The organism is Vibrio anguillarum (assembly GCF_001989995.2).
Taxonomy (GTDB): Bacteria; Pseudomonadota; Gammaproteobacteria; order Enterobacterales; family Vibrionaceae; genus Vibrio; species Vibrio anguillarum.
Genome location: NZ_JAHGUP010000042.1, coordinates 1 through 97,226, shown reverse-complemented (window position 1 = coordinate 97,226; position 97,226 = coordinate 1). Strand labels below are relative to the sequence as shown.

Below are 97,226 nucleotides of genomic sequence, written 5' to 3'. Positions count from 1 at the left end.
CTTTCATGCGGTTTCCCTGCCTATTTAGGCGGTTTATCGGAACGAAAGTAGCAATTACTGCTGTGGGCGCATCGCAGGGAATAGGATAACGTCACGAATCGTATGGGTGTTGGTGAGTAACATCACCAAACGGTCAATACCAATGCCTTGACCCGCTGTTGGTGGGAGACCGTGCTCTAACGCAACAACATAATCAGCATCGTAGAACATGGCTTCATCGTCGCCAGCATCTTTGGCATTCACTTGCGCTAAGAAGCGCTCGTCTTGATCTTGAGCATCATTAAGCTCAGAGAAGCCATTGGCGACTTCACGACCACCGATGAAGAACTCAAAACGGTCGGTGAAGAATGGGTTGTTATCGCTACGACGCGCCAATGGTGAAATATCTGCAGGGTATCCAGTGATGAAGGTCGGTTGCATCAACTTAGGTTCAGCCGTTTCACCGAAGATCTCTTCAAGCAGTTGGCCACAAGTCCAGAAAGGTTCAACGTCTACATGAACCGATTTCGCGATAGATACCATCAGCTCACGGTTTTGCAGATCCTGTTCCGTTAACGCTTGGATTTGAGCGTGCTCTGGGTTGTAGTGTTTGATGGCTTCAAACATACTCATGCGAGCATATTGACCACCAAATTCTACCGTTTCATCACCATAAGGCATTGATGTTGAACCCAAAACTTCAAGTGCAACTGAACTCAATAGCTCCTCAGTAAAATCCATCAGATCATTGTAATCTGCGTACGCCATATAGAATTCCATCATGGTAAATTCAGGGTTATGGCGAGGAGAAAGACCTTCGTTACGGAAGTTACGGTTGATTTCAAACACGCGATCAAAGCCACCCACAACTAGACGCTTAAGGTAAAGCTCAGGTGCGATACGCAAGTACATTGGCATGTCGAGCGCATTGTGATGAGTGATGAATGGACGCGCACTAGCACCGCCAGGGATCACATGCATCATTGGCGTTTCTACTTCCATGAACTGTTTTGAGATCATGAAGTTACGAATTGCAGTCATGACTTTAGAGCGAACAATGAACGCATTACGTGAACTTTCATTAACAATCAAATCCACATAACGTTGGCGGTAGCGCATCTCTTGGTCAGTCAAACCGTGGAACTTCTCTGGTAACGGACGAAGTGCCTTTGTCAGCAATTCGTACTCTTCCATATTAACGTAGAGATCGCCTTTGCCAGATTTGTGCAACGCACCTTTCACGCCGATGATGTCACCAATGTCTAGACCTTGGTATTTTTCCTTCAGCTCAGTTTGAACCTCTTTTGAAGCATAAGCTTGAATACGACCAGAGGTTTCTTGAATAACAAGGAAAGGGCCACGTTTCGCCATGATACGACCCGCAATCGCCACAACATGGTTTAAGGCTTCTAACTCTTCTTTGCTCTTTTCACCGAATTGCTGTTGAAGATCGATCGCAAGGCTGTCACGACGAAAGTCATTTGGGTGGCCATTCGCTTTACAGCTCTTACGGATGTGATCCAGCTTGCTGCGACGCTCTGCGATGAGTTTGTTCTCTTCTTGCGCTATTTGCTCTTGATTCATTTCGTTTTGAACAGCATCAGTCATTTTACATGTACCTTATATGTCGGTAAAAAAGCATTAAAGGCCTGATTTCAGGCTTGCTTCAATAAATTTGTCTAAATCACCATCTAATACCGCTTGGGTATTACGGTTTTCAACGCCAGTGCGTAAGTCTTTGATTCGGGAGTCATCCAATACATAAGATCGGATTTGGCTTCCCCAGCCAATGTCAGATTTCGCATCTTCATTGGCTTGCTTTTCTGCGTTCTGCTTTTGTAACTCAAGTTCAAACAGTTTTGCACGCAATTGTTTCATCGCTTGGTCTTTGTTTTTATGCTGCGAACGATCGTTTTGGCATTGAACAACGGTATTGGTTGGAATGTGCGTAATACGCACCGCCGATTCGGTGGTGTTAACGTGCTGCCCCCCCGCTCCCGAAGCGCGATAAACATCGATACGAAGATCGGCTGGGTTGATGTCGATAGCAATATTTTCATCAATCTCAGGATAGATAAACGCAGAGGCAAAAGAGGTATGGCGGCGGCCACTCGAATCAAATGGCGATTTACGAACCAAGCGGTGTACGCCAGTTTCGGTGCGTAACCAACCATAAGCGTAATCACCGATAATGCGCACTGTTGCGCCTTTTAGACCAGCAACATCACCTTCAGACACTTCAATCACTTCAGTCTTAAAGCCTTTAGCTTCTGCCCAACGTAAATACATGCGTAGCAGGATTGATGTCCAGTCTTGAGCCTCGGTGCCGCCCGAACCAGACTGCAGATCAATATAGCAATCTGAAGAATCGTGATCACCAGAGAACATACGGCGAAACTCAAGCTGTTCAAGCTTAGTTTCCAGTTCATCCAGTTCAGGGCCAATTTCATCGAAGGTTTCTTGGTCTTCGGCTTCAATAGCCAGTTCCAGTAGCCCTTCCACATCATCCACACCTTGATCTAACTGATCAATGGTATCGACAATGGCTTCGAGCGAAGCGCGTTCTTTACCTAGCGCTTGTGCACGCTCAGGTTCGTTCCAGACATTAGGTTGCTCGAGTTCGGCATTCACTTCTTCTAAACGCTCTTTCTTAGCGTCGTAGTCAAAGATACCCCCTCAGGATATTTGTGCGCTCTGACACATCCTGAAGACGGTTTTTAATAGGATTGATTTCAAACATGTTTGCTCAACATTTATGAGTAGAATTTAACCGAAGAATTCTACTTAAAAATGTGATGAAGATACAGGAAAAATTAGTTTGAACTCTTGAAACAAAAGCTGGCACGCACTAAAAAAAAGGCCGAACAATCATGCTCAGCCTCTTCGATACTAACGGATAAAAACTCGATTATGCCGCGTTTTTAGCCACACTTTGCTGCACGTTAGTAGCGATAAAAAACATGCAAATCATCGCCGCAAGTGTTGGGAGTAACCACCCCATACCGACTTCAAACAGTGGCAGCATATTAAACGCAGACACATCCACGCCAGCCACTTTTGCCGCATCGATCAACGCAAAAAGAAACGCAATCAACAATACCACACGGTATGCCACTGCTGGATTTGGTAGTTTCCCACGTAAAAAGGTCAACATAATCAGGGCAATCGCAACCGGATACAGTGCAAATAAAACAGGGATAGAAAGAGCGATCAATTGTGATAAACCAACGTTTGCCACGATAGCACAAGCAACACCAATAATGATCACCCAAGATTTATAAGAAATTGGAGTCAATGTGCAAAAGTAGTCTGAGCATGCTGAAATCAAACCAATCGCTGTGGTTAGGCAAGCCAGCAAGACTATGGTGGAGAGAACAATCTGTCCATAAGGGCCAAATAGCGCTTGTACATATTGGCTAAGCACCACGCCACCATTTTCTGCGCCAAAAGCAACGACAGAGCTTGTCGCGCCAAGATAAAATAGTGAAATATAAACAAAAGCCAAACCAGCCGCCGCAATGCACGCCGCGCTGATTAAATACTTTGTGGTTGCCGCACGCTCAGTAATGCCTTTGCTGCGCAGTGCATCAACAATTAACATCCCAAACATCAGAGCACCAAACGTATCCATGGTGTTGTAACCTTCAAGGAAACCTTTCGTCAACGGCTGAGTCAAGTATTCACCTTGTGCAGCGACCATCTCACCTTGCGGATTAAGAAAAACAGCCACAGCGAGGACAAGCAAACCAATAAATAACGCTGGTGTTAACACTTTACCGATGACATCGATGAGTTTGCCTTGAGACCAGGCAAAAAACATCGCAACAACAAAAAAGAGAATAGAAAAGAGCGTCAAGTGCGATTGTTGGGCATCAATGAAAAACGGTTTCACTGCCATTTCATACGCCACAAGGCCAGTGCGAGGTGCTGCAAAAGCAGGGCCGATGATGATAAAAATCATCACCGCTATCATTGTCGCTGCCTGTTTGGGTAAATCTTTAGTTAGATGATCCCAAGAGCCACCAGCAACGGCAATAGCAATGATGGTCATTAGAGGTAGACCAACCGCAGTAATTAAGAAGCCAGTCATAGCGGGTAGCAAATGCTCTCCAGCAAGTTGGCCAGCGATTGGCGGAAAGATGATGTTACCAGCACCCAAGAAAAACGCGAAAAGCATAAAGCCGACCGCGATAATATCTGTTAGTTTTAACGTCTGCTTCACAGATAACCCTTAATTATTATTTAATAAATGTTGTGTATGCATTGTTGATGCAGTTTAAACCGCATCTAAATCTAAAAATTAAGGACGAATAATGACGAAACACTCAAGACTTCGCAAGGGCAAAGCAAAAAACGCTACATTAATTTATAATATTGGTGAAAAACCAGTTTAAAACTCTAAATGTTAAAAAATAGAAAGAATGATGTGTTGATCATTTTCTCATACACTCTCATAACAGATAGAAGAATAATCCGAACAAATAGATAACAATAGTGGTTATCACTTAATTAGAGCTATATTTTGAAATAATGATGAAAAGTCACACGCCCAAAAATAAGCGTTTCAAATTTAAACAATTTTCCATTGACGGTGGACAAGCGGGAATGCCTGTCAGTACCGATGGGGTTCTATTAGGCGCGTGGGCTTTCACGCACCATCCCAAAACCATTCTCGATATTGGCACCGGTACTGGGTTATTGGCATTAATGTGCGCACAACGTTTTAGCGATGCACAAATTACGGCCGTCGATATCGATGCCTTTGCCTTTGAAGCGGCCCAATACAACAGTAATGCTTCTTCATGGGGGCAACGCATACAGGTTTTACAAGGTGATATTTTAGACACCTCTTTTGCACCGTCCTTTGATGCAATTATTTGTAACCCACCCTATTTCAACAGTGGTGAACTGTCTCATGATCCCCAGCGAGCTACTGCTAGGCACACCAATCAACTTGCTCATCACGCTTTATTAGTCAGAGCAAAAAGTCTTCTCAACGATGAGGGGCAAGCTTGTTTTATTTTGCCCGTGTATGAAGGGGAACAATTTATCGAGCAAGCACTCACGCTCGGCTGGCAGCTTAAGCGGCGCTGCACTGTACAACCCATAGCACACAAACCCGCTCATCGGCTATTGGTTGAACTAAGTTTAGCCTCGGCTTCTGTGATTGATTCATCGTTGGTCATTCACTCATCAAGTGGTTATAGCGAAGCCTTTATTGCCCTAACTCAAGATTTTTATCTCAAGATGTAGAAATAACATGTGATCCTAATCACCAATCCCCCTATAATGTTCGACCTTAATTTTATAGCCAAATAAGCCTAACGGCTTGTGGAGTACTCACTGTGATCAAAACCTTTGCTGACCTCGATCTTGACCCTTGCATCATTGCGGCCATTGAAGATATGGGCTTTGAACGTCCCACCCAAGTTCAAGCTGAAGCGATCCCACAAGCCCTAGATGGTCGAGATATTCTTGCCTCTGCGCCAACGGGAACCGGTAAAACCGCTGCATTTGTTTTACCCGCGCTACAATATCTTTTAGATTTTCCGCGCAAGCGAGCCGGCCCTGCACGCGTCTTGATTCTGACCCCAACTCGTGAATTGGCGATGCAAGTGGCGGATCAAGCTCGTGAACTGGCGAAGAATACTCGCCTCAATATCGTCACCATCACTGGCGGCGTACAATATCAAGAGCACGCCGACATCTTAGCCAAAACGCAAGATATTGTGGTGGCAACGCCTGGTCGCTTGATGGAATACATTGAAGGCGAGCGTTTTGATTGTCGTGCGATTGAATGGCTTATTTTGGATGAAGCTGACCGCATGCTGGACATGGGCTTTGGCCCAATCGTCGATCGTCTCGCTGCTGAATGTCGCTGGCGTAAACAGACCTTGCTCTTCTCTGCAACACTGGAAGGCCATGGTGTGGAAGGTTTTACTGCCGATCTCTTAAAAGAACCAGCAACAATCAATGCCGATCCTTCTCGTCGTGAACGCAAAAAAATCACTCAATGGTATCACCGCGCCGATACCATGGTGCACAAAGTTGAGCTATTGAAGAAAATCCTCACCGAGCAAGCCGAACGTTCTATCGTGTTTATCAAAACTCGTGAGCGCTTAGCTGATTTGCGTACAGAGCTAGAAAAAGCGCAAATTCCTTGTGCTTGGATTCAAGGCGAAATGCCACAAGATCGTCGCAATAACGCCATTACGCGATTCCGTGAAGGCGCAGTCAACGTACTACTGGCAACCGACGTGGCCGCACGCGGTATTGACTTACCTGACGTAAGTCACGTGATCAACTTTGATATGCCACGCTCAGCGGATGTGTACTTACACCGCATAGGTCGTACGGCTCGTGCTGGTAAAAAAGGCAATGCGATCTCTTTGGTTGAAGCCCATGATCAAGTGATGATGGACCGCGTCGCGCGTTATGTCGACGAGGAGATAAAAGAGCGCTTCATTAAAGATATGCGCCCGCAGCACAAAAAGCCGGTATTCAAAAAGAAAAAGAAAACCGATGACAAAAAAGTCAAAGTGGTTTCGAAGAAGAAGAAAGCGAACAAAAAGAAAAAATAGTGTTCCAATACCACCTATAAAAAAATGCCGATACTGAAATATCGGCATTTTTTATCTTTAACATTTGAAGAGAGTGTCACTCTCTTCAAAATCACCAAGGTTTAATGTTCGCGTGTCGCACGGAACTCCACTTCAGGAAAACGCTCTTTGGCCAGATTTAAATTGACCATAGTCGGCGCGATGTAAGTCAGGTTATCCCCACCATCCAGTGCGATGTTACTTTGGTTTTTGCGCTTAAACTCTTCGAATTTTTTATCATCTGCGCACTCAATCCAACGTGCTGTTGCAACGTTAACACCTTCGTAAATTGCCTCGACGTTGTATTCAGATTTTAAACGAGACACCACCACATCAAACTGCAGCACACCCACTGCACCCACAATCAAATCGTTATTTTGTAGTGGGCGGAAGACTTGAACCGCTCCCTCTTCCGACAACTGCACTAAACCTTTAAGCAGTTGCTTCTGCTTCAGTGGATCGCGCAAGCGAATACGACGGAACAGCTCAGGAGCAAAGTTAGGAATACCTGAGAATTTCAACGATTCACCTTGAGTAAAGGTATCACCAATCTGAATTGTTCCATGGTTATGCAAACCGATAATATCGCCAGCATAAGCATTTTCAGCACGAGAGCGATCGCCCGCCATAAAGGTAACCGCATCAGAAATACTCACTTGCTTACCAATACGCACGTGGTTCATTTTCATGCCTTGGGTATAAGTACCCGACACAATACGCATAAACGCAATACGATCGCGGTGTTTAGGATCCATGTTCGCTTGGATTTTAAACACAAAGCCTGAGAATTTCTCTTCCGTGGCTTCAACAATACGCTCATTAGCTTGACGTGGCATCGGCGCCGGAGCCCACTCAGTTAAACCATGCAGCATATGGTCCACACCAAAGTTACCTAATGCCGTCCCGAAGAAAACAGGGGTCAACTCACCTTTTAAAAACAGCTCTTGATCAAATTCATGAGAAGCACCCAATACCAATTCAAGCTCATCACGCAGCTGAGCGGCAAGGTCATCACCCACGGCCTTATCCAGATCAGGGTTGTTGAGGCCCTTAACAATGCGCTCTTCTTGAATAGTGTGACCTTGGCCGGTCGCGTACAGAATCGTCTCATCACGGTGAATGTGGTACACGCCTTTAAACTCTTTACCACAACCCACAGGCCATGAAATCGGGGCGCAGGCAATCTTCAGCTCATTCTCCACTTCATCAAGCAATTCCATTGGGTCGCGGATTTCACGGTCCAATTTGTTCATGAAGGTTACAATCGGTGTATCACGTAAGCGAGTCACTTCCATCAGCTTACGAGTACGATCTTCAACACCTTTTGCTGCATCAATCACCATTAAGCACGAGTCAACCGCCGTCAATGTGCGGTAAGTATCTTCCGAGAAGTCTTCGTGCCCTGGAGTATCGAGCAAGTTAACCAAACAATGATTGTAAGGAAATTGCATCACAGAGGTCGTGACCGAAATACCACGCTCTTTTTCCATTTCCATCCAATCTGATTTAGCATGCTGGTTAGAGCCGCGCCCTTTTACCGTTCCCGCTTTTTGAATGGCATTCCCGAATAGCAGAACTTTTTCAGTAATGGTGGTTTTACCCGCATCCGGGTGCGAAATAATAGCGAAGGTTCTACGTTTAGAAACTTCACTCAAAAAAGGAGTATTTGACATGAAACAGGTCTTCTCAATATGCTGATATAAGGGAGAGCCGAAGCGCTTACGCTGATCAGCAGTTCGATTCAAATTTGCGCGGTATTCTCCCCTATATTTGATCTAGGAGCAACTTTCGTCGCTATACAAATCAACAAGAGAATGACGACCTTTCTATTTGTAATTAAATTATCAATAAATATGAGCTATAACTAAAAAGGGCGAAGAGAATAAGCGAGTATTATGCTGATAACCAAACAAAGAAATTCTCTGGCATTTAAACAAGCCAAAACAGTGTTCCTAGTCTCGGTGATCCTTGGGATAGGCTTTAGTTTGTATCATACTTTGCTCGACCTACACCATGAGCAAGCTCGCATTGAAGATCACTACCGTTTTAAACTGCTGCAAAATTATTCAAATGCCAGCCAGGCTGCTTATCACCTCAACAACTTATTAGCCAATCAAGTCGTCTCTAGCCTAATGGTTGACAATGCCATTTATCACGTTGAAATTATTGATGATTTTGGCGATACACTGGCAAAAAAAAGCAGAGAAATTCCAGCGCAGACGGCTTTTATTCGGCTCTTATCGAATTATCTGACACCTGAAATACCCATCTTTAAAACTGACTTGCATCAACCCAATTCGAGTGTGGTGGTAGGTAGCTTAAGTTTTTCCGTCAACGGCTCTTCCATTGCCAAAGAATTTATTGCAAAAACCACACGAGTATTGCTGTTTGATCTCTTTCGAAATGTGTTGCTGACTTCGATCCTTTTAGTCTTTTTTTACTACAAGCTGTCAAAACCCATCACCACGTTAATTTCGTGGGTTCGCTCATTGCAAAACAATCAACGTCCAACACAGCCGCCATTACAACAGCAAAAAAATGAGCTCAGTGAGTTAGCTGGTACTTTCTATACTTTATGGAAAGAGCGAGAGCTCGCGGATGCTAAACTTAACCAATTAGCCTACTACGACACGTTAACTGGCCTTGCTAATCGCAGCTTGCTGCTGCAACTGCTCACTGATGCCATTGATAACAGTATTCGCACCCACACTTCTGGTGTGTTGTTTTACCTTGATCTCGACCGTTTCAAAACGATCAATGATTCACTTGGACACACAACGGGGGATCATTTAATCAAAGCTATCGCCATGCGTATGGATGGCTGGCTTAAACACGATTACACCGCCGCACGCATCGGTGGCGATGAGTTTGCGGTGTTGATTCCTCATCTCTCTCGCCAACAAGCAGAGAAGGTAGCTCAGCAGCTTCTGGCTCTGATTTCCAACCCTTACTCGATTGATGACCACCAGCTTTATTGCACTGTGAGTATTGGTATCTCGATTTTTCCGTCAGTGGGCAAAACCAATATCGATGTCCTTAGACAAGCCGATACAGCGCTTTACCGCGCAAAAGCGAATGGACGCAATAAATACATGTTTTATGAGCCAGAAATGCAGGCTCAAGTCGAATCGTTTCTGGAAATTGAAAAAGGCCTCCATGAAGCCCTCAATACCCAACAGTTAGAACTCTATTACCAACCTCAAGTCGATGATCGGCACAATATTGTCGGTGTGGAAGCCTTGATCCGCTGGAACCACCCAACCAAAGGTGTATTGCCACCGGGTGTGTTTATGACCATCGCAGAAGAAACGGGGCAAATTATTCCGATTGGAAACTGGATATTAGAGCAAGCGTGCTATCAATACGCCGCTTGGAAGCGCCAAGGAGTATTACCGCCCCATTTTCGCCGTTTAGCCATCAACATCAGTCCGTTGCAGTTTTCTCAAGATTCTTTTGTTGAACACATTAACCATGCAATGCAACAAGCAGGTATTACTGGTGAACATCTTGAATTGGAGATTACTGAAGGGCTATTACTGGAAAATGTAGAAAGTGCGATTCAAAAAATGGTGCAACTTAAAAAAAGTAAGCTGAGCATCTCGATTGATGATTTTGGCACTGGTTATTCATCACTGCGTTACCTCAAACTTTTATCGGTGGATGTGCTCAAAATCGATCGTTCTTTTGTCACTCAATTGCATCTAGATGAGAGTGACCAAGCAATTGTGGATACGATTATTATGATTGCGAAACGTTTAAATTTGGAGGTAATAGCCGAAGGTGTGGAAGAGTGCCAAGAACTCGAAACTCTCAAACAATTGGGTTGTGATCAGTTCCAAGGTTACTTATTTGATAAGCCGTTAACCGCTAAGGAAGTCGTCAAGCGTTTTGCAAGCCCATGTTATCAACTCAATGAACATCAAAAAGATAAGGCGCACCAGAAATAGTTCCGAGACGCCTGACTATGAAAAAAACTGAGTTTGCAAACGATCTGCTGATGGAAAATAAGCTACAAAAAATAGTAGCTCATGATGATCGCATCTTCTGATCCTTTCGGAGTGGGATAGTAGTTCACTCGACGATCGAGCTCATTAAAACCCAGCGATTCGTACAAGCTATAAGCGCGGATGTTGCTTTCGCGAACTTCAAGCCACGCACTTTCAGCTTGCGCTTTTTCACAGTAAGTTAAGAAAAACTCCATCAACAATTTTCCGTAACCCTTACCTTGCTGCTGCGGATCGACAGCGATATTCAACAAGGTCACCTCTCCAACAATATTCTGTGCATAGAAATAACCGACAACTTTGCCATCAACCAACATAGCATGGTGGCATGCACCACGACTCGCCAAGTCACGTACGAGTGATTCAGCCCAAGGGTAACTGTGAGCTTGCTGCTCAATGGACCAAATAGCATCAAGATAAGGAAGTGATAAAGGCACAACATCAATATTCATAGTTTTATGACTCATAAGAACAAATTTGCTGCCACAACGCCCGGCGCAGCTCGGTATTGCCATCTATCTCAACTAGCGGCGGTGACGTTAACACTTTCTGAGCCAACAGGCTTTCTTTCTTTTCACAGCCTGAAAACCACAACCATTCAATGCTGGAGCCTGTTAGTTGGCTAAGAGAGTGAGGCTCAAGATGACACGCCTGACTGATTTCGAGCCCCATACTTTTCAATACTCTTGAAAACAGCAATAGAGCACCTTGTTGCGGGTATTGGGGGGAAACGAGTAATAAACGGCACGTGCTCGGCAGCGTCACCGGATCAGGTTGATAGCCAGCCAGCCGCTGTGGATGGATAAGCTCCCAACGCTGGATGCCCATTTCTTGTAAATATTGATTTTCGTGATGTGACATCTGTTTATGACCTCATTGAACATCGCAATCCTAACAAATCAGCGCCAAGACAGAAACCGTTAATCATCCAATGACCCAAGAGCCATGCCCAAACAACTTGAAGTTGCAGATAGGCGGCAAGTGAATTCATCCCCATGAGCCTAGATAAACGAGGTGATTGGGGTGAGCGAATGTAGCCAACACAACGGTAGCTTCAAATGAGAAGAGCATAAAAGTAAACAGGGAGCACTGGGCTCCCTGTTTTGAATAGAAATACGGTGATTAAAGATCGTTGAACTCTGGGCAATATTCAATGAAACCCGCTCGTCCGCTCAATTCGCCGTCGACTAATGCAACGATCTGAAACGCGCCAACTGGAACATCCCAACGACAACGAAAATCAGATTTCGCCGCCTCTTTAAAGCCAAAGCGTTGATAATAATCCGGGTCACCCAAAACCACACAAGCTGGATAATCGAACTCAGCCAAACAGATTAACCCCTCTTTTACCAACGAGGCGGCGACACCTTGATTTCGCCACTCTTTTTTCACGGCCAACGGTGCAAGCCCTTGCCAATTTAAGTCTTCACCATTGAGTAATACTGGGCTAAACATCACATGACCAACGACTTCGCCGTCATCATCACAGGCCACTAAAGAGAGCGTCAAATGGCTGTTTTCCCTTAATGTCATGACCAAATTAGCTTCAGCATCTGTCTCAAAGGCTGATTTTAATAAGCGGTCAATCGCTAAGATATCCGCTGGCGCTTCAGTTCGAATAAGCATTCATTACCTCATTTTGTGTCACTGGCGATTGTACGCCCTTATGCACAAAATCTGCTAGCTGATTTATTAACATCTGGAACGGTTTTGGTAAAAGCTCTAGGTCAACACTGTCCATCAGATTCTTCACCTCTAACCCCAGTTCGGTATCCCCTTCAATGGAGAGTCGACGTTGAAAGAACAGCGTGTCAGGATCTTCTTTTCGACCAGCAATCAACACCATATCATTTAGGTTACCGCTAAAGCTGACATCTTCCACTTCCGTCTTATCAGACACAACAAGTTGTTCCGCTTGATAGCTGATATACCAATTCAAATTCAAATCGCGAATTGAAACCTTTAACCATTTCCCATCAAGAAATTCAAAGTCACCTTCTTGCAAAGCCTCATGAAATATAGTTTTCAACCCTTCTAGCAAGGCTTTTTTTTGTACAACTTGCGGTAAGAAGTGGACTGGGGATCGCAAAATTGAAGCGGCGTTTTGAACTAGTTGAGTACGAATCTTGTGAATCACGAGCGTTATCCGTTACTTTGTAATGCAATAGTACCTAATCATAATGGATGTGGGGGTGCAAATTCCTGTGATGCATCAAAAAACGTACATTGTTTGAGAACCTTTTCTAGCTTAGTAATCAAAGTTATAGTTAATGTGTTACTTACGTTGTAACATCCTCATGAATATAAGTGCTCTGGAGAGTGGTAGTAGCTTGATGCCTTCGCAACATTTACAACATTGGTTTGCAAAAATCACGTCGAACAGTCCGTTTTTTTTTGCTGTCTTAAACGATCAACATAACTATGTGATGGTCAATGAGCGCTATTGTGATATTGCAGGTTTGAGCACGACCGAATTGGTTGGAATGAATGACTCACAAATTCTGGGTGAGCATTTCTACCGCCATCTCAAACCCTATTATGAACGGGCATTTCAAGGAGAAACGCTTGAGACCGAACTGACGCTTCACGAGATCGATTTAGAAACGAGTTTGCATTTCTCTTTATCACCTATCATGGGTGATAAAAAAGTCGAAAATATTGTGTTTCACGCCATCGACACCTCCGAAAAACAGATCCTCATTCGCTCATTAGAAGAGTCGGAAAATAAGTTTTCAACCTTGACTAGCTTGCTTCCCGATGGATTGTTGCTGGTCGATGACGACTGCATTATCTCTGCTAACCCCGCATCGGCTCGTTTACTCGGTTTTGAAAATACCTCAGAGCTTCTTGGTGAAGAGTTATCGCGCTTGTTTGTTGATGAAAAAAGTAAAACCGTATTCAGCTCTCCACTCAGCTTATTACTCGCAGGGGCACCGTTGGTCTGCCTCACTGGGCCAAAGTGTGGCTTTGAACGTAAAGTTCAACTGCACGCTGGAGCCACTGTCGTGCTGGGCAACAGCTCACAACTGATTTTGATTCAAGATGCAGAAGATGCACCTAAGCAGTTGTCTTCGACTATGCATGCCGATATCCACATTGACTCTCTGACTAACTTGTATAACCGTTTTGGTTTCACTAAACGTTTAGAACAGTTCATTCAAAATGAAACACCCCTTGTGATGCTCTATTTAGACATTGATAACTTTAAAAACATCAATGACTCTTTAGGCCATCATATTGGCGATAAAGTCATTAAAGAGGTCTCAGCACGGCTGAAACGTTTACTACCGCAACAAGCGATTGTGGGCCACCTTGGCGGCGATGAATTTGGACTAATACTGCCTGATCCTGAAAATAGTCGCGCCGCTGAAATGTTGGCTGAACGCATCATTTCTTTGATTAACCAACCGTTTGATCTGCACCATTTCAGTAAACGCTTAGCCTGCTCCATAGGTAGTGTCGCCTACCCTGGTGACGGTAGCGATGCACGCGTATTGTTGCAAAACGCCGATACGGCGATGTATGAAGCCAAAGATCGTGGTAGAAACCGTCTGATTAAGTTCAACGATCAAATGAACAAAGAAGCGCGCATGCGCTTATGGCTTGAAATTGAACTGCAAAAAGCGCTGCAACAAAATGGCCTTGAAGTGTGGTATCAACCGAAAGTAAATGCTCGCGACTTCAGCATCAATGGTGCGGAAGCTTTGGTGCGCTGGAAACACCCTGTGGAAGGGTATATCAACCCGGGCGCTTTTATCCCTGTCGCGGAAAAAGCTGGGCTGATTGAACATTTAGGCCGAGTGGTGATGCGTGATGTCTTCTCGACCGTAAAACGCTGGAAGCTGCAAGGTATTTTACCAGGTCGCGTGGCGATCAATTTATCGCCCGAACAGTTTTGTAACCCGAAGTTGATTGATTATATGGAAAAACTGCTTCGCACCACGGAGCTTGATCCAAACTGCATCACATTTGAACTGACCGAAAGTGCCGTCATGAGCGACAGCGAACACACCTTGCAAATGTTGAACGCGATCAAAAAACTGGGCTTTTCTCTGTCCATTGACGACTTTGGTACGGGGTATTCCTCGCTCTCTTACCTCGCTCGCTTCCCGATTGATGAACTTAAAATTGACCGCGCTTTTATAACGGATATCGATACGCTCCCTAAACAAATCACCGTCATTGAAAACATCATCAATTTAGGAAAATCACTCAACTTAACGGTCGTTGCCGAAGGTGTGGAAACTCAACAACAAGCCACACTGCTCTCTAATCTCAACTGTAACTCAATTCAAGGCTTCCATTTTTATCGGCCACAACCGAGGCAGGAAGTAGAAGAGTTATTCGTTCAAAATCGTCGTCATCGTTCTACTCCCAAATAAGTAAATCTCGTTTATTCGCCCCAAACCTGCCTTACATCAAATTTGCTATTCATAATGCTTCATAAAATACCACTACTTTCCCTTAGATATCGTACGGATCAATGGAACTTTTATGTCCTGCAGGTAACCTGCCTGCTCTAAAAACAGCGATCGATTGTGGTGCAGATGCGGTTTATATCGGCTTCAAAGATGATACCAATGCTCGCCACTTTGCTGGCCTTAATTTCGCAGGTAAGAAGTTAGATAAAGCGGTGCAATATGTTCATGATCACCATAAAAAAATTCATGTCGCGTTAAATACCTTCGCCCACCCTAATGGCTTCGAGCGTTGGACTCACGCCGTCGATAATGCCGCCAGTTTAGGCGTAGATGCGTTGATCATCGCCGATATCGCGGTATTGGATTATGCCGCTAACCGATATCCAGATCTGGAACTGCATCTTTCTGTACAAGCCTCCGCCACCAACGTCGCCGCTATCGAGTTTTATAAGCAGAATTTCAATATTAAGCGAGTGGTGTTACCGCGAGTGCTATCAATCCATCAAGTCAAACAGCTCTCACGTAATATGATGAGTGACGTCGAGCTTGAAGTATTTGCCTTTGGCAGCTTATGTATTATGTCTGAAGGGCGCTGTTATCTCTCTTCCTATATGACGGGAGAATCACCCAATACTGTCGGAGCCTGTTCGCCCGCGAAGTACGTCCGCTGGCAAGAAACGGACTCAGGTTTGGAATCTCGCTTAAACGAAATTTTGATTGATAAATACGCAGCCGGAGAAAATGCAGGCTACCCAACCTTGTGCAAAGGTCGTTTTGAAGCGCAGATCGATGGGCAACCTAAACGCTACCACGCACTGGAAGAACCAACCAGTTTAAATACGTTATCACTATTACCAGAACTGTTTGCAGCCAACGTTGCTTCCGTCAAAATTGAAGGTCGCCAACGTAGCCCTGCATATGTGGAGCAAGTGACTAAAACCTGGCGAGCGGCGATTGATCGCTACCAAGCAAATCCACAAGCCTACCAAGTAGAAACGGCTTGGAATACCGCCTTAGCCAACGTTTCTGAAGGCACGCAAACGACACTCGGCGCGTACCATCGCCAATGGCAATAAGAGAATGGAGAAGAGAATGAAATATGCGCTGGGTCCTTTACTCTATTTCTGGCCCAAACAAGAGGTAGAAAGTTTTTATCAACAGGCAATCAATAGCCCTGCTGATGTGATCTATTTGGGTGAATCGGTCTGCTCCAAGCGACGTGAGATAAAACCACAACACTGGTTTGAGATCGCCAAAGCGCTTTCACAAGCGGGTAAACAGGTTGTGATCTCAACCATGGCGCTACTGGAAGCGCCGAGCGAAATCAATGTGATGAAAAAGTATATTGAGAATGGCGATTTTGCGATTGAAGCAAATGACGTTTCGGCGATTCAACTCGCCAGTGAAAAACGCCTTCCTTTTGTGGTTGGGCCCGCCGTGAATGCTTACAACGCGCGAACACTGCAACTGTTCCTAAAACAAGGGATGATCCGTTGGTGCATGCCTGTTGAACTCTCCCGTGATTGGCTAATCAATGTATTGCAACAATGTGACGAGCTTGGTATCAAAAACCAGTTTGAAGTAGAAGTTTTTAGCCACGGATACCTGCCACTGGCTTACTCCGCACGCTGCTTTACCGCACGGGCCGAAAACCGTGCGAAGGATGAATGTGATACTTGCTGTATCAAGTATCCAACCGGAATTCAGGTTCACAGCCAAGAAGACCAAGCGGTATTTAACCTCAACGGTATCCAAACCCAGTCGGGCTATTGCTATAACCTTGCTAATGATTTACCAAGCATGGCGGGATTAGTCGATGTCGTTCGTTTAAGTCCACTAGGCCTTGAGACATTCGAACATCTGTCGCAGTTCAAGGCCAATGAAAAAGGAGAGCATCCCTCCCCTTTAACTAATCACCAGTGTAACGGCTATTGGCACCAATTACCGGGCCTAGCGATTCAACAAAGCTGAGCGTAGCCTCCCCCTAGAGAAAAGGGGGAGGCTCTTGTTAAGCGAACACGGTTTGCTTCGCGTTATCGCAAGGTAGTGCACGCAAATCTCGCCACAACATCAAACCCACCACCAAACTTAACGCAATATTGGAAATGGGGAAGGCAATCCACACACCAGTCACACCATATAACTTAGGTAACAAATACAAGAACGGTAGTTGGATCGCCATATTACCAATGGTGACAAACATCGCCTTACTGCCGCGATTGGTCGCTTGATAAAAGGCGGCGGCGACAACTAAAAATCCATCCAAAAACAGCGCGAACATATGCAGTTTTAAGCCCAGTACAGCGCTTGCCATCAATTGCGGGTCAGTTGAATTGAAGACCGCAACAACCTGAGTGGAAAACAAGTTCAGCAGCACCACAAAACCCAGCCCGCCAAGCACGGCAATGCTCATTGCAATTTTGAGCAGTTTTCTAATATGAAGATAGTTTTTGGCACCATAATTGAAGCTAACTAACGGCTGCATACCATTCGCGATGCCCTCTGCCGTTAAGTAATAAACCGTGACGATATAGCCTAATATCGCGTATGCCCCAACAAGTACTGCGCTGCCATAGTGAGCAAATAGACTGTTGTGCACCGCCACCATCATCGAACCGTAGGCATACATAAAAAAGCTTGAAGTACCAATCGCAACAATCTTAGGTAACAACGACCATTGCACCCTCATCACCGAGAGTGACAGCTGCAACTTGGCTCGCGTCGAAAAGAAATAGCCTATGCCCAATACAGTCACACTTAATTGTGCGAGTGCCGTTGCTATGGCGGCACCAGTAAGTTCCCAATGTAAAACGGCAATAAACAGATAATCAAAGAGAATATTGATTATCGCACCACTCACCATCAGCAATGTGGCTAAATTAGGGCTGTCGTCGTTTCGTAACAAGAAAGGCATCGCAATAGAGCCAAGCGTAAAGACACAAGCGATCACTAATACTTGCAAATATTGCAAGCCAAGTTCGTAGACTCGTCCTTCAACGCCTTGCCACGCAATGAAATCGTCCGCAAGAAACCATAGAATTGTCGCCACCGCAGGAGCTAGCATCACAAGCAACAATAGGCCAGTCGCAAGCACTTGCTTGGCTGCCGTCATGTTCCCTTCACCTTGCTTGATCGAAGCCAGAGCACCAGTTCCAACGCCCACCAACATGCCAAGCCCTAAAATAAAGCCAATAATAGGCCACGCAACGTTAATGCCCGCCAATCCCTCAGCACCAACATAATGACCAATAAAAATACCATCCACCACTTGATACAAGCCATTGACTAACATAGCTGCCACGGTCGGAATGGTATAGCGCCAAAATTGGCGGTAAATTGAATTTTTCATAACAGACACCATAGTTAGCAAGGCTAACTATATAAATAAATTAAAGTAATACTTTGGATAACAACATATTAAAACACAGTGCTTCTTCTTCCGAGAGATGCTTAATCACTTGCTCTGCGACAACAGCGTACACTTTCGCTTCATCCGCTAAATGCTCACGCGCAGTATCGGTGAGAGAAACTCGGTAAGAACGCGCATCATCTTGGCATTGTGCCGTCTGAACCAACCCTTTATTTTTAAGCCTTTTAACCATATTTGATACCGATGGTTTACTCACTTCCATCTCATTGGCTAAATCAGTTAAGCGCAGTGGCAAAGAAGAGCTTTGAATCACTTTAAGGTAATCATATTCATTAAAGCTCAATTGTGAAATGGGATCAGCTTTGCTATACCGACGCCAGATTTTGGCACTAAAACGCTCTAATTTTTCTAAGTTAGCTTCTAGTTTCACTGTTTTTTAAATTTAAATAGTTATCAAGGCTAACTATTTTATGGATCTTTAGATCGTTAAGCAACAAAAAAACCGCTGAAAAAGTCAGCGGCTTTAAGGGAAAGGATATAGCAAGGTATTTATTGCTGAGACTCTGGCTGTTCTGATTTCGCCTTAGCTAAATAGTCGGCTCTTACTTGCTGGAAAATTTTCCCCAATTCAAGATAAGCGTATCGATGCTCAACATATTCGTAGACGTTAAATGACAACGCAAGCTTGTACAAGGCGATCGCGTGCGCGTAATTTCCCTCTTGTTGGTAACGCTTAGCGAGATAAAAATAGACTTCAGTTAAACGCTGTGCTTGTATCGCATTACCGCTGCCTTCTTCTAAGATCATCTTAAAAGCTTGCTCTTCCGATATCTCTTTAAGCGTTAACGCAACCAAGAGCCATCCCCATTGATCATCTCGAACTTTATAGCGATTGAAGAGATCCACACGTGCCTGCAAAGGCTCGCTTTCACTTTGAATAATATATAGCCACAATGCACGAAAGGGATCGCTAGGGTCATGTTGATAATGTGCGCGAATCTCTTCCAGCGCAAGTTCTGTACGGTCGCCGTAATAAAGTGCGATGGCTCTGTTACGCTCAGCGTAAAAATTGTCAGGTTCAAGTTCTAATGTCGAATCAAACGCCTCATAAGCGGCATCAAACTCTGCGACTTGCGTGTAATACACGCCTAATAAATTAAAGATATCAGGCTGCGCCGGGTTAAGCGAGAGTGACTGCTCAAAATCTAAACGTGCTAAAGTGCGTAGCCCAACACTGTCGTAGTTGTTACCACGCTCATAAAACATTTTGGCCCGCACATCATCAGGCAGATCAGTACGTTGTAGCAGTTGCGTCAAACGCGCTATCTGAACTTGTTGCTGTAATGAAGACTGCAATGGCACTGCCATCGGAGGGTATACCCATTGACTTTGATTGTCATTTTGAGTTGACGCGCAGCCCGACATTATCAGTATCAAAGCACTCAATGCGGCCGTTGGAAACCATTTCACAAATAAAACTCCTGTGTACCCCAAAGCCCAAGATAAGTGGGTGTATCGCATTAATCTAGGCATGAAAAAGGGAGCGAATAACGCTCCCTTTATATCATGCTTTATGTTGAAAAGGCGACTAAAGCGCCGTGCTTCTCAAGCTTAAAGTGGCCTTATTCAGCCGTTGGTGCTGCAACAACTTCTTCAGCTGGTTTCTCTACCGCTTCTTTCATGCTTAGACGAACACGGCCTTGGCGGTCGATTTCAAGTACTTTAACTTGAACTTCTTGGCCTTCTTTCAAGTAATCAGAGACTTTCTCGATGCGTTGATCCGCGATTTGAGAAATGTGTACCAGACCATCTTTACCAGGAAGAATGTTAACGAACGCGCCAAAATCAGCCAGACGAGCGACCTTACCAGTATAGATAGCGCCGACTTCAACTTCAGCCGTGATCTCTTCAATGCGACGAATCGCTTCTTTAGCTTGAGCGCTATCGGTTGCCGCAATCTTGATTGTACCGTCATCTTCGATTTCGATGGTTGTGCCCGTCTCTTCAGTTAGAGCACGGATCACAGCACCACCTTTACCGATCACGTCTTTGATTTTCTCAGAGCTGATCTTCATGGTGTAAATGCGTGGTGCAAATTCAGAAATCTCAGCACGAGCACCAGAGATCGCTTGATCCATCACAGAAAGGATATGCTTACGTGCACCTTGTGCTTGGTTTAGCGCAATTTGCATGATCTCTTTGGTGATACCTTCGATCTTAATGTCCATTTGCAGTGCAGTGATACCTTGGTTAGTACCCGCTACTTTAAAGTCCATGTCACCTAGGTGATCTTCATCACCAAGAATGTCAGAAAGAACAACGAAATCATCGCCTTCTTTAACAAGACCCATTGCAATACCTGCAACTGAAGACTTGATTGGTACACCTGCATCCATCAGAGCAAGAGAAGTACCACATACCGAAGCCATTGAAGATGAACCGTTAGATTCTGTGATTTCTGATACGACACGAACTGTGTATGGGAACTCTTCCACTGAAGGCATAACGGCAGCGATACCACGCTTAGCCAGTTTACCGTGGCCGATTTCACGACGCTTAGGAGAGCCTACAAAACCAGTTTCGCCCACACAGTATGGAGGGAAGTTGTAGTGTAGTAGGAAGTTATCTTTACGCTCACCTGTTAGCTCATCGATGATTTGAGCATCACGCTGAGTACCAAGAGTAGCGGTTACGATTGCCTGAGTTTCACCACGAGTAAATAGTGCAGAACCGTGAGTACGAGGAAGAATACCAGTGCGTACGTCTAGCGCACGAACCATGTCTTTTTCACGACCGTCAATACGTGGGTTGCCAGCAATAATGCTACGACGTACAACCGTCTTCTCTAGATCGTGGAAGATAGTGTGGATTTCTTTCGCATTTGCTTCAGGATCTTCAGCAAGAATTACTTTGTTTACTTCAGCAGCAATTTCATGAATACGGTCGTAACGAGCCATTTTTTCAGTGATTTTGTAAGCTTCAACAAGCTTAGCTTCTGCTAGTTCAGCGATCTTGCTGTTAAGTACTGTGTTCTCTTGAGGAGCAACCCAATCCCAAGCTGGAGTGGCAACTTCAGCAGCAAATTCATTGATCGCTTTAATCACAGCTTGTTGTTGGTCGTGGCCGTAAACAACCGCTGCTAGCATTTCTTCTTCAGTTAGGTTATCCGCTTCTGACTCAACCATCAGCACTGCGTTGTCTGTACCTGCAACCACAAGATCAAGACGAGATACTGCAAGCTCGGTCATGCTAGGGTTAAGTACTAATTGACCATCAATGTGACCCACGCGCGCCGCGCCAATAGGACCATTGAATGGAATGCCAGAGATAGCAAGTGCTGCTGAAGTACCAATCATAGTCACGATATCAGGTTGAACGTCTGGGTTTACAGACATCACTGTCGCGATGACTTGAACTTCATTTTTAAATGCATTAGGGAAAAGAGGACGAATTGGGCGGTCAATCAGACGCGCAGTCAAAGTTTCGCCTTCTGATGGACGACCTTCACGCTTGAAGAAGCCACCTGGAATTTTACCCGCTGCGTAAGTACGCTCTTGGTAGTTAACAGTAAGAGGGAAGAAGTCTTGACCTTCTACTGCTTCTTTTTTACCAACAACAGAAACGAATACCGCGGTATCGTTCATAGTGACCATAACGGCCGATGTAGCTTGGCGTGCGATAACGCCGGTTTCTAGAGTGACGGTATGATTACCGTATTGGAATGATTTCACTACTGGTTTATCAAACATTGTTTATCCTTGCTCTAGAGTTGCCTCTAGATTGAATGAAATAACACTCAAGACATTACGAATCGCGACTAGTAAAAATAGGCTCTATATCACGGGAAACAAAGCGTTGGGCTTGCCGCTCCCACTGGTATCTGAACGCTACTTTTAATAGCCGCGACCTGCTGGCCGACTTCGGTGACTGTAATGCTATGAGTATGAAGCGTTAAAGTACATACAACACACTTTAACGGCGGGTAGTATAGCGACTTAGGAGAGATTGTGCCAAATTTAGATAACAAAAAAGGGGCTAAAAGCCCCTTTTCTGAACAAACTGATCTTAGCGACGTAGCTCAAGACGTTTGATTAGGTCTTGGTAACGACCTAAATCTTTACCTTTTAGGTAGTCTAGAAGCTTACGACGGCTTGAAACCATACGTAGTAGACCACGACGGCTGTGGTGATCGCCTTTGTGAGTTTTGAAGTGACCTTGTAGGTGGTTGATAGAAGCAGTTAGTAGTGCTACTTGTACTTCTGGTGAACCAGTGTCGCCTTCGCCACGTGCGTATTCAGCAACGATTGCCGCTTTAGTTTCTGCATTCAGAGACATAATGCTCTCCTAATAAGAGTAAGTTTAAAGGTGTAGCAGCCAATCTCTGATTCAGCCGCTACGCGAAGCCGGGATTATAGGGAAATCCCCAACGTTAAGCAATAGCTATTTAAAGCGACTCTTCGTCTCTAAAAACGACCAATCGCTTAGGCGCAACACGACCATCTTGGTCAATTTCACCCACACCGATAAAGAGTTTCTCTTCACCCATGGTCATGCGCACTGTGCCATCAAGTGGCACACCCAACACTTGCACTGGTTGGCCATGTTGTACCATGTCTGCCAACTCAGGAATAAGGTTAACTTCCGGCAAATCTTGCACCGCACTGTCCATTGGCATCAATAACGAGTCCAACACATTTTTCGGTGCGACATCATCACGCAGCGCCTGTTGCAGCAATGCATCAAGTTGCTCTAAAGTCACCATCTTCTCATATGGGTACTTCGCGACCGCAGTACGACGCAGCATGGTCACATGTGCGCCACAACCAAGCATTTCACCTAAGTCATCCACGATAGTGCGGATATACGTGCCTTTCGAACAGTGCACATCCATTTCAACTTCATCACCTTCGAAACGGATCAATTCAATATCATAGACAGTGATTTTTCGAGATTCGCGAGGAATATCAATGCCTTCACGAGCGTATTCATATAGAGGACGGCCTTGATACTTCAGTGCAGAAAACATTGACGGAATTTGGTCGGTTTCACCACGAAAACGCTCGATGCACTCTCGCAGGGTATTTAATTGCACATTGACTGGACGTGTTTCCACTACCTCTCCGTCTGAATCAGAGGTATTGGTTCGCTCACCCAGTTTTGCAATGACTCGATAACGCTTATCTGAATCAAGTAAAAACTGAGAGAATTTTGTCGCTTCACCAAGGCAAATAGGCAACATTCCTGTTGCCAAAGGATCGAGCGCGCCAGTGTGTCCGGCTTTTTCTGCAAAATAAATACGTTTTACTTTTTGTAAGGCATCATTCGAGGAGATACCCGTTGGCTTATCCAGTAAAATTACCCCGTTGATTGGGCGACCTTTACGACGACGAGCCATCTATTCATTCCCTTCTTCTGCAGACGCTTCATCTTCACGTCCTGCATCTTTCTGTCTGCGCTTATCATTGCTGACCACTTCAGTCACCAAGTTGGACATGCGCATACCTTCAACCAAAGTATTGTCATAAGTGAAGCGAATTTCTGGGGTCAAACGTAAGCGAATACGTTTGCCAAGCATCATGCGGATATGAACTTCATGCTCTTTTAACGCAGCTAAGCAGCTTTCTGGGGTCTGCTCACCAACGCATAGAAACGTCACAAACACTTTTGCATAAGCAAGGTCACGTGACACTTCGACTTCTGAAATAGTCACCATACCTAAGCGTGAGTCGCGGACTTCACGTTGTATGATCATAGCGAGTTCTTTTTGCAGCTGTTGGGATACGCGCTGCGTGCGGCTAAATTCTTTTGACATATCTTTTCTCACATATAGAAAGAATGGGGGGATGGTTCAACCCAGCCCCCCATGGTGTATTCAACAACCGATTACTGTCTATTTCAATACAGCAACGTCAGTCAATTAATCCAGTGTACGTTTAATTTCCACTGTTTCGAAGACTTCGATTTGGTCACCAACGCGAACATCATTGTAGTTCTTAACGCCGATACCACATTCGTAGCCATTCTTCACTTCTTGTACGTCATCTTTAAAGCGACGTAGTGACTCAAGTTCACCTTCGTAGATAACCACGTTATCACGTAGAACACGGATAGGGCTATTACGTTTGATAACGCCTTCAGTCACCATACAACCAGCAACTGCGCCTAGTTTAGGTGATTTGAATACTTCACGAACCTGAGCAAGACCAATGATCTCTTGCTTAAACTCTGGTGCTAGCATGCCGCTCATGGCCGCTTTTACTTCATCAATCAATTGATAAATGATTGAGTAGTAACGTAGGTCTAAGTTTTCAGATTCGATAGTACGACGAGCTGATGCATCAGCACGAACGTTAAAGCCAAGTACGATAGCGTTAGAAGCTGCTGCAAGTACTGCGTCAGTTTCTGTGATACCACCCACACCAGAACCCACGATGTTCACTTTCACTTCATCAGTTGAAAGGTTACGCAGTGAATCAGCAATGGCTTCAACCGAACCTTGAACGTCTGCTTTTAGTACCACGTTCAGTTCAGCCACTTCGCCCGCTGTCATGTTAGAGAACATGTTTTCGAGCTTAGATTTCTGCTGACGTGCAAGCTTCACATCACGGAATTTGCCTTGACGATAATTTGCCACTTCACGTGCTTTACGCTCATCACGTACCACTGTTGCTTCATCACCGGCAGCTGGAACACCAGACAAACCTAGAATTTCAACAGGAATTGATGGGCCCGCTTCCGTAACTTCGTTACCCGTTTCGTCGCGCATCGCACGAACACGGCCATATTCTTGACCACACAGTACGATGTCGCCTTTGCGTAGTGTTCCTGATTGAACAAGAACGGTTGCTACAGGGCCACGGCCTTTATCAAGACGAGATTCAACCACCACACCAGACGCCATACCATCTTTAACAGCATGAAGCTCAAGAACTTCAGCTTGAAGTAGGATAGCTTCTAGTAGGCCATCAATATTAGTTCCCTGTTTCGCAGAGATGTGAACAAACATGTTCTCACCGCCCCACTCTTCAGGAATGATGTTGTGTTGAGCAAGCTCATTTTTCACGCCATCTGGGTTCGCACCATCTTTATCGATTTTGTTCACTGCAACGATAAGTGGCACATTCGCCGCTTTCGCATGTTGAATCGCTTCAACCGTTTGTGGCATCACGCCATCATCTGCTGCAACAACCAATACAACGATATCTGTCGCTTGAGCACCACGAGCACGCATTGAAGTAAACGCAGCGTGTCCAGGAGTATCAAGGAAGGTGATCATACCGTTTGGTGTTTCAACGTGGTAAGCACCAATGTGCTGAGTAATACCACCGGCCTCGCCTGATGCAACGTGTGTGCGACGGATGTAATCAAGTGTTGATGTCTTACCGTGGTCAACGTGACCCATGATAGTCACAACTGGCGCACGAGGCACTGCTTCAAACTTGTTATCACGGTCTGAAAGGATCGCTTCTTCCAGTTCATTCTCTTTGCGGATGAGAACTTTATGACCCATTTCTTCAGCGACTAATTGCGCGGTTTCTTGGTCGATCACTTGGTTGATGGTTGCCATAGCGCCCATCTTCATCATCACTTTGATAACTTCAGTTGCTTTCACTGACATTTTGTTTGCCAGTTCAGAAAGAACAATCGTTTCACCGATCACAACATCTTGCTTAGCGACAACCGCTGTTTTATCAAAACCATGTTGCATCGATGCAGGTTTAGCCATACGACCCTTACGAGCTTTGCCTCGGCGCGTACCGCGCTCTTGCTTATCATCCTGAGATGAGATTTTGCTCTTATTGGCTTTCGTAGATTTACGGCTAGCACCTTCTTCACGGCGATCTGCTTCATCTTCGGCTTCACGTGCATACGTTGAAGTCGTAACATGGTAATCTGTATTTTCTTCCATACTACCCTTTTTCTCTTCTTCAGCAGACCAACGCTCTTTATTCTTCTCAGCCAATTCACGTGCTATTTCTAGCTGGCGCTGACTTTCCTCTTCAGCTTTACGTAATGCTTCGGCTTCTTGACGACGTTTAAGCTCTTCGGCTTCTTTTCGCGCTGCTTCTTGCTTCATTTTATTTTCAGCAGAAAGTTCTGGTTTCACTGCAGAACGTTTTGCTTTCTCATCCGCGTTAGCTGTTGCATTCGTTTGTGCTTCAACCTTCGCTTTCTCTTGTGCCTCACGCTTCGCTTTTTCTTCGGCTTCACGCTTTGCTTTTTCTTCGGCTTCGCGCTCTGCTTTTGCTTTTGCTTGTGCTTCACGCGCTGCTAATTCTTGTGCTTCACGTTGCGCGGCTTCTTCCGCTTCACGTGCTGCTTCATCGTCTACTGCACTGCGCTTAACGTAGGTACGTTTTTTACGCACTTCAACTTGAACATTCTTACTTTTGCCGCCGCCGGCATTGACGCTCAATGTGCTGCGTGTTTTTCGCTGCAACGTCAAACGAGTCGGCTCTGAGTCACCAGTGGTATCACCGTGCTCTTTTCTAAGATGTGACAGTAGCTTATGCTTTTCATCATCAGAAACGTTATCAGAACTCGTTTTGTTCATGCCTGCATCAGCAAGTTGTTCTAACAAGCGGTCAACTGGCGTACCAATTTCTTCACTCAGTGCTTTAACTGTAAGTTGTGTCATGCCGCTCTCTCCCCTTGCTGAGAATTATTCTTCTTCGCTAAACCAACAAATATTGCGCGCTGCCATGATCAATTGACCTGCACGCTCTTCTGTTAGACCTTCAATATTTTCGAGGTCATCAATACCTTGGTCAGCAAGATCTTCTAATGTGACTATGCCTTTCGCTGCGAGTTTAAAGGCCATTTCACGCTCTAAACCTTCTAGTGCGAGCAGATCTTCTGCTGGCTCTAGCCCTTCAAAAGACTCTTCTTGTGCTAGCGCAATCGTGGTCAACGCATTCTTCGCGCGAGTACGCAATGCTTCGATGATATCTTCATCTAGGCCGTCAACTTCAAGTAGCTCAGCAACTGGCACATAAGCCACTTCTTCAAGCGTTGAGAAGCCTTCTTCAACCAATAACTCAGCGAAGTCTTGCTCGATATCGAGGTACTTCATAAAGTTTTCAATAGAAGCCATCGATTCTTCTTGATGTTTTTTCTGTAGATCAGCAACCGTCATAACATTCAATTCCCAACCAGTCAGTTGAGAAGCGAGACGTACGTTTTGACCATTACGACCGATTGCTTGCGCTAGGTTATCCGCTTCAACAGCAATATCAATTGAGTGCGTATCTTCATCCATGATGATCGATGCAACATCTGCTGGTGCCATTGCATTGATAACAAATTGAGCTGGGTTATCATCCCAAAGAACGATATCAATGCGCTCACCGCCGAGCTCACTCGATACGGCTTGAACACGTGCTCCACGCATACCGACACACGCGCCCACAGGGTCAATGCGTTTGTCATTGGTTTTGACTGCAATTTTCGCACGCGAACCCGGATCACGAGCCGCGGCTTTCAATTCAATCAGCTCTTCACCGATTTCTGGCACTTCTACACGGAATAGCTCAGCGAGCATTTCTGGTTTTGAACGAGTAATGAAGAGTTGGAATCCGCGCGCTTCAGGGCGTACAGCATATAGCAGACCACGAACTCGGTCACCTGGACGAAAGTTTTCACGCGGTAGCTGGTCATCACGTAAAATAACCGCTTCAGCGTTATTACCTAAATCCAAAATAACCGAATCACGGTTTACTTTCTTAACAACGCCAGTAACCAACTCACCTTCGTTATCAATAAACTGTTCGACGATTTGCGCACGTTCAGCTTCACGCACTTTTTGTACGATAACTTGTTTTGCTGTTTGTGTTGTAATACGGTCAAAGGTCACTGATTCAATTTGATCTTCAATATATTGACCAAGTTCAGCTGTTTCGTCGTCGTATTTAGCTGCATCGTATGAAATTTCTTTTGTTGGATGTTCAACATTTTCAACGATTAACCAACGGCGAAAAGTTTCAAACTCACCCGTTTTACGGTCGATAGCAACACGTACATCGACTTCAATTTCATGTTTCTTCTTTGTTGATGTGGCAAGCGCAGTTTCAAGCGCCTCAAAAATACGCTCACGAGGTACGGCCTTCTCGTTCGAAACCGCCTCAACTACCGCTAAAATTTCTTTACTCATTTAATCTAGCCTCTTAAGCTCTTTTCTCTAGGAGAACTAAAATTTAGGGATCAGGTTAGCTTTAGAAATATTGCTTAGCGCAAATAGTTCTTCTTTCCCATCAACGCTAATTGCAACGGTTTCGCCATCAATAGAATGGATAATTCCTTTCCATTTGCGGCGGTTGCCGACACCCATTTTCAAAACGATGCTGACTTCGTGACCAATAAACTGTTCATAATGCGCTGCTTTAAAAAGTGGTCTCTCTAAACCTGGTGAAGAAACTTCTAGGTTGTAAGCCACAGAAATTGGATCTTCAACATCGAGCACAGCACTCACTTGATGGCTCACTTCTGCGCAATCATCAACGTTAATACCGTTTTCATGATCAATATAGATGCGTAATGTTGAGTGCTCTCCGGCACGAATAAATTCTAATCCAACTAACTCATAACCTGATGCCGCTACTGGAGCGTCAAGCATTTCAGTAAGTTGTCTTTCTAAACCAGTCATTTAAACCACTCCAGAAACAAAAAAAGGGCACAGAGCCCAATTTAAATTCCAAGCAACTATCTGAAAATCTCATACTTGAGAAACTCAGATAACAAAAAACCCCGATTAGTCGGGGTTTTTTGTTGCTGGACCCTGATGATTGAGAATCTAAATTCTCAATTGCAGTGAGGTTGACACTGCACAAACTTGCATCCAAAACCCAAAAAGAATTTGGTTGCGGGGGCCGGATTTGAACCGACGACCTTCGGGTTATGAGCCCGACGAGCTACCAAGCTGCTCCACCCCGCGTCCGACTTGCGAGCATTATACGCTCTATCAAGTGATTTACAAGTTTGTAAATAATGGTGCCGAGAGAGGGACTCGAACCCTCACACCTAAGGCGCTAGCACCTCATGCTAGTGTGTCTACCAATTTCACCATCTCGGCAATTATTTGTACTTATCTAAGATAAGTTATTGCGGGATTTCGTCACCAGATTTTACTGGAACGTCACTCGCTGTATCCGTAGTTTGCTCAATCACTTGACCTTTAGTTGGGTCAATCCATTGTGATTCAGTTTTATGCGTAGACAAATTGCCCAATGCCAAACTAAGAATGAAGAATACGGTTGCAAAAATTGCAGTCATTCGGGTTAGGAAATTTCCTGAGCCACTAGCACCAAACACAGTGTTTGACGCGCCAGCACCGAAAGAGGCTCCCATATCTGCGCCTTTACCTTGTTGAATTAACACTAGGCCAATGATACCAAGCGCTGCCAACAGGTAAATCACAAGTAGAACTGTAAACATTACTTCCACCTATGTTCCAAATAATTGAGCCAGCGCCGTTCTTATCAACTGACTTGAACAAGGCTAGCGACCTCCTCAACGAAGGCGGACGCAATACTAACGAATGCATCCCATGCTGACAAGGAGTATTTTATAAAAAAATGGAGTTTATGCTTCAAGCGGTTAAAAAAAGGGCAACAACACCCTATGTGTATAGCTAACCATAAGATTTCAAGCCGAATTACGGTCATGAAATCCTAGGTTAACTCATATTATTTGCCTGGTTAGCAATTATCTTTAACCGCTTGCGCTATCTTTAATGCTGAATTTTTTACTAGCTCAGCATCTTCCCCTTCCACCATCACGCGCAATAAAGGTTCAGTACCTGATTTACGCAAGAGCACTCGACCTTGGCTACCAAGTTCCGCTTCTACGGCAGCTACAGCTGCTTTTACCGCTTCGGCTTCTAATGGGTTGGAATCACCACTAAAACGTACGTTTTCTAAAACCTGCGGGTAAAGCGTCATGCCTTTAGCCAGTTCATTGAGCGACATTTCACTGCCCACAACGGAAGCAAGAACTTGCAACGCCGCAACAATCGCATCACCCGTAGTCACTTTGTCTAGCAGTATGATGTGCCCTGAATTTTCTGCGCCAATTTTCCAACCTTTTGCCAGCAATTTTTCCATCACATAACGGTCACCAACCGCCGCGCGCGCAAAAGGGATACCTAACTGCTTTAAGCCGTTTTCCATACCAAGGTTTGTCATTAGCGTTCCAACAACACCACCTTTTAATTCTCCACGTCTCAGGGCATCACGGGCGATGATATAGGCAATTTGATCTCCATCCACTTTATTGCCAAGCTCATCAACCATAATTAAGCGATCGCCATCACCATCAAATGCCAGTCCTAAATCTGCTTTTTCTGCCACAACGCGCTGTTGCAACGCGCGGACATCCGTTGCTCCAACTTCGTCATTAATATTCAGACCATCTGGCTCAACCCCCATTGCTATCACTTCAGCGCCAAGTTCCTTAAAGACATTAGGCGCGATGTGATAGGTGGCACCATGAGCACAGTCAACGACGATTTTCAGCTTTGATAAATTCCATTGCGATGGAAAGGTACTTTTACAAAACTCGATATACCGCCCTGCAGCGTCGACCATACGTGAAGCCTTACCAAGTTCGGCAGACTCGACACACTCAATCGGTTTATCCAATTCAGCTTCGATCTCCAATTCAATTTCATCAGGTAATTTAGTCCCTTCGGATGAGAAGAATTTGATGCCGTTATCGTAATAAGGGTTATGCGACGCTGAGATAACGATCCCCGCTTCGGCACGAAAGGTTTGAGTCAGGTAAGCAACAGCTGGCGTCGGCATAGGTCCGGTAAAAATCGCCTTTAATCCTGCAGCGGCTAAGCCCGCTTCTAGAGCCGACTCAAGCATATAACCTGAAATACGCGTATCTTTACCAATAATGACTTTTTTCGTGCCTTGTTTTGCCAATACACGTCCAGCTGCCCAGCCAAGTTTTAATACGAAATCGGGAGTGATAGGATACTGTCCAACTTTACCGCGGACACCATCTGTACCAAAGTAACGTCTTTTGTCAGACATGATTTTTCCTTAATTATTATTGTTAACTATTTTGAATAATGGTTTGTACTATTTTCATTGCTTCAATGGTTTCGTTCACATCATGGACACGAATAATCTGTGCACCTTTCATTGCCGCTACAGCCGCGCAGGTAACGCTCGCCACCATACATTCAGCTGGTTTTTTATTGAGTAGTTTAAAAATCATTGACTTACGAGACATCCCAGCCAATATCGGCAAACCTAGCTGATGAAATGCGTCTAGATGTGCAAGCAGATAATAATTATGCTCAATGGTTTTGCCAAATCCAAAACCGGGGTCGAGGATAATATTTGCACGCGCGATCCCCGCGCGCTCGCACGCTGCGACTCGATCTTCTAGAAAGAGCTTAACATCCGCTAACACATCTTGATAATGTGGGCTGGTTTGCATCGTTCGTGGCTGGCCTTGCATATGCATGATACAGACAGGCACTTGTGCTTTAGCCGCAACCTCTAATGCCCCCGGCTCTTGCAGTGCACGAACATCATTAATCAAATCAGCACCAGCCTCAACCGCCTGACGCATCACTTCAGCTTTACTAGTGTCAATTGAAATCCAGACGTCATATTTTGCACGAATAGCTTTAATAATAGGAATAACACGAGATAATTCGTCATCGAGAGTCACTTCTGGAGCACCCGGCCGAGTTGACTCCCCTCCAATATCAATAATGCTGACACCTGCGGCAATCATTTTATCGGCATGCTCTAGTGCCAAATCTAGCGCGTTAAATTTTCCACCATCGGAAAATGAATCCGGTGTCATGTTCAAGATACCCATGACATGAGGACGATCGAGGATAAGTGTCTTTGTTGGGGTTTGAATCTTCATTTTGCTCTAAAACACAAAAACCCCGAGAAAGCTCGGGGTTTAATTTGAATATTAACGATTACTCAGCATCTTTCTTTTCTGAGGACTCAGTGGCTACTTCGTCTTCTGCTGCTGGCTCTACTTTTGGCTCTTGAGCTTTTTCCGCTTCCGCTTTTTCTGCTTGAGCTTTGGCTTGATCAGCCCAACCTGCAGGTTCGCGAATCTCGGTTTTACGCTCCATTAAGTCATCAATTTGGCCTGCATCAATCGTTTCGTATTTCATCAACGCATCTTTCATTGCATGCATAATATCCATATTTTCTTCAAGGATTTTACGCGCACGATCATAGTTGCGGTCAATAATTTTACGAACTTCGTCATCAATCAACTTAGCAGTATCTTCAGACACATGCTTAGTTTGAGTCACGCTGCGCCCTAAGAAGACTTCACCTTCATCTTCTGCATACAACAATGGGCCAAGTTTTTCCGAAAAGCCCCATTGCGTAACCATTTTACGAGCAATGGCTGTCGCACGTTCGATATCGTTTGATGCACCAGTTGAAACGTTCTCTGGGCCGTAAATTAACTCTTCCGCTAAACGACCGCCATACAAGCTTGAAATCATAGACTCAAGATGCAGCTTCGACATGCTAACTCTGTCTTGTTCAGGCAAGTACATCGTCACACCTAAAGCTCGACCACGTGGAATAATCGATACTTTATAAACAGGATCATGTTCAGGTACCAAACGACCAACAATGGCGTGTCCTGCTTCATGATAAGCTGTTGATGCTTTAGTTTCTTCAGACATCACCATCGAACGACGTTCAGCACCCATCATGATTTTGTCTTTTGCTAACTCAAACTCAACCATTGAAACATTGCGTTTGTTACCGCGAGCAGAGAATAACGCCGCCTCGTTCACTAAGTTCGCCAAATCGGCACCAGAGAAACCCGGTGTTCCGCGAGCAATCAATGAAGGTTCAACATCACCAGCTAAAGGTACTTTGCGCATATGAACTTTCAAGATCTGTTCACGACCGCGAACATCAGGTAAACCGACCACCACTTGACGGTCAAAACGCCCCGGACGCAGCAATGCTGGGTCTAAAACGTCTGGACGGTTGGTTGCCGCAATGACGATAACGCCTTCATTACCTTCAAAACCATCCATTTCAACCAACATTTGGTTTAACGTCTGCTCACGCTCATCGTGACCGCCGCCGACACCAGCACCACGTTGACGACCTACCGCATCAATCTCATCAATAAAGATGATACAAGGTGAAGCCTTTTTCGCTTGCTCGAACATGTCACGTACACGAGATGCACCGACACCAACAAACATTTCAACGAAATCAGAACCAGATATAGTGAAGAACGGTACTTTCGCCTCACCAGCAATTGCTTTTGCCAGTAATGTTTTACCTGTACCAGGAGGACCAACCATCAAAACACCGGTTGGAATTTTGCCACCCAGTTTTTGGAAGCGACTCGGATCACGCAAGTAATCCACAAGCTCTTTCACATCTTCTTTCGCTTCGTCACAACCCGCCACATCACCGAACGTGGTTTTGATTTGCTCTTCACTCATCATACGAGCTTTGCTCTTACCAAATGACATGGCACCTTTGCCACCGCCACCTTGCATTTGACGCATGAAGAATATCCAAACACCGATCAGTAGGATCATGGGGAACCAAGAGATAAAGATGGTCCCGAGCAAACTTTGCTCTTCTGGTGGTGTACCTTGTACTTTAACGTTTTGATTAATCAAATCATCAAGCAGTTTTTGATCGTACACGGGCATGTAAGTTACATAGCGAGTACCACCGCCTCTACGAGTAAAGGAAATTTCACTATTGTTAAATTGAGCTTCTTGAATCTGGCCTTGGCCAACTTCCTGTACGAACGTGGTGTAATCCACTGCTTTGCCGTTACTATCACCAGGGCCAAAGCTCTGGAATACCGACATTAAAACGACAGCTATAACTAGCCACAGAATTAAATTTTTTGCCATATCACTCAAGGTGTAAGCCTCGCGATAACTAATTGTAATTAAAGGTAGGGTACTACAGTTTGTAACCTGTAGCCATATGTTAACTTATGCCTTGTACAGCAAAAACGTTAACCTTTGTAACCAGTGGCTACAACAAAGACTTCTCTTGAGCGAGCTCGCGAAGAGTCTGGTTTTCTTATTTTCACGACTTTAAACAGGTTTCGAACTTCTTTGACATAATCATCAAAGCCTTCTCCCTGAAAAACCTTGACCACAAAACTACCATTTGGAGTAAGAACTTGTCGACACATATCTAGAGCTAGTTCAACCAAATACATTGCCCTTGGCTGATCAACCGAATTATTTCCGGCGATGTTAGGTGCCATGTCTGACATCACCACATCAACCATATCAGGCTGTATACGATCTAATAGTGCGTCCAGCACGGCCTCTTCACGAAAATCGCCTTGTAAGAAAGCAACGCCAACAATAGGATCCATCGGCAAAATATCACACGCGATCACTCGGCCTTTATCACCGACGATACCCGCTGAATATTGAGACCACCCGCCGGGAGCCGCCCCTAAATCCACAACAGTCATTCCTGGCCTAAGCAGTTTATCTTTATTTTGAATCTCTTCTATTTTGAAAATAGCACGCGAACGATAACCTCTCTTTTTGGCTTCATTCACGTATTTATCATCAAAATGTTCTTTCAACCAGCGACTAGAGCTGGCCGAATGCTTCTGTTTACTCATTCGATTCCTAACTGAAATGTTTCCATCCAAGAAAGTATGGTAGAAAATATAGTCTTCAGGGATAGATGGCGTTAAAATAGCTTTTTTCAACCCTTATATTAAATAAAATTGGCCGCATAATGAACCTAAGCACCAAACAAAAGCAGCACCTTAAAGGCCTAGCACACAGTTTGAAACCTGTTGTACTGATGGGCGCGAATGGACTCACTGAGGCTGTTCTAGCGGAAATCGAGATTGCCCTCAACCACCACGAACTGATCAAAGTGAAAGTAGCATCCGAAGATCGCGAAACTAAGCAGTTGATTATCGATGCTATCGTGCGTGAGACTGGCGCAGAAAAAGTACAAACCATTGGTAAGATTCTCGTACTATTTCGTCAAACCGAGCAACGTAAAATCGAGATCCCTCGTAAGTAATCAGTCGCGTTATCGACGCTCTGACTCTGATGGATACAGACAAAAAAAGGTCGCACACTGCGACCTTTTTGATTGTTGTTGAAATGAATTAGAGGTATTCAACTTTATCGATTTCGAAATCTTTATCACCACCAGGAGTGGCGATAATCACCTCATCACCTTCCATTTTACCGATCAAACCGCGGGCAATCGGTGAGCTGACAGAAATGCGCCCAGATTTAATCTCAGCTTCATCTTCACCCACAATCTGGTAGCGTTTCACTTCATCAGTATCACTGTCAATCAATGTCACTGTTGAACCAAAAATCACTTTGCCTGTATTTTCCATTTTAGTGATATCGATCACCTGAGCAACAGATAGCTTATATTCAATATCACGAATTTGAGCCTCACAAATACCTTGCTCTTCTCGAGCAGCGTGATATTCCGCATTTTCTTTTAGGTCGCCAAGTTCACGTGCGGTTGCAATAGCTTGGGTAATTTGTGGACGTAATTTTAGCAGCCTATCTAACTCTTCGCGCAGCAATTGTTCACCACGAACTGTCATTGGAACTTTTTCCATTTTATACCTCTAATGCCAAAATTCGTATTTGGGCAAAACAAAACTACCCAACACAACAAAGGTTAGGTAGTACATGGATTAACATAGTTGCTAATCAGTGTAATCAAACTTCGTGACTAAATCATCTTAAATCACACGTGACCCCTGTCAGATTTCTGTGAATGAGTTTAGGGGAAAGTGATAAAAAACAGACACAAAGCTCATTTTCACGAATGTTTTCGCACAAAAAACCGACCCACTTCACTAAAAAAAAATAAAAAACAAACTATTCAGACCAGTTGATAAAAACCAATAAATAAAATAAAAAACAAAGACTTGATATTTATTTACACTAAATAAAACGGTGTTCATAAATCTGTTTTATATCATTTTACTAACTAATTTCGGAACTTAAGAGTAAAAGTAGAACACGAAATGCTAGTAACGTTTGGTTGTACATTAGTGAAGGTTTACAAAACCCAACCTATGCAACTCAATGTTCAAAAGCACTCGAAGGACGATATAGACGTCGCAAATAAAAATATTTATGGACAGTAAATTAGGACTAATAAGATGAACAAAACTCTGATTGCTTTAGCAGTATCAGCTGCTGCAGTAGTAACTGGTGTAAATGCTGGTGAGCTATACAACCAAGACGGTACATCTCTAGAAATGGGCGGCCGCGCAGAAGCACGTCTTTCTCTTAAAGATGGCAAAGCGGAAGATAAAACTCGCGTACGTCTAAACTTCCTAGGTAAAGTAGCGATCAACGATAGCCTATACGGTGTTGGTTTCTACGAAGGTGAATTTACTACTGCTGACGACGGTAAAGCTGACCAAAAAGGTGATTTAGAAAACCGTTATACTTATGCTGGTATCGGCGGTAACTTCGGTGAAGTAACTTACGGTAAAAATGACGGCGCGCTAGGTGTTATCACTGACTTTACTGGTATCATGTCTTACCACGGCAACTCAGCAGCGTATAAAATCGCTGTAGCAGACCGCGTAGACAACATGGTTGCTTATAAAGGTCAATTTGCTGATCTAGGCGTTAAAGCAAGCTACCGTTTTGCTGACCGTCAAGAAAGCACGTCTGCAATCACAGACAACAATGCAGATGGCTACTCTCTATCAGCTATCTACGCAATCGGCGACACTGGTGTTAAGCTAGGTGCGGGTTACGCAGATCAAGATACAGCAGCGAATGCGTCTTCTGATCAATACATGCTAGCAGCGTCTTACGCTATCTCTGATTTCTACTTCGCTGGTACTTTTGTTGATGGTCAAGACAAAGCAGCAAATAGCAAAACAGATAAAACTGGTTATGAGCTAGCAGCAAAATACACTATGGGTCAAGCTGTATTCACTTCTACTTACAACTACCTAGAATCTAAAAATTCTGGCAATAAAGCAGATGAAGCTGATAACTTTGCAGTTGATGCAACTTACTTCTTCAAACCTAACTTCCGTTCGTATATCTCTTACAACTTCAACCTACTTGATTCAGACAAAGTAGGTAAAGCTAAATCTGAAGACGAACTAGCACTAGGTCTACGTTACGACTTCTAATTCTTGGCTTAATGTCATAGATTTAAAACGCCTGCTTGCTAGCAGGCGTTTTTTTATCTCGCTATACTGTATGCACACTCCGCCCTGAAATGCCGTGTTATGCTCTTATTAAACCGCAGTGCTTTTTTATTCATACTCTCATTCTTCCTTCCTTTATCGACTTTGGCGTATACGCCTTTGCAAACACTGCCACAAGGTACTCGGGTGGGTTTATTCGTTCACTCTTTAGCCACTGAACAGGTTTTTCAAGATACTGATAACATACAAGCGCTTTTCCCTCCTGCCAGCACTTTAAAAATGCTCACCGCGCTTGCCGCCACGCTAGAGCTTGGCGAACAATTTCGCTTCACGACTCAACTAACTCAACATGGCGATGACATTGTTATTCACTTCTCTGGCGACCCTACGTTAACCAGCCAAGATATGAAGCAGCTACTCAGCGAGCTAAAAAAACAGGGCATCTCACAAATAAAAGGCAACCTTTGGTTAGATAATTCAGCCTTTTCAGGTTACGACCGCGCGGTTGGATCACCTTGGGATATTCTGGGGGTATGCTATAGCGCCCCATCAAGTGCAATCACTCTGGATGGTAATTGTGTGCAAGCCTCTATTTATACGCAACCGAACGGGAAAACTCGGGTTTATGTGCCTGAGCACTATCCCATTCACGTGACCAGCTACGCAAGAAGTGTCACTAAGACTGAACAAGAGAGCGCTCGCTGTGATTTAGAACTGCGTACTTCAGAGCAGAACCATTACCAGCTCGACGGCTGTTTGGCCGAGCGAACACAACCTCTGCCACTAAAGTTTGCCGTGCAAGACCCAAACTTATACGCCACACGTATGATTTATAAGCAACTCAAACAAGTGGGCATTGAATTACTAGGCGAGGTTAAGCTGGGTGTAAAGCAAGATGAACTGAGCATAGAAAAGGGTTCATTGATAGCAACACATCAATCTATGCCACTGTACTCGTTGTTAGAAATGATGCTTAAAGAGTCTGACAATTTGATTGCTGACAGTTTAACCAAAACACTTGGCCAGCATTTTTTTATTCAACCCGGCAGTTTTAGTAATGGCACCGAGGCGATCAAGCAGATCCTTTTTTCTCGAACAGGCATCAACTTGGCACAAGCTCAGTTGGCTGATGGTTCGGGTTTATCACGTAACAACCGCCTGTCAGTACAAAATATGGTGGATGTGCTGAATTACATTTGGATTAATAATCAAACCCTTAAGCTTATTGACATCATGCCTAAAGCAGGTGAATCCGGTACCTTACAGTACCGACGTAGTATGCGTGGCCAAGCTATACAAGGGCAGCTAATTGCCAAAAGTGGTTCGCTTTATGGAACGCATAACATGGCGGGCTTCGGTTTAGATAAACAAGGAAAACCGAGTACATTATTTGTTCAATTCATCACTGATTATTATCCGCAAGATCAAGGCGATAACACTAGTGTTACCGCCCCGATTGCTCAATTTGAGACGCTCTTCTTTGAAGATGTCGTTAAGTTCAGTCAGCTCAGTCCTAATGAATAATTCACCACGTTAAAGTAGATCCACATACCCGAAATATCGACGATAGAAGCCAGTACAGGGCTAACTAATACCGCAGGATCTAATTTAAAAACGCGCGCAGCAATGGGTAATAAGCCACCAATCGTCGTAGAAATAGTGACTTGGATAAAGAGCGCAACCGCAATTGCAAACGCAATGTTTTCTAGTGGAAAGCCTCCGGTTGAGTTGGCATCACTAAACAACATAATGCGAGCCACCATCACCGCAGAGATAGCCAACGCAAGACAAACCGCAACACGGCACTCCTTCCATAATACACGCAACCATTGACGTTTGCGTAATTCACCAACCGCCAACGCGCGCACGACTAACGTCGCAGCTTGCGAGCCAGTATTCCCACCTGCAGCAGCAATAACAGGCATATACACAGCTAAGAGCACAAGCTGGCTCAATGTATCTTCATACTGGGTAATAATCAGCCCTGATACGATACCAAGTAGTGCCAATACAATAATCCAGCCAATACGCTGCTTCACATGTTCAATCACGCTAGTGGTTAAATAGCTTTGTGCCGTTTCAACTTCTGAGTAAATAAACCCCAATTGGTTAGCGTAATGGCGAGCGCGAATGTCATAACCCCCTTTATCTAATTCACTGAGTAGTTGCTGAACATAACCAATAGTACAGTGACGTAAAATCGCCACTGCCTCTTCGATAGGCATCACTGCCAATAAATGTACCTGTTTTTGCTGTTCGTACTGCAAAAATGCATTACGAGCCGCACCAATCTCTTCCAAAGAAAAGTTAGGTGAATTTTCAATATAAATGTTGCTCATTACCGTCATGGCGAATCTCCCGATTGGCAAAGGTAACGACCATCGAAATGATAACCAAATGCAATATATACATGAGCAATGACGTCATTGTTCATCAATGTAATTCACAGATAAGTTTTCATCTCAAACTAGAGAGCAGGAGAAAAATCGAGAGGAGTAAATCAGAAAAGATAAGCCCTACCACTGAAGGTAGGAGCGAAGATCGCCAATACCGAAAGCGGTTATTTTTCTCCCTTCATACTAGGGGGATGGTCGGTATTGTTCATAAAAATCTCCGAAAGTACTGCTCAATTAGCAGTGCGCAAATTGTACCAAAGCCTTTGGCGAAATACACTCTGATCTTTGCATCCAATGCGTTCCAATTTCACGCATACCCAACCACACCATTCAGATTGAAGATTTAATGACTAATTAATATGCCAAGATCAGGTCCAGCAAAAAAGCGCCCTTAGGCGCTTTGATGAATAGACGGTTCACTTTACTGTGATTTTTACTTTACAGTAACTCGTGCGAACTTACGCTTGCCGACTTGGTAAACATAAGTCCCCGCGGCTGGTACATTTTTGCTGTCGTCGATTTTTTCGCCATCTTGTTTGGCACCGCCTTGCTTGATCATTCGCATCGCATCAGACGTTGAAGCCACTAAACCCGCCTCTTTGAGCAGGTTAGTGATAGCAATACCCGCTGCAAATTCAAATTCTGGCATCTCTTCTGGCATCGCACCTTTTTGGAAGCGGTTGATAAACTCTTGCTCAGCCGCATCCGCCTCTTCTTTAGAGTGAAAACGTGCAATGATCTCTTTCGCCAACAAGATTTTGAGATCGCGTGGGTTCGTGCCATTTTCAACATCAGCTTTGAACTGTGCGACTTCTTCCAATGGACGGAAAGAAAGCAACTCGTAGTAGCTCCACATTAATGTGTCAGAGATCGACATGATTTTGCCAAACATTTCACTTGGTGATTCACTGACACCAATGTAGTTGTGCGCTGATTTGGACATTTTTTTCTCGCCATCCAAACCAACAAGCAGTGGCATCATCAAGACAACTTGTGGTTTTTGACCATGTGCTTTTTGCAGTTCACGGCCCATCAATAGGTTGAATTTTTGGTCAGTACCGCCAAGCTCAACATCTGTCTCCATTGCGACTGAATCATAACCCTGTAGGAGTGGATACATGAATTCATGAATGGCAATAGGCTGACCATTAGCGTAGCGCTTTTTAAAATCATCGCGCTCTAGCATGCGTGCCACTGTTTGGTTCGATGCAAGACGGATCATGCCTTCCGCGCCCAATAGAGACAACCATTCAGAGTTAAACTGAATTTTCGTTTTAGCCGGATCGAGGATCTTAAACACTTGTGTCTTATAGGTTTCAGCATTACGCAAAACATCGTCACGAGTGAGCGGTGGACGCGTGGTATTTTTACCGCTTGGGTCACCAACCATACCCGTGAAATCACCAATCAAAAAGGTGACTTCATGGCCCAAATCTTGAAATGCACGTAATTTATTGAGGATCACCGTATGTCCAAGATGGATATCTGGAGCCGTTGGATCAGCACCTAATTTAATGCGCAGTGGACGGTTTTCTTTCAGTTTCGCGATCAATTCATCTTCTGGGATTAGCTCTTCAACGCCGCGTTTAATTTCAGCTAAAGCCGCTTCAATACTCGCCATTCTTGTTCACTCCTACAGATTTGGCAAAATTTAATAGTTGAACATCTTACTTGAATAGCGATGCTTTTTGAAACCAGTTAGACTAACGAACCGGCTAATTTCTTTATAATTTACTAAACGAACCTAAATATGCTTTCAATTTTCGCTCGTCTCCCTTGGGTGCATCGAATCCTCATCGCCTTTTTAAGCGCACTCATGGTTTTCGCGCTGCTATTTCTGCCAAATCCTGAAGATCTCGCTCAGGATCCAAATCGTCTAGAAATTGGTCGCCATTATCCATTAACCATTAACGCAGAAGCACTCTCTCCGGGAATATCTATCTCGCCTTCCACCATGCTGCGTTGGGAAACTTATCAAGTTAAATCGGGGGAAAGTGCCGCCGTATTATTTCAGCGAATTGGGCTTTCGGCTCGCTTACTCTATCAACTCACGGCAACAAATCGTGATATTGACAGCCAGCTTTCACGACTTAAGCCAGGAGATGAGCTGCAATTTGGCTTTGATGAAAATAATGAACTTGTTCAACTCAATCGCATTATTAGCGCCTTTGAAACCTTTCGTATCACTAAATCGGGCGATGGCTTTACTTCTGAGTTTGATAAAAAAGAGCTGATGTTCCAGTACAACTATGCCGAGGCGATCATTACTTCAAATTTTTGGAATGCGGGGATAAGCGCGGGTTTAACAGCAAACCAAATCATGGAGTTAGCGGGTATATTTGGTTGGGATGTGGATTTTGCGTTAGATATTCGTGAAGGTGACCAATTTAAGCTGCTATTCCAAGAAAAGGTGGTGGAAGGTGAGGTAATTGGCCGCGGAAATATCATTGCCGCCGCCTTTACCAACCAAGGTACGACGTTCACAGCAATATTGGACGATGCAACAGGCAATTACTATGACGAAAATGGCCGGGCCATGAAAAAGGCCTTTTTACGCTCGCCGATCGATTTTCGTCGCGTGACATCGAATTTCAATCCTGTGCGTCGCCACCCCGTCACAGGAAAAGTCACCGCACACAGAGGAACCGATTATGCCGCGCCAGTTGGTACCCCAATTTGGGCCGCCGGCGATGGTGTGGTTGAGAAATCAAGTTACAACCAATTTAATGGTAATTATGTGTTTATTCGTCACAGCAACACCTACATTACCAAATACCTACACTTACAACGACGTATGGTCAAAACGGGTCAACGAGTCAAGCAAGGACAAACGATTGGTACTTTAGGAGGTACTGGAAGAGTCACCGGCCCTCATCTCCACTATGAATTTTTGGTCAACGGTGTACACAAAAACCCAAGAACGGTCTCTTTACCGCAATCTAAATCCTTAACGGGCCAAGCAAAAAGCACCTTTATCGCCAATGCTCAAATTAGGCTTGGGAAGCTAGAACGCTATAGCCAATTACTCTATGCCAATAAATAATAAGAAAAGGCCCACCAATAATGTGGGCTTCATTGTGTAAGATTGAGCAGATTACTCTTCGAGAATAGGTGGTGGTTCCTTACGCCCCAACATCAACAAGCAAGGCGTCAGCACTAATGTTAAGACAGTGGCAAAAGCAAGGCCTCCCGCAACGGCCGTGGCGAGTTGTGACCACCATTGCGTGCTGGGAGCACCAAACTCAATTTTCTGGTTAATCAAGTCGATGTTCATCTCCAGTACCATTGGCAATAACCCTAAAATAGTCGTCACTGTGGTCAATAAAACGGGCCTTAAACGCTGAACACCAGTGCGTAAAATGGCCTCTTGTTTTGACAAGCCTCTGCGTATCAGTTGGTTATAAGTATCTATCAATACGATATTGTTATTCACCACGATGCCGGCCAAGGCGATGACCCCAATACCTGACATAATAATGCCGAAAGGTTTTTGGAAAATCAGCAGGCCCGCAAATACTCCGACCGTTGAAAACAGTACTGCACTTAAAATGAGGAATGCTTGGTAAAAACTATTAAATTGCGTAACCAGAATTAACCCCATAACCACCAGCGCAATCAAAAAGGCATTTTTTAGAAATTCTGAGGAATGTTCCTGCTCTTCATTTTGCCCTCGTAATTTAAACTCCACCCCATTAGGTAAATTCAGTTCCGACAATGCTTGAGTAACTTTGGGCAATTCAAGGGCCAGATTATACCCTTCCTTTAGATCCGCCATAATATCGATAACCCGTCGACCATCAATCCGTTTGATCGTATCTTGTTTGTGATCCGGTTTTATCTGCGCAAAATTGGTTATCGGCACCAGACCTGCGGGTGTGTTGACCCGTAACTGATCAAATCGACCAATATCACGCTTATCCTCTGGGTAACGCACCAAAATATCGACCTCTTCGTTTGCATCATCAGGCAAGTAGTCACCAATTTTTAGCCCATTAGTCACAAATTGCACTGTGTTACCCACCAATGTCGCATCGGCTGAAAATCGAGAAGCATCATCACGTCGAATATCAATTCGCCAGTCAATTCCTTCTTTATTTGAGGTGTCACTGATATTAGTCAACGCGGGATTGTTATCAGCCCACTTTCTGACCATTTTAGCGGCCTCATTAAGATTTTCAGGAGTACGCGCCGACATTTCAATCACCAGATCATGCTCAACCGGTGGCCCTGCATCTGGAAATTTATACTCGATTTCCACCCCTGAAAACTGATCTGTGGTGCTTTTAAGCTCTTCAATAATCGCTTTGACGGTGCGGCGATATTGCCAATCAACAGGGGTAATTTGAATCTGGCCAATTTCATCCTCTCCCCCCGTTCGAGTATAGACGCTCTCAAATTCCTCATGACCAAGCATCACCTGCTCAATTTCTCGCATTAAGGTGTCTTTTTCTTGGATGGAAAGATCGCCATAAGAACGAACTTTAACGGTGAAATAAGGCGGATCCACCTCTGGGAAGAATTCGGCACCGAGCCCTGCTTTGGCATAAGCAAAACCAATCACAATCGCGAGCACTATCGCACTGAACAGTATTTTAAGTGGGTGACGAATCGCAATGGCCAACGTGTGATAATAGAGCTTGGTGATGCCAGTCGCTTGGGCAAAATCACCTTCATGTAAAGCAATCATCCGTGCTTGACTGGCAGCCGAAGCATGTTGCGGTCGGCCAATTAAGCCTCCCAGCACAGGAACAAAAAGCAGTGCCATAATCAATGAAGCAGCCAGTGTAGCGATAAGCGTGAGAGGCAAGTATTTCATGAACTCACCCGTGATATCTGGCCAAAAAAGCAGAGGGGCAAAAGCGGCTAAAGTAGTAGCAGTTGATGCGGTAATCGGCCATGCCATCCGTTTTGCGGCATCTCGATACGCTTCTTTACGCGGCACACCTTCTTGCATGCGCCGATCAGCAAACTCAGTTACCACTATGGCTCCATCAACCAGCATGCCAACCGCCATAATTAATGCAAATAACACGACAATATTGACGGTTAGTCCAAACACCGACAAGACTAATAATCCGGTCAAAAATGAGCCTGGTATTGAGATACCAACCAGCAGCGCCGTCCTCATTCCCAAAATAGCGATAATCACGATCACGACTAAAATAATGGCCGACAGAATATTGTTTTGTAGATCGTTGAGCATGATTTCAACGTCTTTCGACTCATCCCACGTGTATTTCACCAACAAATTACTTGGCCAATCTTCCCGTTTTTGCGCCTCTCCCATTACCGTTTTTACCAGCTCAACGGTTTCGATGATATTTTCACCAGCACGCTTTTTAACGTCCAACACCACCGCCGATTTGCCATCTAAACGAGCAAAGCTTTCGGGGTCCCGAAATGCTCGTCTGACGGTCGCGATATCGCCAAAGGTGATTACTTGCTTACCATCAACCTTCACCGGAAGCTCTAACACATCTTTCAAGGATTCAAAAACTGAAGGAACCTTTACGGAAAAACGTCCGTAGCCCGTATCGACGAAACCCGCCGCAACGACTTTATTATTCAGTGCGATTAAGTTATAGATATCGCCTTGATCGAGTCCGTAACTTTCCATCAATAGGGGATCGACAATGATCTCAACAATATCTTCGCGATCGCCAGCGATATCAACTTCTAATACTTGTCGGTAGCTTTCTAATTTGTCTCTCAACTGCCTTGCAATTTGTACGATAGCTCTCTCTGGTAAAGTGCCATAAAGCACCACTGATAATACCGGTTGCTCTGATGCCAATGTTACTTCGTTCACGGTCGGCTCATCGCTGTCTGCTGGTAGCTTCGGCTCGGCCAAATTGACCGCATCTCTCACATCCGCCATCGCTTTATCAAGGTTAACGCCAACGTTAAATTCCAAAACTACAGAAGCATGCCCTTCGGAAGCATTCGACGTCATCTCTTTTACGCCTTCAATAGAGCGCATTTCTTGCTCTAGGGGCCGCACGATAAGGCGCTCAGCATCACTCGGTGATATGCCTTGATGACTTACGGAGACATAAATAATAGGAATAGTAATGTCAGGGCTCGATTCTTTAGGGATCGAAAAATAGGTCGCCACGCCAGCGATCAAGATAAAAATCAGCAGCGATAACATAGTGCGCGAGCGAGAGAGCGCCGCATCAATAATAGAAAACATGGCGCCCCCTACTGCGCTGAGTGGTTAGGTTTCTTGACCGCAATCACTTGATCACCATCTCGAACAAAACCTTGCCCAACGGTGATAATATCCACCGTATCCCCTAGCCCAGTTAGCCACACACCATCTTGCTCCGCTTTTACCAATTGAATGGGGATGAAGCGAACACGATCTTGCTGCAGTGTTTTAACACCTAAATTTCCTTGATCATCAAGCGCAAGCATGGCAGGCGTGATTTTCACCGCCAGTTGTGTTTCTAAACTCATCTCCACTTCAGCGCTCACACCCGCGGGGATCGTTTGATTGGGATTGTCTAATTCCACTTCGATAGCAAACGTGTTGGTGGTAGGTGATGAGACGCGAGAAATATAACGAACCTTGCCATCGATAATAGAACCATCGATAAAACGTACACGAGCGGTTTGGTTTTGTTTGATTTTTTGGATGTGTCGTTCGCTGACATCAGCTTCTATCACTAATTTACTGAGATCAATAAAGGTGACCATCGGGTCACCCACTCCGACAAAATCGCCTTTTTCTATCAATATGTCTTGAACAATGCCATCGAAGGGAGCCACAACTGACGTATTACGTAAAGCCAATTGGGCACGACTTTGCACAGCGCTGGCTTCCGCTAAAGCGGCTTGCGCCGAAGCAAAGGCCACTTCGCCTTGCAAACCTCGATTTTTTAACGACTCAGCGGCACTGAATTCTTTTTGTTTGAGTTTGAACAAGGCTTGCGCACTCTCTAATTGAGCCGCTAGATCAGCTTGATCGATTAAGACGATCTGTTGTCCTTTATTGACAGGCTGTCCTTTTGCTATCGATATCTGAGTAATTTTCCCTGCGATTTCAGCACCAATTTTAGCTTGACGATTAGGTGCGGTCCGACCGTAAAGATCGATATGCTTATCGGTCAATTCAGCCTCAAAAGATTGATAAATAACTTTCGCAAAAGGAATGGTGTCATTGGCAGTTTGCCGGGGCTCTTCCGCTTTCAATGCCCCAAAACCTAACCAAAAACAGAGAAGTAAAATAAAAATCGTCGAGAGTAGCCAAGGTCGTTGCGAAAAAAAGCGGCCAATAGATGAACGGCTGATTTTGGTATCAGGCATAAATAATCCTTTATTATGTTCTTGCCTTCTTAAGGTTAAGGCAAAGCCCTACATAACATCCAAATACGTAGGGCTATTAAGCTTAATTAGCTACAGTAGATTAATTGTGCATCGAACCTTTTTTAGTTAAACACTAAATGATGCACCACAACCGCATGTTGTTGTTGCATTAGGATTATTGACAAAAAAACGAGAGCCTTCTAGGCCTTCTGTGTAATCGACAATGCCACCTATCAAATATTGTAAGCTCATCGGGTCAACCACTAATGTCACGCCACTATTAACTATTGTGGTATCGCCATCGTTTACATTTTCATCAAAGGTAAACCCATATTGAAAACCGCTACAACCACCACCAGTAATATAAACGCGCAGTTTTAGCGCTGGATTCTCTTCTTCAGCAATCAACATTTTTACGCGTTGTGCTGCAGTATCAGAAAATGACAATGGTACATTTACTTCACTCACGATGGCCTCTCTCACTCGTGTTAATACCTGTCAGACTTATTATGCTTAACTTATGCCTGTAAAGGTGATTCTTTTTTAATAATGCAATGATTATCTAATACCTGACCTATTCGTTCAAGTATTCACCGTCACTTAAGCTAAAACTCCAACTATCGAGGCATTATGCACTGAAAAAACACTCACTGTCGCGTGAGTTGTACACTATACGGCGCTTATTTGGCTGTGAATGAGCTCAGAAAATGAGTGAAAAAAAGTGTCTTTGGTGAGTTTGGGTATACAATGCGACACCAACTGGTCCGAACAAGCAGAAGAGGATAAATCCATGACCAAATCAGCAGAGCTTTATCAAAAGGCACAACGTGCAATCCCCGGTGGAGTTAACTCTCCTGTACGTGCTTTTAACGGAGTTGGTGGCTCGCCGATTTTTATCGACCGCGCAGACGGCCCGTTGATTTTTGATGCTGATGGCAAAGCTTATATTGATTATGTCGGCTCTTGGGGGCCAATGATACTAGGCCACAACCATGCGGTCATTCGTGAAGCCGTGATAGGCGCAGCGCAGCGCGGTCTCAGTTTTGGTGCGCCGACCGAGATGGAAATCGATATGGCAGAATTAGTTTCTGAGCTGGTTCCATCGATGGAACAATTGCGTATGGTCAGTTCCGGTACCGAAGCAACGATGAGCGCCATTCGTTTAGCTCGTGGATTCACTGGGCGCGATAAAATTTTAAAATTTGAAGGCTGCTATCACGGTCATGCGGACAGTTTGCTAGTAAAAGCAGGCTCTGGCGCCTTAACATTAGGCCAGCCAAGCTCTCCTGGTGTGCCTGCTGATTTTGCTAAACATACACTGACCGCCACTTTTAATGATTTAGAATCTGTACGTGAATTGTTCGCGGCCAATAAAGACCAAATAGCCTGCATTATCGTCGAACCGGTCGCGGGCAATATGAACTGCATTCCACCAGTAGAAGGGTTCCATGAAGGCTTACGTGAGATTTGTGACCAAGAAGGCGCTCTGCTGATCTTTGATGAAGTAATGACAGGTTTTCGTGTTGCACTAGGTGGTGCACAGGCTTACTACAACATCAAACCAGACTTAACAACGCTAGGGAAAGTGATTGGCGGTGGTATGCCTGTTGGCGCTTTTGGTGGACGCCGTGATGTGATGCAATACATCGCTCCAACGGGCCCGGTGTACCAAGCTGGTACGCTATCAGGTAACCCTGTGGCTATGGCTGCGGGTTATGCCTGCTTGACGCTTCTAAAAGAAGAAGGCAATGAAAAACGTCTCGCGGCCAAAACAAAGCAATTGGCTGATGGATTCAAAGAACTCGCAGACAAACACGGTATTCCTTTGCTGGTCAGCCAAGTTGGTGGCATGTTCGGCTTCTTTTTTACCGATCAAGAACGCGTCACCTGTTATGAAGAAGTCGCAAAATGTGATGTTGAACGTTTCAAGCGCTTCTTCCATTTGATGCTCGATCATGGTGTCTATTTAGCGCCTTCAGCTTTTGAAGCAAGTTTTACTTCTTTGGCGCACGGCTCCAAAGAAATTGAAGCGACATTAGAAGCGGCCGATCGCTGCTTTGCGATGATGGCAGCTCAAGCGGAATAAGCACCATTAGGCAGACTCATCATAATTATAAAGGGCTGTAGATCAGCCCTTTATTTATTTCAGACTCAATAAGCAAGCTATCATTGCCAGTAATAAATCACTAAAACGACCAACGCCATCATGCTGATGGCAAACCACGGTAGCTTCAACTTTTTTTTATGCTGGTTTTGACACCCTTTTTCATTATCACAACATCCCATCTCATCAGTTCCTCATTGATAACACGCTGATTTGCAGTCATTATAACCCTATTACTTTACAAGGCTGGATTAACAACGTGTCAGAAAAAGTGAAAATCACCTCTAGCCACTGGGTGCTCATTGCGGCACTTGTCGCTGCGGCTATTGCTTGTTATCTGTTGATTGCACCTTATATCAACTCGATTGTGATGGCTTTCATCATCTCGTTATTGATGTTTCCCATTCATGAGTGGCTCGAACGAAAAATCCCCAAATACAAAAATACCGCCTCGTTTCTCTCGTGTATTATTTTGACGTTTATTATTGTGATTCCACTGCTGTTTGTCTTTGCTGCTATTGTGCAGCAAGGGTCGGTATTTTCTCAGAACATGTACCAATGGGTCACCCATGGTGGCATTCAAACCGCCTTTGCTCATCCTTGGATTGTCAAAGGACTCGCCATTGCGAATCAATATTTGCCCTTTGATGAAATTCAGCCACAACAAATCGCACAAAAAGTGGGGCAATTTGCCAGTTCATTTGGTACCAACTTGGTCAGTATTAGCGCAAAAGTGCTGGGTGATGCGACCAGTTTTTTGATGGACTTCTTCTTAATGCTGTTTGTGTTGTTTTTCCTACTCCGTGATCACGATAAGCTCATCAGCGCTCTTAGGCACATCTTGCCATTGTCGCGTAGTCAAGAAGACAGGTTGCTCTGCGAAATTGAGCAAGTCTCCAAATCGGCTGTCATGGGGTCATTTTTAACCGCAATAGCGCAAGGCTTTGCGGGCGGGTTTGGTATGTGGCTCGCCGGTTTTCCTGGGTTATTTTGGGGCACTATGATGGGGTTTGCTTCGTTTATTCCGGTTGTCGGCACTGCTCTGATATGGATTCCAGCCACTGTTTATCTCTTTCTAACCGGAGATAGCACATGGGGCATATTCTTGGCCCTCTGGAGCGTTATAGTTGTTGGCTCAATTGATAATTTATTGCGGCCCTTTTTAATGCAAGGGAGCGCGGGCATGAACACCTTAATGATCTTCTTCTCTCTGCTCGGTGGTATTCAGCTGTTTGGCCTGATTGGGTTAATTTACGGCCCACTCATTTTTGCCATCACTATGGTGCTGTTTAATATTTATGAGGAAGAGTTTAAAGGTTTTCTCAATCAACAAGATAATAGCTAACTTTTGACTTACTGACGATCAAGCTAGAAGCAAGGGGCAGACTGTGCGAGAATCTGCCCCTCTTTTTTAGCGCAGAGCCTACTATGTCCAGTTACACCGCACCAAGTCAAATTGCCCAGCGTCAGCTTGCTTATTTCGAAGGAAAACATCTTTTAGTGGCTGGAGAAGCGGAGGATTTATTTCCTGTAGAGTTAGCTAATCATTGTCGCTCTGTTTCGGTGTTCACCACTCATTATGGTTACTACCGCCAACTCGAATCCTATTCGCAAATTACATGTCATTTTGGCGCTCAATTTGAGCAAAAAACCGATGCAGACATGATTCTGCTTTACTGGCCCAAAGCGAAGCAGGAAGCTGAATATCTACTTGCGATGCTGTTGGCCAAACTGGGCAAAGAGACTGAGATTGTGGTCGTGGGTGAAAACCGCTCGGGCATAAAAAGCATTGAAAAAATGTTTGCAGCTTATGGGGTGGTTAAAAAGTATGATTCAGCTCGACGCTGTTCGTTCTATTGGGGGCAATGCACCCAGCAGCCACCAAGCTTCCAAATTGCAGGCTGGTTCAAAACTTATCAGGTGCAGTATCAGCAACACTCACTGATTGTAAAAAGTTTACCTGGCGTATTTAGTCATGGCGAATTTGACCTCGGCAGCCAACTGTTACTCGATACACTACCTAAACTGAGAGGAAAAGTTCTCGACTTTGGTTGTGGTGCTGGTGTGTTGGGTAGTGTAATGGCCACATTGAACCCAGATATCGAGATTGAACTGTGCGATATCAGCGCGCTTGCGATTGAATCAACCAAAGCAACCTTGATAGCGAATAACATATCAGGGAATGTATTTGCCTCTGATGTCTACTCAGATACCGCTAAAGATTATCAATTTATCGTCTCAAACCCCCCTTTCCACTCCGGATTAGAGACCAGCTATAGTGCGACAGAAGCCTTACTGGCTAACGCACCAAGCCATCAAACCGTGAAAGGCGAACTTTTTATTGTGGCCAACAGTTTTCTTAAATATACCCCGCTGATTGAACAGGCTTATGGTCATTGCGAGGTGTTAAATAAGACTAACAAATTCATCATTTACCACGCAAAAAAAACATTACAAAAGTCGCAACAATAAGTGTAATCCACTCTCAATTGGTCACTAAACTGGATGATTTTTACGAATTTTGCGTTAGTGACCACGCTTTCCACAGGACTTACTTGTCAAAGTAAAAAAACTCGTTAATTTCGTCACTTTAGGTTTTCTTTGTTTTTTTCATTCACTTTAACGACTACCTCATGCCGTTAAAGCCTCACGGAAAGTAATGCCTTTTTCTATGTTTAGGTTCTCTCGTAAGCAAAAATTTAAGCGCCTGCAAAATACTCTTATGCTGGCTTTTCTCGTTTTGAGCATCACGCCTTTAACTGTGACTGCCATTTTTTTTCTGCAATCACACACTAAAGATCTTCAAGAACAAAGCACGTCTCACTTATTGTCAGTCAGAGACACTAAGCAACAGCAAGTTCTCGATTACCTCACGGCCAAAGAATCAGAAGTGATGGGGTTTGTCCGTTCAGAGTTAGCTTATGCTAGTGGGGGGCGCTTTTACGGCTTAGTCAATGCGTTCCAAAGACTTGGTCTGGATATTGATCAAGCTCGTGAGCATGCCCAGCAGCGTTATATTCCTGGTTCTGGTGATCAGATAAAAACGTCAATATTGCCACAATCGAGCAGCTATGTAGGCAGTGAACGGTATCGCCTACTGCACAAACGCTATCATTGGGCGTATTTAGAACTGCTTAAACGTTCTGATTTTGACGATATTTTACTGGTGGATCTCGATGGTGATGTCGTTTATTCCGTTTATAAGCACGACAACTATGGGACGAATTTACTGACCGGAAAATACAAAGATAGCAATCTGGGTAAAACATTCCGCCAGTTAGAGCAGCAAGTTGGCGAACAACGAAAAATCAATGAAGAATATACACCAGTCATTATTTCTGACTTTTCACAACAAGAAGGGCAATCAGTTGCTTGGCTTGGCGCGCCCATTATTCAACAGGGCTACCTGCACAGCTACGCCATGTTCCGCCTACCAAACAATGGCATCACAAAGCTCGTTGCTGACACCAATGCGACATCGCAAATAAGGACTTTACTCGTCGGGCAAGATCATCATTCTCGAATACTCTCTTACACGCAGCAAGAAATCGAGACTAGTCAAAAAGTGATCAATCTTGCGCTTTCTGGGTTGAGTGCCGTTGGTACTTACACCAATACATTGAATGAGAAAACCATTGCCGCCTATGCACCTGTTGCAAACAAAAATATCAATTGGGCTTTGGTTGTAGAGATACCCGAAAAAGAGGCTTATGCGCGAGTTCATCAACTTGAGAAATTATTTATTTTCGCCATGCTAACCGCGATTATTTTAGTCGTCATCGCTTCACATTATCTCTCTAATTTTATTACCTCTCCCCTACTGAAGCTCACTTGGGCGGCAGAAAAAGTCTCAGCTGGGGATTTAGATGAAAATGTTATCAATACCGATCGTAAAGATGAGATTGGTCGACTCGCAGTGAGTTTTGAACGTATGCAGCGTTCAATCCGAGAAAAAATGCAGCTGATTAAAGCGCAAAATAAAGAGCTCGAAAGCAACATTCAATTAATCCGCAAACAGAACGATGAGTTGCATCTCGCTAACAAACTAAAAGATGAATTCCTAGCCACAACGTCACATGAATTAAGAACACCGCTGCACGGTATGGTCGGTATTGCAGAAGCACTGATCTCTGGGTCAAGTGGAACTATCACCGCCGATCATCGTTATCAATTGGGCATAATCATCAGCAGTGGACAACGGCTGACAAACTTGGTCGATGACTTACTCGATTACCATAAGATGCGCTATGGCAGCTTGGATATCAAACAGTGTGCTGTTGATCTATCCGGCGCAACACGCTTAGTGTTAGAGCTGTCTAACCATCTACTCAACAAAAAGCCCATTCGCGTAATAAACCAAATCCCTGATGAATGCATTTGGGTCTCTGCCGATCCACAACGATTAGAGCAAGTGCTTTATAACCTTGTAGGAAACGCCATTAAATATACGACTGAAGGGAAAATTGTCATTTCAGCCAATGTGGTTGATGACAAGATTCGTGTCCAAGTTGTCGATACGGGGCAAGGCATTCCTGCTGAACAACTTGAACACATCTTCGAACCACTGATTCAAGCAGGGCAAGATGCCAGTCGTTATCGACAAGGCGCAGGCTTGGGTCTTTCGATCAGCCGTCAATTGATCGAATTAATGCAAGGAACGCTTTATGTCAGTAGCCAACCGATGGTCGGTACGACATTCAGCTTTACCTTACCATTAGCATCAAAAGCGGAAATTGAATCGACAAGCTATATGGAAGCTGGCCATTTCCAATCTCCGACCATTTCAGACATTGAACTGCCTGAAATGCATTCACTACCTGAAAATAAAGAAGGCCCAGTGCTACTGATAGCAGATGATGAACCCGTCAATCTGCGTGTCCTAGACAGCTTCCTACGTTTAGAAGGCTATCAAGTCCGCACCGCTAAAGATGGCAATGAAGTCATTAGCGCGGTCGAAAAAGAAAAACCGGAACTTCTACTGCTCGACATTATGATGCCAGGATTAAGCGGCTACCAAGTCTGTGAAAAGTTAAGAGAAACATACGATCATGCCGAGCTACCTATCATTATGTTGACGGCATTAAATCAAACTGACGATAGAGTTCGTGGTTTTGCAGCGGGAGCGAACGATTACTTATCGAAACCTTTTAATAAGCAAGAGCTCGCTGCACGTATTACGGCGCATTTAACGGCCAGCAAAGCTGAACAAAGACGTATTGAGAACAACCAACTGCAACAAGAGCTGAAGCATAGAGCAATGGTAGAGGCCAGTTTATTGGAAACCCAAGGCCGTCTACTAGAGCAGCTTGAATCCGCTCCTGAGGCCATTATTTGCATTCGAGACGATCATAAAATCCGCTTTGCGAACGAAGCGGCGGCTCGGTTATTTAAGCGCAGCCAAGAACAACTAAAGCGCTCAAATGCGGAAGAACTCATCGCTCCCAAATACTTAGTCGTCGAGCAAGAGCATTACTGCGGTAATATCGATATCTATGTCGAAGATACACGTCAGCATATGTCTGCTGATGTGTTACGACTACCGGATGGCTCTGGGTTGCAGGCTATGTACATCTTTAACGTGGGTGGAAACATCAATGCAGCGCGCATCAATAACCTTGAAACCGCAATTGAAGCGCTATCCAGTTACGCATTTGAAGGCGATAAAGAAAAACTGCAGCAGCTCAAAGAACTCGGTGGCGAGTTCACTCGTATCGCCGACAAAGTATCGGGAGAGAGTCAATCTAAGCAAGATTTAATGCGCGAAGTACTGGTTGAAGCAATGACCAGTGCTTTAGATTACTGGGAACGGGTCAGTAACCAAAGCAAGTTTACCTTTGCAGAGCAGAGTGGACTATGGCGAGTGTATCTCGATAGAAGCACATTACAGACTCGGACACTAGACAAGTACTTACGTATCGAGACACTGCCTAAAACACCTCGCTGGCGTACCGTTCTTAATTCGTTAGATTACATTCTTGATCATTGTCAGGAGCACGGCCCTGAACGCTCTCACATCGAAGCTCAGCGCGATAAATTGCAAAAGCTACTGACCTCATCACTCTAAGTACATCAACACCATTAAGCCTGCACTCTGCAGGCTTTTTTATCACTATATTTCCATGACCATCAACGGAACAACCACCCCATTGATGCATCCAGAGTTATGACTAGTTAAATTTAATCAATGTTAACCTCAAGCATCCATTACTCTGGTACGCCTTATTCACTGCATATTACAAACCTTACTTCTCAATAGAAAAAAAGAGGCAAAATGATGATGAAAATTGGAAGTAAAAACTGATTTCTAGGCAATTTCACCAGCAGATTTTCAATTGAAGATGAATAAAGATCCAGATTGCGAACCGAATCACAACAATTCGGCAGAATTAATTTAAGTAAAAAAATTAACGATAAAACTATAAGTGAGCAAGATCTCATGATACAAAAAAAACAAAAAAACATTAAAAATAAAGGGATAAAAAGATAGCGAGCGCTTACAACTATAAGTTAATCGAATTGAGTATGAGAGGCAGATCACTGACCTAAATGAGAGTAAAAATCAAACCAAAGATGGTAAATTGACGTTTATAACGATCACTTTCTACAAATTGACGTTTTTAACGGGAATTCAAATTGATAATTTTCTCTCCAAGGTGTCTTCTTACTCCTGCCAAAGGTCTACAGGCCACTCATGTTGACCAACTCCTCCGGTTTGTTAACACGCAATGAGGTAGGCCTTGGAGAGTGTTTATCAATTGATGACATTCATATCCATTAGTGAAATGAAAGCAAATAGTAAGGAACAGCTATGCTTGCCAATATTAAAAAAACAGCGCTAGCCGCTGCAGTAATCGCCGCCGCAGCGAGCCTTTCAGCTCCAGCAGCCGCACGCAGTGAGCTAACGATCGTACCTGATTTCTACCCTACAATGGTACGTAACTTTAACCCGTATCTAGCAACAAACCTACGTACGACCACTGATTTCATCTATGAACCACTGGTCATCTTCAACGAAATGCATGGTAATACACCCGTTATGCGTTTGGCTGAAGGCTTTAAAATGTCTGATGACCTAATGAGTGTTACTTTTGATATCCGTAAAGGTGTTAAATGGTCAGATGGTCAAGCATTTACAGCGGATGATGTCGTGTTCTCTTATGGCTTATTGAAAAATAAACCTGAACTCGACCAACGTGGTATCAACAAGTGGGTAACGAGCGTAGAAAAACTGAACGACTACCAAATCCGTTTCCGTTTAACTGAAGCGAACTCAAACGTACCTTATGAAATCTCGTTAGTTCCTATCGTTGCTGAGCATGTATGGAAAGATGTGAAAGATCCAGCGACTTTCACCAACGAGAACCCTGTAGGTACTGGTCCGTTTACTGAAATCGACACCTTCACTCCACAGCTATACATCCAATGTCGTAACCCGAATTACTGGGATGCTGCAAACCTTGAGGTTGACTGTTTGCGTGTACCTCAAATTGCAAACAATGACCAATTGCTAGGTAAGATTGTTAACTCTGAACTCGATTGGACCTCTTCATTCGTTCCGGATATTGACCGTACTTATGCCGCTGCAAGCCCTAGCCACCACTACTGGTATCCGCCATCAGGCACACAAGCATTTATGGTTAACTTCAAAAACCCAGATGCAGTAAAAAATGAAGCGCTAAGCAACGTTGATTTCCGTCGCGCATTCTCTATGGCTCTTGACCGTCAAACTATTATCGATATCGCTTTCTATGGCGGCGGTACCGTTAATGACTTCGCTTCAGGCTTAGGTTATGCATTCCAAGCTTGGTCTGATGAAAACATCCACAATAAGTACAAAGGCTACAACACGTACAACGTTGAAGGCGCGAAAAAACTGCTTGCTAAAGCGGGCTTCAAAGACGTGAACAAAGACGGTTTTGTTGATACTCCATCAGGTAAATCTTTTGAGCTACTTGTTCAATCACCAAATGGCTGGACTGACTTCAACAACACAGTACAACTTGCTGTTGAACAGCTTGCCGAAGTAGGCATCAAAGCACGTGCTCGTACTCCAGAGTTTGCGGTTTATAACCAAGCAATGCTTGAAGGTACTTATGACGTCGCTTACACCAACTACTTCCACGGTGCGGACCCACATCTATACTGGAACAGTGCATACAACTCTGCACTACAGAAAGGTGAAGGTATGCCTCGTTTTGCTATGCACTTCTACAAAAACGATAAGCTAGATACTTTGCTAGACAGCTTCTACAAAACAGCGGATAAAAATGAGCAGCTAGAAATCGCTCACGGAATTCAGAAAATCATTGCTGAAAACCAAGTGACCATCCCTGTAATGTCAGGTGCTTACATGTACCAATACAACACAGCACGCTTTAGCGGCTGGTGGAACGAAGAAAATCCTAAGGGTCGTCCAAACATTTGGGCTGGTATCCCTGAGCGTCTATTACACGTACTGGACCTAAAACCAGTTAAGTAAGTAGAAGTTCATTCCTTGCGGCGTACTTCGTGCGCCGCTAAATAAAATCCCCTAAATACCTAGCAAATGTATAACGCTCGTCGTTAGGGGATTTTTCGCTCTAAATTTCGCTAGGAGCGACCTGAAACCAGGTACAGGATAAAACTGGGTGAGTAAGGTGTGAGTTATGGGTTATTTTTTAAGACGTTTGTCATTTTATTTTATCGCGTTGCTGGTTGCAGCAACATTGAACTTCATCATTCCGCGAGCCATGCCTGGAGACCCAGTGACCATGATGTTCGCAAACGCAACAACGCAAGTAACGCCAGAACGAATCGAAGCAATGAAACAGCTTCTCGGTTTCGTTGATGGTCCGTTACCCGTACAATATTTGACCTATTTAAAAAGCATTCTAAGTTGGGAATTAGGCACGTCGATTAAGTTCTATCCGTTAAGTGTCAATGAATTACTGGGTAGTGCATTTGGTTGGTCGTTATTTCTAGCGGGTACTGCGGTTGTGATCTCGTTCTCAATCGGTTCTCTACTGGGCATTTTTGCCGCATGGAAACGAGGCAGTCGTTACGATACGTTTATTACTCCAGGGATGTTGGTTATACAAGCCGTTCCGCAAGTGGTTATTGCGATGATCGCTATGTTTACTTTTGCTATCGGCTTGCAATGGTTCCCTACGGGTTATGCCTACACTGCTGGTACGATGCCAGATTGGACAAGTTGGACATTCATTAAAGATGTGGCCTACCACGCTTTCTTGCCTCTTGTCTGTGCGTCTCTAGTACAAATCGGTGGGTTTCTCGTCAACATGCGTAACAACATGATTAACCTGCTCGCTGAAGACTACATAACGATGGCGAAAGGGAAAGGGCTCAGCGAAAACCGTGTGGTTTTCCAGTACGCCGCTCGTAATGCTTTATTGCCAAGTGTCACCGCTCTATCGATGTCTTTGGGTATGGCTATCGGTGGTCAGCTCATCATTGAAATTATCTTTAACTATCCTGGCCTTGGTACCGTTTTATTTAATGCGATCAACGCTCGTGATTACCAAGTTCTGCAAGGGCAGCTACTGATTATGACGCTCTTTATGCTGTTCTTTAACCTGTTGGCGGACATGCTTTATGTCGTACTAGACCCTCGCCTACGCAAGGGAGGTAAATAATCATGAAAGATCTCATTAAACTCATTCGCGGCAATACCGTTGCCATGGTTGGTGTCATTATTTTGGGCCTATTTTTATTCATCGCCCTTGCTGCGCCACTGATCACCAAACATGCGCCAGATAAACGTACCGGAAATCCACACGAGTACCCATCGTTTGTCGTCAAAGCCGCTAAAGCAGATCCGAATGGCTGGATTGCTGAAAACTTGGCGACTGACCGCCGCACCTTACTACTCTCAAAAGGTGAAGACCATGTGCTAGGCACCTCTCGTATGGGACGCGATGTTTGGTCACAAGTGGTGTATGGCGCACGAGTCTCACTCGCCGTGGGTTTTGGCGCAGGAATGACCGTCTGTTTTCTTGCGACTGTGATTGGTGTTTCTGCCGGTTACTTTGGCGGTAAGGTCGATGACATTCTAACCGCCGCTATGAATATCATGCTGGTGATACCGCAATATCCTCTTTTATTCGTGGTCGCGGCATTTATTGGAGAGGCCGGCCCATTAACCATTGCACTCATCATTGGCTGCACCTCCTGGGCTTGGGGCGCTAGGGTCGTACGCTCACAAACCCTCGCACTGCGTGAAAAAGAATTTGTCAGAGCGGCGGAAGTCTTGGGTGAATCATCATGGCGCATCATTTTCGTTGAGATTCTACCTAACCTCATCTCCATCGTTGGCGCTAGCTTCATCGGTTCAGTGATGTACGCCATCATGATGGAAGCCACTATCTCCTTCCTTGGTCTTGGCGATCCAAACACCATCAGTTGGGGCATCATGTTGTACAACGTTCAAACGTCCTCTTCTATGCTGATTGGCGCTTGGTGGGAACTGCTTGCTCCTTGTATTGCTTTGACTCTACTCGTTACTGGTTTGGCTTTACTGAACTTTGCGGTCGATGAAATTGCCAACCCACAACTGCGTTCACACAAAGGAATGAAGCGTTGGAAAAAACTCGCAGAGCAAGACAAGAAAGAGCGTCAGCCTGACCTGCCACCACAAAATGCACTTTGGAGCGGAGATAAATAATCATGACAAACCCACTTATTTCAATCCGTAACCTATGCGTTGACTACATCACCGACGCAGGTGATGTTCGAGCATGCAGCAACGTCAGTTTTGACATTGCACCTGGCGAAGTATTTGGCCTTGCTGGTGAATCTGGCTGTGGTAAATCAACTATCGCATTTTCACTGATGCGTCTGCATAAGCCGCCCGCGTTTATTACTGGTGGAGAAGTGATTTTTAATGGTGAAAATATCATTAAATACAGCGATGAACGCATGCAATCCTTTCGCTGGAGCCAAATGTCGATGGTGTTTCAAAGTGCGATGAACGCTTTGAACCCAGTATTGACGATGGAAGAGCAATTTTGTGACGTGATCATGCGCCATACCAACATGACTCGTGAACAAGCTAAACGCCGTGCTGAAGGTTTGTTAGAAATTGTCGATATTCACCCAAGTCGATTAAACGATTACCCACACCAATTCTCTGGGGGTATGCGTCAGCGCTTGGTGATTGCAATTGCTCTCGCGCTCAATCCTAAAATGATCATTATGGATGAGCCCACTACGGCACTTGATGTGGTTGTCCAACGTGAAATATTGCAAAAAATCTATGCGCTGAAAGAAGAGTTTGGCTTCTCTATCTTATTCATCACCCATGACTTGTCGTTGATGGTCGAGTTCTCCGATCGAATTGGCATCATGTATTCCGGTGAATTAATTGAAGTGGCTCCTTCTAAACAGATTCTGGAAAGCCCTTTCCACCCTTACACCAAAGGGCTGGGTAGTTCTTTCCCTCCACTGACAGGCCCTAAAACGAAGTTAACTGGAATACCAGGTAACCCGTTGAACTTATTGGATATACCTCAAGGTTGTCGTTTCCAAGCTCGTTGCGATCGCGTACATGAAGCTTGCACCAAAATTCCAACGAGTTTGCGCCAAATAGAGCTTGGACGCTTCTCCAGTTGCCACCTTTACGGTGACCCAATTGCTCAAGTGAAACTGTAGAGCACAAGCTGTATTACAAAAATTTCTGGAGACAATTATGAGCAAAAATTTCGGTGAATTACTGGTTGAGGGGAAAAATCTAGTTAAAGATTTTCCAATCAACAGTAACACCCTAAAACAACCTATGATGCGAGCGATCAACGACGTATCGTTCAAAATGTTCAAAAGCCGCGGCTTGGCTGTCGTGGGTGAATCAGGCTCTGGCAAATCAACAACCGCTAAAATGATTGCCAAAATGTACGCCCCAACATCCGGTGTAATTGAATACAAAGGACGCGATATTTTAGACATCACTTCACGCAGTGACCTGATGCACTATCGCGAAGGCGTCCAGATGGTATGGCAAGATCCGTTTGGCTCACTCAACCCAACTCATACCATTTTTCATCATATTGCTCGTCCACTGCTTATCCATAAAAAAGTGACGTCAGGTAATAAGAGAGAGTTAGAAGAACGCGTTCACGATTTACTGGAACAAGTCGGCCTTATTCCACCAAAAGAAACAGCCGCGAAATATCCGCACCAGTTGTCTGGTGGACAGCGCCAACGTGTCAACTTAGCGCGTAATATCGCGGTTGGTGCCGAAGTGGTACTGGCTGATGAACCAACCTCCATGTTGGATGTGTCGATTCGTGCGGGTGTTCTCAACCTGATGGAAGAGATGAAGTTTGAAAAGCAGATGTCGCTGCTTTATATCACGCATGACATCGCCACCGCACGCTACATCGCCGAAGACTTAGCCGTCATGTACGTCGGACATATGGTGGAATGGGGCGATACCGAAGAGATCATTCACGATCCTCAGCACCCATATACTCAACTATTGGTTTCCGCAGTACCCGATCCTAGTAAATCGATACACGAGAAGCTCAAAGGGAACAAAGGCGAAATTCCACTTTGGACCCCGGTATCAACAGGCTGTCCTTTTGCTGGTCGATGCATGCAGGCGAGTGACAAATGTCGTGAACAACTTCCAGCGGTGACTCAGTTGTCTGATAACCACTTTGTTCGTTGTTACTTATTTGAATAATCACTAACGCACACCTTAATGTATTGAAGCCGCTGACATAACCTCATCGGTTTCAATACCTTAGGTAAACCTATAAAACAAAGTCAGCACACGCCCCCGACGGGTTGAGTGCTGGCGAGAAATCAAAGATCTGGCTTGGAGATGTTTAATGCTGCTACTGATTAACCATATTGGTTATGAGCCACAAGGGCCAAAACAGGCGATACTAATGAGTAACACACTCCGTGTTTCTTCCGATATCGCCCTGCTTGTTTGTGCAAACAGCCATCAAACGGTGTCGACTTTCGTTGTTGAACCACAAGCTAAAGTCGCACATTGGCATTTAGGTAGCTTTTACACGATCGACTTTTCTCAATACACCACTTCAGGGCAGTATTACCTGCGTTTTGAAAATACCCACTCCCCCATTTTTGAAATTGGTGAAGGGATACTGATGAAAAAAACGTTTTCTGATGTATTGCACTACTTCAAATCACAACGTTGTGGTGGCATTTTCGACCAGCAAGATAAGCTCGTACCACTGCTTGGTACATCAACCACTGCCGATGTACACGGTGGCTGGTACGACGCTTCCGGTGACGTCAGTAAGTATCTGAGTCACCTTTCTTACGCCAACTATTTAAACCCTCAACAAACCCCAATGGTGGTTTGGAATATGCTAAAGGGATTGGCACAACTAGAACACCACTCGAGTTTTGCTGCATTTTCTCGCACTCGCCTTAAGGAAGAGGCGTTATTTGGTGCTGATTTTCTGATCCGCATGCAAAACTCCGAGGGGTTCTTTTATACAACGGTCTTTGACAAATGGAGCAAGGACATTAAGCAACGAGAGATCTGCGCCTATGCCACTCAATCAGGCCACAAGTCTGACGATTATCAAGCCGGATTTCGTCAAGGGGGAGGCATTGCGATTGCCGCTCTTGCGGTGGCAGCACGTTTAGATGTTCACGGTGATTTCACCTCAGAACACTATTTAACAGCGGCGGAGCATGGTTACTGGCATTTAAAAGAAAATAACACGCGCTATCTCGACGATGGCCAAGAGAACATCATTGATGCTTATTGCGCTCTGCTTGCATCGGTTGAACTCTATCGCTCAACTCATCAAGCAAATTATCTGGTTGAGTGTCGTCTTTGGGCACAAAGGTTATGCGCTTATCAACACAGCGACGCTAACATCGCTCATTATTGGGCAGCCAATAGTGATGCCACTCGCCCTTATTATCACGCCGCCGAAGCTGGACTACCAGTGATTGCACTGTGCGAATATCTCGAGATTGAAACGGAAGAACACCTCAAACAATCGGTCGTTCAAGTGATTGAGAATGCTTGCCGCTTTGAGCTCACTATCACTCATCAAGTCAGTAACCCATTTGGCTACCCACGCCAATATGTAAAACCAGTGAATGGCGACAAACGCTGCGCATTTTTTGTCGCTCACGACAATGAATCCGGCTACTGGTGGCAAGGCGAAAATGCGCGTTTAGGATCGCTCGCGTGTATGGCTTATCGCGCCCAAGCCTTCGTCAACGCAGATCTGCATGCCCCTTTAACCACCTTTGCACAAAATGCATTGAACTGGATTATCGGATTAAATCCATACGATATGTGCATGCTCGATGGGCACGGTCGCAACAATCCAGACTACCTCCCCCACCTAGGCTTTTTTAATGCTAAAGGGGGAGTGTGTAATGGCATTACAGGCGGTTTTGAAGATGAAGAAGATATCGCTTTCAACCCAGCTAAACAGAAGGATGACATGCTGCAAAACTGGCGTTGGGCTGAGCAATGGATTCCTCATGGTGCTTGGTATCTGCTAGCCATCACAACCCAGTTTTGCCACTTCTCAACACCAGACTTAGAGAGGCAGTCATGACTTTTTATTATGTCGGTATTGATGGAGGCGGCACATCATGTCGCGCACGCATCCGCAACGAGCAAGGCGCGCTGTTAGGTGAAGCGAAAAGCGGTAGCGCCAATATTTTATTGGGTGTGGAACTTGCCATGCAGGCGATCATTGATGCAATTACTCAAGCGGCGCACCAAAGCGGGCTGACGAAAGAGAATTTTGCTCAGATGCACGTGGGTCTTGCTCTGGCTGGTGCAGAACAAAAATCCGCATGGCATGCGTTTATGTCTCAGACACATCCTTTTGCTTCACTAACGCTCAACACAGATGCTTACGGTGCCTGTATTGGTGCTCATAATGGTGAAGATGGCGCAATTATGATCGCGGGAACGGGCTCTTGTGGCCTATTTTTACACGCAGGGCAGCAGCATGTGGTGGGTGGCCGAGAGTTTCCCATATCCGATCAAGGCAGCGGTGCCATCATGGGTTTACGCCTAATCCAGCGCGTGCTGCTCATTGAGGATGACATCGGAGAGCCTTCATTATTAAGCGCTCATGTGATGCAACATTTTAACCACGATGTTGATCAGATTGTCGAATGGTCAAAAACCGCACTCCCACGCGACTATGGCCAGTTCTCTCCCGTTATTTTTTCTCTAGCGCAACAAGGTGATGCGCTGGCGATCGAGCTTCTCAAACAAACCGCGGCAGACATCGAAATGTTTCTTGTCGCTCTTCATAACAAAGGAGCCAAGCGGATCTGCCTCATGGGTAGCATTGCAGAGCGTATCTTGTATTGGCTTTCTCCACCGGTACAGCAGTGGATTGTTCAACCTCAATTCGACGCTATCGAAGGCGCGATTATGTTTGCCGGCAAAGCCGAGCATAATTTGTATTAAGGAATCACTATGAGCTATCGAATTGACTTTGCGGTACTCTCAGAACAGAAGCAATTTTGCCGTTTTGGTTTAACGTTCCATAATTTAAGCGATCAAGACCTAAAAGACTGGTCGTTACATTTTGTGATTGATCGCTTCATTCAGCCAGACAGCATCACCCATGGCAACGTAGTGCAAATAGGCAGTTTCTGCTCATTAGCGCCAGATATGACCGTGCTTGCTGCAAACTCGCATTTTTACTGTGAATTTAGCATCAAAACCGCTCCTTTCCATTTTTACACTGATGGCGTAAAGCACGCCTTTGTTCAATGCAATGGCGAGCAACCGATCGAACGTCATGATGTGATCGTAACCCCGATTGCTCTCGCCTCGCCTTATCGTGAGCGTAGTGAAATACCTGCAGCAGAAGCCGCGAGCCTCAGTCTCATTCCATTACCAAACAAGATTGAATCCGGCACAGGGCATTACACCTTAACGACTTCGAGCCAGATTACCTTGCAATCCACGTGCGCTGAGCAAGCTGCGACTTGGTTACAACAGGAACTCAACCGTATATTTGATTTTCAGCCCAAACCCATTGGCAGCGCTGATATTATCTACCGCACTAACCCGACCTTTGACGAGGGCGCGTATCAACTCAACGTCGATCGTACCGGCATTCGCTTAGAGGCGAGTGGCCATCAAGGCTTTATGTATGCTAGCGCGACCCTGTTGCAGTTGATTCAAGTTCAAGATCAATCCTGGTTAGTCCCCTGCGTCAAAATCAGTGATGCGCCACGCTTTAAGTACCGAGGCATGATGCTCGATTGTGCGCGCCATTTTCATGGAATCGAGACAGTTAAGCGACTTATTAACCAATTAGCGCATTACAAATTCAATACGTTCCATTGGCATTTGACCGATGACGAAGGATGGCGTATCGAAATTAAAGCACTGCCACAACTCACCGAAATCGGTGCATGGCGAGGGGTTGATGAAGTGCTCGAACCTCAATACAGCTTGTTAACGCAGCGCCACGGTGGTTTCTATACACAACAAGAGATCAAAGAGGTTATCGCATACGCTCAAGAGCGTGGTATCACAGTGATCCCTGAAATTGATGTTCCCGGACATTGCCGCGCCGCGATCAAATCTCTGCCTCATCTGCTGGCCGATGAAGAGGATCAATCACACTATCGCAGCATTCAATATTATAACGATAACGTCCTCTCCCCCGCCCTTGAAGGTACGTATGAGTTCTTAGATATCGTCTTGCAAGAAGTCTCTGAGCTATTTCCATCCCACTTTATTCATATTGGTGCCGACGAAGTGCCTGATGGGGTCTGGATTAACAGCCCTAAATGTCAACAACTGATGGCTGATAATGGCTATACCGAGGCCAAAGAATTACAAGGACACTTATTGCGTTATGCCGAACAAAAACTGCGTACGCTTGGCAAACGCATGGTCGGCTGGGAAGAAGCACATCATGGCAATAAGGTCAGTAAAGATACCGTTATCTACTCTTGGCTTTCTGAAGCGGCGGCATTGAACTGTGCCAAACAAGGGTTTGATGTGATTTTACAACCCGGTCAGTACACGTATCTGGATATTGCTCAAGATTATGCGCCAGAAGAACCGGGCGTTGACTGGGCAGGTGTTACCCCATTAGAAAAAGCCTATCGCTATGAACCCTTAGCCGAAGTGCCCGAAAACGATCCACTCCGTAAGCGAATTCTCGGTATTCAGTGCGCTTTATGGTGTGAATTAATCAATAACCCACAGCGTATGGAATACATGATTTATCCACGCTTAACTGCTCTCGCCGAAGCAGGATGGACTCATAAAGTGCATCGTGATTGGCAAGATTATCTGTCACGGCTCAAAGGACATCTGCCTATGTTGGACAAGCAAGGCATCCGTTACCGAGCACCATGGAAATAAACACAACACTTGGAGTCGGCATTGCCTCTCCTTGGTTTTCACTAGCATAATTTTTGGCTGCAAAAGACGCAGTTTGTTTAAAAGGAAATGACAATGAAATACGGCTATTTCGATAACGACAATCGTGAATATGTCATCACACGCCCTGACGTTCCAGCGCCTTGGACCAACTACTTAGGGACAGAAAAATTCTGCACCGTGATCTCTCATAACGCGGGCGGTTACTCTTTTTACAATTCACCAGAATATAACCGTGTTACCAAATTTCGCCCGAACGCTTCTTTTGATCGCCCGGGGCACTATGTTTACTTACGTGACGATGCAACTGGCGACTATTGGTCTATTTCTTGGCAACCCGTAGCAAAAAGCTTAGAAGAAGCGAAGTATGAAGTCCGCCACGGCCTCTCTTACTCCAAATTCAAATGTGAATACAGCGGCATTACTGCCACTAAAACTCTCTTTGTACCGAAAGGCGAAGATGCTGAAATTTGGGATGTCGTCATTAAAAACGATTCCACTGAGACTCGCACTATCAGCGCTTTTTCGTTTGTTGAATTCTCTTTTAGTCACATTCAATCCGATAACCAAAACCATCAGATGTCGCTTTACTCTGCAGGTACCGCTTATCACGCGGGTGTGATTGAGTACGATCTTTACTACAACACCAATGATTTCGAAGGCTTTTACTACTTAGCCTCGACGTTTGATCCAGATTCTTATGATGGACAACGCGATACCTTCCTCGGCTTGTATCGTGACGAAGCCAATCCCATTGCAGTAGAACGTGGTCACTGCTCGAACAGCGCGCAAACCTGCTACAACCATTGCGGTTCGCTGCACAAACAATTTGTAATCCAACCGGGTGAAGAAGTTCGCTTTGCTTATATTTTGGGAATTGGTAAAGGCAATGGCGCGCGTTTGCGTGCTAAGTACCAAGACTTGGCTAATGTCGATGCCGCTTTTGCTGGGATCAAAGCGCATTGGGATGAACGTTGTGCGAAATTCCAAGTAAAATCACCGAATGAAGGCCTTGATACCATGATCAACACTTGGACGCTTTATCAAGCGGAAACGTGTGTGGTGTGGTCTCGCTTTGCCTCTTTCATTGAAGTGGGCGGTCGTACTGGCCTTGGTTACCGTGACACGGCGCAAGATGCCATTTCAGTACCGCACGCAAACCCGAAGATGACCCGTAAACGCTTGGTTGATCTGCTTCGTGGTCAAGTCAAAGCGGGCTATGGCCTACACCTATTTGATCCTGACTGGTTTGATCCAGAAAAAGTGGATGTCAAACCATCAAAATCGCCAACCGTTGTACCAACACCAAGTGATGAAGATAAGATCCACGGCATTGAAGATACGTGTTCTGACGATCATCTCTGGCTCGTTCCAACCATCTGTAAATACGTGATGGAAACGGGTGAAACATCCTTCTTTGATGAAGTGATCCCTTACGCCGATGGTGGCAATGCAACGGTTTACGAACACATGAAGGCGGCGCTTAACTTCTCGGCAGAATACGTGGGGCAAACAGGTATCTGCAAAGGCTTACGCGCTGACTGGAACGACTGCTTGAACTTAGGTGGTGGCGAATCATCTATGGTTTCTTTCCTTCACTTTTGGGCGCTGCAAGAGTTTATCGACCTTGCAAAATACCGTGACAATGCAGAGGATGTTGCGAAATATACCGAAATGGCGGCGAACGTACGTGAAGCTTGTGAAACTCACCTTTGGGATGAAGAAGGTGGCTGGTATATCCGTGGCCTGACGAAAAATGGCGACAAGATAGGAACCGCTCAGCAAACTGAAGGTCGAGTTCACCTTGAATCAAACACACTCGCCGTCTTATCGGGCGCAGTGTCGCAAGAGCGTGGTGAAAAAGCGATGGATGCCGTTGATGAGAATCTATTCTCCGAATACGGTCTACATCTGAACGCACCTTCCTTCTCAACCCCTAATGATGACATCGGTTTCGTTACTCGTGTTTATCAAGGTGTTAAAGAAAATGGCGCTATTTTCTCACATCCAAACCCTTGGGCATGGGTTGCAGAAACGAAGCTTGGCCGTGGTGATCGAGCCATGAAGTTCTACGACGCATTAAACCCTTATAACCAAAACGACATCATTGAAAAGCGCGTTGCCGAACCTTACTCATACGTGCAGTTCATTATGGGACGAGATCACCAAGATCACGGCCGTGCAAACCATCCATGGTTAACAGGTACGTCTGGTTGGGCCTACTTTGCCGTCACCAATTTCATTTTGGGTGTTCGTGTCGGTTTTGATGGCCTCGTCGTAGACCCATGCATTCCTACCAATTGGCCTGGTTTTGAAGTCACTCGCCAATGGCGCGGCGCGACTTACAACATCACAGTGCAAAACCCGAACTCCGTCAGTAAAGGGGTGAAAACAATCACAGTGAATGGCGAAGCAGTAGAAGGCGTGATTCCTGTCATGGCACAAGGCAGTGTCAACGATGTAGTGGTTATTCTCGGTTAACGCGATTTGAGCCTCAGCGCGAAGGAGCTGAGGCTCAACATTCGTCCCACAAGGATTTTATTATGATCAAATTTGGTACAGGTGGCTGGCGCGCCTTTATTGGTGAAGAGTTTACCAAAGACAACGTCTGTCTAGTGGCTCAATCACTTGCCAACATCATTAACCACGAAAATGTGGCTAACAACGGGTTCGTTATCGGCTACGACCGCCGCTTTCTTTCTGACAAAGCCGCACGTTGGTTTGCGCAAGTCTTAGCAGCGAATGGCGTGGTGGTAAGTTTTATCGATAAGTTTGTTCCTACCCCTATTGTGATGTTCAAGGCCAAAGAGATGAATTGCGCCTATTCGGCGTGTATTACGGCATCCCACAACCCTGCGGACTACAACGGCATCAAAGTGTTCATTGAAGGTGGACGAGACGCTGATGAGGTGATCACGCAAAAAATTGAACAACAAATCGCGTCACTGACGCTTGCCGATGTAAAACAAGTCGAATTTGAACAAGCGCTGCAAGATAAATCGATTGTCATCATCAATCCAATGAATGAATTTGTGGATTCAATCATCAACTTTATCGATATTGAAGCGATCAAAAAAGCCAACCTGCGTGTGTTGATTGACCCTATGTTTGGCGTCGCGAAAAATGCATTGCAGACGGTTCTGATCAATGGCCGCTGCGATGTGGATGTGATCAATGATGGCAAAAACCCCGATTTTGGCGGTTTAATGCCTTCCCCTAATGCAGCGACTCTTTATCGTCTCAAACATTTAGTGGCCGCAGAAGGTTACGATATTGGGATAGGTACCGACGGCGATGCAGACCGACTTGGTATTATTGATGAGAAAGGCAACTTCATCCATCCTAATGAAGTACTGATCCTGCTTTACTACTACCTGCTTGAATATAAGGGCTGGAAAGGATCCGTGGTGCGTAACATCGCCACCACCCACCTACTGGATAAAATTGCCGCTGACCACGATGAGAAAAGTTTTGAAGTCCCCGTTGGCTTTAAGCACATCAGCTCACAAATGGAAGCGGATGATTCACTAATTGGTGGTGAGAGCTCCGGCGGTTTAACCATTCGTGGACACATCAAAGGTAAAGATGGGGTTTTTGCATCGAGTTTGTTGGTTGAAATGATCAGCGTGACAGGTAAAAAACTCTCCGAATTACTGGGGGAAATTTACGCGAAATACGGTTACGCCTACACCGCAGAAGGTGACTGCAAATTTAAAGCCGCACAAAAAGAGTCGTTGTATAACAAAATCTACGTTGAGAAACAGTTGCCTCAATTTGAGTATGAGATTGAGAAAGTCAGTTACGAAGACGGAGCCAAAGTCTACTTTAAAAACGGCGGCTGGGTTATTGCTCGTTTCTCTGGCACTGAACCATTGCTACGCATTTTTGCCGAAATGGCGGATAAAGACACTGCAGAACGTGTTCTTCAACAGGTGAAAGATTTTCTATCGTTATAGCTTTTACCCACTTCGACTCAAATTTGAGTCGCTATACCCGCACAGTATGAAGAGGTTGTAGGTATATCGATGAAGAACACTTGCCCGGCGTCACGCCGGGCTTTTTTTAAAAAGCCAACACACCTTGCGTATCAATGCTGACTGCAACATTTTGCCCAACGCTCAACGGCTGTGAAGAACTCGCCAGCAACTTACTGCCATACGCATCAATCACATAACGGCAGTGATCGCCCATAAATTGCTGCTCTAACACGCGGACTTTGCTCTCTTGTTGCGCACTAATTTGAATGTGTTGTGGCCGCAGTAGTAATTCGCATTTGGCTTCAAGCTCAATGGGTTGCTGAGCTTTGGCGTCAACCACACCTAAATCGGTCTCAAATTGCCATTCTGAAATTCGTTTGGCGCTTAAATAACTTCCACCACCCAAGAAATCGGCCACAAATTTACTCGACGGTTGGTAGTACAGCTCTGATGCGGTGCCATATTGCTCAATGACACCGTGGTTCATTACCGCCATTTTATCAGCAAAAGCAAAAGCTTCTTCGCGGCTATGGGTCACAAAAATAGCCGTCACACCCTGCTTTTTAAAAATGTTGCGAATTTCACCGATCAACTCATGGCGAACTTGGGTATCGATGTTGGAAAACGGCTCATCAAGCAGCAGTAGATCCGGTTTATACGCCAAGGAGCGAGCAATCGCCACTCGCTGCTGCTGCCCACCTGATAGTTGATGAGGATAACGATCCCCCAGCTCAGCTAAGTGCACTAATGCCAACATCTCTTCGACTTTTGCTTTGCGCTCGGTTTGAGAGAGTTGACGCAATCCAAACGCGATATTTTCCGCAACAGTTAAGTGAGGAAACAGCGCATAATCTTGGAAAATCATCCCTATGTTTCGCGCTTCCGGTGGCAACCAATGTTGACCATCGTCAATCGTCACACAATTAAGGCTCATCACCCCAGAGCTAAGCGGCAGCAAACCCGCAATAGCTTTCAATAAGGTCGTTTTCCCACAACCACTTGCTCCTAATAAACAGACGATTTCTCCCTGTTTGACTTCCAGCGACAGTGATTGTAAAACCGTTTGGTTTTCATATTTGCAAGTCAAATCATGGATAGACAGCGCACAACTCATCAGTGATTTTGCTCCAGTGAACGGTTAACGACGATAAGTGGAATTAAACCAACCGCGACCAAGAGTATCGCAGGCAAAGCAGCCACTTCTAATTGTTCATCCGATGCGTAGTTATAAACATAGGTCGCCAAGGTTTCGAAATTGAACGGACGCAATAACAAAGCGGCATTCAGCTCTTTCATTGACTCAATAAACACCAACAACCCAGCGATAAGCGTACCACGGCGGATCAATGGCAGATGAACTCGCCACAGCATAGCGTTCGATCGATAACCCATAGTTCGAGCCGCCATATCCAAAGAAGGTGAGACTTTATTGAGGCTACTTTCTATGCTACCAATCGCCACGGCCGAAAAACGCACCACTAAAGCAAAAATAATAGCAAACATCGAACCAGAAAAGATAAGACCCGGTCGCCCCCATTGCATCGCTTTAGCAACATCATTGACCCAATGATCCATAAACAGCACCGGAACCATCACACCAATCGCTAGCACGGTTCCGGGAACCGCATAACCCATAGAAGACAAGCGCATAAAGGCTAAAGTCACCCCATTGGCGTTCAACCGATGGCAAAAATTCACGACCAAAGCAATCAACACCGCCACCAGCGCTGTCGTCAACGAAACCGTTAAGCTATTGATCGCAAAGTCTTGGAACTCCGAAGTCCAACTTTTCGCAAAATAGTGATAAGCGAATGAGACCAACTGCAATAAAGGCAGAAGAAACGCGAGCGCAACTAGCCCCCAACACCAACACAAAGCGGCCCATTTTTTCCACCCTTGCAACTGATAGCGAAAATCTTCATGGCTGTTAAATTGGCTTTGAAATAATTTCTGTTTACGACGGCTATAGCGCTCTGCGCTCAGCAGTAATAATACAATCACCAACATGATGGCGGATATTTTCGCTGCCGCATTCAAATTAGAATAACCGAGCCAAGTGTCATACACCGCAGTCGTTAGGGTATTAACGGCAAAGTAACTCACCGTACCAAAATCACCCACCGTTTCCATCGCCACTAAGGAGAGGCCAACCGCCATCGCGGGCCGTGCAAGCGGTAGTGAAATCAGACGAAAACTCTGCCACGGAGAGCATTTTAATAGACGAGCGGATTGCAATAAGGAGACGTTTTGTTCCATGAATGCTGCACGGCACAGTAGGTAAACATATGGATAAAGCACCAGCGCAAGCACAATGCTTGCCCCGCCCAAACTGCGAATGTCGGGAAACCAGTAATCACCTGCGCCCCAGCCAGTAAGATCTCTAAGTAACACTTGCACTGGGCCTGCGTAGTCAAACCAACCGGTAAAGATGTAACCGATAATATAGCCGGGCATCGCAAGTGGTAACACCAAAGCCCATTGTAAAATGCGTTCGGTAGGCAGCTTACACATCGCCATTAACCAAGCAGTGGGAATGCCAAATAGCAAAGAAAGCCCCATCACACTGAACGTTAATACGACGGTATTAAAGGTATAGGTGGGCATCACTGTTGACATGAGATGAGAAAAAACCTCATCACTTTGTCCCGCAGCGGTAATAAAGATGGCTAAGATCGGCAAAACCAGTAGCACAGTGACACTGGCACTACTGGTTTTCCATAATGTATTTTTTTCTTTCATTGCCTAATTACAATAAGGCTTACTGACACATAAATGCGTTTGCAAATACATCTCATGCCCCTTCAATAGAATAGGGGCACTGTTATACCCCTAGAACCGATTAAAGGTCAAATTTCACTTCATCAAGCAGCTTAATTGCCGCGGCATGATTGTCGGCAATTTTTTCGAGCGGCAGTGGATCCGCTTTAAAATCACCCCATGAAGCGACTAGTGCAGAACGCTCAACACCTGCTTTTACTGGGTATTCAAAGTTGACGTCAGCGTACATGTGCTGTGCTTTATCGCTGGTCAAAAACTCCATCAGCTTAACTGCGTTTTCTTTGTTAGGCGCGTACTTCGCCATCGCCATACCACTCACGTTAACATGCGTGCCTTGCGCATTCTGACCTGGGAAGTTGATGTAGACGGCTTCAGCCCATGATTTTTGCTTCTCATCAGCTAACATTTTCCCTAAATAATAGCTATTACCCAATGAGACATCACACAAACCTTCTTTAATCGCTTTAACTTGGTCACGATCATTACCTTGAGGCTTACGTGCTAAATTTGCTTTGACACCTTCAAGCCAAACTTTAGTGCTCGCTTCGCCTTGCTCTGCAATCATGGATGCAACCAGCGCCACGTTGTAAGGGTGCTTACCACTACGAGTACAGATTTTGCCTTTAAATTCAGGCTTCGCGAGGTCAGCGTAGTTGAAGTCATCACCCAGCTTGCCTACGCGATCGCGTGATGAGTAGACGCTACGGGTACGTATTGTTAGTGCAAACCACTCATCTGCGCTATCGCGATATTGGGCAGGAATGTTAGTTTCAATGGTTTTGTTATCCACCGCTTGGACTAAACCTTTTTCAGATAACTCAAAAAGACGGCTAAATTCTGAGGTTAAAATCACGTCAGCAGGGCTGTACTCACCCTCTTGTACCAATTTCTCAGCAATCCCTTCTTTCGCAAACTTCACATTCACTTTAATGCCCGTTTGTTGAGTGAACTCTTTAAACATCGGCTCAATCAAAAATGGTTGGCGGTATGAGTAAACGTTGACCTCCTCTGCCGCCATCGCGCTCGGAGCCATCACACTACATGCCATCGCAGACAGAGTAAGCAGTTTCTTCATTTCTAGTTCCCTTTAAAATTGGTAATGATAATGTTTATCAGTTTCGTTATTATATTGATGATGGATTGAAAAACAATTCAATCAATAAAAAAACCTGCCTTAATCGGCAGGTTTTTAGGTAGGTTATCTGTAAGAAAATATTACTTTATTGTCACGAATTCTGGGTAGGCCCCCACCCCACAGTCGTGCATATCCATCCCTTCTAATTCTTCTTCTTCCGAAACTCGAATGCCTATCGTTGCCTTCAGGATGCCCCAAACCACAAGGCTTGCACCAAATACCCAAGCGAAAATCACTGCTGCTCCAAGTAGTTGAGCGCCAAAAGTCGCATCAGTATTGCTGATTGGCACAACCATTAAACCGAACAAACCACATACGCCATGTACTGAAATTGCGCCCACAGGATCGTCAATTTTCACTTTATCAAGCGCAATAATGCTAAACACAACCAACACACCCGCTACAGCACCAATCGCTACCGCATACAGTGGTGATGGAGAGAGAGGATCAGCGGTAATGGCCACTAACCCGGCCAACGCACCGTTGAGTACCATGGTTAAATCCGCTTTACCCCAAGTGGTTTTACACACTAATAGAGCCGCGATAGAACCCGCTGCTGCAGCGGCATTGGTGTTGAGGAAAATCTGACCAACCGCTGTCGCGTTTTCAAAATCAGACAGCATTAATTGTGAACCACCGTTAAAACCAAACCAGCCAAACCACAGGATAAATGTACCCAAAGTCGCAAGTGGCATGTTGGAGCCCGGAATAGGGTAAATTTCACCATTTTTACCGTATTTACCTTTACGTGCTCCCAACAAGATGACCCCAGCTAGCGCCGCCGATGCACCCGCTAAGTGAACAATACCAGAGCCTGCAAAATCACTGAAACCGGCAGCAGAAAGAAAGCCACCGCCCCAAGTCCAATAGCCTTCCATTGGGTAAATGAATGCGGTCAAAACGACGGAAAAAATAAGGAACGACCACAATTTCATTCGCTCAGCGACAGCGCCAGAAACCACCGACATCGCGGTTGCCACAAACACCACTTGGAAGAAAAAGTCTGATTCAAGGGAGTGATCCGCGCCTTCTGCTTGGCTACCTATCAAGGAGCCGAATGAAGGCAGCCAGCCTGCTTCTGCGTTATCAACATACATAATGTTGTAACCAACCACTAAATACGTGGTACAGGCAATCGCGTACAAACAAAAGTTTTTGGTTAAAATTTCAGTGGTGTTTTTAGAACGGACTAAACCCGCTTCTAACATGGCAAAGCCAGCTGCCATCCACATGACCAACGCACCCGAAATTAAGAAAAAAAACGTATCGAGTGCGTAACGTAGCTCTGTTACCGTTGCTGCTAATTCCATAATGGTTATCTCCAATCCTTTGAATCTTTACAGTGCTTCACTGTCCATTTCGCCTGTGCGAATACGCACAGCTTGGCTGAGGTCATACACAAAAATTTTTCCGTCACCAATTTTTCCGGTGTGCGCCGCTTTGATAATCGCTTCTATCACGCGATCGACATTTTCAGCTTGTGTCGCTATTTCTAATTTCACTTTAGGCAGAAAATCGACTTGATATTCCGCGCCTCGGTAGAGCTCGGTGTGCCCTTTTTGGCGACCAAAGCCTTTCACTTCGGAAACCGTCATCCCTTCGATGCCGACATCGGCCAAAGCTTCACGCACATCGTCTAACTTAAATGGTTTAATTATCGCGTTGATCAGTTTCATTGCATCCTCTCACAAGCAGTAGTCCGTTTACGATCAATACAATCCAAGCTGCGTGCCAACTTTTTAACTTAATGATTTTAAAAGATTTACAACCATTTCTTATGCCAAAAAGAAAAGGGTTGCACAAATGAGGTGCAACCCTTTCCCAAAAATAAAGCGAAGTGGTTAATCTTCACCAGTTTTGTGCAGCGCTAAGTGAAGTCCGCAGGTGAGTAACGTACAAATTCGCACCACTGCTTGATCATCAAAGCAAAATCATCAATGCCGCAGCTTGCGGTGCTTTCACAATCGTAAAAATCAAACTCACTGTCACTATCAAGCGCTTCACCATGCGTCAAAACATTGGCCTGAACCGTGACCTCATCGGCAAGAATCATCACGCTGATTTCCTGCCCCTCAAGCGTCTGCTCCTGATTAAATGCACGTTTCGATGCTGCCATTAGCGCAATAACTTGATCTATTTTGGGAAGATCGTTGCTGATCTCCTCTTGTAGCCAACGGCCAATAATTTCGTGCCCCATCGAAAAAGAGCAGTAATAGCTGCCATCTAGGGTATTTTTTTTAAATTCGTAGTCCATCGGGTTCTCGATATTGGTGCTTGGGGATACGGATAACTTTGTTATTATCGGTGATTATGGCTAACGAAACCACTTGAGATTATGCAGATCACAGAAACCACCGCACGCCAGATTGTAGAAAGAGCGATGAAGATCATCACTTATTCAGTCAACGTAATGGATGAAAAGGGACGCATTATTGGCTCAGGTGATCCCACTCGTTTGCACCAGAAACACGAAGGGGCGATTTTAGCCATCAATGAAAATCGAGTGGTTGAAATTGATCATGCCACCGCCAGTTACCTAAAAGGCGTTAAACCCGGCATCAATTTCCCCATCATTTATCAACAACGAGTGATCGGCGTAGTTGGAATTTCCGGTAACCCAACGGAAGTTCACCGTTATGGCGAGCTGGTCAAAATGACGGCGGAGCTTATCGTTGAACAAGCCGCACTAATGGCACAAGTACAGTGGAATAAGCGCCACCGTGAAGAGCTGCTATTACAACTAATTCAAGGTGCCACTCTCAACGAAACACAGCTCAATTCAATCGCCGAGCGATTAGGGCTCGATCTTTCCCAGCCGCGTATCGCTGCCGTGGTCAAATTGATCCCAGATAACGATACCGCCTTATCGCTAGAACACTTACAGCAGTTGGTGCATCTGCTGGAATACCCTGAACGGGACAATTTGGTGGGGATCATTTCAGTTTCTCACAACGAAGTGGTGGTTTTAAAACCCATCTCACTCACCGAAAAAGGTTGGTCACAAGAGGCCGAAACGAAACGAGTCAATCAACTGTTGAAGCGAGTGAAAAAAGAGGGCAAATTCACCATCAAAATTGCACTAGGTGATTATTTTCCAACGCTCTCAGGGCTGGCTCAATCTTATCAAACCGCCAAGTTGACGATGCAAGCCTCCCACCATAAACAGGGAGACGTCTTCTTTTATCAAGATGATAAGTTACCTGTACTGCTCAATAGCGTACAGCATGAGCCATGGAGCCGCGAGCAGTTACGCCAACCCTATACCCTGCTGGAACGGTATGACACTAAGGGAATATTAATTAAAACCCTCCGCCATTATTTTGAGCAAAACTGCGATGTTCATCAAACTTGCCAAGCACTGCATATTCACCGTAATACCTTGCGCTATAGGCTTGAAAAAATTGAGCAAGTAACCGCTTTAAAATTCAATCAGTTAAATAACATTATTCACCTTTATTTGGCTTTATCTTGCTTCAAATAAAAACATAAAATTGTGCATTTGCACAATTAATCAGTCGTATCAAAGCCAGTAATCTGTGCAATAGACTGAAGACTCTTTTATTTTTGCTCCCTATATTGCAGCCAATCACTGATAAAAAATATGGATATAGAAGATGATTGAAGTTTCAACTCTCGGAGCTCTGGCCGCATTAGTCGTGGCTATCACGCTCATTCTAAAAAAAGTACCACCCGCCTATGGCATGATCATCGGCGCGTTGGTCGGTGGCGTGATCGGCGGTGTATCGCTGACCGACACCGTTGCTCTGATGATTGGTGGCGCACAAGGCATTGTGACCGCAGTGCTACGCATTCTTGCAGCAGGTATTTTGGCTGGTGTATTGATTGAATCAGGCGCTGCCACTTCCATTGCAGAAACCATAGTGAAAAAGGTTGGAGAAACTCGCGCTTTATTTGCCTTGGCCTTAGCAACCTTAATTTTGACTGCGGTCGGCGTGTTTGTCGACGTGGCAGTAATCACCGTATCTCCTATCGCTCTGGCGATCGCTCGCCGTGCCGATCTCTCCAAGGCGGCCATTCTGCTAGCGATGATTGGCGGCGGTAAAGCGGGTAACGTAATGTCACCTAACCCTAATGCGATTGCCGCAGCCGACGCGTTTAACGTGCCACTTACTTCTGTCATGGCGGCGGGTATTATTCCTGGGATCTGCGGGCTTATTATGGCTTACTTGATTGCCAAACGTTTAGTCAATAAAGGAAGTAAAGTCTCCGTCAGTGAAGTCGTTGCGGTGGATCATTCTAGGCTCCCCCGCTTTAGCTCAGCGATCATCGCACCATTAGTGGCGATTGTGTTACTCGCACTACGCCCTATCGCTGGCATCAATGTGGATCCTTTAATTGCACTCCCATTAGGCGGATTAGTCGGTGCGGTCGTGATGGGACGATTTGCAGACACTAACCACTTCGCGGTTTCAGGTTTAACACGCATGGCTCCGGTTGCGGTTATGCTGCTTGGTACTGGTACTTTAGCCGGCATCATCGCCAATTCAGGTCTTAAAGGCGGTTTAATCGAAGTACTGACCGCTTCTGGCTTGCCTTCTTACCTGCTTGCACCGATCTCAGGTGCAATGATGTCACTGGCAACCGCTTCAACCACCGCAGGTACAGCCGTTGCCTCCAGCGTCTTTAGCTCCACTATACTCGAACTAGGCGTACCCGCACTGGCAGGGGCTGCCATGATCCATTCAGGTGCGACCGTACTTGATCATATGCCACACGGTAGTTTCTTCCATGCCACGGGCGGAGCGGTACATATGGACATTCGTGAGCGTCTCACCTTAATTCCTTATGAATCGGCAGTAGGTTTAGTGATTGCCTTCATTTCTGTGATGATTTTTGGCGTATTTGGTCTGTTTGTTTAACGCAGTTAAGGTGTTAAAAAATGAAAATTGTTATTGCTCCAGATTCTTATAAAGAGAGCCTAACGGCAATGGAAGTCGCCACCGCGATAGAGAATGGATTCAAACAAGTGTTGCCCGATGCGCACTACATTAAGTTACCGATGGCCGATGGCGGCGAAGGGACGGTCCAATCACTGGTTGATGCCACTAATGGATCGATTGTTACCACAACCGTAACGGCGCCGCTAGGTGAACAAGTCGAGGCTTTTTATGGCTTAATGGGTGATGGTAAAACAGCGATCATTGAGATGGCGGCCGCATCGGGCTTACACCTGGTGCCGCCAGAGCAACGCAACCCAATGAACACCACCAGCTACGGTACTGGTGAGCTGATTAAAACCGTGCTTGATCAAGGTGTTGAACACATCATCATCGGCATTGGTGGTAGCGCAACCAACGATGGTGGCCTCGGCATGGCGCAAGCCCTCGGCATTCAACTGCTTGATTCAGATGGCAATCCATTAGGCTTTGGTGGCGGTGAATTGTCGAAACTGGCCTCGATTGATCTCACACAACTGGATCCACGCTTGGCCCGCATCCAATTGGAGGTCGCCTGCGATGTCGATAATCCACTGTGCGGCGTACAAGGCGCTTCGCACGTCTTTGGCCCACAAAAAGGAGCAACACCCGAGATGGTCGCGCAACTTGATGCCAACCTTGCGCATTATGCAAACATCATCAAAACGCAATTAGGTCGTGATGTTAAAGAGATGCCGGGCGCTGGCGCGGCAGGCGGTTTAGGTGCGGCGCTGGTTGGTCTACTAGGAGCGAGCCTTCGTCCGGGCATTGAAATTGTGATGGATGCCGTGAACCTTAGCGATGTAGTAAAGGATGCCGATTTAGTCATCACTGGGGAAGGACGCATTGATAGCCAAACCATTCACGGTAAAACGCCAATCGGTGTTGCGCGCACTGCCAAACTTTTTTCCGTGCCAGTGATCGGCATTGCAGGCTGCTTGTCAGCAGACTGCGCCGTTGTTCACCCACATGGCATTGATGCGGTATTCAGTGTCGTTCCACGCTCGGTCGACTTGCCTACAGCCCTTGCCGAAGCGGCGCAAAATGTAGAAATGACCGCGCGTAATGTCGCGTGTGTTTTTAGCTTGTCTTACAGGCAATAACTATTTCGCTGAATACCATATGACGTTCACACTCATTTTAACTCCATTGACAGAACAACGTTATAAATTATGGGTCAAGTCATTGTTGGCGGATGCAGCCACCGATCGAACTTAATCTAATGTTATTTCAGCATTGAGTGAGAAGCTAGAATGGTAAAAAGCCACCGAATCGGTGGCTTTTTTATTGGGAGGTTAGCTTGGATAGCTCTTACACCGCTTGCTGGACAATCACACTGTCCGCTTTTTTAGTGTATTGCGCCATACGATGGAAGTTGAGGTAGCGATAGGTATCAGCTGCAGTTGCGTTGATCTGCTTCGCGTACTCTAGGTATTCTTCCAATGTCGGAATGCGGCCTAAAATGGCACCCACGGCCGACAGCTCTGCCGAAGCAAGGTAAACATTCGCGCCGGTCCCTAAACGGTTCGGGAAGTTACGAGTCGAAGTCGACATAACGGTCGCTTTATCGGCAACACGCGCTTGGTTACCCATGCATAACGAACACCCTGGCGTTTCAATGCGTACCCCAGCGCGACCAAAGATGCCGTAATAGCCCTCTTCGATAAGCTGATCTTTGTCCATCTTAGTCGGTGGCGCAACCCACAAACGTGTGTCTAACTGACCATTGAACTTCTCAAGCAATTTACCTGCCGCACGGAAGTGACCAATGTTGGTCATACAAGAACCGATGAAGACTTCATCAATAGGCGTACCTTGTACATCAGAAAGTAAGCGCGCATCGTCTGGGTCATTTGGCGCACATAAAATCGGCTCTTTAATCTCAGCAAGATCAATCTCAATCACATGTGCGTATTCTGCATCACTATCCGCTTGCATCAACTCAGGATTGGCTAGCCACGCTTCCATCGCCGTAATGCGACGCTCAATAGTCCGGCGGTCACCATAACCTTCGGCGATCATCCACTTCAACATAGTGATGTTAGAGTTGAGGTACTCTTCAATTGAGGCTTGTGACAATTTAACCGTACAACCCGCCGCACTGCGTTCTGCCGAGGCATCAGAAAGTTCAAACGCTTGCTCAACCGTTAAGTGCTCAACCCCTTCGATTTCTAGCACACGGCCAGAGAATTCGTTAATTTTCCCCGCTTTCGCCACCGTGAGCAGGCCTTGCTTAATCCCGTAATAAGGAATCGCGTGCACTAGATCGCGCAGCGTGATGCCCGGCTGCATTTCACCTTTGAAACGCACCAAGACAGATTCTGGCATATCAAGTGGCATCACACCCGTTGCGGCCGCAAAAGCAACCAAGCCAGAACCAGCTGGGAATGAAATGCCAAGCGGGAAGCGTGTATGCGAGTCACCACCAGTACCGACGGTATCAGGTAACAACATGCGGTTTAGCCATGAGTGAATAACGCCATCACCCGGACGCAGTGAAACACCGCCACGGTTCATGATGAAATCAGGCAAGGTATGGTGGGTATTCACATCAACAGGCTTTGGATAAGCCGAGGTATGACAGAAAGATTGCATGACTAAGTCAGCAGAGAAACCAAGACACGCCAAATCTTTCAATTCATCACGTGTCATCGGGCCAGTGGTATCTTGCGATCCAACCGTGGTCATTTTAGGTTCGCAGTAAGTCCCCGGACGAACACCCGTCACGCCGCATGCTTTACCGACCATTTTCTGAGCCAGTGTATAACCTTTGCCTGTATCAGCCACTGCAACTGGGCGACGAAATACTGTTGACGCTTCTAAGCCTAGTGCTTCGCGTGCTTTATCCGTTAAACCACGGCCAACAATCAGTGGAATACGGCCGCCAGCGCGCACTTCATCAATCAGTACGTCGGTTTTAAGCTTGAACGTGGCAAGCACTTCGCCAGTGTCATGGTTGCACACTTTGCCTTCAAATGGGTAAACATCAATCACATCACCCATGTTGAGTTTGGTAACGTCAACTTCAATCGGCAACGCGCCGGCATCTTCCATGGTGTTGAAGAAGATAGGTGCAATTTTACCGCCGAGCACGTAGCCACCCGCGCGTTTATTGGGCACAAATGGGATGTCGTCACCCATAAACCACAAAACAGAGTTAGTCGCGGATTTACGAGACGAGCCTGTACCGACCACATCACCCACATAGACTAGCTGATGGCCTTTCTCTTTTAGAGCTTCGATTTGAGTGATAGGGCCAATGCTGCCTGCTTTATCAGGTTGAATGCCTTCACGTTCATTTTTCAACATAGCAAGTGCGTGCACTGGAATATCTGGGCGTGACCATGCATCTGGCGCTGGTGACAAATCATCAGTATTGGTTTCACCAGTAACTTTAAATACGGTTAGCGTGATCTTCTCTTGAAGCGCCGGTTTTGAAAGGAACCATTCCGCGTCTGCCCATGATTGCAACACTTTTTGTGCATGTGCATTACCCGCTTTTGCTTTCTCTTCAACGTCATAGAACGCATCAAACATCAGTAGAGTACGCGATAGTGCATCAGCCGCAATCGGTGCCAGCTCAGCATCATCAAGCAATGAGACTAGCGGCTCGATGTTATAACCACCTTGCATAGTTCCGAGTAGTTGCGCAGCTTTTGCGCGGCTCACTAACGGTGAAGAGACCTCACCTTTAGTGATGGCGGTTAAAAAGCCCGCTTTAACATAAGCGGCCTCATCCACACCGGGAGGAATTCGATTTTCAAGGAGATCAAGCATGAACGCTTCTTCACCTTGAGGGGGATTTTTCAACAGTTCAACAAGTCCTGCGACTTGTTCAGCATTTAGGGGTCTAGGAACAACTCCTTCGGCAGCACGCTCTGCGACGTGTTTACGGTAGGCTTCAAGCACGACTTTTTCCTCTCATTGCGGTTTACCCCATTATTATTGACATGATGGGCAAACATCCTTGGAAACTTGGCTCTCCATTGCCAGATATTTTTATGTAATCAGCGGCAGAGAGGCCAAACTGTGGGACGAAGAATAGCAAATTTAACTTTAAATTAAAATCTTATCATTTTGACCAACATAGCAACTTAAGACTAAAGTTCTATGATTTTTGAGTCACTTACCGCCCACTTTTCAGCTCAATTCTCGCTAAAAGGTAGTGCCAATACTCAAGTATATCGAATCAAAATTATCTTCGGTTCGACCATAAGCAAACATAATCGGTCCAATCGGCGAATCAACACCAGCAAACACCGATCCCGCACCGTATAATGGGGCGGTATCAAAGCTTAGATCAGGATCAGACCATACACCGCCGTATTCTATTGATGCACCGACATAAAATGGGGAACTGAACAGGCCAAAGTCATTATCAAACCAGCGATAACGATACACTAAACTGGTGAACGCTTTGTTCTGGCCAATTAAGCTGTTACGAGGGATACCCGATAAATTTAAGAAACCACCAATCGATTTAGGGTTTATCGGTTCACTGGAATTTTTACTTTGTACCACACCGTAATCAAGATTACCGACCAAAGTATGGCGACCAAAGCTGTAAGCGGCGATCAGTTCACCGGAAAATTCATACACGGTATCGTTTGATTCAAGATCGGAAGAGACACCAGAAACTTTATCGTGCGATGCAAGATACTCAAGATCAAGATAAACACCGCGGGTAGGCAAGCTGAAGTCATCTAAGGTATCAATGCGGTAGTTAGCAAACACACCAGCACGGGTGTAATCCATATTTCCCATGGATGGCCAATTTGACACTTCAGCCTCCCCATCTGTATAGCGGATCCCTAACTTAAACTCTCGCCATAATTTATCTTGATAACCAAGCGACAATTCTCCAATCCATTCTAAATAGCTGATCGGCAAATAATCTTTACTGGCTTCTAGACTGGTGTCATCAAACCCTTGCATTGGCTTATTACGTTTATCATTGCTAAACGAAATCAAAGCTGAGGTAAACGCTTTTTGCCCTGAGAACAGAGGAGAAAAAAGCTCCGCTTCGATGATCTTATCGGTGCCCATTTCTAAATTGAAACGTAATTCAGAACCAAACGAATTTAAGTTAGTGAAATTGGAAGAGATACCCAGCGCATACTGACTATCCGTATGAAAATCATCTTCTAAGAAAAAGCGAAAATTGAGGTAATTTGGCCCCCAAGATTTCTCTTTTACATTGATGACCAGTTGGTTCTTTCCTTCAAATTCTCGGTATTCATAGGTCACTAACTCAAACCGATCCAATGCATAGAGATTTTCGACCGTCGCTTCAATCTGCTCGGTTGATAGCGGTTGTCCTGTCTTTAAATGTAAACGGTTTTTTAACAATTGATCGCTGTAATGACTGCGGTTGTTGAGTACGATTTCATCAACCTGCACATCATCGCCATAAATTAAAGCCCTGCGGCGAGCTTGTTTTGCTTCCACATAGCGTTGATAACTAGCACTCGATAATGACAACGAAGTCAATACCGATTGGTTCACCATTGCAATCTCATACCCTTTTTCATAAGCGGTAGGCATTTTATCAAATTCAGTGGTTTCCATACTGCCGACATCAGGGCGTAAAAAGACATCTTGCTCATTCAATAAACGTGCTTGTTTTTGAGTGCTTCTTTGTACGAGATAGTTGGAAAGCTGATCGGCTACCGTCAAAAAGGTGGTGAAAGCTTCTTGGTTTTTGTAATCGGTACTGATATCTATCGCGATAACAATATCAGCCCCTAAGGCACGTGCAACATCAACAGGCATGTTATTGGTCACACCGCCATCGACTAACCAACGACCATCAACTTCGTAAGGTGGCAGTGCTCCGGGTACTGACATACTCGCCATCATCGCATCCACTAAATAGCCACGATCCAACACTACTTCCTCAAGAGCAATGATATCAGTGGCTACCGCGCGATAAGGGATAGGCAGTTGGTCAAAGGACTGAAATTCAGAGAGATTGCCCGACGTTTCTCGCAAAATACGCAACATATTCTGCCCTTGCACCACACCGCGTGGTGCGCGGATCTCCCCCCAACGCAGTCCAAGGTCGGTGGTCAGTTGATAGCGGTCTTCGTACTCTTTATCCCGAACACGACGTTGGCTACGGTTGACCCGGTCACGATAACCTTCATTCCAATCTACGCTGTAAATTAAACTTTCAATTTCATCGGCGCTCATACCACTGGCATAGAGGCCGCCCACATAAGCGCCCATGCTGGTACCAGTAATGAAATCAACGGGGATGCGCATCTCTTCCAGCGCTTTGAGAACGCCAATGTGCGCTGCACCTTTTGCTCCGCCACCAGCAAGTACCACAGCAATCTTGGGGCGCGCAGCACTGTCCAGCATAGGTTTTTCAGCTTGTGGCTCATCAGCCACCGCGAAAGTCGCAGGAAACATGAATACCAAGAACAATAAGTTACTTAAAAACTGTTTCACGACTCTTCCTTAAATCCCTTTGAAATCAATTTAATATAAACTCCCCCAACTACCACTGAAAGAGATTTTTTAACCATTGTCCTGGTTGTTTATCACAGCTCTGTTTCAATGCGCCGCTTTTATCCCACATGGGCAGTTTAAATTCGTTGTGACAATCTTGGACTAATTCACCCTCGGCACTGGTTTTAAAGCCAATCGTGGTAATGCCTTGCGGCCAAGGAAGAAGTAATTTTTCTGGGATCCGATGTTGTAAATATTCCGCGTACACCCGTAATGCACCACTCGAACCCGTAAGTTTGATCGGCTGATTATCATCGCGGCCAAGCCAAACCGTGGTGACTTCACGACCATCCACCCCGACAAACCAACTGTCGCGGCTATCGTTAGTGGTACCAGTTTTCCCCGCCAATGCCGCCCAAGCGAACTGGTTATTGAGATAGCGCCCGGTCCCTTCAAGTACTCCTCGCTTCATCGCATAAGTTGTAAGCCACGCCGCTTGCTGCTCAACGGCTTGGGATACTTTGGGAATTGATTGATAGAGCACATTGCCCTCTAAATCCAGTACCGAGCGCAGTGCCGATAAGGGCGCTTTTTTACCCGAGTTGGTTAAGGTTTGGTACATCTGCGCCACTTGATAAGGCGTCAGAGAGAACGCGCCAAGAAACATCGACGGTACAGGACGGATCTCCTCTTTGTTGACACCAAGCCGCACCAAAGTGTCAGAAACTTGTTCAATCCCAAGCTGCATGCCCAATTGTACCGTAGGCACATTAAGTGATTTAGCTAACGCGAGATACAGCGGCACTTCACCACGGAACTGACGATCAAAGTTGCGCGGTGACCACACTTCGCCTTTGTTCCCTTTGAGTGTGATGGGTTTATCGATAAGCGTGCTGGCTAAGTTGTATTTATCTGGCTGTGCGAGTGCGGTGAGATAGACCGCTGGTTTGACTAACGAGCCGATAGGACGGCTTGCATTTAAAGCGCGGTTAAAGCCGTCATAACCGGTCTGTTTACCGCCAACCATGGCACGGATCTCACCACTGGTTCGATCAACAGCGATCGCTGCGGCTTCTAAGTTTTTCCCCGCCGTTTTGGAAAGCACTGGAATTTGTCGAGCAATCGCCAGCTCCAATTTGGCTTGCGAAACAGGATCGAGCGAGGTAAAAACGCGCAAGCCAGTATCCGCTTTGAAGATCTCGCCCACTTTCTCTTTCAGTTCAATTTTTAACTGCTGAAAATACGCTGGCTGCCGGCTAGCAATGTGAGGATGCTTTTGCACATCTAACGGTCGACTGGCCGCTTGTTCAAACTGTTTAGCCGTCAAAATATCTTGCTGCATCATCAGCTTTAAAACCAAGTCGCGACGCTCTTTAGCACGTTCAGGGTAACGCGCAGGGTTATAATAAGAAGGCCCTTTAACCATGCCCACCAACAACGCTAATTGATCAATGCGCAATTCTTGCAATGGTTGACCGAAATAAAGCCGTGAGGCGAGGCCGAAACCGTGAATCGCCTCACCGCCACTTTGCCCCAAATAGACCTCATTTAGATAGGCTTCTAAAATGCGATCTTTGCTGTAGCGATAGTCGATAATGAGCGCCATATAAGCTTCACGCACTTTACGCCATAAGGTTCGATCACTGGATAAGAAAATGTTTTTTGCCAGCTGCTGAGTTAACGTACTGCCGCCTTGCACAGTGCGCCCAGCCTTGATGTTAGCCACTAAAGCACGGGCAATCGCAAATGGAGAGATGCCATCATGTTGATAAAAATAGCGATCCTCGGTCGCAAGCAACGCATCCACCATCACTTCAGGAAACTGATCACGACGTAAAAATAGCCGCTGCTCATCGTTGCCTTTCTCTAGCATGCCGAGCATTTTTGGCTCAATACGCAAGTAACCTAAATCCCCTTTTTGCTCAAGAGATTGGATACGGACTAAACCGCTGTCATTAAAATGGAGCATCACATGGCGGTCAGGCTCAGGGCCATCGGCAAACTCAAAAGGGCGGCGGATGATCTCAATTTTGCTTGATGATGAAGAGTACTCGCCAGCATAGCGTGGCTGGTTCACTTTGCGATAGTTGAGTACATCAAGCTCATTGCGCAGCTCTTGCAGCGGGATGTCATCACCGGGTGCTAAATTCAAAATGCGCGCATACACGACGGTCGGTAAATCAAAAAGCTGACCTTCGAAGCGTTGTTTAACCACGCTATTTAAGTAAATACCAACAAACAACAGCACCGCAGCCAGTGCAAGGCTCAGTTTCCAGCCAATACCCCACACAATTTTCCACCATGCTTTGCGTGGAGGTGAAGGCTTCTTGGCCGGGCGACGTGAAGGTTTTTTTACGCTATTTTTTTGAGTGCCCGTAGGCTTTTTCTGGGTTGTCATTGTGCTAATTGCCGCTTAGTTTTCGTCGTCGCTATGTGGTTGGCAGGATCATCAGGCCAAACGTGTTTTGGGTAACGCCCTTTCATCTCTTTTTGTACTTCTTTATAAGCACCCTGCCAGAAACCGGCGAGATCTTGAGTTACTTGCAAAGGCCGCTGCGCAGGTGAGAGCAGTTCCATCACCACTTTTTTTCGCCCTTGAGCGATGGTGGGGGAATCTTGCTCGCCAAACATCTCCTGCATACGAACCGACAACATCGGCTCCGCGCCCAGTTGATAGCGAATGGCGGCTCGATTGCCTGTGGGTAGCGGGTGGTGAGTTGGAAGCCAGCGATCAATCTCTTGGTTTAATGGCCAACCTAAATAAGCATTGAGCGCATCAAAAAGCGGTACTTTCGCTAACGCTTTGACCGATTTTACTCCGACTAAATAGGGGGCTAACCAAATTTCAAGATCATCAAGCAGCGCTTGTTCCTCGACAGCAGGCCACGCCGCTTCCGGTAGCCATTGCGCAGCGCAACGTATGCGCGTTAATAAAGCGCTCGCCGCTTCGCTCCACTGTAATACCGATAGCCCCTTGCGACGAACATAATTGAGCAAAGCTTGCGTCATTTTTTCATGAGCAGGCTCTGGCAGCGCTTCACGCTCAATGACCAATTTACCGCACAGGGTTAGCCTTTCCGCGCACAGTTTCCCCGCTTTCTCATCCCAATCGACTCGTTCTTGCGTACTAAATAGCTCTGGGAAATGGGCTTGCAGTGCATCCATATCCAACTCTGTCGCAACAAAGATTTGGCTCGCTTGTGAGCCGCTGCGCATTAAATCCACCACCACTAAATAGTGCGCGCCGGCGAGGCGTTCATCGTCACGCATTTGCGCGCCGTGACCATTCGCCAATAAAAACTGCCCCCGTTGCGACTCGCTGCGGCGCTGAGCAATGCGATCGGGAAAAGCCAAACTCAGCACTAACGCCAGCAATGATTCATCCACTTTTTTTAGCTGAAATTGGCCACCAAGTGTGCGCGAAAGCGTCGTGGCACGCTGATGTAGGTTTTGTGTTTTAGGGTGAGTCGCTTGCTGCCAACGCATTAAGCTATGTTGTAAATCCAGCACATTACGCTCAGGCTCTTCCAATAAAGCGGTCACAGCGAGCGCCGTATTTAGCATTGAATCACTCGTTTCATGGGCTTTGAGCAGCATACTCACTAGCCTTGGTTCCACACCAAGTGACTGCGCTTTTTTACCCAATGCGCTGAGCTGCTGTTTGCTGTCCATCAAACCAAGCGTATGCAATAGACTCCAAGCTTGCTGCATCGCTGCTGCTGGTGGAGTATCTAGCCAAGGCAAATCGTTAACCGACACCACACCCCACTGCGCAAGCTCCATCGCCAAAGGCGCTAAGTCACTGTGCAATATTTCCGCGCTCGGTACATTGGGTTGCTGCTTATATTGTGCTTCGCTGTAAAGGCGCAAACAGATGCCGGGTTCTAGGCGTCCAGCGCGCCCCGTACGTTGCTGCGCCGATGACTGGGCAATTTTCACTTGATCTAAACGAGTGATGCCCGTTTTAAGATCAAACTTCGCTATCCGCTCTAGCCCCGCATCCACCACTAAGCGTATCCCTTCAATGGTCAGCGATGTTTCGGCAATATTAGTCGCTAGCACAATTTTACGTTTGCCTGCTACTGCAGGCGCAATCGCTTTTTGCTGCGCTTGTAGACTCAACTGCCCGTATAAAGGACAAATATCAAACTCATCGGCTAAGTGTGCGAGCTGCTGTTCAAGCTGTTTAATGGCTGAAACGCCAGGTAAAAAAGCCAGCAGAGAGCCACTTTCAGCTCGCATCAAGCCTTCAATCTGTTTGCTCATCGTCGGCACAAGATAATCATTGGCTCGCAGCGGTGCATAGCGCACTTCAACTGGATAAGCACGACCTTCAGATTGCACATAAAGCGCTTGGGGTAATAATGACTGTAATGCCAATTGATCTAAGGTTGCCGACATTACGACGATTTTAAGATCTTCTCGCAGCGCTGATTGCACTTCCAAACTTAATGCGAGAGCCGTATCCGCGTGAATACTTCGCTCGTGATACTCATCGAAGATCAAGAGATCGATGCCGCTTAGCTCAGGATCGGTTTGAATCATACGTGTCATGATCCCTTCTGTCACAATTTCAAGCTGCGTCGCTGCGCTGACTTTACTCTCACCACGCATACGATAGCCGACGGTTTGCCCAACACTCTCACCTAATTGCTGTGCTAAATAGCAAGCAATACTGCGCGCCGCCAAACGACGCGGTTCAAGCATGATGATCTTACCCGTGAATAATTGCGCTTTTAATAGCTGTAACGGGAAATGGGTCGACTTACCCGCGCCGGGAGCGGCTTTGACAATCATCTGTGGGTGAGCTTGTACTCCCGCCAGCAGCTCGGGCATCACAGCTTGAATGGGCAATTGTGACAATGTGCAATCCTTATGGTTAAATGGCGGCAACATTGTACATAAAAACAGTAGATAAATGCAGTTCAATCCTCCACTTCGATCCGCGACCTTACTCAAACGCTACAAGCGTTTTTTGGCCGACATTGAGTTTGCCGATGGTCAGCAAGAGACTATTCACTGCGCCAATACTGGCGCGATGACGGGCTGCGCCGAGGCGGGTAATCGTGTCTGGTTCTCCACCTCAGACAACCCTAAACGTAAATACCCACACAGTTGGGAGCTGACTGAAACCCAGCAAGGCCACTGCATTTGCGTCAACACGGCTCGGGCGAATACGCTGGCAGTAGAAGCGATTCAAAACGGCATCATCAAAGAGCTGCAAGGATATGAGCAATTACAAACTGAAGTGCGCTACGGCCAAGAAAATAGCCGAATTGATATCTTGCTCAAATCACCCTCTAAACCGACGTGCTATATAGAAGTGAAAAGCGTCACCTTATTGGATGAGCGTTACTCTCCACACGACGATATCGCCTGCAATTCAGGACAAGGTTATTTCCCCGATGCCGTTACAACGCGTGGACAAAAGCATTTGCGTGAATTAACGGAAATGGCAAAAAGTGGAAGCAGAGCAGTACTTTTGTTTGCTGTTTTGCATTCAGGGATTGAAAAAGTCTCGCCTGCACTCCATATAGACGCAAACTATTCACTATTATTGAAACAAGCGCAAAAAGAAGGGGTGGAAGTACTGTGCTACAAGGCTGTACTTTCAAGGAATGAAATCAAGCTCGTTAACACTGTAGAATTCGCCCATTAGTGACAAAAAATTGATGGCGCCTTCACATTGACAATAAGTTTACGATTGAGTGTTTGCCTCCTATAGATCTTTTTGCTATAGATACCCGCCTAAAATTAGCTGCTCGCGCAGTTGACTAGGTGTTAGTAGGAGATGCTGCATGCCGGAATTAAAGAAAAAAGCGATAGGCATCCTAGCCATTGCAGGTGTTGAGCCGTATCAGGAAAAGCCAGGTGAAGAGTATATGTCACCTGAGCAAATAGCTCACTTTACAAAAATTTTAAGTGCTTGGCGCAACCAACTTCGTGAAGAAGTTGAGCGTACCGTTCACCATATGCAAGATGAAGCCGCAAACTTTCCCGATCCCGTTGATCGCGCTTCTCAAGAAGAAGAATTCAGCTTGGAATTGCGTAACCGTGACCGTGAACGTCGCTTGATCAAGAAAATTGAAAAAACATTAAGCAAAATTGAAGAAGATGATTTTGGTTTTTGTGAATCTTGTGGCGTGGAAATCGGCGTTCGTCGCTTAGAAGCTCGACCAACAGCGGACCTTTGCATTGACTGCAAAACGCTAGCCGAACTTAAAGAAAAACAGATGCAAGGTTAATCTTACCTTTTGTTTGTGTTAAAAAAGGGAGCTAGAGCTCCCTTTTTGTTTTCACTCGATACCCAAATAACTTGTAACTTGGATGAATCGCAATGCACGATATTGGCCGATTTGCCCCATCACCTTCAGGCCCACTTCATTTTGGTTCTTTGATCGCTGCACTTGGCAGCTACTTTCAAGCAAAATCACAGCAAGGTAAGTGGTTGGTTCGCATCGAAGATTTAGATCCGCCAAGGGAAATGCCAGGAGCCTCCACCCTGATACTTCAAGCCATTGAAGCCTATGGTTTGCATTGGGATGGCGAGGTGGTTTATCAAAGCCAGCGCCACACTTTATACCAAGATCAAATTGAGGCTTGGCTTGAATCAGGGCAAGCCTATTATTGTGATTGCACGCGTAAACAAATTAAACAGATGGGTGGCTTTTATCCCGGTACATGCCGCTATAAAAAACCAACATTAACCGAAGATTGCGCGGTTAGGTTGCGTGTTGATACACCGGTAGAGTCATTTTTCGACCAAAAACATGGCGAAATTCACATTCCTAAAGCATTAGCACAGGAAGACTTCATCATTAAGCGACGTGACGGTTTATTTGCTTATAATCTTGCCGTAGTGCTCGATGATATCGATCAAGGAGTGACGGAAGTGGTGCGGGGAGCCGATTTAATTGAACCAACAGGACGACAAATCAGCTTGTATCATTGCTTACATAAAACTCCGGTAAGCTACCTTCACCTGCCGCTCGCGATGGATGGTAATGGCAATAAATTATCCAAACAGAATCATGCCACAGCCATTGATATTCAAAATCCTAAACCTACCTTGCTTAAGGCAATGCGCTTTTTAGGGTTTGAGATAAAACAAGAGATTAGCGACGCTTCCATCGATGAAATTATCTTTTGGGGCAGTCAGAATTGGCACGTTGAACAACTCCCTCGGGAGACCGAGATCACACCGTGATTCTCAAAAGGCTATCCTTACGCTATGATTAGCCGCAAAATCGTCCCGAACGGGCACTTTAAATAACAAAAGCAAGGTTGGCAAAAACCAATTATTGCCAGATGCACATGAATAAAAACGACTATACACCACGCGAAAATCGCGTTTACCAAGACTTAGCTCTAAATATTATCACTCGTGATGAACACAATATTTCGCGCAAGCAAATCAGCGATAATGCGCTCAAGGTGCTATACCGACTTCATGGCGCAGGTTTTGACGCCTATTTAGTCGGTGGTGGAGTACGCGACCTACTATTAGGTGAGACACCAAAAGATTTTGATATCGCCACTAATGCAACACCAGAGCAAATACGCCAACAGTTTCGCAACTGCCGCTTGATCGGCCGTCGCTTTCGCTTAGCGCACATCATGTTTGGCCGCGACGTGGTAGAAGTGGCGACTTTCCGTGGACACCATCAAGAGCCGAGCCAAAACGTCTCAGCACAATCTGAAGCGGGTATGCTGCTGCGTGATAACGTCTACGGCACCATTGATGAAGATGCAGAACGCCGGGACTTCACGATTAACGCCATGTATTACAACATCGGTGATTACAGCATTCATGATTATGCTGGCGGCATGGACGACTTAGAAGATAAGCTCATCCGCTTAATTGGCGATCCTGAAACGCGCTACCGTGAAGACCCAGTGCGCATGTTGCGTGCGATTCGTTTTGCGGCCAAGCTCGATTTCGATATCGAAGAAGAGACTGCCGACCCAATCGAACATCTTGCTCCTTTACTGCAAGATATTCCTGCGGCACGTTTGTACGAAGAATCGCTAAAGATGCTGCAAACCGGCCACGGTTTAGAAACCTACCACTTAATGCGTGAGTACAACCTGTTCCAGCAGTTGTTCCCTGTGATAGCTCAAGAGTTCACTCCAGACTACGACTCGCACACAGAACAGATGTTGGATCTGGTCTTAGATTCAACCGACCTGCGTATTGAAGAAGGTAAACGCATCAACCCAGCCTTCATGTTTGCTGCCATGTTCTGGTACCCGACGGTGAAACTGGCTGATGCGTTAATGCAGCAGCGTAATTTCGCCTATTACGACGCCGTCATGGAAGCGAGTAACCTCATCCTTGACCAAGTGGTGAAAACCCTTGCCATACCTCGTCGTCATACCGCGACAATTCGCGAAATTTGGCAATTGCAGTTGCGCTTACCACGTCGCAATGGGAAACGCGCCTTCCGCCTTATGGAGCTCAACAAATTCCGAGCGGGTTTTGATTTTCTACAAATGCGTGGCGAGATCGAAGGCGGAGAGACGAAGAAGCTGGCTGACTGGTGGACAACGTTTGAAAGCGCCGGGCGGGATATGCGCCAAGCGATGGCAAATGATTTGGAAAGTGGCGCAAGTAACAAACCCAATGTACGCCGCCGCAGAAGCCCACGTAATAAAAAGAGCCGCCCAGAATCATGATTCTCGTTTATATTGCTGTTGGCAGTAATTTAGGCGACCCAATCGCGCAAGCTAAGCAGGCCATTGAAGCCTTGAAATGCTTGCCACACTCTCGATTTTTAAGCGCCTCATCCTTGTACAGTAGTACACCGATGGGACCACAAAACCAGCCCGATTACATCAATGCGGTGGTTGCGATAGAAACCGATTTAACGCCACTTGAGCTGCTCGATTGCACCCAAAATATCGAGTTAGAGCAAGGGCGAGTTCGCAAAGAAGAACGTTGGGGGCCAAGAACGCTCGATCTGGATATTCTTCTTTACGGCAATGAGGTGATCGATTCCGAGCGATTGACCATTCCTCACTACGGAATGAAAGTACGTGAATTCGTGCTCTATCCGCTCGCCGAAATTGCACCAAGTTTACAACTCCCTGATGGGACTGAGCTCAATCAACTGTTACCGCTCGTCGAACGTAACGGGCTCGGTATTTGGCACTCGCCAGCGCCTCGTAAGGACATTTAATGAAAAAAATCACCATAAACGATCTGATCCAATGGAAACAACAAGGTCGTAAATTTGCAACCGTCACCGCGTATGACGCAAGCTTTGCTCAGCTTTTTGAAAGCCAAGAGATGCCTGTATTATTAGTGGGCGATTCTCTGGGTATGGTGCTACAAGGTCACACAGATACCCTACCCGTCACCGTTGAAGAGATTGCCTACCACACACGCAGCGTGCGTGCTGGTAGCCCTAACTGTTTATTGATGGCTGATATGCCTTTTATGAGCTATGCCACACCACAACAAGCCTGTGAAAGCGCCGCTAAATTGATGCAAGCGGGTGCAAATATGGTCAAAATCGAAGGTGGTGATTGGCTGGTAGAAACGGTGAAAATGCTGACTGAACGCGCGGTTCCGGTTTGCGCACACCTTGGTTTAACACCACAATCGGTCAATATTTTTGGTGGCTATAAAGTACAAGGCCGCGACCAAGAAAAAGCAGACCGAATGGTCAAAGACGCGTTGGCGCTCCAAGAAGCGGGCGCACAAATTGTGTTATTAGAGTGTGTACCGGCCAGCCTAGCAGCGCGAATTACCGAAGTGCTTGATGTGCCAGTGATTGGCATTGGCGCAGGTAACGTGACCGATGGACAAATTCTAGTAATGCACGATATGTTCGGAATTTCGGCGAATTACATGCCAAAATTCTCGAAAAACTTTCTTGCTGAAACAGGGGATATGCGTAAAGCCGTCGCAAAATACATCGCAGATGTAGAAAGTGCCGCTTTCCCTGATGACGCTCATACCATCGCCTAAAGGAGATATTCATGCAAACTTTTGCTGACATTTCAGCTCTTCGCGAGCAGATCAAACAGTATAAGCGTGAAGGCCGCCGAGTCGCTTTTGTACCGACCATGGGCAATTTACATGAAGGCCACTTAACCCTAGTGCGTAAAGCACGTGAAGAGGGCAATGTGGTCGTGGTCAGTATTTTTGTTAACCCGATGCAATTTGACCGCGCGGATGACTTAAATAACTACCCGAGAACACTGGATGAAGACTTAAGTAAACTCAACGCGGAAGCGGTTGATTTGGTCTTTACCCCAACCCCAGAAATAATGTACCCGCAAGGATTAGAAAAACAGACCTTTGTTGAAGTACCGGGGCTTTCTCATATGCTAGAAGGCGCATCAAGACCAGGGCATTTCCGTGGCGTTGCAACCATAGTCGCTAAGCTGTTCAACATAGTGCAGCCGAATGTTGCCTGTTTTGGTGAAAAAGATTTTCAACAGTTAGCGGTGATCCGTCAAATGATCAGCGATCTTTGTATGGATATCGAGATTGTCGGCGTCCCTACCGTCCGTGAAATGGATGGCTTGGCGATGAGTTCACGTAACGGGCTGCTGACGTTAGATGAACGCCAACGTGCACCTGTCCTTGCTCGCACCATGCGTTGGATAAGCAGTGCACTGCGTGGTGGCCGCGACGATTACGCGTCGATCATTGAAGATGCCAGTGACCAATTGCGCGCTGCTGGGCTACAACCTGATGAGTTGTTTATTCGCGATGCCAAAACGCTGCAACTGATCTCGAATGAGACCACACAAGCGGTGATCTTAGTGTCTGCATTTCTGGGTAAAGTACGCTTAATCGACAACCAAGTGTTGGAATTTAGCGCCGAAACGAAAGCGGACCCTGAAGAAGAGTAATTGCTATTTCAAGTGATGAAGTGATGACTCATTTTCACTTCAAAACCCTATATTGCAAAGGTCGCCCATAAGGAGCGACCTTTTTTGTATCGTTATTTAACTGAGGTTAACGCGATTATCGGAGAACAATATAGTTTGTTATGCATCCTTGAAAGTGTAACATCTGTCTTGATGGTTAATATCTGCGGTAGTAAGGGTGAACTGAACTAAAGCATAGTTCTTATGGAGGTAGTGCTTTCTGTGCTGATTTTGGAATCTAACAGAGGCGATGTTGCCAAACTCATTTCTGCCCCAAAATTATTTAGATTATTCACTCTATTTCTGAGTTATAAAAAACTATTCGAATTAGAAAAATTGGCTCTTCTCC

73 protein-coding genes and 2 tRNA genes are annotated in these 97,226 nt (G+C 45.5%); 34 read left to right on the top strand and 41 right to left on the bottom strand.

What is annotated here, in order from left to right:
- Window positions 1-54: 54 nt before the first annotated feature.
- From lysS to brnQ, 3 genes are all read right to left on the bottom strand, one after another.
- On the bottom strand, window positions 55-1,587 hold the full coding sequence (gene lysS / locus PL85_RS11780; RefSeq protein WP_088728631.1) for a lysine--tRNA ligase: 1,533 nt from the start codon (window positions 1,585-1,587) through the stop codon (window positions 55-57).
- A 33-nt stretch (window positions 1,588-1,620) separates the two neighbouring features.
- Window positions 1,621-2,719, bottom strand: a protein-coding gene (prfB, locus tag PL85_RS11775) for a peptide chain release factor 2 (RefSeq protein ID WP_096000859.1) whose coding sequence is annotated in 2 segments (ribosomal slippage) — window positions 1,621-2,643 and window positions 2,645-2,719 — 1,098 coding nt in all. Because the reading frame shifts where the segments join, the coding sequence is not laid out codon by codon here.
- A 168-nt stretch (window positions 2,720-2,887) separates the two neighbouring features.
- Window positions 2,888-4,201, bottom strand: coding sequence for a branched-chain amino acid transport system II carrier protein (gene brnQ / locus PL85_RS11770; RefSeq protein ID WP_019282738.1), 1,314 nt, complete (start codon window positions 4,199-4,201; stop codon window positions 2,888-2,890).
- 308 nt (window positions 4,202-4,509) lie between these two features.
- On the opposite strand from brnQ, the gene PL85_RS11765 reads away from it, so the two are divergent.
- Window positions 4,510-5,232 (top strand): tRNA1(Val) (adenine(37)-N6)-methyltransferase, encoded by a 723-nt coding sequence (locus PL85_RS11765; RefSeq protein ID WP_088728630.1) that lies wholly within the window; start codon window positions 4,510-4,512, stop codon window positions 5,230-5,232.
- A gap of 92 nt (window positions 5,233-5,324) precedes the next feature.
- Window positions 5,325-6,560 carry an ATP-dependent RNA helicase SrmB gene (srmB, locus tag PL85_RS11760; protein ID WP_013857603.1) on the top strand — a complete coding sequence of 412 codons (1,236 nt, stop codon included), beginning with the start codon at window positions 5,325-5,327 and terminating at the stop codon, window positions 6,558-6,560.
- A gap of 101 nt (window positions 6,561-6,661) precedes the next feature.
- On the opposite strand, the gene prfC is transcribed toward srmB, so the two are convergent.
- A complete protein-coding gene (gene prfC / locus PL85_RS11755; RefSeq protein WP_026028084.1) occupies window positions 6,662-8,251 on the bottom strand; it encodes a peptide chain release factor 3 in 1,590 nt (529 codons plus the stop codon).
- Window positions 8,252-8,473: 222 nt separating this feature from the next.
- Between prfC and PL85_RS11750 the strand changes: the two genes are divergently transcribed.
- A complete protein-coding gene (locus PL85_RS11750; RefSeq protein ID WP_094150487.1) occupies window positions 8,474-10,525 on the top strand; it encodes a putative bifunctional diguanylate cyclase/phosphodiesterase in 2,052 nt (683 codons plus the stop codon).
- A gap of 62 nt (window positions 10,526-10,587) precedes the next feature.
- Here PL85_RS11750 and rimI read toward each other — a convergent pair whose 3' ends face one another.
- From rimI to ubiT, 4 genes are all read right to left on the bottom strand, one after another.
- On the bottom strand, window positions 10,588-11,034 hold the full coding sequence (gene rimI, locus PL85_RS11745) for a ribosomal protein S18-alanine N-acetyltransferase (protein ID WP_013857606.1): 447 nt from the start codon (window positions 11,032-11,034) through the stop codon (window positions 10,588-10,590).
- A 4-nt stretch (window positions 11,035-11,038) separates the two neighbouring features.
- A complete protein-coding gene (locus tag PL85_RS11740; RefSeq protein WP_115339540.1) occupies window positions 11,039-11,443 on the bottom strand; it encodes a DNA polymerase III subunit psi in 405 nt (134 codons plus the stop codon).
- A 261-nt stretch (window positions 11,444-11,704) separates the two neighbouring features.
- Entirely contained in the window at window positions 11,705-12,208 is a 504-nt protein-coding gene (locus PL85_RS11735) for a GNAT family N-acetyltransferase (protein WP_094144399.1), read from the bottom strand.
- Window positions 12,192-12,719 (bottom strand): ubiquinone anaerobic biosynthesis accessory factor UbiT, encoded by a 528-nt coding sequence (gene ubiT / locus PL85_RS11730; protein ID WP_010318913.1) that lies wholly within the window; start codon window positions 12,717-12,719, stop codon window positions 12,192-12,194. Before ubiT ends, PL85_RS11735 begins: the two co-directional genes overlap by 17 nt.
- Window positions 12,720-12,915: 196 nt before the next feature.
- On the opposite strand from ubiT, the gene PL85_RS11725 reads away from it, so the two are divergent.
- From PL85_RS11725 to PL85_RS11715, 3 genes are all read left to right on the top strand, one after another.
- A complete protein-coding gene (locus tag PL85_RS11725) occupies window positions 12,916-14,964 on the top strand; it encodes a bifunctional diguanylate cyclase/phosphodiesterase (RefSeq protein WP_088728628.1) in 2,049 nt (682 codons plus the stop codon).
- Between the two features lie 101 nt (window positions 14,965-15,065).
- Entirely contained in the window at window positions 15,066-16,079 is a 1,014-nt protein-coding gene (ubiU, locus tag PL85_RS11720; RefSeq protein ID WP_010318915.1) for a ubiquinone anaerobic biosynthesis protein UbiU, read from the top strand.
- A 16-nt stretch (window positions 16,080-16,095) separates the two neighbouring features.
- Window positions 16,096-16,974, top strand: coding sequence for a U32 family peptidase (locus PL85_RS11715; protein ID WP_115339539.1), 879 nt, complete (start codon window positions 16,096-16,098; stop codon window positions 16,972-16,974).
- Between the two features lie 37 nt (window positions 16,975-17,011).
- Here PL85_RS11715 and PL85_RS11710 read toward each other — a convergent pair whose 3' ends face one another.
- The 17 genes from PL85_RS11710 to rlmE form a co-directional block, all read right to left on the bottom strand.
- Window positions 17,012-18,352 (bottom strand): MATE family efflux transporter, encoded by a 1,341-nt coding sequence (locus PL85_RS11710; RefSeq protein WP_147288185.1) that lies wholly within the window; start codon window positions 18,350-18,352, stop codon window positions 17,012-17,014.
- A 40-nt stretch (window positions 18,353-18,392) separates the two neighbouring features.
- Entirely contained in the window at window positions 18,393-18,803 is a 411-nt protein-coding gene (locus tag PL85_RS11705) for a MarR family winged helix-turn-helix transcriptional regulator (RefSeq protein ID WP_013857613.1), read from the bottom strand.
- Window positions 18,804-18,922: 119 nt separating this feature from the next.
- Window positions 18,923-19,843, bottom strand: coding sequence for a lipoprotein NlpI (gene nlpI, locus PL85_RS11700; RefSeq protein ID WP_174223818.1), 921 nt, complete (start codon window positions 19,841-19,843; stop codon window positions 18,923-18,925).
- A gap of 152 nt (window positions 19,844-19,995) precedes the next feature.
- Entirely contained in the window at window positions 19,996-22,122 is a 2,127-nt protein-coding gene (gene pnp, locus PL85_RS11695; protein WP_010318920.1) for a polyribonucleotide nucleotidyltransferase, read from the bottom strand.
- Window positions 22,123-22,438: 316 nt separating this feature from the next.
- A complete protein-coding gene (rpsO, locus tag PL85_RS11690; protein WP_010318921.1) occupies window positions 22,439-22,708 on the bottom strand; it encodes a 30S ribosomal protein S15 in 270 nt (89 codons plus the stop codon).
- A 109-nt stretch (window positions 22,709-22,817) separates the two neighbouring features.
- On the bottom strand, window positions 22,818-23,768 hold the full coding sequence (gene truB / locus PL85_RS11685; RefSeq protein WP_013857615.1) for a tRNA pseudouridine(55) synthase TruB: 951 nt from the start codon (window positions 23,766-23,768) through the stop codon (window positions 22,818-22,820).
- Window positions 23,769-24,185: a 30S ribosome-binding factor RbfA gene (gene rbfA, locus PL85_RS11680; protein ID WP_026028089.1), complete on the bottom strand. Its 417-nt coding sequence runs from the start codon at window positions 24,183-24,185 to the stop codon at window positions 23,769-23,771.
- Window positions 24,186-24,290: 105 nt separating this feature from the next.
- A complete protein-coding gene (gene infB / locus PL85_RS11675; RefSeq protein WP_115339536.1) occupies window positions 24,291-27,011 on the bottom strand; it encodes a translation initiation factor IF-2 in 2,721 nt (906 codons plus the stop codon).
- A 24-nt stretch (window positions 27,012-27,035) separates the two neighbouring features.
- On the bottom strand, window positions 27,036-28,523 hold the full coding sequence (gene nusA / locus PL85_RS11670; RefSeq protein ID WP_013857618.1) for a transcription termination factor NusA: 1,488 nt from the start codon (window positions 28,521-28,523) through the stop codon (window positions 27,036-27,038).
- A gap of 36 nt (window positions 28,524-28,559) precedes the next feature.
- Window positions 28,560-29,015 carry a ribosome maturation factor RimP gene (gene rimP, locus PL85_RS11665; RefSeq protein WP_013857619.1) on the bottom strand — a complete coding sequence of 152 codons (456 nt, stop codon included), beginning with the start codon at window positions 29,013-29,015 and terminating at the stop codon, window positions 28,560-28,562.
- A 211-nt stretch (window positions 29,016-29,226) separates the two neighbouring features.
- Window positions 29,227-29,303 (bottom strand) — tRNA-Met (locus PL85_RS11660).
- Window positions 29,304-29,357: 54 nt separating this feature from the next.
- Window positions 29,358-29,441, bottom strand: a tRNA-Leu gene (locus PL85_RS11655).
- A gap of 26 nt (window positions 29,442-29,467) precedes the next feature.
- Window positions 29,468-29,803 carry a preprotein translocase subunit SecG gene (gene secG, locus PL85_RS11650; protein WP_010318534.1) on the bottom strand — a complete coding sequence of 112 codons (336 nt, stop codon included), beginning with the start codon at window positions 29,801-29,803 and terminating at the stop codon, window positions 29,468-29,470.
- A gap of 263 nt (window positions 29,804-30,066) precedes the next feature.
- Window positions 30,067-31,407, bottom strand: coding sequence for a phosphoglucosamine mutase (glmM, locus tag PL85_RS11645; protein ID WP_094146867.1), 1,341 nt, complete (start codon window positions 31,405-31,407; stop codon window positions 30,067-30,069).
- Window positions 31,408-31,429: 22 nt separating this feature from the next.
- Window positions 31,430-32,260, bottom strand: a complete 831-nt coding sequence (folP, locus tag PL85_RS11640; protein ID WP_017045390.1) for a dihydropteroate synthase — start codon at window positions 32,258-32,260, stop codon at window positions 31,430-31,432.
- Window positions 32,261-32,318: 58 nt separating this feature from the next.
- Window positions 32,319-34,268 (bottom strand): ATP-dependent zinc metalloprotease FtsH, encoded by a 1,950-nt coding sequence (ftsH, locus tag PL85_RS11635; RefSeq protein WP_017049783.1) that lies wholly within the window; start codon window positions 34,266-34,268, stop codon window positions 32,319-32,321.
- A gap of 98 nt (window positions 34,269-34,366) precedes the next feature.
- The gene (gene rlmE, locus PL85_RS11630) at window positions 34,367-34,996 is read right to left on the bottom strand and encodes a 23S rRNA (uridine(2552)-2'-O)-methyltransferase RlmE (protein ID WP_047690104.1); all 630 of its coding nucleotides are present in this window, start codon (window positions 34,994-34,996) and stop codon (window positions 34,367-34,369) included.
- Between the two features lie 119 nt (window positions 34,997-35,115).
- Between rlmE and yhbY the strand changes: the two genes are divergently transcribed.
- Window positions 35,116-35,412 carry a ribosome assembly RNA-binding protein YhbY gene (yhbY, locus tag PL85_RS11625; RefSeq protein ID WP_010318529.1) on the top strand — a complete coding sequence of 99 codons (297 nt, stop codon included), beginning with the start codon at window positions 35,116-35,118 and terminating at the stop codon, window positions 35,410-35,412.
- Window positions 35,413-35,500: 88 nt separating this feature from the next.
- On the opposite strand, the gene greA is transcribed toward yhbY, so the two are convergent.
- Window positions 35,501-35,974, bottom strand: coding sequence for a transcription elongation factor GreA (gene greA, locus PL85_RS11620; protein WP_013857625.1), 474 nt, complete (start codon window positions 35,972-35,974; stop codon window positions 35,501-35,503).
- Window positions 35,975-36,526: 552 nt separating this feature from the next.
- Here greA and ompU point away from each other — a divergent pair.
- Window positions 36,527-37,522: a porin OmpU gene (gene ompU, locus PL85_RS11615; protein WP_115339535.1), complete on the top strand. Its 996-nt coding sequence runs from the start codon at window positions 36,527-36,529 to the stop codon at window positions 37,520-37,522.
- A 99-nt stretch (window positions 37,523-37,621) separates the two neighbouring features.
- Window positions 37,622-39,064, top strand: coding sequence for a serine-type D-Ala-D-Ala carboxypeptidase (gene dacB / locus PL85_RS11610; protein WP_115339534.1), 1,443 nt, complete (start codon window positions 37,622-37,624; stop codon window positions 39,062-39,064).
- Here the strand turns inward: dacB and PL85_RS11605 are convergent.
- Both PL85_RS11605 and tyrS read right to left on the bottom strand, forming a co-directional pair.
- Complete coding sequence (locus PL85_RS11605) at window positions 39,043-39,888, bottom strand: magnesium transporter (RefSeq protein ID WP_064624449.1); 846 nt, start codon at window positions 39,886-39,888, stop codon at window positions 39,043-39,045. The two genes, dacB and PL85_RS11605, sit on opposite strands and share 22 nt — an antisense overlap.
- 481 nt (window positions 39,889-40,369) lie before the next feature.
- Window positions 40,370-41,557 carry a tyrosine--tRNA ligase gene (gene tyrS, locus PL85_RS11600; protein WP_013857629.1) on the bottom strand — a complete coding sequence of 396 codons (1,188 nt, stop codon included), beginning with the start codon at window positions 41,555-41,557 and terminating at the stop codon, window positions 40,370-40,372.
- Window positions 41,558-41,686: 129 nt separating this feature from the next.
- Between tyrS and PL85_RS11595 the strand changes: the two genes are divergently transcribed.
- Window positions 41,687-42,979, top strand: a complete 1,293-nt coding sequence (locus PL85_RS11595) for a peptidoglycan DD-metalloendopeptidase family protein (protein WP_017045385.1) — start codon at window positions 41,687-41,689, stop codon at window positions 42,977-42,979.
- Window positions 42,980-43,030: 51 nt separating this feature from the next.
- Here PL85_RS11595 and PL85_RS11590 read toward each other — a convergent pair whose 3' ends face one another.
- The 3 genes from PL85_RS11590 to erpA all read right to left on the bottom strand — a co-directional run bounded on the left by PL85_RS11590 (window position 43,031) and on the right by erpA (window position 47,712).
- Window positions 43,031-46,129, bottom strand: a complete 3,099-nt coding sequence (locus tag PL85_RS11590; RefSeq protein WP_088720907.1) for an efflux RND transporter permease subunit — start codon at window positions 46,127-46,129, stop codon at window positions 43,031-43,033.
- 8 nt (window positions 46,130-46,137) lie between these two features.
- A complete protein-coding gene (locus PL85_RS11585; RefSeq protein WP_115339533.1) occupies window positions 46,138-47,244 on the bottom strand; it encodes an efflux RND transporter periplasmic adaptor subunit in 1,107 nt (368 codons plus the stop codon).
- A gap of 126 nt (window positions 47,245-47,370) precedes the next feature.
- Window positions 47,371-47,712, bottom strand: a complete 342-nt coding sequence (erpA, locus tag PL85_RS11580; protein ID WP_026027518.1) for an iron-sulfur cluster insertion protein ErpA — start codon at window positions 47,710-47,712, stop codon at window positions 47,371-47,373.
- A 322-nt stretch (window positions 47,713-48,034) separates the two neighbouring features.
- Between erpA and hemL the strand changes: the two genes are divergently transcribed.
- The 14 genes from hemL (at window position 48,035) to PL85_RS11510 (ending at window position 70,669) form a co-directional block, all read left to right on the top strand.
- A complete protein-coding gene (gene hemL, locus PL85_RS11575) occupies window positions 48,035-49,330 on the top strand; it encodes a glutamate-1-semialdehyde 2,1-aminomutase (RefSeq protein WP_026028237.1) in 1,296 nt (431 codons plus the stop codon).
- A gap of 277 nt (window positions 49,331-49,607) precedes the next feature.
- Window positions 49,608-50,693 (top strand): AI-2E family transporter, encoded by a 1,086-nt coding sequence (locus PL85_RS11570; protein ID WP_017049774.1) that lies wholly within the window; start codon window positions 49,608-49,610, stop codon window positions 50,691-50,693.
- A gap of 83 nt (window positions 50,694-50,776) precedes the next feature.
- Window positions 50,777-51,820 carry a 16S rRNA (guanine(1207)-N(2))-methyltransferase RsmC gene (gene rsmC / locus PL85_RS11565; protein ID WP_115339532.1) on the top strand — a complete coding sequence of 348 codons (1,044 nt, stop codon included), beginning with the start codon at window positions 50,777-50,779 and terminating at the stop codon, window positions 51,818-51,820.
- A 199-nt stretch (window positions 51,821-52,019) separates the two neighbouring features.
- Entirely contained in the window at window positions 52,020-55,412 is a 3,393-nt protein-coding gene (locus PL85_RS11560; RefSeq protein WP_026028236.1) for a response regulator, read from the top strand.
- A 744-nt stretch (window positions 55,413-56,156) separates the two neighbouring features.
- Window positions 56,157-57,827, top strand: coding sequence for an ABC transporter substrate-binding protein (locus PL85_RS11555; RefSeq protein WP_115339531.1), 1,671 nt, complete (start codon window positions 56,157-56,159; stop codon window positions 57,825-57,827).
- A 166-nt stretch (window positions 57,828-57,993) separates the two neighbouring features.
- Entirely contained in the window at window positions 57,994-58,980 is a 987-nt protein-coding gene (locus tag PL85_RS11550) for an ABC transporter permease (protein ID WP_013857640.1), read from the top strand.
- Between the two features lie 2 nt (window positions 58,981-58,982).
- The gene (locus PL85_RS11545) at window positions 58,983-60,008 is read left to right on the top strand and encodes an ABC transporter permease (RefSeq protein ID WP_013857641.1); all 1,026 of its coding nucleotides are present in this window, start codon (window positions 58,983-58,985) and stop codon (window positions 60,006-60,008) included.
- A 2-nt stretch (window positions 60,009-60,010) separates the two neighbouring features.
- Window positions 60,011-60,994, top strand: coding sequence for an ABC transporter ATP-binding protein (locus tag PL85_RS11540; RefSeq protein ID WP_013857642.1), 984 nt, complete (start codon window positions 60,011-60,013; stop codon window positions 60,992-60,994).
- A 37-nt stretch (window positions 60,995-61,031) separates the two neighbouring features.
- Complete coding sequence (locus PL85_RS11535) at window positions 61,032-62,024, top strand: ABC transporter ATP-binding protein (RefSeq protein WP_013857643.1); 993 nt, start codon at window positions 61,032-61,034, stop codon at window positions 62,022-62,024.
- Between the two features lie 148 nt (window positions 62,025-62,172).
- Window positions 62,173-63,900 (top strand): glycoside hydrolase family 9 protein, encoded by a 1,728-nt coding sequence (locus PL85_RS11530; RefSeq protein WP_115339530.1) that lies wholly within the window; start codon window positions 62,173-62,175, stop codon window positions 63,898-63,900.
- Window positions 63,897-64,772 (top strand): glucosamine kinase nucleotide-binding domain-containing protein, encoded by an 876-nt coding sequence (locus PL85_RS11525; protein WP_115339529.1) that lies wholly within the window; start codon window positions 63,897-63,899, stop codon window positions 64,770-64,772. The genes PL85_RS11530 and PL85_RS11525 overlap by 4 nt, the downstream gene beginning before the upstream one ends.
- Before the next feature lie 9 nt (window positions 64,773-64,781).
- The gene (locus PL85_RS11520) at window positions 64,782-66,695 is read left to right on the top strand and encodes a beta-N-acetylhexosaminidase (RefSeq protein ID WP_115339528.1); all 1,914 of its coding nucleotides are present in this window, start codon (window positions 64,782-64,784) and stop codon (window positions 66,693-66,695) included.
- A gap of 93 nt (window positions 66,696-66,788) precedes the next feature.
- The gene (locus PL85_RS11515; protein ID WP_094147072.1) at window positions 66,789-69,194 is read left to right on the top strand and encodes a GH36-type glycosyl hydrolase domain-containing protein; all 2,406 of its coding nucleotides are present in this window, start codon (window positions 66,789-66,791) and stop codon (window positions 69,192-69,194) included.
- Window positions 69,195-69,256: 62 nt separating this feature from the next.
- Complete coding sequence (locus PL85_RS11510; protein ID WP_115339527.1) at window positions 69,257-70,669, top strand: phosphoglucomutase/phosphomannomutase family protein; 1,413 nt, start codon at window positions 69,257-69,259, stop codon at window positions 70,667-70,669.
- Between the two features lie 106 nt (window positions 70,670-70,775).
- Here the strand turns inward: PL85_RS11510 and PL85_RS11505 are convergent, their stop codons facing one another.
- The 6 genes from PL85_RS11505 to PL85_RS11480 all read right to left on the bottom strand — a co-directional run bounded on the left by PL85_RS11505 (window position 70,776) and on the right by PL85_RS11480 (window position 76,857).
- Window positions 70,776-71,804, bottom strand: coding sequence for an ABC transporter ATP-binding protein (locus PL85_RS11505; protein ID WP_017048375.1), 1,029 nt, complete (start codon window positions 71,802-71,804; stop codon window positions 70,776-70,778).
- Complete coding sequence (locus PL85_RS11500; RefSeq protein WP_096036011.1) at window positions 71,804-73,429, bottom strand: ABC transporter permease; 1,626 nt, start codon at window positions 73,427-73,429, stop codon at window positions 71,804-71,806. The genes PL85_RS11505 and PL85_RS11500 overlap by 1 nt, the downstream gene beginning before the upstream one ends.
- Before the next feature lie 100 nt (window positions 73,430-73,529).
- Window positions 73,530-74,543 carry a Fe(3+) ABC transporter substrate-binding protein gene (locus tag PL85_RS11495; protein ID WP_013857651.1) on the bottom strand — a complete coding sequence of 338 codons (1,014 nt, stop codon included), beginning with the start codon at window positions 74,541-74,543 and terminating at the stop codon, window positions 73,530-73,532.
- A 140-nt stretch (window positions 74,544-74,683) separates the two neighbouring features.
- Complete coding sequence (locus tag PL85_RS11490; RefSeq protein ID WP_026027365.1) at window positions 74,684-75,913, bottom strand: ammonium transporter; 1,230 nt, start codon at window positions 75,911-75,913, stop codon at window positions 74,684-74,686.
- 27 nt (window positions 75,914-75,940) lie between these two features.
- Window positions 75,941-76,279 (bottom strand): P-II family nitrogen regulator, encoded by a 339-nt coding sequence (locus PL85_RS11485; protein WP_010317537.1) that lies wholly within the window; start codon window positions 76,277-76,279, stop codon window positions 75,941-75,943.
- A 191-nt stretch (window positions 76,280-76,470) separates the two neighbouring features.
- Window positions 76,471-76,857 (bottom strand): YacL family protein, encoded by a 387-nt coding sequence (locus tag PL85_RS11480; RefSeq protein ID WP_010317535.1) that lies wholly within the window; start codon window positions 76,855-76,857, stop codon window positions 76,471-76,473.
- 81 nt (window positions 76,858-76,938) lie between these two features.
- Here PL85_RS11480 and PL85_RS11475 point away from each other — a divergent pair, with 81 nt between their 5' ends.
- From PL85_RS11475 to PL85_RS11465, 3 genes are all read left to right on the top strand, one after another.
- On the top strand, window positions 76,939-78,084 hold the full coding sequence (locus PL85_RS11475; protein WP_064624426.1) for a sugar diacid recognition domain-containing protein: 1,146 nt from the start codon (window positions 76,939-76,941) through the stop codon (window positions 78,082-78,084).
- A gap of 133 nt (window positions 78,085-78,217) precedes the next feature.
- Window positions 78,218-79,483, top strand: a complete 1,266-nt coding sequence (locus PL85_RS11470) for a GntP family permease (RefSeq protein WP_064624424.1) — start codon at window positions 78,218-78,220, stop codon at window positions 79,481-79,483.
- A gap of 20 nt (window positions 79,484-79,503) precedes the next feature.
- Window positions 79,504-80,643, top strand: a complete 1,140-nt coding sequence (locus tag PL85_RS11465) for a glycerate kinase (RefSeq protein ID WP_115339526.1) — start codon at window positions 79,504-79,506, stop codon at window positions 80,641-80,643.
- A 208-nt stretch (window positions 80,644-80,851) separates the two neighbouring features.
- Here the strand turns inward: PL85_RS11465 and acnB are convergent, their stop codons facing one another.
- From acnB to hrpB, 4 genes are all read right to left on the bottom strand, one after another.
- On the bottom strand, window positions 80,852-83,449 hold the full coding sequence (acnB, locus tag PL85_RS11460; RefSeq protein ID WP_013857657.1) for a bifunctional aconitate hydratase 2/2-methylisocitrate dehydratase: 2,598 nt from the start codon (window positions 83,447-83,449) through the stop codon (window positions 80,852-80,854).
- 246 nt (window positions 83,450-83,695) lie between these two features.
- Window positions 83,696-85,954 (bottom strand): patatin-like phospholipase family protein, encoded by a 2,259-nt coding sequence (locus tag PL85_RS11455; RefSeq protein WP_174223846.1) that lies wholly within the window; start codon window positions 85,952-85,954, stop codon window positions 83,696-83,698.
- Between the two features lie 88 nt (window positions 85,955-86,042).
- Window positions 86,043-88,391, bottom strand: a complete 2,349-nt coding sequence (mrcB, locus tag PL85_RS11450) for a penicillin-binding protein 1B (RefSeq protein WP_115339524.1) — start codon at window positions 88,389-88,391, stop codon at window positions 86,043-86,045.
- On the bottom strand, window positions 88,388-90,856 hold the full coding sequence (gene hrpB, locus PL85_RS11445; RefSeq protein ID WP_115339523.1) for an ATP-dependent helicase HrpB: 2,469 nt from the start codon (window positions 90,854-90,856) through the stop codon (window positions 88,388-88,390). The genes mrcB and hrpB overlap by 4 nt, the downstream gene beginning before the upstream one ends.
- Before the next feature lie 55 nt (window positions 90,857-90,911).
- On the opposite strand from hrpB, the gene sfsA reads away from it, so the two are divergent.
- The 7 genes from sfsA to panC all read left to right on the top strand — a co-directional run bounded on the left by sfsA (window position 90,912) and on the right by panC (window position 96,859).
- A complete protein-coding gene (sfsA, locus tag PL85_RS11440; RefSeq protein WP_017048364.1) occupies window positions 90,912-91,652 on the top strand; it encodes a DNA/RNA nuclease SfsA in 741 nt (246 codons plus the stop codon).
- A gap of 139 nt (window positions 91,653-91,791) precedes the next feature.
- On the top strand, window positions 91,792-92,238 hold the full coding sequence (gene dksA / locus PL85_RS11435) for an RNA polymerase-binding protein DksA (RefSeq protein ID WP_013857662.1): 447 nt from the start codon (window positions 91,792-91,794) through the stop codon (window positions 92,236-92,238).
- Window positions 92,239-92,330: 92 nt separating this feature from the next.
- Window positions 92,331-93,200, top strand: coding sequence for a tRNA glutamyl-Q(34) synthetase GluQRS (gluQRS, locus tag PL85_RS11430; protein ID WP_115339522.1), 870 nt, complete (start codon window positions 92,331-92,333; stop codon window positions 93,198-93,200).
- A gap of 107 nt (window positions 93,201-93,307) precedes the next feature.
- Window positions 93,308-94,669: a polynucleotide adenylyltransferase PcnB gene (pcnB, locus tag PL85_RS11425; RefSeq protein WP_026028232.1), complete on the top strand. Its 1,362-nt coding sequence runs from the start codon at window positions 93,308-93,310 to the stop codon at window positions 94,667-94,669.
- Entirely contained in the window at window positions 94,666-95,172 is a 507-nt protein-coding gene (gene folK / locus PL85_RS11420; RefSeq protein ID WP_047690048.1) for a 2-amino-4-hydroxy-6-hydroxymethyldihydropteridine diphosphokinase, read from the top strand. The genes pcnB and folK overlap by 4 nt, the downstream gene beginning before the upstream one ends.
- Window positions 95,172-95,966: a 3-methyl-2-oxobutanoate hydroxymethyltransferase gene (gene panB / locus PL85_RS11415; RefSeq protein WP_010319550.1), complete on the top strand. Its 795-nt coding sequence runs from the start codon at window positions 95,172-95,174 to the stop codon at window positions 95,964-95,966. Before folK ends, panB begins: the two co-directional genes overlap by 1 nt.
- Window positions 95,967-95,977: 11 nt before the next feature.
- The gene (gene panC, locus PL85_RS11410) at window positions 95,978-96,859 is read left to right on the top strand and encodes a pantoate--beta-alanine ligase (RefSeq protein ID WP_064624409.1); all 882 of its coding nucleotides are present in this window, start codon (window positions 95,978-95,980) and stop codon (window positions 96,857-96,859) included.
- Window positions 96,860-97,226: the final 367 nt, after the last annotated feature.

Coding starts and splice junctions, on each gene's coding strand:
- lysS (WP_088728631.1), bottom strand. CDS start 1,587: ATGACTGATGCTGTTCAAAACGAAATGAATCAAGAGCAAATAGCGCAA.
- PL85_RS11765 (WP_088728630.1), top strand. CDS start 4,510: ATGATGAAAAGTCACACGCCCAAAAATAAGCGTTTCAAATTTAAACAA.
- prfC (WP_026028084.1), bottom strand. CDS start 8,251: ATGTCAAATACTCCTTTTTTGAGTGAAGTTTCTAAACGTAGAACCTTC.
- PL85_RS11750 (WP_094150487.1), top strand. CDS start 8,474: ATGCTGATAACCAAACAAAGAAATTCTCTGGCATTTAAACAAGCCAAA.
- rimI (WP_013857606.1), bottom strand. CDS start 11,034: ATGAATATTGATGTTGTGCCTTTATCACTTCCTTATCTTGATGCTATT.
- PL85_RS11740 (WP_115339540.1), bottom strand. CDS start 11,443: ATGTCACATCACGAAAATCAATATTTACAAGAAATGGGCATCCAGCGT.
- PL85_RS11735 (WP_094144399.1), bottom strand. CDS start 12,208: ATGCTTATTCGAACTGAAGCGCCAGCGGATATCTTAGCGATTGACCGC.
- PL85_RS11725 (WP_088728628.1), top strand. CDS start 12,916: ATGCCTTCGCAACATTTACAACATTGGTTTGCAAAAATCACGTCGAAC.
- ubiU (WP_010318915.1), top strand. CDS start 15,066: ATGGAACTTTTATGTCCTGCAGGTAACCTGCCTGCTCTAAAAACAGCG.
- PL85_RS11715 (WP_115339539.1), top strand. CDS start 16,096: ATGAAATATGCGCTGGGTCCTTTACTCTATTTCTGGCCCAAACAAGAG.
- PL85_RS11710 (WP_147288185.1), bottom strand. CDS start 18,352: ATGAAAAATTCAATTTACCGCCAATTTTGGCGCTATACCATTCCGACC.
- pnp (WP_010318920.1), bottom strand. CDS start 22,122: ATGTTTGATAAACCAGTAGTGAAATCATTCCAATACGGTAATCATACC.
- rpsO (WP_010318921.1), bottom strand. CDS start 22,708: ATGTCTCTGAATGCAGAAACTAAAGCGGCAATCGTTGCTGAATACGCA.
- truB (WP_013857615.1), bottom strand. CDS start 23,768: ATGGCTCGTCGTCGTAAAGGTCGCCCAATCAACGGGGTAATTTTACTG.
- rbfA (WP_026028089.1), bottom strand. CDS start 24,185: ATGTCAAAAGAATTTAGCCGCACGCAGCGCGTATCCCAACAGCTGCAA.
- infB (WP_115339536.1), bottom strand. CDS start 27,011: ATGACACAACTTACAGTTAAAGCACTGAGTGAAGAAATTGGTACGCCA.
- nusA (WP_013857618.1), bottom strand. CDS start 28,523: ATGAGTAAAGAAATTTTAGCGGTAGTTGAGGCGGTTTCGAACGAGAAG.
- rimP (WP_013857619.1), bottom strand. CDS start 29,015: ATGACTGGTTTAGAAAGACAACTTACTGAAATGCTTGACGCTCCAGTA.
- secG (WP_010318534.1), bottom strand. CDS start 29,803: ATGTTTACAGTTCTACTTGTGATTTACCTGTTGGCAGCGCTTGGTATC.
- glmM (WP_094146867.1), bottom strand. CDS start 31,407: ATGTCTGACAAAAGACGTTACTTTGGTACAGATGGTGTCCGCGGTAAA.
- folP (WP_017045390.1), bottom strand. CDS start 32,260: ATGAAGATTCAAACCCCAACAAAGACACTTATCCTCGATCGTCCTCAT.
- rlmE (WP_047690104.1), bottom strand. CDS start 34,996: ATGAGTAAACAGAAGCATTCGGCCAGCTCTAGTCGCTGGTTGAAAGAA.
- yhbY (WP_010318529.1), top strand. CDS start 35,116: ATGAACCTAAGCACCAAACAAAAGCAGCACCTTAAAGGCCTAGCACAC.
- greA (WP_013857625.1), bottom strand. CDS start 35,974: ATGGAAAAAGTTCCAATGACAGTTCGTGGTGAACAATTGCTGCGCGAA.
- ompU (WP_115339535.1), top strand. CDS start 36,527: ATGAACAAAACTCTGATTGCTTTAGCAGTATCAGCTGCTGCAGTAGTA.
- dacB (WP_115339534.1), top strand. CDS start 37,622: ATGCTCTTATTAAACCGCAGTGCTTTTTTATTCATACTCTCATTCTTC.
- PL85_RS11605 (WP_064624449.1), bottom strand. CDS start 39,888: ATGACGGTAATGAGCAACATTTATATTGAAAATTCACCTAACTTTTCT.
- tyrS (WP_013857629.1), bottom strand. CDS start 41,557: ATGGCGAGTATTGAAGCGGCTTTAGCTGAAATTAAACGCGGCGTTGAA.
- PL85_RS11595 (WP_017045385.1), top strand. CDS start 41,687: ATGCTTTCAATTTTCGCTCGTCTCCCTTGGGTGCATCGAATCCTCATC.
- PL85_RS11590 (WP_088720907.1), bottom strand. CDS start 46,129: ATGTTTTCTATTATTGATGCGGCGCTCTCTCGCTCGCGCACTATGTTA.
- PL85_RS11585 (WP_115339533.1), bottom strand. CDS start 47,244: ATGCCTGATACCAAAATCAGCCGTTCATCTATTGGCCGCTTTTTTTCG.
- hemL (WP_026028237.1), top strand. CDS start 48,035: ATGACCAAATCAGCAGAGCTTTATCAAAAGGCACAACGTGCAATCCCC.
- rsmC (WP_115339532.1), top strand. CDS start 50,777: ATGTCCAGTTACACCGCACCAAGTCAAATTGCCCAGCGTCAGCTTGCT.
- PL85_RS11560 (WP_026028236.1), top strand. CDS start 52,020: ATGTTTAGGTTCTCTCGTAAGCAAAAATTTAAGCGCCTGCAAAATACT.
- PL85_RS11555 (WP_115339531.1), top strand. CDS start 56,157: ATGCTTGCCAATATTAAAAAAACAGCGCTAGCCGCTGCAGTAATCGCC.
- PL85_RS11550 (WP_013857640.1), top strand. CDS start 57,994: ATGGGTTATTTTTTAAGACGTTTGTCATTTTATTTTATCGCGTTGCTG.
- PL85_RS11545 (WP_013857641.1), top strand. CDS start 58,983: ATGAAAGATCTCATTAAACTCATTCGCGGCAATACCGTTGCCATGGTT.
- PL85_RS11540 (WP_013857642.1), top strand. CDS start 60,011: ATGACAAACCCACTTATTTCAATCCGTAACCTATGCGTTGACTACATC.
- PL85_RS11535 (WP_013857643.1), top strand. CDS start 61,032: ATGAGCAAAAATTTCGGTGAATTACTGGTTGAGGGGAAAAATCTAGTT.
- PL85_RS11530 (WP_115339530.1), top strand. CDS start 62,173: ATGCTGCTACTGATTAACCATATTGGTTATGAGCCACAAGGGCCAAAA.
- PL85_RS11525 (WP_115339529.1), top strand. CDS start 63,897: ATGACTTTTTATTATGTCGGTATTGATGGAGGCGGCACATCATGTCGC.
- PL85_RS11520 (WP_115339528.1), top strand. CDS start 64,782: ATGAGCTATCGAATTGACTTTGCGGTACTCTCAGAACAGAAGCAATTT.
- PL85_RS11515 (WP_094147072.1), top strand. CDS start 66,789: ATGAAATACGGCTATTTCGATAACGACAATCGTGAATATGTCATCACA.
- PL85_RS11510 (WP_115339527.1), top strand. CDS start 69,257: ATGATCAAATTTGGTACAGGTGGCTGGCGCGCCTTTATTGGTGAAGAG.
- PL85_RS11505 (WP_017048375.1), bottom strand. CDS start 71,804: ATGAGTTGTGCGCTGTCTATCCATGATTTGACTTGCAAATATGAAAAC.
- PL85_RS11500 (WP_096036011.1), bottom strand. CDS start 73,429: ATGAAAGAAAAAAATACATTATGGAAAACCAGTAGTGCCAGTGTCACT.
- PL85_RS11495 (WP_013857651.1), bottom strand. CDS start 74,543: ATGAAGAAACTGCTTACTCTGTCTGCGATGGCATGTAGTGTGATGGCT.
- PL85_RS11490 (WP_026027365.1), bottom strand. CDS start 75,913: ATGGAATTAGCAGCAACGGTAACAGAGCTACGTTACGCACTCGATACG.
- PL85_RS11485 (WP_010317537.1), bottom strand. CDS start 76,279: ATGAAACTGATCAACGCGATAATTAAACCATTTAAGTTAGACGATGTG.
- PL85_RS11480 (WP_010317535.1), bottom strand. CDS start 76,857: ATGGACTACGAATTTAAAAAAAATACCCTAGATGGCAGCTATTACTGC.
- PL85_RS11475 (WP_064624426.1), top strand. CDS start 76,939: ATGCAGATCACAGAAACCACCGCACGCCAGATTGTAGAAAGAGCGATG.
- PL85_RS11470 (WP_064624424.1), top strand. CDS start 78,218: ATGATTGAAGTTTCAACTCTCGGAGCTCTGGCCGCATTAGTCGTGGCT.
- PL85_RS11465 (WP_115339526.1), top strand. CDS start 79,504: ATGAAAATTGTTATTGCTCCAGATTCTTATAAAGAGAGCCTAACGGCA.
- PL85_RS11455 (WP_174223846.1), bottom strand. CDS start 85,954: ATGTTTCCTGCGACTTTCGCGGTGGCTGATGAGCCACAAGCTGAAAAA.
- mrcB (WP_115339524.1), bottom strand. CDS start 88,391: ATGACAACCCAGAAAAAGCCTACGGGCACTCAAAAAAATAGCGTAAAA.
- sfsA (WP_017048364.1), top strand. CDS start 90,912: ATGCAGTTCAATCCTCCACTTCGATCCGCGACCTTACTCAAACGCTAC.
- dksA (WP_013857662.1), top strand. CDS start 91,792: ATGCCGGAATTAAAGAAAAAAGCGATAGGCATCCTAGCCATTGCAGGT.
- gluQRS (WP_115339522.1), top strand. CDS start 92,331: ATGCACGATATTGGCCGATTTGCCCCATCACCTTCAGGCCCACTTCAT.
- pcnB (WP_026028232.1), top strand. CDS start 93,308: ATGAATAAAAACGACTATACACCACGCGAAAATCGCGTTTACCAAGAC.
- folK (WP_047690048.1), top strand. CDS start 94,666: ATGATTCTCGTTTATATTGCTGTTGGCAGTAATTTAGGCGACCCAATC.
- panB (WP_010319550.1), top strand. CDS start 95,172: ATGAAAAAAATCACCATAAACGATCTGATCCAATGGAAACAACAAGGT.
- panC (WP_064624409.1), top strand. CDS start 95,978: ATGCAAACTTTTGCTGACATTTCAGCTCTTCGCGAGCAGATCAAACAG.